This window comes from Dactylosporangium sp. CS-047395, from assembly GCF_050942185.1.
Lineage (GTDB): Bacteria > Actinomycetota > Actinomycetes > Mycobacteriales > Micromonosporaceae > Dactylosporangium.
Genome location: NZ_CP192015.1, coordinates 2217798 through 2332795, shown reverse-complemented (window position 1 = coordinate 2332795; position 114998 = coordinate 2217798). Strand labels below are relative to the sequence as shown.

The 114998-nt window shown below is 72.2% G+C and carries 103 protein-coding genes and 1 pseudogene (2 of these 104 cut by a window edge); 49 read left to right on the top strand and 55 right to left on the bottom strand.

What is annotated here, in order from left to right:
* Positions 1-958, bottom strand: the 5' portion of a protein-coding gene (locus ACQP00_RS10790; RefSeq protein ID WP_433217841.1) for a citrate synthase. 326 nt of this gene lie to the left of the window's left edge; the window shows 958 of its 1284 coding nt (coding positions 1-958); it begins with the start codon at positions 956-958; its stop codon lies off the left edge, out of view.
* A gap of 235 nt (positions 959-1193) precedes the next feature.
* The gene (locus tag ACQP00_RS10785; protein ID WP_433217839.1) at positions 1194-2489 is read right to left on the bottom strand and encodes a hypothetical protein; all 1296 of its coding nucleotides are present in this window, start codon (positions 2487-2489) and stop codon (positions 1194-1196) included.
* A gap of 75 nt (positions 2490-2564) precedes the next feature.
* On the opposite strand from ACQP00_RS10785, the gene ung reads away from it, so the two are divergent.
* The 3 genes from ung (at position 2565) to ACQP00_RS10770 (ending at position 5476) form a co-directional block, all read left to right on the top strand.
* Positions 2565-3251: a uracil-DNA glycosylase gene (ung, locus tag ACQP00_RS10780; protein WP_433058402.1), complete on the top strand. Its 687-nt coding sequence runs from the start codon at positions 2565-2567 to the stop codon at positions 3249-3251.
* Positions 3248-4393, top strand: coding sequence for a MacS family sensor histidine kinase (gene macS / locus ACQP00_RS10775; protein ID WP_433217837.1), 1146 nt, complete (start codon positions 3248-3250; stop codon positions 4391-4393). Before ung ends, macS begins: the two co-directional genes overlap by 4 nt.
* Positions 4394-4843: 450 nt before the next feature.
* The gene (locus ACQP00_RS10770) at positions 4844-5476 is read left to right on the top strand and encodes a response regulator (protein WP_433223803.1); all 633 of its coding nucleotides are present in this window, start codon (positions 4844-4846) and stop codon (positions 5474-5476) included.
* Here ACQP00_RS10770 and ACQP00_RS10765 read toward each other — a convergent pair.
* From ACQP00_RS10765 to ACQP00_RS10755, 3 genes are all read right to left on the bottom strand, one after another.
* Positions 5473-5772, bottom strand: coding sequence for a hypothetical protein (locus ACQP00_RS10765; protein WP_433217835.1), 300 nt, complete (start codon positions 5770-5772; stop codon positions 5473-5475). The genes ACQP00_RS10770 and ACQP00_RS10765 overlap by 4 nt on opposite strands.
* Before the next feature lie 287 nt (positions 5773-6059).
* Complete coding sequence (locus ACQP00_RS10760; RefSeq protein WP_433217833.1) at positions 6060-7112, bottom strand: hypothetical protein; 1053 nt, start codon at positions 7110-7112, stop codon at positions 6060-6062.
* Between the two features lie 228 nt (positions 7113-7340).
* Positions 7341-8048 (bottom strand): hypothetical protein, encoded by a 708-nt coding sequence (locus tag ACQP00_RS10755; protein WP_433217831.1) that lies wholly within the window; start codon positions 8046-8048, stop codon positions 7341-7343.
* Positions 8049-8773: 725 nt separating this feature from the next.
* On the opposite strand from ACQP00_RS10755, the gene ACQP00_RS10750 reads away from it, so the two are divergent.
* Positions 8774-9667 (top strand): SCO7613 C-terminal domain-containing membrane protein, encoded by an 894-nt coding sequence (locus ACQP00_RS10750; protein WP_433217829.1) that lies wholly within the window; start codon positions 8774-8776, stop codon positions 9665-9667.
* Between the two features lie 66 nt (positions 9668-9733).
* Here ACQP00_RS10750 and ACQP00_RS10745 read toward each other — a convergent pair whose 3' ends face one another.
* From ACQP00_RS10745 to ACQP00_RS10720, 6 genes are all read right to left on the bottom strand, one after another.
* Positions 9734-10627, bottom strand: coding sequence for a Gfo/Idh/MocA family protein (locus ACQP00_RS10745; protein WP_433217827.1), 894 nt, complete (start codon positions 10625-10627; stop codon positions 9734-9736).
* A 34-nt stretch (positions 10628-10661) separates the two neighbouring features.
* Positions 10662-11651 carry a 1-acyl-sn-glycerol-3-phosphate acyltransferase gene (locus tag ACQP00_RS10740; RefSeq protein ID WP_433217825.1) on the bottom strand — a complete coding sequence of 330 codons (990 nt, stop codon included), beginning with the start codon at positions 11649-11651 and terminating at the stop codon, positions 10662-10664.
* Positions 11652-12485 carry a patatin-like phospholipase family protein gene (locus tag ACQP00_RS10735; protein WP_433217823.1) on the bottom strand — a complete coding sequence of 278 codons (834 nt, stop codon included), beginning with the start codon at positions 12483-12485 and terminating at the stop codon, positions 11652-11654.
* The gene (locus tag ACQP00_RS10730) at positions 12478-14175 is read right to left on the bottom strand and encodes a serine/threonine-protein kinase (RefSeq protein ID WP_433217821.1); all 1698 of its coding nucleotides are present in this window, start codon (positions 14173-14175) and stop codon (positions 12478-12480) included. Before ACQP00_RS10730 ends, ACQP00_RS10735 begins: the two co-directional genes overlap by 8 nt.
* Before the next feature lie 134 nt (positions 14176-14309).
* Complete coding sequence (locus ACQP00_RS10725; protein WP_433223801.1) at positions 14310-15581, bottom strand: glycosyltransferase family 4 protein; 1272 nt, start codon at positions 15579-15581, stop codon at positions 14310-14312.
* Between the two features lie 216 nt (positions 15582-15797).
* Positions 15798-17741: an amylo-alpha-1,6-glucosidase gene (locus ACQP00_RS10720; protein ID WP_433217819.1), complete on the bottom strand. Its 1944-nt coding sequence runs from the start codon at positions 17739-17741 to the stop codon at positions 15798-15800.
* Positions 17742-17896: 155 nt separating this feature from the next.
* Between ACQP00_RS10720 and ACQP00_RS10715 the strand changes: the two genes are divergently transcribed.
* Entirely contained in the window at positions 17897-20551 is a 2655-nt protein-coding gene (locus tag ACQP00_RS10715) for an MGH1-like glycoside hydrolase domain-containing protein (RefSeq protein ID WP_433217817.1), read from the top strand.
* A 186-nt stretch (positions 20552-20737) separates the two neighbouring features.
* On the opposite strand, the gene ACQP00_RS10710 is transcribed toward ACQP00_RS10715, so the two are convergent.
* Positions 20738-23383 (bottom strand): putative bifunctional diguanylate cyclase/phosphodiesterase, encoded by a 2646-nt coding sequence (locus ACQP00_RS10710; RefSeq protein ID WP_433217815.1) that lies wholly within the window; start codon positions 23381-23383, stop codon positions 20738-20740.
* A 125-nt stretch (positions 23384-23508) separates the two neighbouring features.
* Here ACQP00_RS10710 and ACQP00_RS10705 point away from each other — a divergent pair, with 125 nt between their 5' ends.
* Positions 23509-24543, top strand: a complete 1035-nt coding sequence (locus ACQP00_RS10705) for an FAD-dependent oxidoreductase (RefSeq protein WP_433217813.1) — start codon at positions 23509-23511, stop codon at positions 24541-24543.
* Positions 24544-24739: 196 nt separating this feature from the next.
* Here ACQP00_RS10705 and ACQP00_RS10700 read toward each other — a convergent pair.
* A pseudogene (locus ACQP00_RS10700) lies at positions 24740-25456 on the bottom strand (PP2C family protein-serine/threonine phosphatase); the annotation flags it as partial.
* A gap of 157 nt (positions 25457-25613) precedes the next feature.
* Between ACQP00_RS10700 and ACQP00_RS10695 the strand changes: the two are divergent.
* Positions 25614-28289 (top strand): LuxR C-terminal-related transcriptional regulator, encoded by a 2676-nt coding sequence (locus ACQP00_RS10695; RefSeq protein ID WP_433217811.1) that lies wholly within the window; start codon positions 25614-25616, stop codon positions 28287-28289.
* Here ACQP00_RS10695 and ACQP00_RS10690 read toward each other — a convergent pair.
* Both ACQP00_RS10690 and ACQP00_RS10685 read right to left on the bottom strand, forming a co-directional pair.
* Positions 28286-29647: a serine/threonine-protein kinase gene (locus ACQP00_RS10690; protein WP_433217809.1), complete on the bottom strand. Its 1362-nt coding sequence runs from the start codon at positions 29645-29647 to the stop codon at positions 28286-28288. The genes ACQP00_RS10695 and ACQP00_RS10690 overlap by 4 nt on opposite strands.
* Position 29648: 1 nt before the next feature.
* On the bottom strand, positions 29649-30644 hold the full coding sequence (locus ACQP00_RS10685; RefSeq protein WP_433217807.1) for a LacI family DNA-binding transcriptional regulator: 996 nt from the start codon (positions 30642-30644) through the stop codon (positions 29649-29651).
* Positions 30645-30807: 163 nt separating this feature from the next.
* Here ACQP00_RS10685 and ACQP00_RS10680 point away from each other — a divergent pair, with 163 nt between their 5' ends.
* The 5 genes from ACQP00_RS10680 to ACQP00_RS10660 all read left to right on the top strand — a co-directional run bounded on the left by ACQP00_RS10680 (position 30808) and on the right by ACQP00_RS10660 (position 36216).
* Entirely contained in the window at positions 30808-31599 is a 792-nt protein-coding gene (locus tag ACQP00_RS10680; RefSeq protein ID WP_433217805.1) for a serine/threonine-protein kinase, read from the top strand.
* A gap of 178 nt (positions 31600-31777) precedes the next feature.
* On the top strand, positions 31778-31945 hold the full coding sequence (locus ACQP00_RS10675) for an LPXTG cell wall anchor domain-containing protein (RefSeq protein ID WP_223102416.1): 168 nt from the start codon (positions 31778-31780) through the stop codon (positions 31943-31945).
* Between the two features lie 3 nt (positions 31946-31948).
* Positions 31949-33259: a glycosyltransferase gene (locus ACQP00_RS10670; protein WP_433217803.1), complete on the top strand. Its 1311-nt coding sequence runs from the start codon at positions 31949-31951 to the stop codon at positions 33257-33259.
* 129 nt (positions 33260-33388) lie between these two features.
* Positions 33389-34561 (top strand): non-hydrolyzing UDP-N-acetylglucosamine 2-epimerase, encoded by a 1173-nt coding sequence (wecB, locus tag ACQP00_RS10665; protein WP_433217801.1) that lies wholly within the window; start codon positions 33389-33391, stop codon positions 34559-34561.
* 47 nt (positions 34562-34608) lie between these two features.
* Positions 34609-36216, top strand: coding sequence for a DUF2334 domain-containing protein (locus tag ACQP00_RS10660; protein WP_433217799.1), 1608 nt, complete (start codon positions 34609-34611; stop codon positions 36214-36216).
* 1434 nt (positions 36217-37650) lie between these two features.
* Here ACQP00_RS10660 and ACQP00_RS10655 read toward each other — a convergent pair.
* A complete protein-coding gene (locus tag ACQP00_RS10655; protein ID WP_433217797.1) occupies positions 37651-38013 on the bottom strand; it encodes a hypothetical protein in 363 nt (120 codons plus the stop codon).
* A 336-nt stretch (positions 38014-38349) separates the two neighbouring features.
* Here ACQP00_RS10655 and ACQP00_RS10650 point away from each other — a divergent pair, with 336 nt between their 5' ends.
* The 3 genes from ACQP00_RS10650 (at position 38350) to ACQP00_RS10640 (ending at position 42701) form a co-directional block, all read left to right on the top strand.
* Entirely contained in the window at positions 38350-39636 is a 1287-nt protein-coding gene (locus ACQP00_RS10650) for a hypothetical protein (RefSeq protein WP_433217795.1), read from the top strand.
* Between the two features lie 55 nt (positions 39637-39691).
* Positions 39692-40447, top strand: coding sequence for a 3-ketoacyl-ACP reductase (locus ACQP00_RS10645; protein WP_433217793.1), 756 nt, complete (start codon positions 39692-39694; stop codon positions 40445-40447).
* Positions 40448-40547: 100 nt separating this feature from the next.
* Entirely contained in the window at positions 40548-42701 is a 2154-nt protein-coding gene (locus ACQP00_RS10640; protein ID WP_433217791.1) for a transglycosylase domain-containing protein, read from the top strand.
* Here the strand turns inward: ACQP00_RS10640 and ACQP00_RS10635 are convergent.
* Positions 42664-44079, bottom strand: a complete 1416-nt coding sequence (locus ACQP00_RS10635; RefSeq protein WP_433217789.1) for an MFS transporter — start codon at positions 44077-44079, stop codon at positions 42664-42666. The genes ACQP00_RS10640 and ACQP00_RS10635 overlap by 38 nt on opposite strands.
* Before the next feature lie 314 nt (positions 44080-44393).
* On the opposite strand from ACQP00_RS10635, the gene ACQP00_RS10630 reads away from it, so the two are divergent.
* The 11 genes from ACQP00_RS10630 (at position 44394) to ACQP00_RS10580 (ending at position 55611) form a co-directional block, all read left to right on the top strand.
* The gene (locus ACQP00_RS10630) at positions 44394-44522 is read left to right on the top strand and encodes a hypothetical protein (RefSeq protein ID WP_433217787.1); all 129 of its coding nucleotides are present in this window, start codon (positions 44394-44396) and stop codon (positions 44520-44522) included.
* A gap of 324 nt (positions 44523-44846) precedes the next feature.
* A complete protein-coding gene (locus ACQP00_RS10625; protein ID WP_433217785.1) occupies positions 44847-47606 on the top strand; it encodes an ATP-binding protein in 2760 nt (919 codons plus the stop codon).
* 211 nt (positions 47607-47817) lie between these two features.
* Positions 47818-48072 (top strand): DUF6412 domain-containing protein, encoded by a 255-nt coding sequence (locus ACQP00_RS10620; RefSeq protein ID WP_433217783.1) that lies wholly within the window; start codon positions 47818-47820, stop codon positions 48070-48072.
* Positions 48073-48158: 86 nt separating this feature from the next.
* Positions 48159-48758: a YidC/Oxa1 family membrane protein insertase gene (locus tag ACQP00_RS10615; RefSeq protein WP_433217781.1), complete on the top strand. Its 600-nt coding sequence runs from the start codon at positions 48159-48161 to the stop codon at positions 48756-48758.
* 151 nt (positions 48759-48909) lie between these two features.
* Positions 48910-50016 (top strand): inositol-3-phosphate synthase, encoded by a 1107-nt coding sequence (locus ACQP00_RS10610; RefSeq protein ID WP_433217779.1) that lies wholly within the window; start codon positions 48910-48912, stop codon positions 50014-50016.
* Positions 50017-50030: 14 nt separating this feature from the next.
* On the top strand, positions 50031-50849 hold the full coding sequence (locus ACQP00_RS10605; protein ID WP_433217777.1) for an SCO3242 family prenyltransferase: 819 nt from the start codon (positions 50031-50033) through the stop codon (positions 50847-50849).
* Positions 50846-51673 (top strand): sugar phosphate isomerase/epimerase family protein, encoded by an 828-nt coding sequence (locus ACQP00_RS10600; protein ID WP_433217775.1) that lies wholly within the window; start codon positions 50846-50848, stop codon positions 51671-51673. The genes ACQP00_RS10605 and ACQP00_RS10600 overlap by 4 nt, the downstream gene beginning before the upstream one ends.
* Positions 51670-52260: an EboA domain-containing protein gene (locus ACQP00_RS10595; protein WP_433217773.1), complete on the top strand. Its 591-nt coding sequence runs from the start codon at positions 51670-51672 to the stop codon at positions 52258-52260. The genes ACQP00_RS10600 and ACQP00_RS10595 overlap by 4 nt, the downstream gene beginning before the upstream one ends.
* Positions 52260-53108, top strand: a complete 849-nt coding sequence (locus ACQP00_RS10590) for a TatD family hydrolase (RefSeq protein ID WP_433217771.1) — start codon at positions 52260-52262, stop codon at positions 53106-53108. Before ACQP00_RS10595 ends, ACQP00_RS10590 begins: the two co-directional genes overlap by 1 nt.
* The gene (gene eboE / locus ACQP00_RS10585; protein WP_433217769.1) at positions 53108-54253 is read left to right on the top strand and encodes a metabolite traffic protein EboE; all 1146 of its coding nucleotides are present in this window, start codon (positions 53108-53110) and stop codon (positions 54251-54253) included. The genes ACQP00_RS10590 and eboE overlap by 1 nt, the downstream gene beginning before the upstream one ends.
* Positions 54250-55611, top strand: coding sequence for an alkaline phosphatase family protein (locus ACQP00_RS10580; protein WP_433217767.1), 1362 nt, complete (start codon positions 54250-54252; stop codon positions 55609-55611). The genes eboE and ACQP00_RS10580 overlap by 4 nt, the downstream gene beginning before the upstream one ends.
* Here ACQP00_RS10580 and ACQP00_RS10575 read toward each other — a convergent pair.
* Positions 55562-56647, bottom strand: a complete 1086-nt coding sequence (locus ACQP00_RS10575; RefSeq protein WP_433217765.1) for a diguanylate cyclase — start codon at positions 56645-56647, stop codon at positions 55562-55564. The two genes, ACQP00_RS10580 and ACQP00_RS10575, sit on opposite strands and share 50 nt — an antisense overlap.
* 138 nt (positions 56648-56785) lie before the next feature.
* Between ACQP00_RS10575 and ACQP00_RS10570 the strand changes: the two genes are divergently transcribed.
* The 5 genes from ACQP00_RS10570 to ACQP00_RS10550 all read left to right on the top strand — a co-directional run bounded on the left by ACQP00_RS10570 (position 56786) and on the right by ACQP00_RS10550 (position 61058).
* Positions 56786-57739, top strand: coding sequence for an ABC transporter ATP-binding protein (locus ACQP00_RS10570; RefSeq protein WP_433217763.1), 954 nt, complete (start codon positions 56786-56788; stop codon positions 57737-57739).
* A complete protein-coding gene (locus tag ACQP00_RS10565; RefSeq protein ID WP_433217762.1) occupies positions 57723-58589 on the top strand; it encodes an ABC transporter permease in 867 nt (288 codons plus the stop codon). Before ACQP00_RS10570 ends, ACQP00_RS10565 begins: the two co-directional genes overlap by 17 nt.
* Position 58590: 1 nt before the next feature.
* A complete protein-coding gene (locus tag ACQP00_RS10560; RefSeq protein ID WP_433217760.1) occupies positions 58591-59505 on the top strand; it encodes an ABC transporter ATP-binding protein in 915 nt (304 codons plus the stop codon).
* The gene (locus tag ACQP00_RS10555) at positions 59502-60215 is read left to right on the top strand and encodes an ABC transporter permease subunit (protein WP_433217758.1); all 714 of its coding nucleotides are present in this window, start codon (positions 59502-59504) and stop codon (positions 60213-60215) included. The genes ACQP00_RS10560 and ACQP00_RS10555 overlap by 4 nt, the downstream gene beginning before the upstream one ends.
* A 78-nt stretch (positions 60216-60293) precedes the next feature.
* The gene (locus ACQP00_RS10550; protein WP_433217756.1) at positions 60294-61058 is read left to right on the top strand and encodes a DUF72 domain-containing protein; all 765 of its coding nucleotides are present in this window, start codon (positions 60294-60296) and stop codon (positions 61056-61058) included.
* A gap of 199 nt (positions 61059-61257) precedes the next feature.
* Here ACQP00_RS10550 and ACQP00_RS10545 read toward each other — a convergent pair whose 3' ends face one another.
* Positions 61258-62172: a Kelch repeat-containing protein gene (locus ACQP00_RS10545; protein WP_433217754.1), complete on the bottom strand. Its 915-nt coding sequence runs from the start codon at positions 62170-62172 to the stop codon at positions 61258-61260.
* Positions 62173-62496: 324 nt separating this feature from the next.
* Between ACQP00_RS10545 and ACQP00_RS10540 the strand changes: the two genes are divergently transcribed.
* Together ACQP00_RS10540 and ACQP00_RS10535 are read left to right on the top strand one after the other, a co-directional pair.
* Entirely contained in the window at positions 62497-62961 is a 465-nt protein-coding gene (locus tag ACQP00_RS10540) for a MarR family winged helix-turn-helix transcriptional regulator (protein ID WP_433217752.1), read from the top strand.
* Between the two features lie 230 nt (positions 62962-63191).
* The gene (locus ACQP00_RS10535; RefSeq protein ID WP_433217750.1) at positions 63192-64589 is read left to right on the top strand and encodes a serine/threonine-protein kinase; all 1398 of its coding nucleotides are present in this window, start codon (positions 63192-63194) and stop codon (positions 64587-64589) included.
* A 70-nt stretch (positions 64590-64659) separates the two neighbouring features.
* Here the strand turns inward: ACQP00_RS10535 and ACQP00_RS10530 are convergent, their stop codons facing one another.
* Genes ACQP00_RS10530 through ACQP00_RS10520 form a run of 3 tightly spaced genes read right to left on the bottom strand, consistent with a single transcriptional unit; the run spans position 64660 to position 67309 of the window.
* The gene (locus ACQP00_RS10530; RefSeq protein ID WP_433217748.1) at positions 64660-65472 is read right to left on the bottom strand and encodes a sugar phosphate isomerase/epimerase family protein; all 813 of its coding nucleotides are present in this window, start codon (positions 65470-65472) and stop codon (positions 64660-64662) included.
* Positions 65469-66626, bottom strand: coding sequence for a Gfo/Idh/MocA family protein (locus tag ACQP00_RS10525; RefSeq protein WP_433217746.1), 1158 nt, complete (start codon positions 66624-66626; stop codon positions 65469-65471). The genes ACQP00_RS10530 and ACQP00_RS10525 overlap by 4 nt, the downstream gene beginning before the upstream one ends.
* Entirely contained in the window at positions 66623-67309 is a 687-nt protein-coding gene (locus ACQP00_RS10520; protein WP_433217744.1) for a cupin domain-containing protein, read from the bottom strand. Before ACQP00_RS10520 ends, ACQP00_RS10525 begins: the two co-directional genes overlap by 4 nt.
* Before the next feature lie 82 nt (positions 67310-67391).
* Here ACQP00_RS10520 and ACQP00_RS10515 point away from each other — a divergent pair, with 82 nt between their 5' ends.
* Positions 67392-68414, top strand: a complete 1023-nt coding sequence (locus ACQP00_RS10515) for a LacI family DNA-binding transcriptional regulator (protein ID WP_433217742.1) — start codon at positions 67392-67394, stop codon at positions 68412-68414.
* On the opposite strand, the gene ACQP00_RS10510 is transcribed toward ACQP00_RS10515, so the two are convergent.
* The 8 genes from ACQP00_RS10510 to ACQP00_RS10475 form a co-directional block, all read right to left on the bottom strand.
* Entirely contained in the window at positions 68396-69118 is a 723-nt protein-coding gene (locus tag ACQP00_RS10510) for an isocitrate lyase/PEP mutase family protein (protein WP_433217740.1), read from the bottom strand. The genes ACQP00_RS10515 and ACQP00_RS10510 overlap by 19 nt on opposite strands.
* Positions 69115-69711 carry a hypothetical protein gene (locus ACQP00_RS10505; protein WP_433217738.1) on the bottom strand — a complete coding sequence of 199 codons (597 nt, stop codon included), beginning with the start codon at positions 69709-69711 and terminating at the stop codon, positions 69115-69117. Before ACQP00_RS10505 ends, ACQP00_RS10510 begins: the two co-directional genes overlap by 4 nt.
* Before the next feature lie 43 nt (positions 69712-69754).
* Entirely contained in the window at positions 69755-70819 is a 1065-nt protein-coding gene (locus tag ACQP00_RS10500) for a LacI family DNA-binding transcriptional regulator (RefSeq protein ID WP_433217736.1), read from the bottom strand.
* Between the two features lie 113 nt (positions 70820-70932).
* The gene (locus ACQP00_RS10495; RefSeq protein WP_433217734.1) at positions 70933-71190 is read right to left on the bottom strand and encodes a hypothetical protein; all 258 of its coding nucleotides are present in this window, start codon (positions 71188-71190) and stop codon (positions 70933-70935) included.
* A 99-nt stretch (positions 71191-71289) separates the two neighbouring features.
* On the bottom strand, positions 71290-71892 hold the full coding sequence (locus ACQP00_RS10490; protein ID WP_433217732.1) for a hypothetical protein: 603 nt from the start codon (positions 71890-71892) through the stop codon (positions 71290-71292).
* Complete coding sequence (locus tag ACQP00_RS10485; protein ID WP_433217730.1) at positions 71889-73952, bottom strand: RICIN domain-containing protein; 2064 nt, start codon at positions 73950-73952, stop codon at positions 71889-71891. Before ACQP00_RS10485 ends, ACQP00_RS10490 begins: the two co-directional genes overlap by 4 nt.
* A 239-nt stretch (positions 73953-74191) precedes the next feature.
* The gene (locus ACQP00_RS10480; protein WP_433217728.1) at positions 74192-75589 is read right to left on the bottom strand and encodes a sensor histidine kinase; all 1398 of its coding nucleotides are present in this window, start codon (positions 75587-75589) and stop codon (positions 74192-74194) included.
* Between the two features lie 38 nt (positions 75590-75627).
* Positions 75628-76314 (bottom strand): response regulator transcription factor, encoded by a 687-nt coding sequence (locus ACQP00_RS10475; protein WP_223102380.1) that lies wholly within the window; start codon positions 76312-76314, stop codon positions 75628-75630.
* A gap of 154 nt (positions 76315-76468) precedes the next feature.
* Here ACQP00_RS10475 and ACQP00_RS10470 point away from each other — a divergent pair, with 154 nt between their 5' ends.
* Positions 76469-78061: an alkaline phosphatase D family protein gene (locus ACQP00_RS10470; RefSeq protein WP_433217726.1), complete on the top strand. Its 1593-nt coding sequence runs from the start codon at positions 76469-76471 to the stop codon at positions 78059-78061.
* Here ACQP00_RS10470 and ACQP00_RS10465 read toward each other — a convergent pair.
* From ACQP00_RS10465 to ACQP00_RS10450, 4 genes are all read right to left on the bottom strand, one after another.
* Positions 78058-79245: an FAD-dependent oxidoreductase gene (locus ACQP00_RS10465; RefSeq protein ID WP_433217724.1), complete on the bottom strand. Its 1188-nt coding sequence runs from the start codon at positions 79243-79245 to the stop codon at positions 78058-78060. The genes ACQP00_RS10470 and ACQP00_RS10465 overlap by 4 nt on opposite strands.
* Complete coding sequence (locus tag ACQP00_RS10460; protein ID WP_433058295.1) at positions 79245-79793, bottom strand: QsdR family transcriptional regulator; 549 nt, start codon at positions 79791-79793, stop codon at positions 79245-79247. Before ACQP00_RS10460 ends, ACQP00_RS10465 begins: the two co-directional genes overlap by 1 nt.
* Entirely contained in the window at positions 79780-80697 is a 918-nt protein-coding gene (locus ACQP00_RS10455; protein ID WP_433217722.1) for a serine/threonine dehydratase, read from the bottom strand. Before ACQP00_RS10455 ends, ACQP00_RS10460 begins: the two co-directional genes overlap by 14 nt.
* A gap of 140 nt (positions 80698-80837) precedes the next feature.
* Positions 80838-81581, bottom strand: coding sequence for a crotonase/enoyl-CoA hydratase family protein (locus ACQP00_RS10450; protein WP_433217720.1), 744 nt, complete (start codon positions 81579-81581; stop codon positions 80838-80840).
* A 19-nt stretch (positions 81582-81600) separates the two neighbouring features.
* Between ACQP00_RS10450 and ACQP00_RS10445 the strand changes: the two genes are divergently transcribed.
* Positions 81601-82542: a glutathione S-transferase family protein gene (locus ACQP00_RS10445; protein WP_433217718.1), complete on the top strand. Its 942-nt coding sequence runs from the start codon at positions 81601-81603 to the stop codon at positions 82540-82542.
* Here the strand turns inward: ACQP00_RS10445 and ACQP00_RS10440 are convergent.
* Genes ACQP00_RS10440 through ACQP00_RS10430 form a run of 3 tightly spaced genes read right to left on the bottom strand, consistent with a single transcriptional unit; the run spans position 82539 to position 83692 of the window.
* Positions 82539-82739 (bottom strand): hypothetical protein, encoded by a 201-nt coding sequence (locus ACQP00_RS10440; RefSeq protein WP_433217717.1) that lies wholly within the window; start codon positions 82737-82739, stop codon positions 82539-82541. The genes ACQP00_RS10445 and ACQP00_RS10440 overlap by 4 nt on opposite strands.
* A gap of 10 nt (positions 82740-82749) precedes the next feature.
* Positions 82750-82950, bottom strand: a complete 201-nt coding sequence (locus ACQP00_RS10435) for a hypothetical protein (protein ID WP_433217715.1) — start codon at positions 82948-82950, stop codon at positions 82750-82752.
* A 58-nt stretch (positions 82951-83008) separates the two neighbouring features.
* Positions 83009-83692 (bottom strand): ArsR/SmtB family transcription factor, encoded by a 684-nt coding sequence (locus tag ACQP00_RS10430; protein ID WP_433217713.1) that lies wholly within the window; start codon positions 83690-83692, stop codon positions 83009-83011.
* A gap of 50 nt (positions 83693-83742) precedes the next feature.
* Here ACQP00_RS10430 and ACQP00_RS10425 point away from each other — a divergent pair, with 50 nt between their 5' ends.
* Genes ACQP00_RS10425 through ACQP00_RS10415 form a run of 3 tightly spaced genes read left to right on the top strand, consistent with a single transcriptional unit; the run spans position 83743 to position 86347 of the window.
* Positions 83743-85098 (top strand): recombinase family protein, encoded by a 1356-nt coding sequence (locus ACQP00_RS10425; protein WP_433217711.1) that lies wholly within the window; start codon positions 83743-83745, stop codon positions 85096-85098.
* 1 nt (position 85099) lies between these two features.
* A complete protein-coding gene (locus ACQP00_RS10420) occupies positions 85100-86080 on the top strand; it encodes a pirin family protein (protein ID WP_433217709.1) in 981 nt (326 codons plus the stop codon).
* On the top strand, positions 86081-86347 hold the full coding sequence (locus tag ACQP00_RS10415; RefSeq protein WP_433217707.1) for a GNAT family N-acetyltransferase: 267 nt from the start codon (positions 86081-86083) through the stop codon (positions 86345-86347). It begins immediately after the preceding gene.
* Here the strand turns inward: ACQP00_RS10415 and ACQP00_RS10410 are convergent.
* On the bottom strand, positions 86322-87194 hold the full coding sequence (locus ACQP00_RS10410) for an SCO6745 family protein (RefSeq protein ID WP_433217705.1): 873 nt from the start codon (positions 87192-87194) through the stop codon (positions 86322-86324). The two genes, ACQP00_RS10415 and ACQP00_RS10410, sit on opposite strands and share 26 nt — an antisense overlap.
* A gap of 177 nt (positions 87195-87371) precedes the next feature.
* Here ACQP00_RS10410 and ACQP00_RS10405 point away from each other — a divergent pair, with 177 nt between their 5' ends.
* Together ACQP00_RS10405 and ACQP00_RS10400 are read left to right on the top strand one after the other, a co-directional pair.
* The gene (locus ACQP00_RS10405; RefSeq protein ID WP_433217703.1) at positions 87372-87944 is read left to right on the top strand and encodes a TetR/AcrR family transcriptional regulator; all 573 of its coding nucleotides are present in this window, start codon (positions 87372-87374) and stop codon (positions 87942-87944) included.
* Positions 87945-88018: 74 nt separating this feature from the next.
* The gene (locus tag ACQP00_RS10400; RefSeq protein ID WP_433217701.1) at positions 88019-89470 is read left to right on the top strand and encodes an MFS transporter; all 1452 of its coding nucleotides are present in this window, start codon (positions 88019-88021) and stop codon (positions 89468-89470) included.
* Between the two features lie 40 nt (positions 89471-89510).
* Here the strand turns inward: ACQP00_RS10400 and ACQP00_RS10395 are convergent, their stop codons facing one another.
* Genes ACQP00_RS10395 through ACQP00_RS10360 form a run of 8 tightly spaced genes read right to left on the bottom strand, consistent with a single transcriptional unit; the run spans position 89511 to position 97087 of the window.
* The gene (locus ACQP00_RS10395) at positions 89511-90671 is read right to left on the bottom strand and encodes a family 16 glycosylhydrolase (protein ID WP_433217699.1); all 1161 of its coding nucleotides are present in this window, start codon (positions 90669-90671) and stop codon (positions 89511-89513) included.
* Between the two features lie 11 nt (positions 90672-90682).
* Positions 90683-91276, bottom strand: a complete 594-nt coding sequence (locus ACQP00_RS10390; RefSeq protein ID WP_433217697.1) for a bifunctional 4-hydroxy-2-oxoglutarate aldolase/2-dehydro-3-deoxy-phosphogluconate aldolase — start codon at positions 91274-91276, stop codon at positions 90683-90685.
* Positions 91273-92010 (bottom strand): SDR family NAD(P)-dependent oxidoreductase, encoded by a 738-nt coding sequence (locus ACQP00_RS10385; protein WP_433217695.1) that lies wholly within the window; start codon positions 92008-92010, stop codon positions 91273-91275. The genes ACQP00_RS10390 and ACQP00_RS10385 overlap by 4 nt, the downstream gene beginning before the upstream one ends.
* On the bottom strand, positions 92003-93163 hold the full coding sequence (locus ACQP00_RS10380) for a mandelate racemase/muconate lactonizing enzyme family protein (protein WP_433217693.1): 1161 nt from the start codon (positions 93161-93163) through the stop codon (positions 92003-92005). The genes ACQP00_RS10385 and ACQP00_RS10380 overlap by 8 nt, the downstream gene beginning before the upstream one ends.
* On the bottom strand, positions 93160-94452 hold the full coding sequence (locus ACQP00_RS10375) for an ABC transporter substrate-binding protein (protein WP_433217691.1): 1293 nt from the start codon (positions 94450-94452) through the stop codon (positions 93160-93162). The genes ACQP00_RS10380 and ACQP00_RS10375 overlap by 4 nt, the downstream gene beginning before the upstream one ends.
* Before the next feature lie 44 nt (positions 94453-94496).
* Positions 94497-95384 carry a carbohydrate ABC transporter permease gene (locus ACQP00_RS10370; protein WP_433217689.1) on the bottom strand — a complete coding sequence of 296 codons (888 nt, stop codon included), beginning with the start codon at positions 95382-95384 and terminating at the stop codon, positions 94497-94499.
* Positions 95381-96247, bottom strand: coding sequence for a carbohydrate ABC transporter permease (locus ACQP00_RS10365; RefSeq protein WP_433217687.1), 867 nt, complete (start codon positions 96245-96247; stop codon positions 95381-95383). The genes ACQP00_RS10370 and ACQP00_RS10365 overlap by 4 nt, the downstream gene beginning before the upstream one ends.
* A 12-nt stretch (positions 96248-96259) precedes the next feature.
* The gene (locus ACQP00_RS10360; RefSeq protein ID WP_433217685.1) at positions 96260-97087 is read right to left on the bottom strand and encodes an IclR family transcriptional regulator; all 828 of its coding nucleotides are present in this window, start codon (positions 97085-97087) and stop codon (positions 96260-96262) included.
* 166 nt (positions 97088-97253) lie between these two features.
* Between ACQP00_RS10360 and ACQP00_RS10355 the strand changes: the two genes are divergently transcribed.
* From ACQP00_RS10355 to ACQP00_RS10340, 4 genes are all read left to right on the top strand, one after another.
* Positions 97254-98507, top strand: a complete 1254-nt coding sequence (locus tag ACQP00_RS10355) for a mandelate racemase/muconate lactonizing enzyme family protein (RefSeq protein ID WP_433217683.1) — start codon at positions 97254-97256, stop codon at positions 98505-98507.
* A 20-nt stretch (positions 98508-98527) separates the two neighbouring features.
* On the top strand, positions 98528-99421 hold the full coding sequence (locus ACQP00_RS10350) for a dihydrodipicolinate synthase family protein (protein ID WP_433217681.1): 894 nt from the start codon (positions 98528-98530) through the stop codon (positions 99419-99421).
* On the top strand, positions 99418-100344 hold the full coding sequence (locus ACQP00_RS10345) for a sugar kinase (protein ID WP_433217679.1): 927 nt from the start codon (positions 99418-99420) through the stop codon (positions 100342-100344). The genes ACQP00_RS10350 and ACQP00_RS10345 overlap by 4 nt, the downstream gene beginning before the upstream one ends.
* 72 nt (positions 100345-100416) lie before the next feature.
* A complete protein-coding gene (locus tag ACQP00_RS10340; RefSeq protein ID WP_433217677.1) occupies positions 100417-101706 on the top strand; it encodes a methyl-accepting chemotaxis protein in 1290 nt (429 codons plus the stop codon).
* Positions 101707-102254: 548 nt separating this feature from the next.
* On the opposite strand, the gene ACQP00_RS10335 is transcribed toward ACQP00_RS10340, so the two are convergent.
* The 4 genes from ACQP00_RS10335 to ACQP00_RS10320 all read right to left on the bottom strand — a co-directional run bounded on the left by ACQP00_RS10335 (position 102255) and on the right by ACQP00_RS10320 (position 107659).
* Positions 102255-103493 (bottom strand): MFS transporter, encoded by a 1239-nt coding sequence (locus ACQP00_RS10335; RefSeq protein WP_433217675.1) that lies wholly within the window; start codon positions 103491-103493, stop codon positions 102255-102257.
* A gap of 56 nt (positions 103494-103549) precedes the next feature.
* Positions 103550-104353, bottom strand: coding sequence for a YhjD/YihY/BrkB family envelope integrity protein (locus ACQP00_RS10330; protein ID WP_433217673.1), 804 nt, complete (start codon positions 104351-104353; stop codon positions 103550-103552).
* Between the two features lie 26 nt (positions 104354-104379).
* Positions 104380-106512 carry a chorismate-binding protein gene (locus ACQP00_RS10325; protein WP_433217671.1) on the bottom strand — a complete coding sequence of 711 codons (2133 nt, stop codon included), beginning with the start codon at positions 106510-106512 and terminating at the stop codon, positions 104380-104382.
* A 178-nt stretch (positions 106513-106690) separates the two neighbouring features.
* Positions 106691-107659, bottom strand: a complete 969-nt coding sequence (locus ACQP00_RS10320) for an aldo/keto reductase (RefSeq protein ID WP_433217669.1) — start codon at positions 107657-107659, stop codon at positions 106691-106693.
* 51 nt (positions 107660-107710) lie between these two features.
* On the opposite strand from ACQP00_RS10320, the gene ACQP00_RS10315 reads away from it, so the two are divergent.
* Positions 107711-108091, top strand: coding sequence for a MerR family transcriptional regulator (locus ACQP00_RS10315; protein WP_433217667.1), 381 nt, complete (start codon positions 107711-107713; stop codon positions 108089-108091).
* Here the strand turns inward: ACQP00_RS10315 and ACQP00_RS10310 are convergent.
* The gene (locus ACQP00_RS10310; protein WP_433217665.1) at positions 108052-108894 is read right to left on the bottom strand and encodes a hypothetical protein; all 843 of its coding nucleotides are present in this window, start codon (positions 108892-108894) and stop codon (positions 108052-108054) included. The genes ACQP00_RS10315 and ACQP00_RS10310 overlap by 40 nt on opposite strands.
* A gap of 43 nt (positions 108895-108937) precedes the next feature.
* On the opposite strand from ACQP00_RS10310, the gene ACQP00_RS10305 reads away from it, so the two are divergent.
* Complete coding sequence (locus ACQP00_RS10305) at positions 108938-109333, top strand: response regulator (RefSeq protein WP_433058243.1); 396 nt, start codon at positions 108938-108940, stop codon at positions 109331-109333.
* Positions 109334-109377: 44 nt separating this feature from the next.
* Positions 109378-110400 carry a YihY/virulence factor BrkB family protein gene (locus ACQP00_RS10300; RefSeq protein ID WP_433217663.1) on the top strand — a complete coding sequence of 341 codons (1023 nt, stop codon included), beginning with the start codon at positions 109378-109380 and terminating at the stop codon, positions 110398-110400.
* A gap of 72 nt (positions 110401-110472) precedes the next feature.
* On the opposite strand, the gene ACQP00_RS10295 is transcribed toward ACQP00_RS10300, so the two are convergent.
* Positions 110473-110820, bottom strand: a complete 348-nt coding sequence (locus tag ACQP00_RS10295; protein WP_433223799.1) for an STAS domain-containing protein — start codon at positions 110818-110820, stop codon at positions 110473-110475.
* A gap of 145 nt (positions 110821-110965) precedes the next feature.
* The gene (locus ACQP00_RS10290; protein ID WP_433217661.1) at positions 110966-111571 is read right to left on the bottom strand and encodes a MarR family winged helix-turn-helix transcriptional regulator; all 606 of its coding nucleotides are present in this window, start codon (positions 111569-111571) and stop codon (positions 110966-110968) included.
* 170 nt (positions 111572-111741) lie between these two features.
* On the opposite strand from ACQP00_RS10290, the gene ACQP00_RS10285 reads away from it, so the two are divergent.
* Positions 111742-112161 (top strand): SSI family serine proteinase inhibitor, encoded by a 420-nt coding sequence (locus ACQP00_RS10285; protein ID WP_433217659.1) that lies wholly within the window; start codon positions 111742-111744, stop codon positions 112159-112161.
* A gap of 287 nt (positions 112162-112448) precedes the next feature.
* On the opposite strand, the gene ACQP00_RS10280 is transcribed toward ACQP00_RS10285, so the two are convergent.
* Positions 112449-113810, bottom strand: coding sequence for a DUF1501 domain-containing protein (locus ACQP00_RS10280; RefSeq protein WP_433217657.1), 1362 nt, complete (start codon positions 113808-113810; stop codon positions 112449-112451).
* Between the two features lie 5 nt (positions 113811-113815).
* Positions 113816-114998: the 3' portion of a DUF1800 domain-containing protein gene (locus ACQP00_RS10275; protein ID WP_433217655.1), read on the bottom strand. It continues 725 nt past the right edge of the window; only the last 1183 of its 1908 coding nucleotides appear in the window; its start codon lies off the right edge, out of view; the stop codon is at positions 113816-113818.

The following is a 114998-nucleotide window of genomic DNA, read 5'->3' as shown; positions in this document are numbered from 1 at the left end:
TCTTGACCAGCGCCGCGCGGGGGTCGTAGTTCTTGTACACGCGGTGGCCGAAGCCCATCAGGCGTACACCGGCCTCCTTGTTCTTGACCTTGCGCACGAAGGACTGGACGTCGCCGCCGTCGTTCTTGATGTCCTGCAGCATCTCCAGCACGGCCTGGTTGGCCCCGCCGTGCAGCGGCCCGAACAGCGCGTTGACGCCGGCCGAGACGGAGGCGAACAGGTTGGCCTGGCTGGAGCCGACCAGGCGCACGGTCGAGGTCGAGCAGTTCTGCTCGTGGTCGGCGTGCAGCAGCAGGAGCATGTCGAGCACCTTGACCATGACCGGGTCGATCTCGTACGGCGTGGCGGGGACGCCGAAGGTCATGCGCAGGAAGTTCTCGACGTAGCCGAGGGAGTTGTCGGGGTACAGCATGGGCTGCCCGATGGCCTTCTTGTACGCGTACGACGCGATGGTCGGCACCTTGGCCATCAGCCGGATGGTGGAGATCTCCACCTGCTCCTTGTCGAACGGGTTCAGGCTGTCCTGGTAGAACGTGGACAGCGCGCTGACCGCGGAGGACAGCACCGCCATGGGGTGCGCGTCGCGCGGGAAGCCGTCGAAGAAGCGGCGCATCTCCTCGTGCAGCAGCGTGTGGTGCTGGATGCGGTTGGTGAATTCCTCGAGCTGCGTCGCGCTCGGCAGCTCGCCGTGGATGAGCAGGTAGGAGCTCTCCAGGAAGGTCGAGCCCTCGGCCAGCTGCTCGATCGGGTATCCGCGGTAGCGCAGAATGCCTTCGTCGCCGTCGATGTAGGTGATCGACGAAACGCACGAGGCGGTGTTGACGAAGCCGGTGTCGAGGGTGACCTGACCGGTCTGCTTGAGCAGCGAACCGACTTCCAGCCCGCCCGGGCCCTCGGTCGCCTTGCGCAGCTTGAGCTCGAGCTCGCCGTCGGGGTATGTGATGTTGTACTCACTCATGCGCGTCGTTCCCGTCTCATCCCGCAGTCGGCTCCTGGCCGCGGCCGTCATTGCCCGCGACCGGCGCTTATGGCGCCTCCGCGCAGGATTACAGATGATCCCGCCCCACCTCCAGCCGGGGCGTGTCACTGCGATATTTCCTACTCGTGACATCCGGTCGCGCCTGAAAATCCATCGTCGCATCGCGGCAGCGGCCGGACCATCTTTCCTTTACGACGTTCCTATGGACTTTCCCTCAGGGCGCGCTGATCGGCTCCAGCGTCACCGTGTGGATACGGCGCGGATCGACATTGCGTTGCAGCAGCATGTTGCGCATGACGCCGACAGCCAGGGGGCTTCCGCTGAGATACACGTCGTGCGAGGTCCATTCGCCGAAGTCCACCACGACCTGGGGCAGTGAGCCGCTGGTGTACGGGTGGGCCGGCCCCCGCGCCACGACCGCGTGCACGAACGCGTGGGCGCACCGGGTCGCGTGCTCGCGCAGCGATTCAAGATCGTAGAGGTCCTCGCGGGTCGACACGCCCCAGAACAGGTGCACGACCCGCTCGTCGCCGCGCTCGGCGAGCTCGCTCAGCAGCGCCTTGATCGGCGTGACGTGTACGTCCTCGGCCACGATCAGCACCGAGCCGGGCCGGCCGGGCTCGATGACGAAGTCGCCCTCGGCCGCGTGCAGGCGGATCGGGTCGCCCACGCCCCCCTCGCGCACCAGGGCGCCGGTGGCCTTGTCGCCCGGCAGCGCCTGGACGTGGATCTCGATGTGGTGGTCCTCGGCCGGCGGGTCGCCGATCCAGCAGGCCCGCCACGCGCCGGGCACCGTGTGGCACTCGACGATCGCGCGCTGACCGGCGCGGAAGGGGTACGGGAGGTCGGTACCCACGGTCAACACGGCCACGTCGTCGCGGCGCCGGTCGTGGCCGAGGATCGTGCCGGTCCAGTAGGGCGTCTCGCCGTGGTGCAGCTGGGCGCCCTGCCGCAGCCAGCCGACCAGGAACTTCCAGGCGTCGCGCCAGGCGTTGGCGTCCTCGTCGGTCCAGGCCTCGCCGCGGGTGTCACGCGCGGCCGCGACCAGCGCGTCGCCGAACAGTTCGAGCTGGCGGGGCCGGGCGGCGATCAGCGCGTCGACCGCCGGCGCGATCCGGCCCAGGGCGGGCACGACGGCACTTGGCTGACTGAAGTGCTCGAGCAGCCAGGCGAGGCCACGCTCGGCCGCCGCCGGATCCGCGGCGACCGCGGTGTGAAGAACAGTGCGCTGTTCCGGTGGTACTTCCGACAGCCGCCGCACCACCCCGCTCACGTCCCCGAGCGAGTCGCGGAGCCGGGCCTTGAGCTGCGGCAGATAGCCCTGATCGCCCTCTTTCGGCCCGTCCAGGGGCCCGTCTTGTGCAAGACTGTCCTTTGGCTCAGGGGATTGCCGCCGTTGCGGCGTGTCTTGCTCTTTCGGCTTTTCGTCCCCCTGCTCGAGCCGCTGCCGCCACGACCACAGCACCGTGAGCGGCTCACCGCCGCTGCCCACGGGTCCGACCTGCGTCATGGTCCGATTTTATCCGGATAAATCCGCATTACGGCCGGTACCAAAAATGTCGCACCCTACTCGTAGAGTGCCGTCATGTCGTTGGATCTGCTGGAGCTCCTCCCCGCCGGCTGGCGTGACGTGATGAAGCCGCACCTCGACCTCGAGGTCGTGCAGCGCCTCCAGGCGTTCGTGGCCGACGAGTACGCGGCCGGCCCGGTCTACCCGCCGCTGCCCGACCTGTTCACCGCGTTCCGGCTGTGCCCGCCGGACCAGGCTCGGGTGCTCATCCTGGGCCAGGACCCGTATTTCAAGGAGGGCCAGGCGCACGGCCTGAGCTTCTCGGTGCGGCCGGGTGTGTCGGTGCCGCCGTCGCTGCGCAACGTGTACAAGGAGATGCGCGAGGACCTGGGCGTGACCCCGCCCGCCAACGGCGACCTGACCCCGTGGGCGGCCGACGGGGTGCTGCTGCTCAACGCGGTGCTGACGGTGCGCGCCGGCAAGGCCGCCTCGCACGCGGGCAAGGGCTGGGAGCACTTCACCGACGCGGCGATCCAGGCGCTCAACGCCTTCGACCGGCGGGTGGTGTTCGTGCTCTGGGGCGGCTACGCGCGGAAGAAGGCCGTGCTGGTCACCAACCCGCAGCACGTGGTCATCGAGGCCGGCCACCCGTCGCCGATGAACCCGGCGGGTTTCCTGGGGTCGAAGCCGTTCAGCAAGGTCAACGCCGCCCTGGAGGAGGCCGGCCTGCCGCCGGTGCACTGGGTCCCGGACCAGCCGTGACTGTCGGCGGGGATGAGCGGCGGCGCCTTCCGGGGCTGGAGGGCCCGTTGTGGCGTGCGCTGCTCGTCTTCCGCTTCGCGGCGCTCGGGTATGCCGCGGTGCTGATGGTCAACAACTTCCGCGAGTACGCGTGGCCGGTCGGGGGCTGGCTCATCATCGCGGTGATGACCGTGTGGACGGCGGTGAGCAGCCTCGCCTATGCGCGGCCCGAGCGGCGGGGCTGGCCCCTGCTCGTCGCCGATCTCGCGGTCGCGGCGGCCTGCCTGCTCGCCTCCCGCTGGATCGTGAACCCGTCCGGCCTCGGCGTCGGCTCCCCCACGCTGCCGATGGCCTGGGTGGCGGGCCCGGTCGTGGCCTGGGCCATCTCCGGCGGCCGGCGGCGCGGTGCGATCGCCGCCATTCTGCTCAGCGTGGCCGACGTGATCGTGCGCAACGGCTTCAGCCAGGCCACCGCCAACGGGCCGGTCCTCATGATCCTGGTCGGCATCGGCGTCGGGCACATCGCCCGCCTGGCCATCGACTCCGAGGCCCGCCTGCAGCGCGCCATCGAGCTGGAGGCGGCCACCCGCGAGCGCGACCGGCTGGCCCGCGGCATTCACGACTCGGTTCTGCAGGTCCTGGCCCTGGTCCAGCGGCGCGGCACCGAACTCGGCGGCGAGGCGGCGGAACTGGGCCGGCTGGCCGGCGAGCAGGAGTCGGTGCTGCGCTCGCTGGTCGCCGCCAACTCCCCCGTTCCCGCGACGGCGCCCGCGGTCGCCGTGATCGACCTGCGCCCCCTGCTCAACGCATACGGCTCGGCCGCCGTGACCATCGCCGCCCCCGCCACCCCGGTCCTGCTGCCGGCCTCGGTCGCGGCCGAGGTGGCGGCCGCGGTCGGCGCGGCCCTCGACAACGTGGAACGGCACGCGGGCGAGCGGGCGCGGGCCTGGATCCTCCTGGAAGAGCTCGACGACCGGGTCACGGTGTCAGTACGCGACGACGGCACCGGCATCCCCGACGGCCGCCTCGCCGAGGCCGAGCGCGACGGACGGCTCGGCGTCGCCCAGTCCATCCGCGGCCGCATCCGGGACGTGGGCGGCTCGGTGACGGTGACCTCGACCCGCGGCAACGGCACCGAGGTCGAACTCACCGTTCCACGCTGACCCGAAGCCCCCACACCACGCCCGCCGCAAAGCCTCCATACCGGAAACGACGCCTTCGCCGAAAAACTCGTTCGCCGGATGGGGGTATTCGCGCCGCACGGAGATGCCGCCGCAGAATCCGAAGACGCGGCAACGGCAGTCAGGCAGTCATGGGAGCGCCACGCACAATCTCACGCTCGGAACGAAACGCGGCGGACCACCGCACGCATGAGAAACGGCGGGCAGGAATTGCCGAGCGCGGAAACGGCCGCCGGCAGGAGTTGTCGAGCGCGTAATCGGCGGCGGGCAGGCGTTGTCGAGCGCGAAAACGGCGGCGGGCAAGCCTTGTCGGGCGCGGAAACGGCGGCGGGCAGGCGTTGCCGGGCGCGGAAACGGTACCGAGCCGGAACGTTCGGTGGTCGTGGCATTGATTAGGCTGCTCATGTGGACGACGGGTCGAAGCTGCGGGTGATGGTGGTCGATGACCATCCGATGTGGCGCGAGGGGGTGGCCCGGGATCTGGCCGAGGCCGGGTACGAGGTCGTCGCCGCCGTCGGGGAAGGTGCGCAGGCGGTGCGGATTGCCGGGTCGGTGCGGCCCGCGGTGGTGGTGCTCGATCTGCAGCTGCCCGACCGGTCCGGGGTCGAGGTCATTCAAGGGGTGCTCGCGTCGTGTCCCGAGGCGCGGATTCTCATGTTGTCCGCCAGCGGGGAGCAGCAGGACGTTCTCGATGCGGTGAAGGCCGGCGCGACCGGCTATCTCGTGAAGTCCGCGGCCCGGGAGGAGTTCCTGGCCGCCGTGCGGCGGACGGCGCAGGGGGACCCCGTGTTCACGCCGGGGCTGGCGGGGCTGGTGCTCGGGGAGTTCCGGCGGCTCGCCAGTGTCACGCGGGCCGAGGACCCCGACGCGCCGCGGCTCACCGAGCGGGAGACCGAGGTGTTGCGGCTGGTGGCGAAGGGCGTGACGTACCGGGAGATCGCCGAACGGCTGGTGCTCTCACACCGCACGGTGCAGAACCACGTGCAGAACACGCTCGGCAAGCTGCAGCTGCACAGCCGGGTGGACCTGGTGCGCTACGCGATCGAGCGGGGCCTCGACGCCTAGACGGCCATGATGTCCAGCAGATAGTGGCCGAGGACGACCTTGGCGGTGAGGTCGAGTACGAGTACCAGAAAAACGTTGGCGCGCTCGCAGTTGACCAGGACGTGCTGGAGGTTGCGCTGGGGCATGTGCCACGCGTAGGTGACGGTGCCCTCGGAGAAGTCATGCCCCTGCAGGTCGGCGCGCGGTATCCGGTCGAAGTAGGGCCAGAAGTCGAACGGCGGCTCGTCGTCCGGCCCGATCTGCACCGGTTCCGGCTCCATGGTCGCCCTGTACTCGTCCTCGCTCAGCAACCGCATCACGACAGCATGCCCCGTCGCGCCCGGGACAGAAAGCGCGGGTACTCAGCCCCGGTTGAGTAGCAACGCCGATTCGCCTCGTGCCCTTGCTGCCGCATGCTGATCGCCATGGTGAGCTATCCGTGCCCGTTCTGCGGCGCACCGGCCGACCCCGACGCCGGTTGCCGCGGCTGTGGGCGCCCGCCCTTCCCCGACGCCGCCGAGGTCCTGCGCCTCAACGCCCGCCTGCACGATCTGCACACCGAAACCGAGGCGGCCCGCAAGCGCTTCGGCTCGGCCGTGCTCGCCTACAACGCGGCCGTCTCCCAGCGCAACATCGTCGCCGCGCGGGTCAAGGCCGCAGTTCTCGCTTCGGGTGTACTCCCTGTGCCCCCTCCAACACCGCCCCGTCCCACCGGCACCGCACCGCCACCCCCGACCCCAGGCACAACGCCGCCTGCCCCGGCCTCGGCCCCGGGCGCCCCGATCTCACCGGTCCCGACACCAGCCGTCCCGACCCCACCGCACGGCACGCCGCCGAACGAGTGGACCTCGCCGCAGGGCACCACCCCGGCCGCACCGGTACCGACGACGGGCCCAATGCCGAGCGTGGCGTTGCCGCAGGGCGTGGCGTTGCGGCCGGGCACGACGTCACCGCCGAACGTGCCGGTGCTGCCGGGCGGGACGGGCGCGGTGCCGGTCGGGCGTTCTGAAGCGTCGACCCGGACCGTGCAGAACGTGCTGTTCGTGCTCGGCGGGCTGCTGCTCGGCGCGGCCGCGATCGTGTTCACCGCGGTGGCGTGGGCCAGCTTCGGCGTGCTGGGGCGGGCGACCATCCTCGCGGTGGTCACGCTGCTCACCCTCGCCGTGCCGCCGCTGGTCATGCGCCGCGGCCTGCGGGCGACGGCCGAAACGTTCGCCGCCCTCGGTCTGCTGCTGGTCGTGCTCGACGGGTACGCCGCCTGGTACGTCAACCTCGCCGGCCTCGCCCGCGCCACCATCCCGACCACGTACGCCGGGATCACGTTCGCGGTGACGGCGGCCATCGCCGGCGGGTACGCGGCGCTGACCGGGCTGCGCGCCCCACGGCTGGCGGCGGTGATCGCGATCCAGCCGGTACTGCCGCTGCTGGCCCTCCACCGCGGCTTCGGCGCGACCGGCTGGACCCTGGTCTTCGTGTGCGTGGCGGCCATCGCGCTGCTGCTGGCCCGGACCGTCGAACCGGTCGCCTGGGCCGCGGCGGGCGCGGCGGCGCTGGCCACCCTCCCGCCGGCGCTGCACGCGCTGGCCACGGTCGGCGACGTACCGGCCGCGCTGCGCATTGTCGGCGTGCTGGTCGTGCTGGCCGCCCTGGTCGTCACCGCCGGCGCGATGCACCCGCGAACGGCGAACCTGGGCGCGGGGGTCGCGACGGGGATCATCACACTCGGCGTGGCGCGGCTGGTGGCCGAGGTGTTTCCCCAGCAGCGGTACGCCGCCTTCGCCGTCCTCATCCTGCTCCTCGCCGCCGCCACCCGGCTGACCCCGCAGCGCTTCCGGGCCGGGGCGCGAATCGGCGCACTCGTCATGACGGTGGGGTTCGCCCTGCCCTATGCCGCGTTCGCCGGCCTCGCCGCCGCCCGGACCGCCGTGCACGCCCTGCCCTTCTGGAACGCCACCCCGCCCGCAGCCGGGCGGCCCCTCTTCGGCTGGCAGGAACCGGCCGCCCTGGTCCTCCTGGCCGCCGCGGTCTGGCTCCTGACCCGCCACTGGAGTGGATCGGTCCCGACCCGGGCGATCCTGGTGGTGACCCTCGCGCTCGTGGCGTTCGCGACGCCCGGGGCGATCGGCAGCGGCGCGGATCCGGCGCTGGCCTGCCTGTTCGACGCCGTGGCGCTCGCTATCCTGGCCGCCTTGCCGTCCCGGGTCGCGCCGGCGGCGATGCCGTTCGTGGCGGTGCACCTGGCGGTGGCCGGGCTGGTGTCGCCGGTGGTGACGCTGGCCGCGTACGCGGTGCTCGGGCTGGTCGCCGCCGCCGTCGCGTTGCGCGCCTCGACCCGCGGGCCCGGGCTGGCGGCGGCCACGGTGGCGTTGCTGAGCCTGCCGGTCCTGGGTGCGGCCGCCGCACAGCAGCTCTCCGCCGGCACCCCACTCGCGGGCGCCGCGGCGGGCCTGGCTCTGGTGACGGTGGCCGCGCTGGCGTTGCGCGACCGGGCCTGGAACGCCGGGACGCCCGCCACCGCGATCACCGGGGCCGGCGTGGCGATCGCGGCCGTGGCCGAGACGAGCGCGAACGGCGGATCGACCTGGTTCGGCACCTACGCGGCGGCCGCTCTGCTCTGCACCTGGTTCGCCGCCCGCGCCTTCGCCCCGACCTTCGCCCCGGACAACGCCCCGGACAGCGCCCTGGCCGGGAATGGCACCCCGCTTGAACAAGGCGCAACTGCGACCGGCGACGCGCGGGATGAGGACGGCCGGGATGTACCGGAGACGGCTAAATGGCGGGTGTCGGACGGGGCGGCGCACGGCGGGCATGCGGCGCCGGCCGTCGTTCCGGCTGTGCTCGCGCTGATCTCGGTGCTGCCCGCCGTCCTTGAAGTGCTGCTCCGCCCCCTCGCGTGGGTCGGCGCGATCTGGACCGGCGCGCCCGGCGGGGTGGGCCTGGGACCAGAAGAGTCCGCCTGGTGGGAGGACCAGCCGGCGGCGTTCGGGCCCGCGGCCGCGGCCGTGACGCTCGCGGTGCTGGCCGGGCTCGCGGTGCTCGTGGCCGGCCGCTTCGGGTTGGCCCGGTGGAGTCTCGCCGCTCCGCCCGCGTTGTTCGCCGCCGGGCTCGGGTGTGTCGCCGTCGGGGCGCCGTGGCCGGTCGTGCCCGCCGTCACGCTCGCGGCCGGGATGGTGACCGCGCTCGGGGCGGCCCTTCGCAAGCCCTCGTCCGGGTCGGTGGTTGCCGCCGTGACCTGCTGGTTCGGGATCGTCCCGGGGCTGGCCGGGCTGCTGGCCACCGCCTGGACGACGCTGGCCGCGCTCCGGGGCGGTCGTCGTCGTGGCCGTCGTGGCCGGAGTTGCCGGACGCACGGCCGTGGCCCGGGCGATCGCCTGGCCGCTCGGTGGGATCGCGCTGGGCTGGCTCGCCTTCGCGGCCGGGCGGGCGGCGGACCTGCCGCTGACCGCGACCGCCTACGTGGTACTCGCGGCCGCGGCCCTCGGGCTCGGTGGCGGCTTCCTGCTCCGCGCTTCGCGCTCGCCTGCTGCCACGAGCGGGACCCGATCCTCAAAGAGCGATCGCACGATCGAAGGGCGGCTGCTCGACGCCGTTGCGCACGCTGTTGCCGTTGTCGCGTTCTTCCTGGCCATCGGGGACCTGGGCGGTGCGGCCGGGGTCGCCGCGCTGTGGGGAGTCGGGCTCGGGCTCCGGGCGGTCGGTGGGCCCGCGCGGCTCGCGTACACGGTGGCGGCGGTCGGGGCCGAGGTTGTGGCGTACGAGCTGATGTTGGTGGCCGAGGGCATCGGGGTGACCGAGGCCTACACCGCGCCCGCCGGGCTCGCCGCGCTCGTCGTCGGGTGGTTCGCGGCCCGGCGGAACCCGAGTCTCGGCAGCTGGACGGCGTTCGGGCCGGGGCTGCTCGCCGGGATGCTGCCCAGCCTCGCGCTGGTGCTGGTGACGCCGGGCGATCCGGGGCGGCGGCTGCTGCTCGGGATCGGGGCCGTCGCGGTGGTACTCGCCGGGGCCCGTTTCCGGCTCAAGGCGCCCATCGTCGCCGGCGGGCTGGTGCTCGCCGTCCTCGCCTGGCATGAGGTCGTCGTCTACTGGGACCTGCTGCCCCGCTGGGCGCCACTCGCGGTGGCCGGGGCGCTGCTCGTGGGGCTGGCCGTGACGTACGAGCGACGCCTCCGCGACCTGCACCGCCTCCGGGACGCGATGGGCCGGATGCGATAGCACCCGCGCAACGCCTCCGGGACGCGATGGGCCGGATGCGATAGCACCCGGCCCGGGACAACGGCCTCAGACGGTGACGATCGTGGAGAAGCTGCGAGCGCGCTCCGCGGCCGAGAGGATGTGCACCACCGAAGCGCCGAACGCGGCGTCGCAGGCGTGGCGGTTGCCGGTCGCGACCACGTCCAGCAGCGCGTTCACCGCGTTGCCGAACGCCTCGACCTGGGTCGCGTTCCACTCGGGCAGCGTGGTGGCGCCGTGTTCGCCGAAGTACGAGAAGCCGAAGCTCGTCGCGTCCGGGGCCGCGTCCAGGGTCAGCGACAGCGTGCTCGCCGCGCCGCCCTCGTGCCTGAGCAGCAGGTGGGCGGTGTCGCGCGGGCCCTCGGCGGCGGAGAGGTCGACGACCGGGCCGAGCAGCGGCAGGATCACCGACAGGGCGTGCGGGCCCAGGTCCCACAGGCCGCCGTGCTGCTTGCGCCAGACCGAGCCCGAATAGGGGTTTCCGGGCTGGAAGATCGACGTGTACATGGTGCCGTGGGCCGCGTACCAGCCGCCGAGCTCGGCGTTGGCGGTCAGGAACTGCTCGATCGACGGGACGAAGCGGTTGGTGAAGAAGACCACCGTGGCGACCCCGGCCGCGTCGGCGGCGGCGACGACCTCGTCGGCCGCGGCCGGGTCGAGGGCGAGGGGCTTGTCGAGCAGCAGGTGCTTGCCGGCCTTGGCGGCGCGGACGGCAAGGTCGGCCTGCACGTCCGGCGGGACGGCGATCGCGACCGCGTCGACGTCGGCGAGCAGGGCGTCGAGGTCGGTGTGGCCGGGGACGCCGTAGCGGGAGGCCATGTCGGCCACCTTGTCGGGGCTGCGGCCCCAGACGCCCGCGAGCGTCGCCGAAGGGTGAGTCGCCAGCGCGGCCGCCTGCGTGACCGTCGCCCAATGTCCCGTGCCCAGCACACCGAATCGCATCGGACCATTCTTCCCTACGCGGCGGGCGGCACCCTCACGGGTTGTGGTGATCGATCCAATCGTCGATCTTGGCCCACCACTCGTACAGCCATTCGACGCGCTCCTCGCGCCCGCGCGGGATCTCCGACGGTTCGACCGACCACCAGCGCATGGTGATCGTCAGGTCCAGCGGCAGCTGCGACCAGAGGTCACCCACGGTGAGCAGTTTGTCCAGTCCGGTGTGGGCCACCCAGATCACGCCGGCCTCGGGCGCCGCGTCCAGGGCGGCCAGGGTGCCGCCGGGGCGCGGGGCCAGCACGTGCCGCATCCGCTCGGCCCGCTCGGCCATGGAGGTGAGGCCCAGGTCGCGCAGCCGCTTGATGGCCCGTTCGCGGCGGCTGGGGGTGAAGTTGCCGCCCTCCGGGAAGAGCACGAGCACGTCGTTCTCGTCGAGGCCGGTGGAGAGCTCGCCGATGCGCTCCTCGCTGTCGGCGCCGTACGTGACGAAGTGGTTCGGCAGCCGGTTCAGCATCACGTCGATGACCGGGTCCCACTGCAGCGTCTGCTTGAGCACGATCCGCGGCTCGCGGTCGAACCAGTTGATCAGCGAGTGGACCAGCAGGAACGAGTCGCCGGGGCCGGCGTGCCGGCAGAAGACGAGCTCGGGCTGGCCGGGGGCGGCGACGTCGGGGTCCGTACCGACGACGGAGACCTTCACGCCGAGGGCCCAGCGCGCCTGGTGGTACAAGATCCGCAGAAACGTGCCGGTGAGGACGTAATGGGCGCGCTGGAACCGCGGGCCGCGCAGCCGCCAGCCGAAGCCGCTGCCGACCCACAGCGCGAACAGCACGACGAGCGCGACGACCTCCAGGAAGAGGTACACCGCGAGCATCCACGAGACCCGCAGCGCCCGCAGCCGCCCGGAGCCCAGCGGGCCCAGGACGCCGGCGATGAGCAGCCAGACCGGCATGGTGACCAGCAGCGCCGTGATGACGACCAGGAGGATCGGGGTCAGCACGAGGCGGCGGATCCAGCGGGGCGGCATCTAGGCCAGACCCTCGAGGTAGGCGCAGGTCGCCTCGTAGGCGCGCTCGATCCGGCCGCGGGCGGCGGCGAAGTTGCGGTACGACAGCGGCGAGTCGTCCTTCGCGGAGCCACCGCCGGTGGGCAGCACGTGCACCGCCACGTCCTCGGGCGCCTCCTGCAGCTCGCGGGCGAAGCGGTGCCGGCGGGCGACCTCGAAGGCGACCTGGGCCACGTCCCACGGACGGCGGGGCGGGCGCAGGGGCCGCTCGATCCGCCCGACCTGCATCACGAAGACGGTCCGGGCGCCGAGGGCGACCGCGTGGCCGACGGGCACCGAGTTGACGATGCCGCCGTCGATGAAATGCTCCTGCCCCAGGTGTACCGGCGGCAGGAGCCCCGGCACCGCCGACGAGGCGAGCACGGCGTCGATCAGCGGGCCCGACGAGAACCAGTGCTCGGCGGCCCGCTCGATGCTGGCGGCGCAGCAGTGGAACGGCACCGCCAGGTCCTCGAAGCGGGTGTCGGCCCCGAGCTCGCGCTCGAGGGTGCGCCGCAGCGGGCCGGGCGAGTGCAGGTGGGTCCGGCGGGCGAAGCGGCCGATCTGGCGGGGCAGCGAGTCGCCGTACACGGCGCGGGCCTGCGGCGAGGCCCACAGCTCGGTGAGCCGGTCGGCGACCTGCTCGTCCGGGCTGGCGGCGACGGCGGCGCCGTTGATCGCCCCGATCGAGGTGCCGAGCACGAAGTCGGGGCGGATGCCGTGGTGCAGCACGGCGCGGACCATCCCCACCTCGTACGCCCCGAGCACCCCGCCGCCCCCGAACACGAAGCCGACGGGGCCGGTCGTGTCAGGCATGCCGCCCGCGGCGGGCGCGCTGGTTGGCCGTCGGGTTCGTCTGCACGTACGCCGGCGGGGTCTGCCCCGGCAGGCGCTGGCTCTGGTTCGGGTTGGGGTTGTTCTGGTTGGGGTTGTTCGGGTCGAACGGGTTGTTGGGGTCGCCGGGGCCGCCCGGGCCGCCGTTGGGGTCGCCGCCCGGGGGCGGGCCGACCGGGCCGGCCGGCGGGCGGGCCTTCTCCGCCGGGGCGTCGACGTTCTCGGTGATCGCGGGCAGCTCGGTGTCCGGCGGGCGCATGGCCAGGCGCAGGTCGCAGGCGGTGTCGTTGAGCGTGAAGCCGCTCGGCGGCAGCGGCGGGTTGCCGGCCCCGCCGTGGCCCAGGATGCCGAAGGTGACCGCCTTGCCGGGCGGGAGCGGGCTCTGGCCGTTGATCCGCTGGCCGCCGATGCCGGGCTCGTAGGAGCCGACGCCCTCGACATGGTCGATCTGCTGGCCTCCTCGGAAGATGAAGACCAGCTGCCAGGGGTCGAGCGTGCGGTTGCCGATGTTGGCAACGGTAACGCGCGCCTCGAAGCCCTTGTCCACTCCGGCCGTGTACACGGGGTGGATGTAGAAGTCGACGTTGCAGGCGGGCTTGGGCGCCCACGGCTTCCAGATGATCATTCCGGTCGTGGCGCCGGCCGCGGCGAGGGTGGCCACCACCGCGACCCAGGTGCGCCGGGCGGTCCGGCTGGCGGCGGCCCGGTGCTGACTGCCTCCGGGGCGCCGCGCCGGTAACTCGGGGCGCCGCGGCGGGAGGTCCTCGTTGGCCGGCGGCGCGTGCACCTCCTGGGTGGAGGAGGCGTCCTGGCCGGGCAGCACGATGTGGATGCCGGTGGCGCCGGCCAGGACCCGGGCCACCTCGGCCGCGGGCGGGCGGACGTCGGGGTCCTTGGCCAGGCACCGGGTGATGAGCTTGGCCACGTCGCCGGGCATGCCGGGGATCTCCGGCAGCGGGTGCGGCGGCTCGTACACGTGGTTGGCGATCATCTGCGTCGGCGTGTCCGCGTGCCAGGGCAGGCGGTCGGTGAGGCAGCGGTACACGAGCAGCCCGACGGTGTACACGTCGGTGGCCGAGACCACCCCGCCGCCGAGCAGGCGCTCCGGGGCCAGGTAGGCCGGGGTGCCGAAGACGGTGCCGTCGCGCTCGTCGTCGGGGTCGTAGGAGCCGGCCAGGCCGGCCACGCCGAAGTCGAGGATCTTGGCTCCGGCCGAGGTCAGCATGACGTTGCTCGGCTTGATGTCGCGGTGGACGATGCCCTTCTCGTGCGCGGCGGCCAGCCCGGCGGCGACCTGCGCGCAGATCTGGGTGGCCCGGCGCCAGGACATGGGACCGGAGCGGAGCCGGTCGGAGAGCAGCTCGCCCTCGAGGAGCTCCATCACGACGTACGGGCGGCGGCCGTTGCGCCCCGCCGAGACGTCCCCGGCCTCGCCGTAGTCGTGCACGGCGGTGATGTTGGGGTGCTGCAGGCGGGCCACGACCTGGGCCTCGGAGCGGATCCGCTCGCGGTTGCCGGCCTTGCTGGCGAGCTCACCGGCGAGCAGCTTCACGGCGACGTCGCGGTCGAGCACGAGGTCACGGGCGCGCCAGACCACGGCCATACCGCCGGTGCCGACGGGTGCGATCAGCCGATATCTGTTGCCGAGGACCTCGTCGGCGCTGCCGCTCAACCCAGTTGCCGTCCTGATCGATTCCGGTCGCTGTTCCTGGCAAACCGTACCGGGGATGGAACGCCCTGGCGAGACCCAAAATGTGACCGACCCCGGCAAATGTGGATGCCGGGGTCAGTCAGAAAAATGATGTATCAAACGAGCAGGTCGGAACTCAGAAGGTTACCGTCCGGTACGACGATCTGGGGGCGCCCGTGCTCCAGGATGGCGGCCGCCTGCTTGGCCGCGAAGCCGGGGGCCTCGGAGATCGCGGTGCCGTACACGTCGGCCGTGTCGCCGGCGATGGTCGACCAGCCGTAGCGCTCGCTGACCATGGAGCGGGCCTGCTTGGCGACCCGGCGAGCGAACGGCTCGTCCTCCAGCAGGGTGCCGACCGAGGCGGCGAGCGCGTCGGGGCTCTTGGCCGGGAAGGTCACGCCGGTCACGCCGGGCTCGACGATCTCGGCCAGGCCGCCGGTCGCGGCCACCGCGAGCGGCGCACCGGCCGAGGCGCCCTCCAGCGCGACCATGCCGAACGGCTCGTAGATGCTCGGCACGACGAGGGCGTCGGTGGCGGCCATGAGCGCGGGCAGCTCACCCTCGCCCATGAACCCGGCGAAGGAGACGGCCCGCTGCAGCCGCAGCCGGCGCACCTCCTCCAGCAGCTCGCCCTTGTGCGGGCCGTCGCCGGCGATGACCACGCGCAGCCCGTTGTGCCGGGCCCGCAGCTCGGGCAGGGCCGCGATGAGGTCCTGCACGCCCTTCTCGTAGACCAGGCGGCCGGCGTACCCCAGCAGGGGCCCCTCCCCCGCGAACCGCGCGCGGGCCGCGTTGACCGCCCGCGACGGCGCCCGCCAGACGCTCGCGTCCACGCCGTTGGCGACCACCGACACCCGGGCCGGGGCGAGGTCGAGCAGGCGCGTGACCTCCCAGCGCATGTACTCGGAGCAGACGATGACCCGGCAGGCCTCGTGCCCGAGCCACCACTCCACGGAGTGGATGCACTTGTTCATCTCGTCGGGCAGCCAGCCCTGGTGCCGGCCGGCCTCGGTGGCGTGGATGGTCGCCACCAGCGGCAGGTCGAGGCTCTCCTTGAGGGTGACCGCGGTGTGCGTGACGAGCCAGTCGTGGGCGTGGATGACGTCGTACTCACCCGTGGCCGCGGCCCGCAGCGCGGCCCGGGTCAGCGTGTGGTTGAACGCCATCGTCCAGGCCAGCAGGGTCGACGTGGACAGCGGGAACAGCGGCGGGTCCTCGGCCGCGCGCACGATGCGCACGCCCTCGGAGTACTCCTCCAGGGGTGCGCCCGGCGCGTGCCGGGTCACGACCGTCACCTCGTTGCCCGCCTCGACCAGCGACGTGGCCAGCGCGTGGACGTGCCGCCCGAGCCCGCCGACCACCACCGGCGGGTATTCCCACGACAGCATCAGAATGCGCAAGGGTCGTCGTCTTCCGGTCCGGATGGTCTCGCTCACGTGGCCGCCCCCACAGATTGTTGATCAAACGCTCGCCCAGATACCCACGCGCAGCACGGCGTACACACGCGATTTCTCCCCCGCGTGTGAGCTGTTGGGTGGGCTTGAGACTCATCCTGCCTGGCGAGGGTTACCAGAGCGGCAAATCTCATTTCTGGGGTGTAACGGTCAGCCGACATTCCTTCGAACGCGGAGCACCTCCGCGACCGACCAGGCCTGGAACGGACATCCCGTGGCCCGGTGCGGAGCGTCCCCGTCGGCGGTCTCGGAGACCGAACCTACACCCCACTCCCACAGATGCGCTTCGATACCATCCAGTAGCGCACCGTGATTTTTCGCAGATCGAGCCAGATGGGCATCCACGTATGGGCCGATCATCCAGGGCCACACGGTGCCCTGGTGGTAGGCCGCGTCGCGCTGGGCCGGGCCGCCCGCGTGCACCCCGGCGTAGCCCGCTTCCCCTACCGCCAAACTGCGTGGCCCAAGCGGCGTGAACAGGGCGGACAGCTCTACCGGCACGGGCCGGTCGCGCATCGGGCCGTACGGAAGACTCCACGCCAGCAGCTGGTTGGGCCGCAGGGCCGGGTCGTCCCCGTCGGGGCCGTCGACGACGTCGAACAAGGGCCTTGCATCCTGCACGCCCGTTGCGGAGTGCAACGGCGGCGCGATCGGGAAGCGGCGCTCGAAGCTCGCCCGCGCCTTCTCCAGCAGGGCCGCGATCGGGCCGGCGTCGCGGCCGACCCGCGCGTTGAGAGCGGCCAGCCCGGCCAGCCCGTTGATCCACAACGCGTTCACCTCGACCGGCTTGCCGGCCCGGGGTGTGATCGGGATCTCCCCTACCCGGGCGTCCATCCAGGTGAGCGCGACGCCCGGGGCGCCCTGGGTGATCAGGCCGTCGCCGTCGGCCCGGATGCCGTAGCGGGTGCCCCGCAGGTGGGCGGCGACCACCCCGTCGAGGGCCGGGAGCAGCTCGGCCGCGAGGTCGTCGTCGCCGGTACCGCTGACATGCCGCTCGACCGCGTGCAGGAACCAGAGCGTGGCGTCGACCGTGTTGTGCTCCGTCTGGCCGGTGTCCGCCGTGTTGGCGAGCATCCCGTCGTCGAGCGTCGCCGCGTACGCGCGCAGCAGCTCCCGGCCCTCGTCGTACCAGCCGGTGGCGAGGAACAGTCCCTCGTACGAGGTCATCGTGTCCCGCGACCAGGTACCGAACCACGGGTACCCCGCCACCACGTCCGGAGCGACCCCTGACGAAGGACTCGATGCGCCGGCGACGACGAAGGCGTCTGCTGCCAGTACAAGTGCCGCATCTGTCTTGTCGGCGGCGTCGTGGGTGAGCGCGCGGTTGCGCAGCCGGGCCCGGTCGATGATCCGCTGCGCGCCCCGCTGGGCGTCGTCGGTCCCGGCCCAGGCCTCGACCTCGATCGCCTCGCCCGGCTCCAGGCGGGCGGTGAACCGGCCCGCGCACCACAGGTCCTCCTGGGCCGTCAGCCCACGGTCGGACTCGAGGCGCGCCCAGGCCCCGCGGTACCACTGGCCGATCTTCTGGAAATCCGGCCCGGCGAGCCGGAAGGCGCCCTCGATCACGGCTCCGGCCTCGTGCGCCTCGACGTGCGGCGCCGGCCCGGCGGCGGTCCGCTCCCCGTGCGCGTCGCGCCAGGTGACCAGGGCCTTGAGGTGCAGGTCGACCGGGCCGGGGGCGCTGATCACCCGGTGCACGATCCCGAGGTGCCCGCGGCCGTGGACCATCGCCAGCTCGCGCTCGATCACGATCGGGCCGATCCGCCAGCGCCACCGGGGCAGGCCGTCGACCAGCTCGAAGCGCTCCAGCAGGGTGTGGCCCGCCGGGCTGACCGCGCCGCCGGCCCACTCGTGCACGGCGAGCTCGGTCTCCGCGCCGGACGGCAGGGTGAGCACCGGGTCGAGGGCGGCGAGGGCCAGGTGCCGCCGGGCCGGTCGGCCGGGCTCGGCCAGGACGAGCAGCCCGTGGTACCGCCGGGTCCGCAGTCCCGGGACGGTGCCCATCGCGTAGCCACCGGTGCCATCCGGGACAAGCCACTCACGAGTCCCACCGAGCGTCAAATCACCACATACCTGCGTGCCGTACACCACCATGCGCACAATCTTGGTGGCTCCGGGTGGCACCCGACCGAGCGACCCCCGCAAAATTATTGATCAAGGGGGGTTGTGGTGTAGGAACAAATGCCACCTATTGGCCTGATTGGTCGGGTCTCAACTTGACCGAAACATGAACAACGGAGAATAGCCGCGTGATCGAGGACGATGGGAACGCCGAGCGCCGACGGCTGGCCGAAGCCGACAGCGGGGAGCGCCCATGGCGGGGGTGGGGGCCCTACCTGTCCGAGCGGGCCTGGGGCACGGTCCGCGAGGACTACAGCGCCTACGGCAACGCCTGGGACTACTTCCCCCACGACCAGGCGCGTTCCCGCACGTACCGGTGGAACGAGGACGGGATGGCGGGCATCTGCGACGACCGCCAGACGTTCTGCTTCGCCCTCGCGCTGTGGAACGGCAAGGACTCGATCCTCAAGGAGCGGATGTTCGGCCTCGGCGGCGACCTGGGCAACCACGGCGAGGACGTCAAGGAGTACTGGTGGTACACCGACTCCACCCCGACGCACTCCTGGATGTCGTGGCGCTACCACTACCCGCAGGAGGCGTTCCCGTACGACGACCTGGTCGCCGAGAACAACCGGCGCGGGCGGCACGACCCCGAGTACGAGCTGGTCGACACCGGCATCTTCGACGAGGACCGGTACTGGGCGGTCGAGGTCGACTACGCCAAGGCCGGCCCGACCGACATGTGCGTGCTCATCCGGGTCCGCAACATGGGGCCCGAAGCCGCCGAGCTGCACATCCTGCCGACCCTGTGGTTCCGCAACACCTGGGCCTGGGGGCTGCCCGGCCGGGACTACCGCCCGGAGATCCGCGCCAAGGACAGCGGCCTGCTCGCCGAGCACCGCCTGCTCGGCCGCCTGGCGCTGACCGGCGACGGCAAGCCGCGCGCGCTGTTCTGCAACAACGAGACCAACGGGCCGCGGATCTGGGGGAAGGCCGGCGAGGAGTACCCCAAGGACGGCATCGGCGACCACATCATCCACGGCACCGACAGCGTGAACCCGGACAGCGTCGGCACCAAGGCGGCGCTGCACTACGCGGTCACCGTGGCCCCCGGCGGCACGCACGAGATCCGGCTGCGGCTCAACCTCAACGCGCCCGGGGCCAAGGACCTCGCCCCGGCCGACCTCAAGGCCGACTTCGAGTCGACGATGACCCGCCGCCGGGCCGAGGCCGACGAGTACTTCGACACGCTCGTCCCGTCCGGCGCCACGGCCGAGGAGAAGATGATCGTCCGGCAGGCCGTGGCCGGGCTCATGTGGGGCAAGCAGTTCTTCCACTTCGACGTGGCCCGCTGGCTGCAGGGCGACCCGGTCTCGGAGCCGCCCCCGGACAGCCGGCGGTACGGTCGCAACTCCCACTGGTGGCACATGAACAGCTGCGACGTGCTGTCCATGCCCGACCCGTGGGAGTACCCGTGGTACGCCGCCTGGGACCTCGCGTTCCACTGCGTCGCGATCGCCCGCGTCGACCCCGGGTTCGCCAAGGAGCAACTGCTGCTGCTTCTGCGCGAGTGGTACATGCATCCCAACGGGCAGATCCCGGCGTACGAGTGGGCGTTCGGCGACGTGAACCCGCCGGTGCACGCCTGGGCCGCGCTGCGGGTGTTCGTCCTGGACGGCTCGCGCGACTTCGACTTCCTGGCCCGGGTGCTGCACAAGCTGCTGCTGAACTTCACCTGGTGGGTCAACCGCAAGGACGCCGAGGGCAACAACGTCTTCGAGGGCGGCTTCCTCGGCCTGGACAACGTCGGCCCGTTCGACCGCTCGGCCGCGCTGCCGGTCGGCGGGCGGCTCGAACAGAGCGACGGCACCGCCTGGATGGCGATGTACGCGCTGAACCTCCTCGACATGTCGCTCACCCTCGCCGTGCACGACCGCGTCTACGAGGACATCGCGGCGAAGTTCCTGGAGCATTTCGCGTACATCGCCGACGCCGCCTACGAGTTCGGCCTGTGGGACGAGGAGGAGGCCTTCTTCTACGACGTCCTGCGCACCGCCGACGGCCACCAGATCCCGCTCAAGGTCCGCTCGGTGGTCGGCCTGCTGCCACTGACGGCGACCACGATCATCAGCTCGTCGACCCTGCGCCGGCTGCCCGACGTGGCCGCCCGGCTGCGCTGGTTCCTGACCAACAAGCCGGAGTACGGCGACGTGGTCGGAGCCAAGAAGAGCCGCGGCGGGCAGCAGCTGCGCCTGCTGTCGATGGTCGGCCCGGACCAGCTCATCCGCATCCTCCAGCGAATGCTCGACGAGGAGGAGTTCCTCTCGCCGTACGGCTTGCGGACGCTGTCGCGGGCGCACAAGGAGGAGCCGTTCACGGTCCACCTGGGCGACCACGAGTACACCGTCGGCTACGAGCCTGGGGAATCCACCAGCGGCCTGTTCGGGGGCAACTCGAACTGGCGCGGCCCGATCTGGCTGCCCGTGAACTACATCCTGATCGAGGCGGTCCGCCGCTTCGCCGAGTTCTTCGGCGACGACCTGCAGGTGGAGTACCCGGCGAAGAGCGGCCGCATGGCGACGCTGGCCACGGTGGCGGACGACCTCTCCCGGCGGCTGGTCAAGCTGTTCATGAACGATGCCGACGGGCGGCGGCCGTTCTTCGGGGACGTGGAGCTGTTCCAGCGGCCGGATGGGGCTTGGCACGATCTGCTGCTGTTCTACGAGTACTTCCACGGCGACACGGGGGCGGGGCTGGGCGCGGCGCACCAGACGGGGTGGACGGCGCTCGTGCTGGATCTGATCCTGACCTTGCGCACTCCCCCGCCGGATCCGCGGCCCTGAAACCGACATGCCGGGCTCCTCGGGCCGGGACATGCGCGGGGCGCCTCGGGCTGGTGCATGCGCGGGGCACTGAAACCGACATGTCGGGCGCTCCGCGCCACGACATGCTCGGATTTATCCCCCGACAGGGTATAAATCGGATAAGTCGCGGTGCGAAGCGTCCGACTTATCCGGATTAAGCCGCTTTCACAGCGTAGGCGCGCGGTGCCGCTCCAAATAAGCCTCGACGTGCTCAGCATGGTCGGGCTGGCTCAGCACGAAGCCCTGCCCCAGCGGACACCCCGCCGCCCGCACCACGTCGACGTGCGACTCGGTCTCCAGGCCGCACGCGATCACGTCGATGCCCAGCCGGCGGGCCAGGGCCACCACCACGTCCACGATCGGCGTCGCCGGGCCGCGGCGGCCGGCCGGCTCGTTGAAGAGGGACTGGTCGATCTTCAGGACGTCGATCGGCAGGCGGCGCAGGTGGGCCAGGGCGGTCGGGCCGGTGCCGAAGTGGTCCAGGGCGGTGCGCACGCCCAGGGCGCGCAGGCCGGCGAGCTGCTCCACGGCCAGGGTGTCGTCCGGGAGCGCGGCCTCGGTGACCTCGACGACCAGGGACTCGGCCGGGACGTCGTGGGTGTCGATCGCGGTGGCCACGGTGCGCAGCCAGCCCTCGGCCGCGAGCTGGCGGGCCGAGACGTTCACCGAGATCCACAGGTCGCGGCCATCGCGGCGCCAGCGGGAGAGCTGGCGGCAGGCCTTGTGCAGGACCCAGGAGCCGATCTCGTCGGCCAGCCCGCCGCCCAGTTCTTCGGCGATGGCGAGGAATTCCGCCGGGGGTACCGCCCCCAGCCGCGGATGCCGCCAGCGCAACAGTGCCTCGGCGCCGACCGGCCGGCGGGTCGCGAGGTCGGCGACCGGCTGGAAGACCAGGTCGAGTTCGCCGCGGCCGATGAGTCCGGGCAGCTGCTGCTCGATCTCGGTGCGGCGGACGAGCGCGGCCTCGAAGGACTTGTCGTAGCACTCGACCCGGCCGCCGTCGCGGGCCCGGGCCAGCTGGTGGGCGCGGCGGCGGGCCACGTCGGCGTGGCGCAGGGCCTCCTCGGCGCTGCCGGCCCCGAGCAGGTCGGCCACGCCGACGTCGGCGGCCAGGTGCACGGTCTGCCCGGGCAGCTGGAACGGCTCGGCCAGCGCCGTGGCCAGGCGGGTGGCCAGCGCGAACGCGTGCACCAGCGGCGCACCGGTGAGCACGGCGAAGCCGGCCCCGCCGAGGCGGGCTGGGAGCTCGTCGGCGCCGGTGGCGGTGCGCAGGCGGCGGGCGGCCTCGATGAGCACCGCCCCGGCGACCGCCTGGCCGTGCAGGTCGGCGACGCTCTCGAAGCGGTCCAGCTCCAGCACGAGCAGCGAGCCGGGGCGGCCGTCGGCGCACGCCTCGGTCGCGGCGGCCACGAACTTGCGCCGGTTGGCCAGGCCGGTCTGGTCGTCGGTCCAGGCCACCTCGTCGAACGCGCGCTGCAGCTCGGCGCGGTCGCCGACGTCGCGCACGTGCACGACGAGGCCGGCCACCTCGGGCGCGGTGCGCTGGTCGCTGACCGTCGACTCGGTGTCGCGCCAGCGGCCGAAGCCGTCGCGCAGGCGGGCCTGCACGAGCACGTGCTGGTGCCCGTCGAGCACGGCGCGCAGCGCGTCGCGCATCTGCGCGGCGTCGTCCGGATGCAGCAGGTCGGTCAGCGGCCGGCCGAGGGCGTCCTGGTCGGACAGGCCGAACTGGCGGGCGGCGGCCGGGCTCTGCCAGCGCACCACGAGGTCGGCGTCGAGCACGATCGTCACGTCGGTCGAGCCGGACACCAGCGTGCGGAAGCGGGCCTCGCGACCGGCGAGCTTGCGGGCGTACCGGCGGATGTCCCGCGCCGCGAGCAGCTCCCGCACCGCGAGGACGCCGAACGCGGCCACGCCCAGCCCCACCGCGATGCCGTCGAAGCGGCCGCCGGTGAGCAGGTGCAGCGCCGACACCGCGACGGCGAGGAGGGCGGGCCCCATCAGCAGCGGGTACGCCGCGAGGGTGCCCGACTCGTCGTACGCCTCCGGGCGGGTGGGCTCGTCGCCGGCCCGGCGGGCGCCCGCGGTGACGAGGAACGGGCCCGCGACCATCGCGAGGCCGGCGAGCACCAGGCCGGCGGTGACCGCGGCGGGCGCCGCGGGCCAGGTGCGTTGGTGACCGAGGAGCAACAGGCAGTACACGACAAGGCCGACGATCGAAAGGGCGGCCCCTCCGCTGCAGCCCAGCGCCGCGGGACGGTGGCGCACGGCGCGCAGTCCGGTGACGACGGCGACGGCCACCGCCACCGCCCCGGTGACGGCCACGGCCAGGCGCAGCGGCGCGGTCCCGGGCGGCTGGGTGTGTCCGAGGGCGAGCACCCAGGCGCAGTAGAAGACGCTGACGCCGATCCCGGACCCGTCCAGCAGGCGGCGCAGCCGGGCACCGAGGGTCGGCGCGGTGCCCGGCAGCAGAAGAAGGCCCAGAAGGTACGTGGGTGCCGCGATGAGCGTCGTGCCCGCCGCGACCAGGCCCGGATCGACTCCCGGAAGCCCGGTGGCGGCCACGCCGGCCCCGGTGAACAGCGCGCCCATGCCGAGGAACCCGGCACCGCGGCACGGCCCGAAGTCGCGCCGCCCGTGGTGGATGCGCAGCGCGAGGCGGATCAGCGCCCCGGCCTGGACCAGCGCGGCGGCCCCGGCCGCGGCGGCCACCGCGACGAGGCCGAGCACCGGCCCGACGACCGCGGCGGCGCTGAGAGCCGCGGCCGCGGTGAGCATGATGAGCCAGAACGTGCGCGGGTTGCCGATCACTGCAGTGCCGCTTTCACGAGGGGGGTACTCGCTGAAGTGGTGCTCATCCCGCCCAACGACGAGAGCCGCCCGGGGTTACTGCCCGGTTGTGACAATTCGAAGCGTCACTCTATCGAGGGAGCCACATGCGTTCGATCGTCGTCGGCGGTGGGATCGGCGGGCTGGCCACGGCCCGGGCCCTGGGGCAGCGCGGCTGGGACGTCACGGTGCTTGAGCGGCAGCCGCGGATCGAGGCGGTCGGCGCCGGCCTCTCGCTCTGGCCGAACGCCCTGCGCGCGCTGGACCGGCTCGGCGTCGGCGACCGGGTGCGGGCGGCCGGCCGGCCGATCCTCGGCAGCGGCGCGTTCGGGGTGCACCGGGCGGACCTGCACGAGATCCTCGGTGCGGGGCTGGCCGTGCAGACCGGCACCACCGTGACCGACGTGCGAGCGCTCGAGGCCGACCTCGTGGTCGGGGCGGACGGGATCGGCAGCGTGGTGCGCGCGGAATACGCCCCCGAGGTCCGCATCCGCGACAGCGGGCAGGTGTCGTGGCGGGCCGTGGTCGCACCGGACCCGAGCGTCACCGGTGGCGGGGAGACCATGGGGCGGGGCGGGCGGCGGTTCGGTTTCCTGCCGATGGGACAACGCGGGATTTATTGGTACGCCGCTGTGCCCGCCCCGCTCCGCACCACGCCACCCGACGAGCAGCTGGCCGAGCTTTCCCGCATGTTCGCGGGCTGGCGCGAGCCGATCCCGCGGCTGGTGGCGGCGACCGACCCGGCCGCGCTGCTGCACCATCCGCTGCTGGACCTGGACCCGGTGGCGCCGATGCGCTTCGGCGACCACATCGCCCTGGTCGGCGACGCGGCGCACGCCATGACGCCCAACCTCGGCCAGGGCGCCTGCCAGGCCCTGGAGGACGCGGTCACGCTCGCCGCGCTCGCCGGCCGGGACCTGGCCGCCGGGCTGAGGGAGTACGACCGCGTGCGGCGCCCGCGAGTGGCGATGATCGTACGCAGATCGTGGCAGGTCGGCCGGCTCACCGGAGCCACCAACCCGGTCGTCAACGCCCTGGTCCGCACGGCGGCGCGATTGACCCCGGAGCGCGTGTTGCTGCGCCAGGCAGAACGGATCGCCGCCTGGGAACCGCCGTCCGCGTGGGAGCCGCCGTCCGCGTAGGGGCCGCCGTCCACGGAGGGACTCGGTGCGGTGTTGAGGGGGTGTGGGTGGAGCTTGCTCCCCCACCGCTTTTCAGGACATCGCAGGGTATCCAACAGTGCCCGAAAGACCATCCGCTCCGCTAGGCAGGAAGCCTGGCGTTGCTGATCTCGTCGCGGCCGAGCCAGTGGCGTAGCCGGCTGCGCAGGCCCTTGCGCTCGGGCACGTCGTCGCCCACGATGTCGGCGACCACGGCGGTGATGTTGTCTGGGCCGCCGGCGCGCAGGGCCAGGTCGACGAGGCGCTCGACGCACTCCTCGGGGTCCGTGTACTCCCGCATCGCCTCCTCGATCGTCTCCGCGCGCAGGACGCCGGAGAGGCCGTCGCTGCACAGCAGGTAGCGGTCGCCGGCGCGGGCGGCCGTCACGGAGTACACGGGATCGGTCGGCTGGCCCTGCAGGACCCGGCTGACCAGGGAGCGCTGCGGGTGGGTGGAGGCCTCGTCGAGGGTGATGCGGCCCTCGTCGACGAGCAGCTGTACGTAGGTGTCGTCCTTGGTGATCTGGGCGAACTCCTCGCCGCGCAGCAGGTAGGCCCGGGAGTCTCCAATGTGGACCAGGCCGATGCGCTCGCCGGAGAAGAGGATGGCGGTCAGCGTGGTGCCCATGCCCAGCTTGGCCGGGTCCTCCTCGACCTCGTCGCGGATGCGCCGGTTGGCGTCGGAGACGGCCGTGCGCAGGGCGGTGAGCAGGTCGTTGCCGGCGAACTCCTCGTCGAGGGGGGTCATCGCCTCGATCGCGAGCCGGCTGGCGACGTCACCGGCCGCCATGCCGCCCATGCCGTCGGCGACGGCCAGGAGCCGGTCGCCCGCGAACATCGAGTCCTGGTTCGAGGTGCGCACCAGGCCGGTCTCGGTCCGCGCCGCCCAGTGCAGGGCGAGCGGCTGCGGTCCGCTCTCGGCCTGCGGGGCCGTCTCTTCTTCCTGGTGGTCGGCCTCCGCCACGCCCTCCGCCACGCCCTCTGCCATGGGTGACAGCGTGCCGTATCGATCCCCCGGGCGTCTCTACGCACTTGTGCGTATCGTGGCCCGCATGCCGACCGCCCCCTTCATCGGACGAGCCGCCCAGCTCGCCGAGATCGAGGCCGCGTGGGCAGCCCGGCGCCCGGGGATCGTGCTGATCACCGGTGAGGGCGGCAGCGGCAAGAGCCGGCTGGTCGCCGAGGCGCTGCGGCGGATGGACCTGGACGGCACCACGGTGCTGCGCGGGTCGGCGCGGGCCCAGGGCGCGGCGCCGCACGACTGGCTGGCATCGGTACTGAACGGTCGCCCGGCCGAGTCCCTGCCGGTCGACGAGTCGCTGCTCAACCGGCTCGGGCAGCGCTCCTCGGACGCCGCCGAGCCACGGCTGGCCCCGGCGACCACCCTGCGCGCCGCGGTGGACGTGGTGCGGGCCCTGCTCGGCTCCTCGTTCGGCATCGTGCTCGTCGAGGACCTGCACGACCTCGACCCGGCCAGCCTCGCGCTGGTGGCCGAGCTGGCGGTGGCGGCCGAGTCGCTGCCCGCGCTGATGCTGGTCACGAGCCGGCCCCCGCAGGAGGCGGCGTTCGCCCCGGCGGCCGCGCGGACCCTGCGCCGGCTCGGCGGCTCGCCGTCGGTCCTGCGCGTGCACGTCGCGCCGTTCACCGCCCGCGAGACCGCCGAGCTGATCGAGGCCACGTACGGCAGCGCGCCCGCACCCGAGGCGGTGCGCGGGGCCCGGCGGCGCACCGGCGGCAACCCGTTCTGGCTGGCCGAGCTGCTGGCCGCGTACGGGACCGCCGACGACCTGCCCGCCGCTCCGCTGCCCGCGCACGTGGCCGGGCTGCTGGTGGAGCCGCTGACCAGCGAGCCGGCCCTGGTCGGGCGGGTGGCCCGGGCGGCCGCGCTGCTGGGCGACCCGGTGGAGAGCGACGTGCTGCTGCACGTGATCGGCGGCGACGTCGAGCCCGCCCTGCGCCGGCTGCTCGACCTGGGCCTCCTGCTCATCGCGCCCGACCTCGCGCCGGCCGGCTCGCTGCGGTTCCGCCACCCGCTGCTGCGCGAGGCGCTCGCCGCCGGAGCCATGCCGCGCGAGCGGACCCGCGTGCACACGCTCGCCCATCGGCTGGCCGCGGAGCTGGGCGACGACGCGGCGCTGGCGCGGCACGCGGCGGCACTCGGGCGTACCGCCGAAGCCCGCGCCGCCGCCTCCCGCGGTGCCGCCGCCAGCCTCGCCGGTGGGCTGCCCGAGGCCGCGGTCGAACTCGTCGCGCTGGGGCTCAGCGTGCCGGAGGAGCCGCGCAACGTGGCCGGGCTGGTCGCCGTCGGGGCCGCGGCCGCCTTCGTCTCGGCGCGCTTCGAGGCGGCGGCGGACTACGCGGGTGACTGGCTGCGTGAGGTACAAGAGACGGAACAGCGCGACGAGACGGCCGATGCGCACCGCGTCCTGGCCGCCGTGCGCTGGTGCCTCGGGGACCCGGACGGCCATCGGCGCTCGCTGGATCGCGCCGCGGCGGTCGGCGGGTCGGCGGCCTCGCTCGCCCGGCAGCGGGCGGCCGAGGCGGAGAGCGCGCTGCGCACCGAGGACGCCGCGAGCGCCCTGCCGCTGGCCGAGACCGCCCTCGCCGCGTGCGAGCGGGCCGGGGCCGGGATCGCCTCGGCCTCGGTCACGCTCGGTACCGCCCTCGCGCTCACCGGTGACGTCGAGCGCGGCGTCGCCCTGCTGCGCGCGGCCCGCCAGCTCGCCGCCCAGGAGCAGGATCCGGTCACGATCGGGCGCGCCGTGCACAACCTGGTCGCGGTGACCCTGCCGCGGCTGGGCGAGGTGATGGGCTGGCGGCTGTTCGACGAGTCGATGGCCACGATCGGCCGGTACGGCCTGGAGTTCTGCGCCGGCCGTACGACCACGCTCGGCGTCGCCCACGCCATGCGCACCGGCGACCTGGCGCGCGCGGAGGCGCTGGTCTGGTCCCGCCTGCCGATCGAGGGCGACCCGGTCGAGCGGGTCCGGTTCACCGCCCGCGCCGGCCTGCTGGCCCTGGAGCGCGGCGACGACCCCCTCGCGGTGCGGATGCTCGCCCGCGCCGACGCCGAGGGCCGCGACTCGGGTCTCGTCCGGGTGCTTCGGGTGGCCGTCGCTGCCCGGGGTGTACATCCCGTGGACCCCGCCGAGGCCCTGCGCGACTGTGTGGGGCGCTGCGGACCGGCGCGACTGGCGGAGGCGGCCCGCTGGGCGGTGCACGGCGGGGTGCCGGCGGCGGTGGTCGAGGAGCACGTCCCCGAGCGGCCGGTCCCGCTGCGGCTGCTGCTGGCCGTGGCCGCGGGCCGCGACGCCGAGGCGGTCGAGCTGCTGCCGGACGCGCGCGGGGACGCGACCGAGCGGGCCGAGGACGCGGCGGTGCACACGGCGGTGGCGCATGCGTTGGTACGGCTGGGCCGGGCCGGCGAGGCCCGCCGGCACGCCGAGCGCGCGGTGGCGCTGCTGGGCCACTGGCCGGGGTGGCGGCTGGCCGAGGCGGAGACGCTCCTGCACAGCCTGCGCGCGGGCGGCGACCTGACCGCGCGGGAGCTGGAGGTGCTGGGCTGCCTGGCCGCCGGGATGACCAATCAGCAGGTGGCGAGCTCGCTGGGCATCTCGATCCGGACCGTCGCGGTGCACGTGTCGAACCTGCTGCGCAAGACCGGCGCGGCCTCGCGTACCGAGGCGGCGCTGTGGGCCGTCCGGCACCGCCTCGCACCCGAACGTTAGGTGCTGAACGTCTTGCCGAACTGCACCACGGCGGCGTCGAGCTCCTGGTAGGCCGCCTCCTGCACGGCGTTGTCGCGGCGGCGGTCGGTGAGCTGCTTGCGCAGCAGCTCGATGCGCCGGGCGGCGTCGTTGGAGTCGGACAGCAGGTTGTTGATCTGGTTGCGGATGTCCAGGGCGACGTCCTCGCGGATCTCCCCGGTCTGCTCGCGGCGGTCCACGACGTCCAGGACGGCCTTGCCCGCGGCCTGGCGGGTCAGCGGGGACGGCAGCGGCGGCGGCGCGGCGGACCCCGTCGCCGGGGCGCCGGACGTGGCCGTGCCCGAGCGGCGGGGCTGCCCGTTCGTGGTGGGTGTGACCTGGGCGCCGGGCGGGCCGGGCACCACGGAGACGTAGATGCTCACCGAGGGGACGGGAGCGGCGTTCTCACCCCGCTTCGGGTCCGGGTCGTCGTCCCGGAGCAGGAGCACGGACAGTACCGTCGCGATGGCCACCACCACCGGAACCGCCAGCAGCACCCGGCGGCGGTTGCGGGCGGCCGGTGCGCTCGAACCCAGGATGCTCGCCAGCTCCGCGGCGGTGGGGCGGCGCATCGGGTCGGTCGACAGCGAGCGCAGGCAGGCGGCGGCGGCCGCGGCCGGCAGCCCGGGGACGTTGAGCACCGGGCGGCGCTCCGCGGCCAGGGCGCGCTCCAGCTCCTCCCAGGTCTGGGCCGGGTACGGCGGGGCGCCGGTGAGCATCTCGAACAGCAGGACGCCGAGGGAGTACACGTCGGTGGCGCCGCTGGCCGGGGCGCCGGTCAGCCGCTCGGGCGCGACGTAGGGCGGGGTGCCGAACGTCATCGCCTCCTCGCGCTGGCCGATGTCGGCGGCGATGCCGAAGTCCAGCAGCCGCACCCCGTCGCTGGTCAGCATGACGTTCTCCGGGGTCACGTCGCGGTGCACGACGCCGCGGCGGTGCGCGGCGTGCAGCACGTCGGCGACCGTGCCGGCCACCTGCACCGCCTCCGGCCAGGGCACCGGGCCCCGCTCGAGGCGGGCCGCGACGGAGATGCCCTCCAGCAGCTGCATCACCACGTAGGCGGCGATGCGACCGCGCGGCGTGACGGTCTCGCCGTAGTCGTACACCCCGATGGCGTTGGGGTGCTCGATGCGCGCGGCCGCGCGGGCCTCCCGGCGGATGCGGTCGCGCTGCCCGCCGTCGGACGCGATGGGGCCGTCGAGCACCTTGACCGCGACCGTGCGCTCCAGGGTGGAGTCCCAGGCGCGCCAGACGACCGACATGCCGCCCGCCGCGACGGGCTGTTTGAGAATGTAGCGGCGGGCGAGGATGTCGCCCTCCCGCAGCTGGGCCCCGGGCATCCTACGTTGAGGCCCGCACAACGAGTTCGGTCGGCAGGATCGGGTCGTCGTCGGCCGGGTCGAGCAGCAGGGCGGCGGTGACCGCGCCGAGCTCCTCGATCGGCTGGCGGACCGTGGTAAGTGCCGGCGTGGTGAACCCGGCGAGCGGCGCGTCGTCGAAGCCGACCACGGCCACGTCCTCGGGGACCCGGCGGCCGGACTTGCGCAGGGCCTGCAGCGCGCCGGCGGCCATCGCGTCGGAGGCGACGAAGAGCGCGTCGAGGCGGGGTGTGCGGTCCAGCAGCCACGCGGCGGCGTGCCCACCGGACGGGGTGGAGTAGTCACCGTACGCGATGATCGGCTGACGCCCGGCGGCCAGCACGGCGCGGCGGTAGCCCTCCAGCCGGTCCACGGCGGCCGGCGAGTCGGGCGGCCCGGCGATCGTGGCGATGGTCCGCCGGCCGCGCAGCAGCAGGTGCTCGACGGCCTGGCGGGCGCCGTCGCGGTTGTCGACGTCGGCGAACGGCACGGCCAGCTCCGGCCGGCCGGCCGAGCGCAGTGGCACCCGCGAGGCGGCCAGCGACACCGCCAGGGGGTGCTGCGCGGGCGCGCCGACCAGCAGCACGCCGCCGACCCCGCCCGCGGTCAGGAACTGGGTGGAGCTGGCGAAGGTGCCGCGGGTGGCCGACATCGTGAGCAGCGGCACGCCGCGCTCGGACAGCTCCTCCTCGGCCCCGGCCAGCAGGCGGGCCACGAAGCCGTCGCGGAACAGCCGCACGGCCGGCTCGAACACGACCGCGGCGACGGGCAGGCCGGCGCTCTGGTGGTCGGTGCGGCGCGGGGCACGGTGGCGGACGTACCCGAGCCGGGCGATGGCGTCGTGCACGGAGACCCGGGCCGAGGTGCTGACCCGGACGCGGCCCGTGAGGACGCGGGACACGGTGGCGGCGGAGACCCCCGCGGCGGCGGCGACCTCGGTGACGGTGGGTTGTGCTGGCTCAGCGGTGTGCTCAGGCATCAAGTCTCCTGTGGGAGCGATTCCTGCGGTCAGCGTCAGTCAGAGTTACCGCGATGTCAACTATAGGTTTCGATCACACTTATGAACTTCGCCAGGGCTATCGCCAACCTGCCTGGATAGGGAATAGTCGTCGATTGTGTCCGGGATCGAGGTTGGCCGCAGGGTGCTCGACCGCTACCTGCTGGTCCGTCCGATCGCCCGGGGCGGAATGTCGCTGGTCTACGAGGCCGTCGACCTGGAGCGGATCCGGCCGGCCGCGGTGAAGGTGCTCGCGCCGGCGTTCGCGAACAACACCCGCGCCTGCCACGCCGCGCGCCGCGAACCGCACCTGATGCAGCGCATGCGCCACCCCACGGTGCCCAAGGTGTTCGCGTTCGGCGAGATCGAGGCCGAGGGCGTGCACGTGCCGGCCGTGGCGATGGAGCTGCTCAACGGGGTGCCGCTGGCGACCCGCCTGGGCGAGGGCCCGGTGCCCTGGCAGGAGGCGGTGGAGATCGCCGCGTCCGTGGCCGAGCTGCTCGCCGTCGCGCACCGCCGGGGGATCGCGCACCGGGATTTGACCGCCGACAATGTCATGCTCACCACCGCCGGTGTAAAGATCATTGACTTCGGTCTCGCGGTACCGTTCGCGCACCCGTCCGCCTCGCGCGTCGAGCAGTCCCCGGCGTGGGACGTGTACGCGCTGGGGGTGCTGCTGTACCACATGCTCACCGGCCGCTCCCCGCACGCGCCCGGCGCCCGGCTGCTGCAGGCCGCCCCGACGCCGGTGGTGCTCACGCCCGGCCTGCCCCGCTCGGTCGCCGAGCTGTGCCGCCAGTGCATGGCCAAGCGCCCCGACGAGCGCCCGGACAGCGCCGCCGTCGCGCTCTCCCTGTGGGCCGAGTTCGCACCCGGCTGGCGGCAGCCCCGGGACTTCACTGAGAGCTACGGCACACCCTCTCATCACGTTGTGTAACCGAGGCGTTTTGGCTGCGTAAGGCCCGTGTCAGGTGCTCGGTTGGAGTTGCCTTCAGCACCCCTGTTACCCGTTGTAATCGGCGCGGCGGCAAGCCAAGCTTCTCGGACAAGGTGCACGACGGTTGCCGGCAAGGAGCCGCCGAGCACCACCACCGGATAGCCGAGGGGAAGCTGTCATGTCAGGTTCGAAGGTCACCGGCGTGGTCGTGACGGGCGGAGCCACCGCCGGTTCGCTGCCCGTCACCGGAAGCCCGGTCTTCGCCATCGTCGTCGCCGGGATCGCGCTCGTGGTCACCGGTTTTCTGATGGTTCGGGCGTCCCGCTTCAACCGCAGCGCCGCCTGATCCATGACGGCGATCCTTCTGGTCGGCTTCGCGCTGCTGACGCTGTGGCCGGCGTACAACCTGGCGCTGGTGGCGTTCTCCGCCGGCGACGCGGCCACCGCCGGACGCCGCCGCCGGCGCGATGCCATCGCGCCGAACGGCAACGAGCCGCTGACCTTCTGGATCGTCGTGCCCGCCCTCAACGAGGAGCGGGTGGTCGGCCGGACCGTCGGCGCCGCCCTGGCGCTCAGCGGACCGGAGGGCACGCGCACCAGGGTCCTGGTGGTCGATGACGGATCGGACGACGGCACCCCGGACGTACTGGCCGCCATCGACCACCACGGCCTCACGGTCCTGCGCCGCGACTTCCCCAACGCCCGCAAGGGCAAGGGCGAGGCACTCAACGCGGCGTTCCGGGCGATCCGGGACCTGACCCTGGCCAACGGCGACGACCCGGAGCGGGTGGCGGTGGGCGTCATCGACGGCGACGGCCGCGGCAGCACCAACCTGCTGTCCGAGGTCTCCCGGCTGATGCGCGACCCCGGCGTCGGCGCGGTGCAGGTCCGCGTGCGGATCCACAACCGCAACCGGGTGCTGGGCGCTGTGCAGGACCTGGAGTTCGCCGCGATCGCCAACGCCAGCCAGCTGCTGCGCGACGCGGCCGGCACGGTCGGCCTGGGCGGCAACGGGCAGTTCGCCCGGCTGTCGTCGCTGATGCGGCTGGGCAACGCGCCCTGGTCGCACTGCCTGGTCGAGGACCTCGAGCTCGGGCTGCGCATGCACCTGGGCGGGGACCGCATCCGCTACACCTCGCTGGCCCACGTCAAGCAGCAGGGCCTGGTCGACGTCAAGCGCCTGGTCCGGCAGCGGACCCGCTGGGCGCAGGGCAACCTGCAGTGCATCTCGTACGTCCCGCGGCTGATCGCCTCGCGCCGCATCCGCAACCACGCGCTGATGGAAATGCTGTACTACCTGCTCGCGCCCTGGATGAACGCGTTCGGCACCGCCGCGGTGTTCGGGCTCTGGGGCTACGCGATGTGGCACCTGGTCCCGGGCCACGGCGACACGGTCCTGATCCACTCGTGGGGTCAGATGGCCCAGGTCGCGCTCTTCTGGGCCGTCGGGATGACCGTCCCGGGCCTGGTCTGGGCGGCGGTGCACCGGGTGCAGCTCGGCGACGAGCGGACCTCGGTCCTGCTCAAGGCCGCCGTGGCCTACCCGTTCTTCCTGATCCTCGGCCTGGTCGCGACCTGGCGGGCGATCGGCCGGCAGGTAGCCCGGCGCAACGCCTGGGCCAAGACCGAGCGGCTCGCCGAAGAGCCGGTCACTGCTTGAGCCTGGCCCGATTTGAGCTGACCCGATTTGATTTGGCCCGATTTGATTTGGCCCAATTTGATCTCGCCCGATTTTTCTGGATTTATCCGCACGGATGCGGTCACTTACTCCTCCCAAGGTGACGCACACATGCTTCCTGAAGTCTTCCTCATCGCCGGTACCCGCCCCGAGGCCATCAAGCTCGCCCCCGTCGCGGCCGCCATGCGCGCCGCCGGTCGCCTGAACCCGGTCCTGGTCGCCAGCGGCCAGCACCCGACGATGGTCACCCAGGCCCTGGCCGCCTTCGACGTCGAAGCCGACGTGACGCTGCCGCTGCAGCGCGTGACCGGCAGCCAGCCGGAGCTGCTCACCGAGATGATCAAGCAGCTCGACGCGCTGCTGGAGACCCGCAAGCCGGCCGCGGTGGTCGTGCAGGGCGACACCACCACGACCCTGGCCGGCGCGATGGCCGCGTTCTGGCGCCGCATCCCGGTCGTGCACCTCGAGGCCGGCCTGCGCTCCGGCGACCTCGACTCGCCGTTCCCGGAGGAGGCCAACCGCAAGCTCGTCGGCCAGCTCGCCGCGCTGCACCTCGCCCCGACCGCGCTCGCCGCGACCAACCTGCTCGACGAGAGCGTGGCCCCGGCCAACGTGCTCATCACCGGCAACACCGTGGTGGACGCGGCCCTGGAGATCGCGGCCAAGGAGCTGCCGTTCGACAACGCCGGCGTGGCCGCCGCGGTCGACGCCGCCGAGCACGGCGAGGCCCGCCTGGTCCTCGTCACCGCGCACCGCCGCGAGTCGTGGGGCGAGCCGCTGGACCGCATCCTGCGCGCCGTACGGCGCCTGGTCGAGGCCTACCCGGACATCCGGGTCGTGCTGCCCGCCCACGCCAACCCGGCCGTGCGGGCCCAGGTCGAGGCCGGCCTCGCGGGCGTGCCCCGCGTGACGATCACCGACCCGCTGCCCTACCCCGCGCTCGCCCGGCTGCTGTCCCGCGCCTACCTGGCCCTGACCGACTCCGGCGGCATCCAGGAGGAGGCCCCTTCCTTCCGGGTTCCCGCTCTGGTACTGCGTGAGGTCACCGAGCGCGTCGAGTCCCTGCAGGCCGGGTGCGCCAAGCTCGTCGGCACCGACGAGGACCTGATCGTCGCCGAAGCCGCGAAGCTGCTCGACGACCCGATGCTGCGGCAGTCGATGACCGCCAGCGGCAACCCCTACGGCGACGGTCTCGCGTCGCAGCGCACCGAGCAGGCCGTCGCCGCCATGCTCGGCCTGGCGCCGCTGCCCTCCCCGATGCCCTCGTCCGCCTCGCTCGTCTGAGCTCTTCGGTTCTGAGCTCGTACTTCTGAGATTGGGTGCACAGTTCTATGCGTAAGTTGTCAGCTCTGCTCGGCCTCGTGCTGGTCGCGGTGCTCGGCCTGGCCGCTCCGGCGTCCCCGGCCCTCGCCGCGACCACCGCGAAAACGGTCTCCGGCGCCGGCGCCACCGGCTCCAACGCCGCGACGAAGACGCTAGTCCTCTACGACTACACGGGCGAGTACGCCTGGCTCGGCGAGGACTACGGGATGATGGCCACCAACCTCATCTCGCACTTCGGCGCCTGGACCGCCCACCCGGTCGGCTCCTACACCAAGGGCGAGCTGGAGAAGTACAGCGCGGTCGTCTACGTCGGCTCCACCTACGACGAGCCCATCCCGACCGCCTTCCTCGACGACGTGCTGGCCACCAGCAAGCCCGTCGTGTGGCTGTACGACAACATCTGGCAGCTGACCGCGCGCTCGGCGGACTTCGCGACGAAGTACGGGTACACCTGGAAGGGCTTCGACGTCTCCACCGTCGCCGAGGTCGACTACAAGGGCACCGCGCTGACCCGCGACACCCGCAACCTCGCCGGCATCATGGACTACGCCGTCTACGACAGCAGCAAGGCGGTCAGCGTCGCCGACGCCGTGCGCGCCGACGGCACGAAGTTCCCGTGGGGCATCAAGTCCGGCAACCTGACCTACATCGGCGAGATCCCCTTCTCGTACATCACCTCCAACGACCGCTACCTCGCGTTCTCGGACCTGCTGTACGACGTGCTCGCCCCGCAGACCGCCACCCGCCACCGCGCCCTCGTCCGCATCGAGGACGTCGGCCCGGACGCCGACCCGGCCGAACTGCGCGCCGTCGCCGACTACCTGTCCAGCAAGAAGATCCCGTTCACCGTCGCCGTCTACAGCCGCTACCGCGACCCGAAGGGCGTGAACAACAATGGCAAGGCCCAGGACTACACGCTGCGCCAGCGGCCACTGGTGGTCAGCGCCCTGAAGTACATGCAGAGCAAGGGCGGCACCCTGCTCATGCACGGCTACACGCACCAGCTCGACGCCCTGAACAACCCGTACGACGGCGTGAGCGCGAACGACTTCGAGTTCTTCACCGCCCACGTCGACGCCTCGGACGCCGTCATCTACGACGGCCCGGTCAAGAACGACTCGGCCCTCAACGTCACCGCCCGCGTCGTGGCCTCCCGCGCCGACTGGCTGCTGGCCGGCCTCTCCCAGCCGACCATCTTCGAGCCCCCGCACTACGCCGCCTCGGCCCTGGACTACAAGACCATCAACACGCTCTTCGGCGTCCGCTACGACCGCGGCCTGTACTTCCCCGGCACCCTCTCCGGCACCACGGTCGACAACAGCGTCGCCCACATGGTCGGCCAGTTCTTCCCCTACACGGTCCGCGACGTCTACGGCTCCACGATCATCCCGGAGAACATCGGCAACATCGAGCCGGAGCCGTTCAACCAGCACCCGGCCGTGCTGCCGGCCGACCTGATCGCCAACGCCAAGGCCAATCTGGCCATCCGCGACGGGGTGGCGAGCTTCTTCTACCACCCGTACCTGGGCACCTCCTACCTGAAGTCGACCGTCGAGGGCATCCAGGGCCTGGGCTACACCTTCGTCTCGGCCTCCTCGATGACGACCGTCGCCTGATTCCCCCTCCCCTGCCCACCCTCCCCATTCGCCCGTCGGCCGCATTGCACTGAGTCCCGCGACCGACGGGCGAACCACCGGCTGGTCGAGGCCGGGCTCCGAACCCTCGGAGCCCGGCCTTCGTCATGCCCCGACTTCCGTCGCCCGATCTTCCCCGCGCGCCAACCTCCGACGCCCGGCCCTTGCCGCGCGCCAACCTCCGACGCCCGGTCCTCGCCGCGCGCCGCCTTCCGTGCGTGTCTTCTGGCGGTGAGGGCTCTGCTGCGGGCGCCCTCTATGCCGACGGCTCGCATTGCTCGGCACGCACTCGCCCGCTGCCTTCCGTGCGGGTCTTCCAGCGGTGAGGGCTTCTGCAGCGGGCGCGCTCTATGCCGACGGCTCACATTGCTCGGCACGCACTCGCCCGCCGCGCACTCGCCCGCCGCGCACTCGCCCGCCGCGCACTCGCCCGCCGCGCACTCGCCCGCCGCGCACTCGCCCGCCGCGCACTCGCCCGCCGCGCCTTATCGCCGTGCACTCGCCCGCCGCGCCTTATCGCCGTGCACTTGCCCGGCCCTATCGCTGCGCACTCGCCCGGCGCTATCACCGCGCACTTGCCCGGCCTTATCGCTGCGCACTCGCCGGCCCTATCGCCGCGCAGTCGCCCGGCCTTTGCGCTGTGCACCACCTCCCACGCGCGTTGGTGCTCCTTTATGTCAACGGCCCGTTCGCTGCTGGCGTGCACACCCCCGTTAACGCACACGCCGGCCCGCGAAAGCCGCTTGTTGCTCGATCATCGGCGCCGAGGCCCGTCGCTTTTGGCGTGCACACCCCCGTTAGCGCACACGCCGGCCGCGAAAGCCGCTTGTTGCTCGGTCATCGGCGCCGAACCCCGCACTGGCTGGCTCGACGGCACCGTCCAACGTGACCCACCGCGGGTTTCGAACTGCTCTCCGCCGTGCGCACTCCCCCTCGGCGGGCGCACGTTTTGTTGCTCTTTCTTGTTGCCATTCGAAGTTGGCGGGGACTGGGCCGACCCGGGCTCGCAGACGTTGCTTTCGGGTCGGCCCGGCCCCGCCCATGACGGCGCGGGCACGGCACATCGCGACGCGACGCATCCCGGCGCGGTGCGGGTTCCGCGGGAGGGGATGTGCGCGGCTGCGAGGTCGACGCGGCCACAGCCGGCGCCGTCGGGCGCGATTTCGGGAACCTCAGGAGAGGTTCGCGATTTCGGGAACCTCAGGAGAGGTTCGCGATTTCGGGAACTTCAGGAGAGGTTCGGCGGGCCTCGCAGAATGGCTTGGTCGTCTGGCCGGCGGCCGCGGCCTGCGATCGGGATTTCGCTGTCCTTCATGCCCATAAGCTTTCTCCCCCGCCAACCCCGCCGGAAGAGAAACTTTGAACCTGTGGATAACCCCGGCGATCCGCAGCTCAAGGCCGCGGCGAGCGAACGCGTCAGTGCTCCAGCAACAGGTGGGGCATGAGACGCTCGACGGCGTCCAGGTCGTAGACGCGGCGGATCTCGGTGACCAGGCCGGCGTTGTTGACGGTCAGGAACTCGGCCAGGCGGAAGGTCTCGCCCGCGAGGGTGCAGTCGTAGATGAGGGCGGCCCGCCGGTCGAGGACCGTCTGGGAGAAGACCGCGATCGACTCAAGAGCGGCCGCGTAGTCCGTCAGCAGTTCGATGAAGTCGCCGTCCGGGTCCAGGTTGGTCTCGATGGTCGGGGCGGCGGCCAGGAGTTTGAAGAGGTCCGTGGTGCGGCCCGTGGTCCAGGCGGTGACCCAGCGGGCGGTGACGTCCTCCACCGCGATGTCCACGCCGCATATCCTCGCATGCGCACGAGCAACGCCCGCGCATGGCCGGACCACGCGCCCGAGAACCGCACGCGAAGAACAAGAGCCGCACGCCCAGCACGAGAGACGCACGCGAAGAGCAAGAGGCGCACGCCCAGCGCAAGACACGCACGCCCAGCGCGAGACACACACGCCCAGCGCGAAAGACACACGCCCAGCACGAGGCACACACGCCCAGCGCGAAACACGCACGCCCAGCGCGAGACACGCATACCCGGGGCGAGGCCATGCGCGCGAACCAAACGGCCGCGCACGCGCTGGCACTTTCAGGAAAGGGCTTTCCTCGGTACCATCGCCGGCATGTTGCGCATCGAGGCGGGGATTGGCGGCAAGGATCTGCTGGGCGGGGTCGAGCGGATGTTCGAGCTGTCCGCGGGGAAGATCCTGGCGCTGGAGGTCGGCGGCAGTTCGCCCGTGTTCACCGTCGACGGGCGGTACACCGCGCGCGGGTGGACCGAGTGGACGCAGGGGTTCCAGGTCGGGTCCGCGCTGCTCCAGTTCGACGCCACCGGCGACGAGACGTTCCGCGACCTGGGGCTGGAGCAGACCAGACGGGTGATGGCCCCGCACGTCAGCCACATCGGGGTGCACGATCACGGATTCAACAACGTCAGCACGTACGGTGCGATTCTGCGGCTGGTCAAGGAAGGCCGCATCGCCGAGCGCGAGGCGCCCGCGGCCGAGCTCGCGTTGAAGGTGTCGGGAGCCGTGCAGGCCGCGCGCTGGCAGAAGATCGAGGACGGCACCGGGTACATCTACAGCTTCAACGGCCCCCAGTCGCTCTTCGTCGACACGATCCGCTCGTGCCGCTCGCTCGCCGTCGCGCACTCGCTCGGGCATGTGCTCATGGGCGAGCACGACGAGCGGATCGACCTGCGGGTGCGGATGCGCGAACACGCGTACAACACCGCGAAGTTCAACGTGTTCTACGGCGCGGGCCGCGACGCCTACGACGTGCGCGGGCGCACCGCCCACGAGGCGCTGTTCAACGTGAACGACGGCCGGTTCCGCGCGCCGAGCACGCAGCAGGGGTACTCCCCCTTCTCCACCTGGACCCGCGGCCTCGCCTGGGCCATGCTCGGCTTCGCGGAACTGCTCGAGTACGAGCACGACGACACGTTCGAGCAGGCCGCCCGCGCGACGTGCGACTTCTACATCGACTCGTCCGCGGCCGACGGCGTGCCCTACTGGGACACCGGCGCGCCCGGGATCGCCCACCTGGACCTCGACGCGCCCGCCGACCCGTACAACGCGCACGAGCCGGTCGACGCCAGCGCGGCCGCGATCGGCGCCCAGGGCCTGCTCAGGCTGGGCCGCACGCTCGACGACGCGCGGTACACCCAAGCGGGACTCACGGTCGCGCAAACCCTGCTGACACACTACGTCGCGACCGACCCCGCGCATCAGGGGCTGCTGTTGCACTCCGTGTACCACCGTCCCAACGGCTGGGACCAGATCCACGAGGGTCAGCAGGTCCCGAACGGCGAGTCGAGCATGTGGGGCGACTACCACCTCCGCGAGCTCGGCCTCTACCTCCTACGCATCGAGAACGGTCCCTACTACACGTTCTTCGGAGGCACCGAATGAGCGCCATCCGCAGCATCGCGGCCACCAAGGCCCGAAGCGGGTTCGGAGGCACCGAGTGAGCGCCGCCATCGTGACCGGCGCGTCCCGCGGGATCGGCCGCGGCATCGCGATCGCGCTGGCCCGGGCCGGCTGGGACGTCGTGGTGAACTACGCGAGCAACGCCGACGCCGCCCGCGAGGTGGCGGCCGAGATCGAAAAACATGGATCAAAGGCCGCCATGGTACAGGCTGATCTCAGTCGATCCGATGACCGCACCCGCCTCGTGGCGGAGGCCTACGCGGCATTCGGCGACATCGAGCTGCTCGTGAACAATGCCGGCGTCGCGCCCGACGTGCGCGCGGACATCCTCGAGGCCGGCGAGGAGTCGTTCGACCGGCTCGTCGGGATCAACCTGAAGGGTCCGTACTTCCTGACCCAGCTGGTCGCCAACCGCATGATCGCGGCCGGCACCCAGGGCCAGATCGTCACCATCTCCTCGATGAGCGCCTACACCGCCAGCGTCAACCGCGGCGACTACTGCATCACCAAGGCCGGATTGTCGATGCTCACCAAGTTGTACGCCGCGCGCCTGGCCGAGCACGGCATCAACGTGTACGAGGTGCGCCCCGGCATCATCGCGACCGACATGACCGGCGGGGTCAAAGAGAAGTACGACCGGCTGATTTTCGACGAGGGCATCACGCCGATCCGCCGCTGGGGCACGCCCGAGGACGTCGGAAAGGCCGTGGTGGCGATCGCGAGCGGTTTGCTGGCGTTCTCCACGGGGCAGGTGATCGACGTAGACGGGGGCTTTCACTTGAAGACCCTGTAAGGCCCACATTCGGTTGTCACGGCCGCCGGTGTCGTTTTTCACGGAATACCGGCGGCCGGATGACGTGTCGCGAGCGGCCGCATCGGGTACGGCTTGTAGAGTGCGTCTGCGTCCGAATGTGGCCCTGAAGGCCGTCGCCTCGTTGTTGCTCTGCGGTCTCTTCGCCGGGGTGGTGGTGGCCGCGGCCGCGTTCCCGGGGCTGGCCTTCTCCGGCCTGGCCGCGAAGTCCGGGGCCGACACCTTCGAGGATCTGCCCACCGACCTGGACGTGCTGCCCTCGCCGCAGATCTCCTACGTCTACGCCAGTGACGGCAAGACGCTCCTGGCCATGATGTACGACGAGAACCGGCGCGACGTCCCGATCGCGGACGTGTCGCAGTTCATGACCGAGGCGATGGTCGCGGCCGAGGACAACCGGTTCTACGAGCACAAGGGCGTCGACCTCAAGGGTGTGGCCCGCGCGTTCGTCAACAACGAGAACGGCGGCGACCAGCAGGGCGCGTCGACGCTGACGATGCAGTACGTGCGGCAGGCGACCTCCTACTCGGCCCGCACCCCGCAGGACGTGGTGGACGCGACCGCCAAGACGCCGGCCCGCAAGCTCAAGGAAATGAAGCTCGCGATGGCGCTCGAGAAGAAGCTGACCAAACAGCAGATCCTGGAGCGGTACCTCAACATCTCCACGTTCGGCCACGGCGCGTTCGGCATCTACGCGGCCGCGCACGTCTACTTCGGCAAGGACCCCAAGGACCTGACGCTGCCGGAGTCGGCGCTGCTCGCCGGGCTGGTGAAGGCGCCCTCGACCAACGACCCGGCGACCGCCGACGGGCTGCCCAAGGCGCTCGCCCGCGAGTCGTACGTGCTGGACCAGATGGTCACGATGAAGTACATCACCGCGCAGCAGCGCGACGAGGCCAAGGCGGTCAAGCTGACCATCGTCGGGCAGCGCACGCCGGAGGGCTGCGAGCAGGTGCAGCGGGCCGACCTCGGCGCCGGCTTCCTCTGCGACTACCTGCGCCGCTGGTGGGACGAGCAGCCGGCGTTCGGCGCCGACGCCTATGACCGGGAGAACAAGCTGCGCTCAGGCGGGTACACCATCGTCAGCTCGTTGAACGTGCAGACGCAGGCGGCGGCGTTCAAGTACGCGAAAAATCAGCCCAATGTCGGTGGGGCGAATGTCGGCCTGGGCAACTCCGAGGCGGTGATGGTCGCCGCGGTCGAGCCCGGGACCGGGCGGGTGCAGGCGCTCGCCACCAACCGCAACTTCAGCAACGACCAGAGCGCGAACGGCAACAGCACCAACCCGGCGAAGAAGGGCCAGAAGGGCAACTATCCGAACACCACGGTGCCCTTCATCACCGGCGGCCCGGACGTGCCCGGCTACCAGGCCGGCTCCTCGTTCAAGATCTTCACCGCGGTCGCCGCGATGGAGTCCGGGCTGCCGCTGAACCACACCGAGGACGTGCAGGCGCAGTTCCAGTCGAACTATCCGATCGACGCGAGCAGCCCCGCGGCCTGCAACGGCCCGCACTACTGCCCGAAGAACTCCGAGGGCGACCCGACCGGCGTGTTCAACATGTGGCAGGGCTTCGGCATGTCGCTCAACACGTACTTCGTGCCGCTGGAGCAGCGCGTCGGGGCCGACCACGTGGTGGACGTGGCGAAGCGGCTGGGCATCCAGTTCCGCTCGCAGCAGGACGCGGACTTCGCCAAGGACGCCAAGGAGTGGGGCGCGTTCACGCTGGGCGTGTCCGACACGACGCCGCTGGACCTGGCGGGCGCGTACGCGGCGCTCGCGGCCGACGGCAAGTACTGCGCGCCGACCCCGATCACCGAGATCCGCGACCTCAACGGCAACAAGATCGACGCCGGCCAGCCGTCCTGCAAGCAGGTCGTCGACCCGGACATCGCCCGCGCGGCGGTGGACATGGCCCGCTGCCCCGTCGGCGACCAGTCGGCGTTCGGCGCGTGCCCGACCAGCGGTACCGCGATGGGCACCCACAACGACGTCGGCCGCCCGGTCGCCGGCAAGACCGGCACCACCGACAGCGGCAAGAGCGCGACCTTCGTGGCGATGACCAAGCAGCTGGCCGTGGCCGGCATGCTCACCGACCCGGACTGGCCGCAGGTCAACAAGACGATGTCGCACCCGGTCATCAACAACGCGGTGTCGTACACCCTGAAGGCGGCCCTGCAGGGTCAGCCGGTCGTGCAGTTCACCCCGCCGAGCCACCAGCGGGCGTTCGGGAACTGACCTCCCGGGCCGCCCGCTCCCGCAGCAGCGCGTGCACCTCGTCGATGTCCCCCGGCGAGGTGCGCGCCGCCAGCCAGTACATGACCCCGGTGGGGATGAAGAACACCTGGAACGCCGCCAGCCCGATGGCCAGGTTGGCCGGCGGCGGAAAGGCCCGCGCGAGCGCCGCGAACACCACCCCGACCAGCCCGTTCCCGGCCGCCCGCCCGACCCCGTTGACCAGGTTCCCGAGCGAGTACACGGTCCCCCGATGCTCCGGCGGGTTGACGTCAGCGATGAGCGCGAACCAGTTCGGCGAGTTCGCCGACGTCAGCGCGAGCGCCACGAGGGCGAGCAGGAACGCCCCCAGCAGCCCGGGCGACGTGAACAGCGACCCGAGCACGATCTCGAGCGCCCCTCGCCCCTCGGGATCCGGCAGGCCGATCGGGGCGAAGAACAGCAGGACGTACAACGGGATCCCGGCAAGAATCCCGATGGCCGCGACCTTGGCGCGTCCCCCGCCGTCGCGCCGCTGCCAGCGATCCCCGATCAGCCCGCCGACGATTGACAGCACCCCGCCGAGCTGGAACAACGTCGCGAGCAGCCCACCGACCGCGATCGCCGTCCGCTCGTCGTAGCCCTGCGCCTCGGCGCGCGCCTGGAAGAGCCGCGGCAGCCAGACCAGCGACCCGAACGCGGCCTGCGCGGTGAGCCCCTGCAGGATCAGCCACACGTTGGTGCGCCGCGCGACGATTTTCGGCAGGTCGGCGCGGGAGATGCGATGCTCGTACTCCTCGCCGGCCGCGAACACCGCCGCCAGATCGGGCTCGCTCTGGCCGCGGCGGATGTCGGCTGTCGTGAAGTACAAGATGGAGGCTGTGACGCCGAGTCCGGCGAGCACCCAGAAGGGGTTCTTCCAGTTCGCGCCGCCGAGCTGGCTGGCCACGAGGACTCCGGCCAGGGTGCCGACGCCCTGCGACAGCCCCCAGAGACTCATCACGAGCCCCCGCCGCTTGGGCGAAATCAGGTCGCTCACCACGGAGAACCCGACCGATCCGACGGCCCCGAGCCCGACCGCCGCGAACAACTGGGCGAGCAGGAACGTCCAGTAGCCGCCGGCCAGCGCACTCCCGGCGGTGCCGACGGCCCAGATCAGGGTGCCGATCATGAGCACGGGCTTGCGGTCGGTCCGGTCCCCCGCGTACGCCCAGAGGACCGCGGCCACCGCCGTCACCAGGTAGCCGATGGCGGTGACGACCCCTAGCGCGCCCTCGCCGACGCCCAGCGCGCGGCTGATGGGCGAGTAGAGGGGCGGCACGAGGCTGATCGCGACGTTGTCGAGCGAGGCCAGGATGATGAAGACGACCACGCTGTAGACCCGATGCACGCTCACACCCAACCATCGCCTTGGTCCGGCCCGCTACTCGGCTGGCTGGTGACGGGCTTGATCACGATATGTTGGGCGCTTCGCTTGCCCGACATATCGGATTTATACCCTGTCGGGCGAAAGACGTCCACATCGACGGGGATGATCGGCCGCGCGGTGTCGTGAGCTGCGGCGATGCCGGATGACTACGTCGGCGTAGGGATACGTAGGCGCGGGCGGCGGGCGTCTACGTATGTCGCGGCCGCGGAGTTACGTAAGCGATACCGATGGAACCGGCGCCTTACTCCGACACGATGGAGTCACAAGGTTGAAAGGGGCCCGCCACCATGAACATCCACGACACTCTGCTCAGCGAGATCGTCCGCCAGCGCCGGTTCGACATGCTCGACGAGAACAAGCACTGGACAAGCCGCGTGCGGCTCCGGCGTCGAAACCAGCGCGAGCACCTCTCCTGAGAGGACTTCCCGTGACCGAACCACGGGAGAGCAACAGCCCCGGCCCACCGCCGGGGCTGTTCTGTTTCCGGCGCCCCTACACATGACTAGGGCAAGCCGAAACCGAAGATACGTAACAGGTACGGATGGCACGCGGCCCTTACGACGCGACGATTGACGCATGCATCCAGTCTTCTTGTACAGCCAGTTGCAGCACCGTCAGCAGGGCCTGCTCGGCCTCGAGGGGCACCGCCGCGCGAGTGAGCGGGTGGAGCGCCGCGGGTGGTGGCGCAGGTCGCGTCCGTCACAGGCGGAGGAGAGCCCGCCCGCCGGTAGGCTGGTGGCGTGCGGGCCAGCCGTAGCGGAATGTGCCAGGTGATGGTCGGCCGCGACGACGAGCTGCGCCGCTTGCGCCGCCTCCTCGACGGGTCCGAGCCTTCCATCGCCATGCTCGGCGGGGAGCCGGGGATCGGCAAGAGCCGCATGGTCCAGGAACTGTTCACGGGACTGCCCGAGACGGTTCCGGTCCTGGACGGCCAGGCCGATCCCGGCACCCTGAGCCGGCCGTTCGAGGTGCTCCTCGACGCCATCGACGACAGTCAGCGCTCCGAGCTGCTCGACCCCGAGCTGCTGCGCACGGTCACCGACGCATCCCGCTCGATGATCGACCGGATCCAGGCCGGGCTGGAGATCGTGCGGCTGCTGACCACGCCGGGGCCGTCCATCGTGGTCTTCGAGGACCTGCACTGGGCCGATTCGGAGAGCGTGGCCCTGTTCGAGCGGATCGCCGAGCTGCCCGGCAGCCGGCTGCTCATCGGCACGTACCGGCCCGACGAGGTCACCCGCCGCCACCCCCTCGCCGATCTGCTGACCCGGCTCGAACGGCGCTACACGGTCACCAATGTGCGGCTGGAGCGGCTCAGCCTCGCCGACACGTCGATGTTCCTCAAGTCCGCCACCGGTCGCCCGCCCGCCTACCGCACGGCGTTGTCGCTGCACAACCGTACCGGCGGCAATCCGTTCTTCCTCGAGGAACTGCTCAAGAGCAACGGCGACGCCGACCTCGACACGCTGTGCGACCGGCCGCTGCCGTGGAACATCGCCGAGGCGTTGCGCCGGCAGGTCGACGACCTCGACACGGCCGAGAAGCGCATCGTGGAGGCGGCCGCGGTGCTCGGCCGCAAGGTGCCGTTCGACCTGCTCGCCGCGGTCACCGGCTTCGACGAGAACGAGCTCATCGACGGCCTGCGCGACCTGGTGCGCCGCGGGCTCATGGTCGAGACCGGCGACGACGAGTTCAGCTTCCGGCACGCCCTGACCCGCGAGGCGCTGGTCGACGAGATGCTCGCCCGCCAGCGCCGCCGCCTGCACGAGCTGGCGCTGGAGACGCTGCTGTCGACCGGCTCCAAGGACTACGCGCTGGTCGCCCACCACGCCCGGGGCGCGGGGCGCTACCTCGACATGGTGGAGGCCGCCCGCCGGGGACTTGTCGTGTACCTCGCGATGGGCTCGCCGTACCAGGCCCTCCAGCTCGCCGAGATGGGCCTCGACGAGCTGCCCGACGACGTGGAGCTGCTGTCCTGCGGCGCCCGCGCGGCGTGGCTGGCCGGCCTGCTCGACGACGCCCAGGAGCTCGGCCGCCGCTGGCTCGACGCCGCCGCCACCCGCGAGGAGCGCGCCGACGCCCTGCGGCTGCTCGTGCGGCTCAGCTGGGAGGTCGGCAGCAGCGGCAGCATGCAGGAGCGCGCGGCCGAGCTGCGGCGGGAGATCGCACCGCTGGAGGACGGGCCGGCCAAGGCGCACGCGTACGCCGCGATCGCCCAGGCGTACATGCTGCACGACGACACCGAGCGGGCCGTGGCCTGGGCCGACATGGCGATCGCCCTCGGCGAGCAGCTCGGCCTGCCCGCCGTCTGGCTGGCCGGCAAGGTCGAGAAGGGCTCGGCCCTCGTGAACGTGGCGGCCGGCGTCGACGAGGGCGTCAAGCTGCTCAACGAGGCCGCGCAGGAGGCCGAGGAGGCCGGCGAGTGGCTGCTGGCGGCCCGCTCGCTCAACAACCTGTACAACCTGCTGCCCGGCGGCCCCGCCGACTGGTCCGCCGCGCTGGAACGCATGCGCACCTTCGCCGAGCGCGCGGGCTTCGAGTCCCTGGCCGTGGCCGCGTACTTCCAGGGCCGCGCCCGCCTCGCCGTGCAGGAGGGCAACCTCGCCGAGGCCCTCGCGGAGCTGGAGTCGGCGCGGCGCCGCGACCGGGGGCTGCTGCGCACCCGCAACGGCAGCGACTACCACGGCGTGCTCTTCGCCGGGCTGCTGCTGGAGGCCGGCGAGCTCGACAAGGCCGACATGGTGATCCGCGGGCTGATCGAGTCGTCGCTGGACGCCTACACGATGCTCACCCAGACGTCCGTGCCCGGCCTGCAGTTCCACCTCGCCTGCCGGCTCGGGCGCACCGAGCTCGCCCGGGAGCTGCTGCGCACGGTCCTCGACGCCGTGCGGGTCACCGGCGTCACCGGCCGCGACTTCGCCCACGACCTGATCTCGGCCGGTCTCGCCACCGGACTCTCCGTGGACGAGCTGCGGCCGATCGCCGCCGCCATCGACGACCCGCTCTTCGACGACGCCTACCGGTGGCTGGCCGACGCGCAGATCGCCGAGGCCTCCGGAGCAACAGACGAAGCCCTTCGCTTGTACCGCGCAGCCGTCGCCGAACCCACCATGTTGCTCCCGCCGCATCGCGGCACCGGGCACCTCGGCGCCGCGCGCTGTTACCTGGCGCGGGGCGACCTCGAGTCCGCGCGGGCGGCGGTCCGGGCCGCGGAGCCGCACCTGGCCCGCTGGGCCGGCTGGCGGGTCGCCGAGCTGACCGGGCTGCGCGGGCGGCTGGGCATGACGGCGCCCACGGCCGGCGGCGACGAGTCGCTGACCCCGCGCGAGCGCGAGGTGGCGGTGCTGCTCGCCGAGGGGCTGACGAACGCCGAGCTGGCCCGGCGGCTGTACATCTCGCCACGCACCGCCGCCGTGCACGTCTCGAACATCCTGAGCAAGCTGAACCTGGAGTCCCGCACCCAGATCGCCGCCTGGGTCAGGTCACGCGGCACACCCTGAATCCGGCGCCACGCACGCGGATCGCGGCCCGGGTCCGGTCGCGGGGCGTGCCCTGAACCTGGCGCCGTGCCTGCAGATCGCGGCCTGGGTCGGGTTGCGCGGCACGCCAACGCCGTAGCTACGCCCGCGGGCTTCGGAGATACTCCCGCAGGCTTTGGAGATACTCCAGCGGGCTGATGTGCGGGTTGCCGCGGACGCCTACGCTGTGGGCATGTCGTGGTCGATGACCACCCTGCTGGCCGCGTGGGCCTTCGTCGGGACGCCCGGTGACGTCGTCGCCGTGGCGACCGCGGTGCTGGCCGCGCTCGCCGTCGTGCTGGCGGCCCGGCTCGTCGCCGGTGCCCCGGCCGCTCCCGCGCAGCTGCACGCCCTGCCGGCCCGGGCGCGGATCGCCCTCGGGCAGGCCGTTCGCTCGGTCGACCCCGACGCGGCGGGCCGTCCGCGTCCCCGGGCGCCCGGAGTCTGATCCCCGCACCTCGCATCCGACGTCTGTCCACGTCGGACGGTGCGCGCTGCCCTCATCAGACTCCGTGCGATCGAAAGGTCGTTGCCGTGCTGCACCATGTCCTTCTCGCCCTGTCCACCGTCCTCGGTTCCGTCCCCGCGGCGATCGTCGCCGCCACCCTCGTCCTGCGCGCCCTGCTGCTCCCGCTGAGCCTGCGCGGCTACCGCGCCGAGCGGATTCGGGCCGGGCTCGCACCCCAGCTCGCCGAGATCCGCGCGCGCCACCAGCACGAGCCGGTCGTGCTGGCCGAGAAGACCACCGCCGTGCTGCGCCAAGCCGGATCGGGCCCGTTCGCGGGGCTGCTGCCGGCGCTCGCGCAGGCTCCGTTCGTCTGGCTGCTGTACCGCGAGTTCACCAACGGCACCATGCACGGCCACACCCTGCTCGGCGCCGACCTCACCCAGCGGCTCATCGGCCATCCGGCGCTGCTGGCCGGCTGGCTGATCGTGGCCGCGCTGGCCGGGATCGCCCTGTGGAACGTGCGGCAGCTGCCGGCCGGCTCGCCCGGGTTCGTGCGGGTGCTGTCGTTCGCGACCGTGGCGTTCGCGCCGTTCGTGCCCCTCGCCGCCGGGATCTACCTGGTGACGACCGGCGTCTGGACGGCGGCCGAGCGGTACATCTGCCGGCCCCGGACTTTGGTGAGCTAGATGGGGAAGTTCTTTTGAAATCTGCAAAAGTTCGGTCGGTACTAGCGGAAGCATCGGCCTCCATCTACGCTCTTCACTCAAGCGACATTCGGCGATGTCGTGCCATCCATGGATCCCTATCGACACGTTTCCTCACCGCTAGGGGGAGCCCGTGCGTACGGGTGTGTGGCTGGTCGGCGCGCGTGGTTCAGTCGCCGTCACCAGCATTGTCGGGGCCGCCGCGCTGCGGGCCGGGCTGGCCGAGCCGATCGGGTGCGTCACCGAGCACCCGCGGCTGCGCAGCCAGGCCCTGCCCGCGTACGCGGACCTCGTGTTCGGCGGCCACGACGTCGTCAACACCGGGCTGATCAAGAAGGCCGAAGCACTGGCCGCGGCCGGGGTCGTCCCGGCCCGGCTGGTCGCGGCGCTCCACAGTGAACTGTCCGCGGTGGACGACGACCTCCGGCCGATGCCCAAGGACGCCGCGGCGATCCGGGCCGACCTGGAAGCATTCCGCGACCGCCACGCGCTCGAGCGGGTGGTCGTGGTCAACGTCGCCTCGACCGAGCCGGCCGTCGAGCCGCATCCGGCGCACGCCTCGCTCGCGGCGCTGCACGCGGCCGGGGAGGGGGTGCTGCCGCCGAGTGCGGTCGCGGCGTACGCGGCGTTCACCGCCGGCTGCTCCTATGTGGACTTCACGCCGTCGACCGGGGCGCGGCTGCCGGCGCTGCACGAGTTGGCCGTGCGGCACCGGCTGCCGTACGCGGGGCACGACGGCAAGACCGGCGAGACGCTGCTCAAGTCGGTGCTCGCGCCGATGTTCGCGATGCGCCGCCTGCACGCCACCTCGTGGTCCGGCCTCAACCTGCTCGGCGGCGGTGACGGGGCCACGCTCGCCGAGCCCGGCGCCAACGCGGCCAAGTCGGCCAGCAAGCAGCGCGTGCTCGGCGAGACGCTCGGCTACGTGCCGGACGGGACGACCCGCATCGAGTACGTGCCCGCGCTCGGCGACCACAAGACCGCCTGGGACCTGGTCACCTTCGAGGGCTTCCTGGGCACCGCGATGCGCATGGAGTTCACCTGGCACGGCTGCGACTCCGCGCTCGCCGCGCCGCTCGTGCTCGACCTCGCGCGCCTCGCCGCCGCCGCGCACCGCAACGGGCGGGTCGGGCCGCTGGCCGAGCTCGCGTTCTTCTTCAAGGACCCGATCGGCGCCACCGAGCACGGCCTGGCGGCGCAGTTCGAGACCCTCGCGGCGTTCGTACAGGACCTGCGATGAGGACGGGAGCTGCGGTGAGGGCCAGGGATCTCGCGGAGCTGGTCCGGGCGCCCGCGGCGCTGTCGGTGCCGGGCGACATCATCGCGGGCGCGGCGGCGGCGAAGGACCTCGGCCCGCGCACGGCCGGGCTGGCCGGGGCGAGCGTACTGCTGTACTGGGCCGGCATGGCCGCCAACGACTGGGCCGACCGCGAGGTCGACGCGCGGGAGCGGCCCGAGCGGCCGATCCCGTCCGGCCGCATCAGCGCCGGCGCGGCCCTCGGCGTCGCGACCGGGCTGACCGCGGCCGCCGTGGTCGCCGCGGGCCTCGCCGGTGGCCGGAAGGCGCTGCGGGTCGCCGTTCCGCTGGCCGGGGCGGTCTGGGCGTACGACACACGGCTCAAGACCCCCGCGCTCATGGCCACCTGCCGGGCGCTCAACGTGCTGCTCGGCGCGAACCGCCGGCCGCACCGCGCGGTGGTGCCGGCGGCGATCGTGTTCGCGCACACGTACACCGTGACGGCACTGTCGCAGTTCGAGGTGCACGGGGCGACACCGGCGCTGCCGAAGCGCACCCTCGCCGGGACGGCCGCGATTGCCGCCGCCGCCGGGGGAACGCCCGCCGCCGGGGCGCTGGCCGCGTGGTACGCCATCCGCTACGGCCGTCCGCAGCTCGACGCGGTCGACAAGCCCGACGCGGAGCACATCCAGCGCGCGGTCGGGGCCGGCATCGTGAACCTTCCGGCGCTGCAGGGCGCGCTCACCGCCCGCGCCGGGAGACCGCTGCTCGGGCTGGCCGTCGCCGCCGCCGCACCGCTCGCCAAGCGGCTGGCGCGGTGGGTGAGGCCGACATGAGGTACGGCTACGGGACCAACGGCTTCAGCAACCACCGGCTCGACGACGCGCTCGCCGTCATCGCCGACCTCGGGTACGACGGCGTGGCGCTGACGCTCGACCACCACCACCTGGACCCGTTCGACGCGAACATCGCCCGGCACGTGCGCGAGGTCGCCGCCCGCCTCGCCGAGCTGCGACTCGGGGTCGTCATCGAGACCGGCGCGCGGTTCCTGCTCGACAAGTGGCACAAGCACGCGCCGACGCTGCAGGACGACGAGCCCGGGCCGCGCATCGACTTCCTGCGCCGCGCCGTGCGCATCGGGGCCGACCTGGGCGCCGAGGCGGTCAGCTTCTGGGCCGGCGTCCCGCCCCGCGACCTGGACCGGGGCGAGGCCTGGCGGCGGCTGGTCGGCGGCTGCGCGGAGGTGCTCGAGGCGGCCGAGGGCGCCGAGATGATGCTCGGGTTCGAGCCGGAGCCGGGCATGCTCGTCGAGTCCATCGCCGACTGGGAGCGGCTGCGCGCGGACCTCGGTGCGCCGGTCTACTTCGGACTGACCCTCGACATCGGCCACTGCCGCTGCCTGGAGCCCTATCCGGCGGACGAGTGCGTGCGCCGCGCGGGCGACTCGCTGGTGAACGTCCAAATCGACGACATGCGCCGCGGCGTGCACGAGCACCTGGAGTTCGGCACCGGCGAGGTCGACTTCCCGCCGGTCCTGCGCGCCCTGGCCGACATCGGCTACGGCGGCCTGGTCGCGGTCGAGCTGCCCCGGCACAGCCACGCCGCGCCGACCATCGCCCGGGAATCCCTGGCGTTCCTGCGAGCCAAGGAGGCGGCGTGAACCTCACCGACAGCCTGCGCGAAGCGCTCAATGACACGGTCTGGCTGGACACGGCTCTGGAGACGGTGGAACGCCAGCCGTCCGCGATCGCCCGGCTGTTCCCGGCCGTCGGCCGGCAATGCGGCCGCTGGATGCTCAAGGAACCGGCCGGGTGGAGCGTCGACGACGCCGCGCGGGTGCTGCTGCTGCAACGGTTACCAACCAAGGACGAGGTGCCGCAGTTGTACCGCCACGGCGACGCGGCCGAGAAACGCGCGATCCTGCGGGCGTTGCCGCTGCTCGATCTGCCGGCCGACAGTGTCGTGCCGATCCTGCAGGACGCGTTGCGCACGAACGACGCGCGGCTCGTGTCCGCGGCCCTCGGCCCGGCCGCCCGCGCGCTGGATGCGGCGGCGTGGCGACAGGGAGTACTGAAGGCGGTCTTCATGCAGCTGCCCCTCGACACCATCGCCGGCCTCGACGAGCGCGCGGACGCCGAACTCGGGGTGATGCTGCGCGGGCTGGCCGACGAACGCCGCGCCGCCGGCCGGACCGTGGCCGCCGACGCCACCGCGCTGTTGCACCGGATCGAGCAGAGGGGCCAGTGATGCGCATCTTCGACCCGCACATCCACATGACGTCCCGCACCACCGACGACTACGAGCGGATGGCCGCGGCCGGGGTCCGGGCGCTGGTCGAGCCGGCGTTCTGGCTCGGGCAGCCACGCACGAGCGTCGGCTCGTTCACCGACTACTTCGACGCGCTGGTGGGCTGGGAGCCGTACCGGGCGAGCCTGTTCGGCATCCGCCACCACGCCACGATCGCGCTCAACCCGAAGGAGGCCAACGATCCGCGCTGCCGCGAGGTGCTCGGCGTCCTGCCGCGCTACCTGGAGAAGGACGGCGTGGTCGCGGTCGGCGAGGTCGGCTACGACTCGATGACCCCGGAGGAGGACGAGGTGTTCGCCGCGCAGCTGGCGCTCGCGATCGAGCACGACCTGCCGGCGCTCGTGCACACCCCGCACCGCGACAAGGCGCGCGGGACCGCGCGGACGCTCGACGTCGTGCGTGAGTCCGGCCTCGAACCGGGCCGCGTCGCCGTCGACCACCTCAACGAGGTCACCGTCGGGGCCGTCGCCGAATCGGGCTGCTGGATGGGGTTCTCCATCTACCCGGAGACCAAGATGACGGCCGAGCGGATGGTGCACATCCTGCGCGAGTACGGCCTGGAGCGGATGCTCGTGAACTCCGCGGCCGACTGGGGGCGCTCGGACCCGCTGCTGACCGTGCGCACCGGCGAGGCGATGCTCGCGGCCGGGTTCACCGACGACGACGTGGACCGCGTGCTGTGGCGCAACCCGGTCGAGTTCTACGGCCAGTCCAAGCGGCTCGACCTGTCCGATGTGGACGCCGCCGACTCGTTCGCGGGCAACTCGATCCGGCGCGGGGGCTCGTGATGCGGCTGCGCCACCCCGACGGGCAGACGGTGCACCTCGCGTACGGCACGAACGTGCATCCGGCCGAGGACCTGGACGGCATCGTGCGGCAGCTGTCCACCTACGCGACGCCGATGCGCGAACGGCTGGGCGCGGACCTGCTCGGGTTGGGCCTGTGGCTGAGCGCCGGGGTCGCCGCCGAGCTCGCCGCGGACGCCTCCGCGCGCCGCCGGCTGCGCCGCGAACTCGACGCGCGCGGTCTGGAGGTGGTGACCCTCAACGGGTTTCCCTACCGCGAGTTCCACGCGCCGGTCGTCAAGCGCGCCGTGTACGTGCCGGACTGGGCCGATCCCGCGCGCTTGCGGTACACCCTGGATCTGGCCCGGATCCTGGTCGACCTGCTGCCCGAGGACGCGGTGCGGGGCTCGATCTCCACGCTGCCGCTGGGCTGGCGCGATCCGTGGGACGGCCCGCAGGCGGAGCGGGTGGCCCGGGCCCTGGACGCGCTCGCGCAGGGGCTGGCCGGGCTGGAGGTGCTGACGGGGCGGACGATCCGGGTGGCGTTCGAGCCGGAACCGGGTTGCGTCATCGAGAACACGTTGCAGGCCACCGTGCACCTCGCGCGGGTCGACCGGAGCCGGCTGGGCGTCTGCGTCGACCTCGCGCACCTGGCGTGCGCGTGGGAGGACCCGGTCGTCGCCGTCCAGCGCCTGGCCCGGGCCGGCCTGCCGATCGTGAAGATCCAGGTCTCGGCGGCGCTGGAGGTCGCCGATCCGGCCGTCGCCCGCGACACGCTCGCGCACTACGCCGAACCGCGCTTCCTGCACCAGACCCGGACGTCGGGCTGCCGGCACTCGTTCGACGACCTCGACGAGGCGCTCGCCGACGACGCGGTCGGCGGCGAGCCGTGGCGGGTGCACTACCACGTGCCGCTGCACGCCGAGCCCGAGCCGCCGCTGCGGTCGACCACGCCGGTCCTGCGGGCCGGGCTCGCGGCGCTCGTCGGCGGGCCGGTCGCGGCGTGCGACCACCTGGAGGTCGAGACGTACACCTGGAACGTCCTGCCGCCGGACCGCCGCCCGGACGGCCCGCGGGCGCTCGCCCACGGCATGGCGGCCGAGCTGGCCTGGACCCGCGACACGCTCAACGATCTGGGGCTCAAATGAACAAGCTGGTGGTCCTGAACGTGGTCGGGCTGACGCCGCGGCTGCTGCCGCACATGCCGAACCTGGCCGCGCTCGGCCCGGCCGCGCCGCTCGAGCCGGTGCTGCCCGCCGTCACGTGCTCGGTGCAGTCGACGTTCCTGACCGGCGAGGAGCCGGCCGGGCACGGGATCGTCGGCAACGGCTGGTACTTCCGGGAGCTCGGCGAGGTGCTCCTCTGGCGCCAGCACAACGCGCTCGTCGGCGGCGAGAAGCTGTGGGACGCGGCGCGCCGGGCCGAACCCGGGCTCACCGTGGCCAACGTCTGCTGGTGGTACGCGATGGGCGCCGACGTCGACTGGACCGTCACGCCGCGGCCGATCTACTACGCGGACGGGCGCAAGGAGCCGGACTGCTACACGTACCCGCCGGAACTGCACGACGAGTTGCAGGACGCGCTCGGGCCGTTCCCGTTGTTCACCTACTGGGGGCCGAACGCCGGCATCGCCTCCAGCACGTGGATCGCGCGCGCCGCCGAGCGCATCATCGCCGCCAAGGACCCCGGCCTGACCCTGGTGTACCTCCCGCACCTCGACTACGACCTGCAGCGCTACGGCCCGTCCGACCCGCGGGCCGGGCAGGCCGCCGCCGCGCTCGACGCCGTGCTCGGGCCGCTGCTGGACGCGGCGCGGGCGAGCGGGCGGGCGATCGTGGCGCTGTCCGAGTACGGCATCACCGACGTGCACCGCCCGATCGACGTCAACCGGCTGCTGCGCGCCGAGGGCTGGCTCAACGTGCACACCCAGGACGGGATGGAGTACCTGGACCCGTGGACGTCCCGGGCGTTCGCGGTCGCCGACCACCAGATCGCGCACGTGTACGTGCGGGATGCGGCGGACGTCGCCGCGGTGCGCAAGCTGTGTTCCACGCTGGACGGGGTGGGCGAGGTCCGCGACTCGCTCGGGCACGAGCGCTCCGGCGAGCTGGTGCTGCTCGCCGAGCCGGACGCCTGGTTCACGTACTACTACTGGCTCGACGACGCGCGGGCGCCCGACTTCGCGCAGCTCGTGGAGATCCATCGCAAGCCCGGCTACGACCCCGCCGAGCTGTTCTTCGACCCCGCCGGGCCGGGTGCGGCCAAGGCGAGGGCCGGGCTGGCGCTGCTGCGCAAGAAGGCCGGGATGCGGTACCGGATGAGCGCCATCGGCCTCGATGCCGGTGCCCGCGCGGTGAAGGGGTCGCACGGGCTGCTGCCGGCCGATGACGCCGACGGGCCGGTCTGGCTCTGCGACGACCCGGCGTTCCGGCCCGACCGGGTGCCGGCCACGGGCGTCAAGAGCCTGCTGCTACGGCTTCTCGCAGCAGGTGATGCGCGGACTTGATGCGGTACATCTCCGCGTCCGCCAGGCGCATCAGGTTGTCCAGGTCGCCGTCGCGCGCGGTCGCCGCGCCGATGCTCGCGTCCACCTCGACCGTCGCCGCGCCCAGCCGCACCGGCTGGGTGAGCGACGCGCGCAACCGCGCGGCCACCTCGTGCGCGCGGTGCGTGTCAGTGTCGTGCAGCAGCACCACGAACTCGTCGCCGCCGAGGCGGACCACCAGGTCGTGGTCGCGCACCTCGGCGCGCAGCCGGGCCGCGGTCACCTGCAGCAGCTCGTCGCCGGCGGCGTGGCCGAGGCGGTCGTTGACCTCCTTGAAGCCGTCCAGGTCGAGCACCAGCACCGACGTCGGGCCGCCCGGCCGCACGCTCGCGCGGGCGTGTTCGTGCAGCAGGTGCCGGTTGCCCAGGCCGGTGAGCGGGTCGTGCAGGGCCTGCGCGCGCAGATCCCGGGCCTGGGCGCGCAGGCTGGCCCGGGCCGCCGCGAGCTGGTCGAGGTGGTTGTGGTGGGCGCGGGACAGCAGGCCGGTCAGGACCGCGACCACGAGCTCGAGGCCCGGCGCGATGCTGACCAGGTCAGCCTCCACCTGGCGGCCGACGAGCTGGGGCGAGTAGATGTAGAGCAGCCCGCCGGCGACCGCCTCGGCGGCGAAGACGGCCAGGGCGCCGGTCAGCTGGTGGCGGTACGCGCCGACGATGATCGGAATGACCATGAGCGGCCAGAACACCAGGTCGGGATTGCCCGCCGAGCTGTAGACCATGGCGATGATGGCCAGCGTGTCGACGGCGAGCAGGACCGCGCTGACCCGCGGGTACCGGCGGTGGGCGACGTTGCGCAGGGCGTACACCCCGAGGACGTTGATGAGGGCCTCGGCGACGGCCGCGCTGATCCCGATCACGGTCGACATCCCCGGGATCGCGGGCAGCACGAGCAGCTCGGCGACGATCCACACCACGGCGGCGGCCCGGCTGATCAGGCCCGCCCACTCCAGGCTGCGGCGCATCCGCACGAGCGCGTCATCGACCTGGAAGGGCTGCATGCAGGTTCACTCGGCGAAACCGACCCCGACCTGAGCCGACGCCGAACCTGAGAAGAATCACAGGTTAAACCCCTAAGGAACGGCTTTCAGGTGCGTTCCGGATAGTGGGGGCAGTGCACGGTCCGTAGTCTCGGCGACGTGACACTCATCGAGACGCGTGCGCTGACGAAGCGCTACGGGGGTGGCGTCACCGCCCTGTCGGATCTGACCTTGGCGGTGCAGCCGGGGATCATCGGCCTGGTCGGGGCCAACGGCGCCGGGAAGTCCACCTTCATCAAGATCATGCTTGGCCTGCTGGCGCCCTCCGACGGCGACTTGCGCGTGCTCGGGATGGACCCGACCACGCGCGCCGAAGAGGTGCGGGCGCGGGTCGGCTACATGCCCGAGCACGACTGCCTGCCCAGTGAGGTGTCGGCGGCCGAGTTCGTGACGCACCTGGCCCGGATGAGCGGCCTGCCCGCCAACGCGGCCCGGGAGCGCGCCTCCGAGGCGCTGCGCCACGTGGGGCTCTACGAGGAGCGGTACCGTCAGATCGGCGGCTATTCGACCGGCATGAAGCAGCGGGTCAAGCTGGCCCAGGCGCTGGCCCACGACCCGGACCTGCTGCTGCTGGACGAGCCGACCAACGGCCTCGACCCGGCCGGCCGCGACGCCATGCTGGAGCTGGTGCACCGCATCGGCACCGAGTTCGGCATCTCCATCGTGGTCTGCTCGCACCTGCTGGGCGAGGTCGAGCGCATCTGCGACTCGATCATCGCCATCGACGGCGGGCGGCTGCTGCGCTCGGCCACGGTCGAGGACATGACGACGAGCCGCGACGTGCTGACGGTGGAGGTGTCGGAGGGCGTCGACCAGCTCACCGCGCGCCTCGCCGAGCTGGGCATCCCGGCCTCCCGGGACGGCATGGCGCTGTCGGTGCCGCTGGACAGCGAGGACGTCTACGACCGCATCCTCGTGGCCGTGGCCGAGCTCGACCTGCCGCTGCACCGGCTCGACCAGCGCCGCCACCGCGTGGCCGAGCTGTTCCAGACCCATACCGTCACCGCACCCGCGATGAGCGCTCAGGAGGCCGGCCGTGGCGCCGCAGACTAGTGTCATCCACGACATCGGCTATCAGCGGTACAAGGGACCGCGGCTGGGCCGGTGGTACGCCAACCGCTCGCTCTACGAGCACAGCGTGCGCGCCGCGTTCGGGATCGGCCGCGGGGCCAAGGCCAAGATCTTCCCCTGGCTGATCATCGGCATCGTGCTCCTCGTGGCGGTCGTGGTCATCGCGTTCCGGTCGATCTCCGGGCAGACCCTGATGACCTACGGCGCGTACGTCGACGGCCTGAGCTACCCGGTCATGCTCTTCCTGGCCATCGTCGCCCCGGAGCTGGTGTCGCGGGACCTGCGTGACCGCACGCTGCCGCTGTACTTCTCCCGGCCGCTGGCCCGCACCGACTACGCGCTGGCGAAGTTCGCCGCGATCGGCACCGCGGTGCTGCTCCTGCTCGGGGCGCCGCAGATCCTGATCTACATCGGCGCGGTGTTCACCCGGACCGACGGCTTCTCCGGCGCCTGGGACGAGCTCGGCGACCTCGGCCCCGGCCTGCTCGGCGCGCTCATCCGCGCGCTGATCCTCGGCTCGATCTCGCTGCTGGTCGCCTCGCTGTCGGGCCGGCGCGCGTTCGCCGCCGCGTTCATCGTCGGCGTCTTCCTCATCACCTCGCCGATCGCCGGCATCCTCACCGTGCTCGGCAACGACACCATCGAGCACCTGGCGTTCCTGGTGAACCCGATGTTCCTGATGATCGGCCTCGAACAGTGGATGTTCGGCGCGCCCGAGGGCGGCGGCATGCCGATCGGCGACCTCGGCTGGGCCTACGGCGTCGGCGCCGTGGTGCTGTTCGGCGGCTCGCTCGCCCTCCTGCTGCAGCGTTACCGGAAGGTGGCCGCCTGACATGAGCACCGTCGACCTGCAGCATGTTTCGCGTTGGTACGGCAACGTGGTCGCCGTCAACGACGTGACGATGACGCTCGGACCGGGCGTCACGGGTCTTCTGGGCCCGAACGGTGCCGGAAAGACCACCCTCCTGCACATGATGTCCGGGTTCCTGGCCCCGTCCCGCGGCACGCTGACCGTGGACGGCGCCCCGACCTGGCGCAACCCCGACGTGTACCGCACCCTCGGCCTCGTCTCCGAGCGCGAGAGCGTGCACGGCTTCCTCACCGGCCAGGAGTTCGTCCTCGCCAGCGCCAAGCTGTTCCGCCTGTCCAACCCGGAAGAGGCGGCCCGCCGGGCGCTCGCCCTGGTGGAGATGGAACCGGCGCAGGACCGGCGGATCGAGACGTACAGCAAAGGCATGCGCCAGCGCATCCGGGTCGCCGCCGCGCTCGTGCACGAGCCGAGCGTCCTGCTGCTCGACGAGCCGTTCAACGGCATGGACCCGCGGCAGCGCTTCCACATGATGGACCTGCTGCACAAGATGGGCGACGAGGGCCGCACCGTCCTGTTCTCCTCGCACATCCTGGAGGAGGTCGAGCAGGTCTCCGGCACCGTGCAGGTCATGGTGGCCGGCCGCCTCGCCGCCTCGGGCGAGTTCCGCACCATCCGCCGGCTCATGACCAACCGCCCGCACGTGTTCACCCTGCGCTCCAGCGACGACCGCCGGCTCGCGGTCGCCCTGATGGCCCTGGACTCGGTGGCCGGCGTGGACATCGACTCGACCGGCCTGCAGGTGCGCGCCTCGGACTACGGCACCTTCACCCGTGCCCTGCCCCGCGTCGCGCTCAAGGAAGGCGTCCGGGTGCGCCGCCTGATCCCGGCCGACGAGTCCCTGGAAAGCGTCTTCTCCTACCTGGTGGGTGCCGCATGAACGCCACAGTCGCGATGATCACGACCCGGGGCCTGCTGGGCCGCCGCCGGATCTGGCTCCTGGTGCCGCTCCCGCTGCTGCTCATCGGCCTGACCCTGCTCGTCAAGGCGTTCGGCCCCGAACCGGCCGAGTGGGGCGAGGGCGTCATCGGCGGCCTGGGCTTCTCCGCGGTACTGCCGGTCATCGCCCTCATCGTCGGCACCGGCGTGCTGGGCTCGGAGATCGACGACGGGACCATCACGCACATCCTGTCCAAGCCGCTGCCCCGCTCGGAGATCATCCTGACCAAGCTCGCGGTGGCGACCGGCGTGACGGCGTTGTTCGCCGGTGTGCCGCTGTTCATCGTGGGCCTGATCGCGGGCGAGCCGCCGCTGGCCTTCGCCCTGTTCGTGGGCGGCGTGATCGGCTCCCTGGCGTACTGCTCGATCTTCGTCCTGCTCAGCGTGATGACCCGGCGGCCGGTGCTGGTGGGGCTGGCGTACGTGGTGCTGTGGGAGGGCGTGCTGGGCAACATCCTGACCGGCACGCAGAAGCTGTCGATCCAGCAGTACGTTCAGGCGATCGTGGACTGGCTGGCGCCGACCGAGCTGCTGCACGGCAACGTGGCGGTGCCGCTGTCCTGGGTGATGGCGGCGGTGTTCACCATCGGCTCCACCGCCTACGCGGTCCAGCGCCTGCGCACGCTCTCGGTCGCCGGCGAGACCGGCTGACGCTCCTCCGCTCCGCTGCGGCGCACCCTTGCTACTCGCAGGGGTGCGCCGCTGCTGTCGGGGTATGAGGAGGACGTGATGCGCGTGGGCACGTCCGGGTGGCAGTACAAGGACTGGCGCGATCGCTTCTACCCCCGCGAGCTGCCGCACCGGCTGTGCCTGGAGCATTACGCGGCCGCGTTCGACACCGTCGAGGTGAACAACGCGTTCTACCGGCTCCCCGAGCGCAAGACGTTCGACGACTGGCGGGCGCGCACCCCGGGCGACTTCGTCGTGACGGTGAAGGCGAGCCGGTTCCTCACCCACGTCAAGCGGCTCAAGGAGCCCGAAGAGCCGGTCGGCCGGCTGATGGAGCGGGCGGACGCGCTGGGGCGCAAGCTCGGGCCGGTGCTGCTGCAGCTCCCGCCGACCCTCCCCGCCGATCCGGAGGCGCTCGACCGGACGCTGCGGGCGTTCCCGCGCGGCGTGCGCGTCGCGGTCGAGCCGCGGCACGAGTCGTGGTGGAACGCCGACGTGCGTGACGTGCTGACCCGGCACGACGCCGCGCTGTGCTGGTCGGATCGCAAGGGCCGGCCGCAGTCGCCGCTGTGGCGCACCGCCGGGTGGGGCTATCTGCGGTTGCACGAGGGCCGCGCCGCACCCTGGCCGCGTTACGGACGAGCCGCCCTCGACTCGTGGACAGGCCGGCTGGCCGACGCGTTTTCGAGCCAGGACATTTTCGTGTACTTCAACAATGACCCCGGATGCGCCGCGATCACCGACGCCGTGGCGTTCGCGCGGCTGGCCGAGCGGCGGGGGCTGCGGATCGGGCGCGCCCCGGAGCGGGTGCCGCGGTGGTCGTAGGCTGCGACGGTGCTGTCCAAGCTGTGTTGCGTGCTCTGCGTGGCCGTCTCCGTCCTCACCCTGCTCGTTTGGCAGCGCCGCTACCTTATGAACCGGCGCGACCCAGATCAGCGCAGCTCAGGTCAGCGCGACCCAGATCAGCGCGATAAATCGTGATATGTCCGATAAGTCGTGGCGCGCCAGCGCCCGACTTATCGCCTCAAGCCGGGCACGGGCCCAGGAACGAAAGATCCAAGGCCTCGGTTGTACCGGCAACGTGCAGCCCCGGCTCCGGCCCGCCCGGCAGCGACAGCAGCGTCGTGCCCACCGTGACCAGCCCCAGTCCATGGCGCGGATGCGGCATCGGGGGCAGCGAGCGCCATCGGCCGGTCGCCGGGGAGAACATCTCGACCTGCGGGAACGTGTGCTGGCCCTCGCCGCCGGCGGCGATCACCTCGCCGGTGCAGGTCGCCGTCGCGGCCAGGCCGCCGCGGGCGGTCGGCAGGTCGGGGCGGCGGGTCCAGGCGCCGCCGGCCGGGTCGTAGGACTCGACGACGGGCAGGTTGCCGCCCGTGGCGGTCCGGCCGCCGACCGTGTAGAACTGGCCGCCCGCGGCCGCGCCGCCCAGGTGCTCGCGGCGGGTCGGGACGCCGGGGGCGGTGGACCAGGCGTCGGCCTTCGTGTCGTACACCAGCGTCGACTCCGCGAGCTGGTCCTTGGCCGGGCCGATGCCGCCGGCGAGGTAGATCTTGTCGCCGATCGCGGCGGCCGCGCCGGCCGCCCGCCCTGCGGGGAGATCGGTTACGGAGCGCCACCGGGCACCGGCAGAAACGGCGGCAGAAGGACCGGCAGTTCCGGGCTCCAGGCGGAAGGCGGCGGCGCTGGGGGTGCCGTCGGCGAGGTACCCGCCGAAGACGTGGACCGCTCCCCCGGCCGTGGCGGCCATGGCGTGGTTGACCGGCAGGGGCAGCGGCGGACCCGCCGACCACGTGCGGGTTCGCGGGTCGAACAGCTCCACCGTGGTGACCGTGCCGCCGTCGGCGCGCAGGCCGCCGGCGACGACGACCGTGCCGCCCGCGACCGCCGCGGCCACCTCCGTGCGCGCTGACGGGGCGTCGGGTTGGGCGGACCACACCGCACCACTCGGAGTCGATGTATCAGGCGGGCCGGAGCCGGTCTCTCCTCCTGTGGAACAGGCGGAGAGGAGCAGGACTGCGGCCGTCCAGAAGTACGGACGCATGCCCTTGAGTCTCCCAATGATCGTAAGAACTTTCAATTCATCGGATATCCGGCAGGACCGCCACCGAAGGGTCGTCATGAGACTGCGCAGGGTAGTGGCGGGACAACGGAACCGGCACGTTCCCGATATTCTGTGTGTTCGATGTGGGGACCGGAGGGGGGCCGCCCATATGGGCACGCACGGGGTGGCGTCGGCACGGGCACGTTTGCGCGGGTCACGGTGACCGCAACGGTGGGCCGCGACGGTGGCGCCTTCAACGGCGCGACCGAGGCCGTGCTGCATCTGCACCGCGCCGCCAACGCCGTCCGCCAGCACGTCGAGCAGGAGGTCCTGCGCCCCCGCCAGCTCACCTGGACCGGCTTCGTCGTGCTGCGCACCGTGTGGGCCGCGCGCCGCATCGAGACCCGGCACGTGGCCGAGCAGGCCGGCATCTCCAAGGCGACCCTCACCGGTGTGGTCGACACGCTGTCCGGGCGGGGCCTGATGAAACGCTCCAACCACCCCGACGACGGCCGCCTGGTCCTGCTGCAGCTGACCCGCAAGGGGCACCGCATGATCCGTGAGCTGCTCCCAGAGTCACAGGACGCCGAGTCGTACGCCCTGTCGTACCTCGACTCCGGCGAGCTGGCCCGCATCACGGCGGCGCTGCGTGGACTGGTCGATCACCTGGAGCGACCGCGGTAGCACACGCATTGTCCGATTGACCCCGTTAAGGGGAAATGCGTCGACAGGTGTGACGTCCAGCGCGGACGATTCCGCTCGGCTGGACTACTGTTCGAGCTGGCACCGCGACCCCTGAAGGTAGCCGAACGGGTACAACCTCTGCATACAGCACGGTCTTTTCAACGCCCCATGAAAAGGCCAGACTGCAGGTTGGAACCTCAGCTTCCCCCCAAGACCATGGAAGGACCCCGATGACCGAGGCAGGCAAACGCGACGACGCCGGCGAGTCCGGCCCGCCGGACCTGCCCCTGCGCTCGGCCGCGCCCGCCCGGCGCGGCACCGTCGGCGACCTGACCGCCAACGACCCGGTCCGCATCAACGACTACCGGCTGTTGGGCCAGCTCGGCGTGGGCGGCATGGGCACGGTCTACCTGGCCCAGTCCCCCGAGGGCACCCGCGTCGCGGTCAAGCTCGTGCACCAGCACCTGGCCCGCGACCCCCGCTTCCGGGTGCGCTTCGCCGGCGAGGTCCGCGCCGCGCAGCGCGTGCCCGGCTTCTGCACCGCGCGCGTGCTCGACTCCGGGGTCTACGAGGACCGCCCGTATCTCGTCACGGAATACCTCGAGGGCATCCCGCTGTCCCGCCTCGTCGCCGACGACGGCCCGCTCGACCCGGCCATGCTGCACAGCGTGGCGCTCGGCGTCGCGGCCTCCCTGGCGGCCATCCACAACGTCGGGCTGGTCCACCGCGACCTCAAGCCCAGCAACCTCATGGTCACGCTCGGCGGGGTCCGGATCATCGACTTCGGCATCGCCCGGGCGCTGGACGCGGCGAGCGACATCACCGGCACCGGCAACATCGTCGGCAGCCTCGGCTGGGCCTCCCCCGAGCAGCTGCGCGCCGAGGAGCCCACGGCCGCGATGGACATCTTCGGCTGGGGCTGCCTGGTCGCGTTCGCGGCGACCGGCCGCCACCCCTACGGCGGGGAGGAGGCGGCCGCCCGCGCCTGGAAGATCCTGGAGGGCGAGCCGGACCTCAGCGGCGTGCCCGACCCGGTGCGCGACCTCGTCGCCGCCGCGCTGAGCCGCGACCCGCACGACCGCCCGGACGCCCGCCAGCTGCTGCTCGGGCTGGCCATCGACGACCTCGAGGCGGCCACCGTCCCGGTGCAGAAGCGCTGGCTGCGGGGGCCCGCGCAGATGTCGCGCCGGCGGGTGACGTCGATGGCTATCGCGGTACCGATGGCGCTGGCTCTGGTGTTTGCCGCCGCCGAGACGACGTCGGACCTGATCGGCGGCAACCCCGGCACCGACACGCACCACGGCACGACCGGCGGCGACTCGGTCAACACCAACCTGTCCCCGCAGCCGGCCCCGGCCGCGACGGGCAACAACGGGCTGCGCCCCGGCGACCGCAACGGCCAGACGCAGATCGGCAACCCGACCAACGCCGCGCAGCCGCCCGCGCCGACGCAGACCGTGGACGGGCCGGTGGTGACGCCGACGACAACCACGCCGCTGCCGACCACCCCGGCCCCGACCACCGCGGGCCCGACCACGACGCCGCCCACGACGCCGCCGACCACCACGACGGCGCCGCCAACCACGACGACGCCGCCGGACGACCAGCTCCCGGGCGAGCTGCCGTAACCCACGCGGACGTTCGGTCGTAACCCACGCGGACGGTCGGTCGGGCACCGTCGACTCGGGTCCTACGGGCTTACAGCACGTGTTCTCCATAGCCCTTGATGGCCTCGTCGAGCACCTCGGCGCCCGGGCGGGACCACACGTCCTCGTGGAAGACCTCGACCTCGATCGGCCCGTCGTAGCCTGTCGCGTCGACCGCTTCGCGGAAACGGCGCAGCTCCACGCAGCCGGTGCCGGGCAGCCCGCGGCCGAGCAGCACGCCCTCGGGCAGTGGCGTGATCCAGTCCGCGACCTGGAAGCAGGCGATCCGGCCGGCCGCCCCGGCCCGGGCCAGTTGCGTCCAGACCTGGTCGTCCCACCACAGGTGGTAGGTGTCGACCGCGACCCCGACGGCGTCGGCCGGGAACGGCTCCACGATGTCCAGGGCGTTGCCGAGGGTGGCGATCACGCACCGGTCGGAGGCGAACATCGGGTGCAGCGGCTCGATCGCGAGCTTGATGCCGGCGGCCTGCGCGTGCGGTACCAAAACGGCGATCGCGTCCGCCACGAGCTGCCGGGCGCCGTCCAGGTCGCGGCTCCCCGCCGGCAGGCCGCCGCTGACGAGCACGAGGACCGGCGCGCCGAGGGCGGCCGCCTCGTCGATGGCCCGCAGGTTGTCGTCGCGCCAGCCGTCCGTGGTGAAGAAGCCGCCGCGGCACAGGGTCGTCACGGTCAGGCCGGCCGCGCGGACCAGGGCGGCGGTGCGCTCGACCCCGAGCTCCGCCACCTGGTCCCGCCACAGCCCGAGGCCGGGCACGCCGGCCGCGACGCAGCCGGCGACCGTGTCCGCCATCGGCCAGCGCTTGGTGGTCGCCTGGTTCAGCGAGAACCGCGCCAGGTCCGTCATCGATCGAGGTCCAGCGCCGGGATCTCGATGCGCTGCCCGGTGCGCGCGGACTGCAGGCCGAGCTCGGCCAGCTGCACGCCGCGCGCGCCGGCGGCGAAGTCCCACGGGAACGGTCCGCCGTCCACGACGTGCCGCAGGAAGTGCTCCCACTGCACCTTGAACCCGTTGTCGAACGGCTCGTTGTCCGGCACCCGCTGCCACTGCTCGCGGAAGCGCTCGGTCGCGGGCAGGTCCGGGTTCCAGACCGGCTTGGGCGTGCCGCCGCGGTGCTGGATGTGGCACTCGCGCAGGCCCGCCACCGCGCTGCCGTGGGTGCCGTCGACCTGGAACTCGACCAGCTCGTCGCGGTACACGCGCACGGCCCACGACGAGTTGATCTGGGCCACGATCCCGCCTTCGAGCTCGAACGTGCCGTAGGCGGCGTCGTCGGCGGTGGCGTCGTACGCGGCGCCGGACTCGTCGACGCGGGACGGGACATGCGTCGCGATGGTCGCCTGCACCGTGCGGACCGGCGCGAAGATGCGCTCCAGGACGTACTGCCAGTGCGGGAACATGTCGACCACGATCCCGCCGCCGTCGGCCGCCCGGTAGTTCCACGAGGGCCGCTGGGCGGGCTGCCAGTCGCCCTCGAAGACCCAGTAGCCGAACTCGCCGCGCACGGACAGGATGCGGCCGAAGAACCCGCCCTCGACGAGCCGCGCGAGCTTGCGCAGGCCGGGCAGGAACAGCTTGTCCTGCACCACGCCGTGCCGCACCCCGGCCGCCCGCGCCGCCCGGAACAGGTCGACGGCGGCGGCGGTGTCCTCGGCCAGCGGCTTCTCGGTGTAGATGTGCTTGCCCGCCTCGATCGCGGCCCGGATCGCCTTCTCGCGCTGCTGCGTCACCTGCGCGTCGAAGTAGATCTGCACGTCGTCGCGCTGCAGCGCGGCGTCGAGGTCGGTGGTCCACTCGGTGAGCCCGTGCCGCTCGGCGATCTCCTGCAGTTTGGCGGCGTTGCGCCCGACGAGGATCGGCTCCGGCCAGATGCGCCGGCCGTCCCCGGCGGGCAGGCCGCCCTCCTCGCGGATGGCCAGCAGCGAGCGGACGAGGTGCTGGCGGTACCCCATGCGGCCGGTCACGCCGTTGAGGACGATGCCGATCGGAACGCGGTTCACTGGACTCCTTCTGGGATGTAGGTCTCGAGCAGCCCGCACATGCCGTGCTTGCCGGACTCGGTCGGTTCCGTCAGCACCTCGAGGCCGCCCGCGGCCAGGTGCGTGAGGTCGTTGCGCTCCAGGGCGTCGAGCTGGCGGCCGGTCTCCAGCGCGGTCTCCAGGGCGCCGGCCTCCCAGCGCTTGCGCCAGTCGCCGAGGCGCGGTGCGACGATCGCGGCGGCGGTGCGGCAGAACTCGGTGAACGCCGCCGGCCCGGCCGCCCGCAGGGCGAGGAAGCCGGTGACGGCGAGGTCGCGCCGGGGGTACGGGCCGCGCTGCAGCGAGGCGGCGGCGCGGTACGCGTCCGGGTCGGCGAGGACGTCGGTGGGGAACGTGAACACCGCGTCGCCCGCCTCGGGCAGGCCGCTGTTCTGCATGAGCACCACGAGCTCGAGCCCGCCGTCGTTGACGAGCCGGTGGATGGTGGCCGGCCGGAACCAGGCCACCGTCCCGGGGCGCAGCGGGGTCTCGCGGAAGCCCTCCCCGGACAGGGTTTGCACGCGGCCCTGGCCGGCGGTCACGACGTACCCCTCGGAGCACGTCAGATGCATGTGCGGCGTGCCCCCGTGCAGACCGTCGGGTGCGGTGGTGTCATACACCGACAGCCGCGACACGCCGATCGCGCCGGGCAGATGGGACGTCATGGCAAACCCCCGGAGATTCAGGAAACCGCTTTCCTGAGGCTAACCGGTAGGCTGATCGCGGGTCAATGGAGAGGGGCTCTTGATGGCGACGCTTGCCGATGTCGCGCGCCGTGCCGGCGTGTCACCGGCCACCGCTTCCCGCATCATCAGCGGCAGCACCAAGCTGGTCACCGACGAGCTGCGGGCCCGCGTGCTGCGGGCCGTGGACGAGCTGCAGTACGTGCCGAACGCGCACGCCCAGCTGCTCGCCCGCGCCCAGCGCACCGCGGTCGGCGTGATCGTGCACGACGTCTCCGACCCGTACTTCGCCGAGATCACCCGTGGCCTGCAACAGGTCGCGCAGTCGCAGGGCCGGCTCGTCATCATCTGCAACAGCTACCGCGATCCGGCCCGCGAGCTGGAGTACGTGGAGCTGCTGCGGGCCCAGCAGGTCGCCGCGATCGTCCTGGCCGGCTCGGGCTACCACGACGCCGCGTTCACCAAGGCGCTGAAGGCGAAGCTGGCGGCGTACACGCGCACCGGCGGCCGGGTCAGCGTCATCGGCCGCCACGAACTGCCCGGCGACGCGGTCATGCCGGCCAACGAGGAGGGCGGCTACCTGGCCGGGTGCGAGCTGTTCGGCACCGGCCACCGCAAGGTCGGCGTGATCGCCGGCCCGAAGGTGCTGACCACGACCACGGACCGGCTGGCCGGCCTGCGCCGGGCCGCGCGCGAGGCGGGCCGCACCGTGCCGTCCCGCCGCGTGGCCTACGCGGGGTTCGACCGCGACGGCGGCGCCGAGGCGACCGCGGCCCTGCTGGACGCCAACCCCGACCTGACCGCGATCGTGGCCCTGAACGACCAGATGGCCGTGGGCGCCCTGAGCACGTTGCGCGCGCGGGGCATCCAGGTGCCGGCCCAGCTGTCGCTCATCGGCTTCGACGACATGCCGATCGCCCGCGACGTGACCCCGGCCCTGACCACGATCCGCCTGCCGCTGGCCGACATGGGCGCCCGCGCGATGTCGATGGCCCTCGACAACGCCCACGACACGGACGCCCCCCGCATCGAGCCGGCCCAGGCGACCCTGGTCCGCCGGGAGAGCACTCAGCCGTTGACGTCCTGATAGCTCGGAAGGTCTTCCCGCAGCGGCAGATTCCGTTGTACCGCCTGTGCTGTGGACACCACCGCCTCCAACGCGGCGCGGAACAGCAGCGACCCCAGGCTGATCCGCGCGATGCCGAGCTCGCCCAGCTGCTGCGCGGTGGGCCCGCCCGGCAGCGCGAGCACATTGACCGGCACGTCGACCGCCGCGACGACCCGCTCGATGTCGTGCGGCGCCTTGACGCCGGGCACGAACACCCCGTCGGCCCCGGCATCGCGATACATGCGGATGCGTCGAACCGCTTCACCGACGTCGCCGGCGCGCAGCCAATGCGTGTCGGTGCGCGCGTTGACGAACAGTTCCGGCACCGCCCGCTTGATGTCTCCGACGAGCCTGGCATGCACCGACGGGTCCCCGAACCCGTCCTCGACGTTGACGCCCACGGCCCCGGCTTCGGCGGCGGCCACGGCGGCCTCGACGGACCCGCCCTCGATGTCGGCGGTCACGAGCAACCCCACCGGGGCAAGCCGCTCCACCAGCCGCACCGTGGCGTCGACGGCGGCCCCTTCCCCATCGGGCAGCCCTTCGCTCGCGGCGACCCCGAGGCTGGTCGTACCGACGGCCGCGAACCCCGCCCCCGCCAGCATCCGCGCGCCCGCCACGTCCCACACGTTCGGCAGCAGCAACGGTTTCCCCGGCACGTGCAGGTCCTGGAACGCGCTCACCGCCGGGCCCCTTCCACGAGCGCGAGCGCGTGCGCGCGTCCCGGACAGGCCCGCGGCCCGGCCCCGAACGGGTTGTCGGCCAGCGACACCGCGACGACGGTCCCATCGTCGGCGACGCGGCGGGTGGCGGGCACGGGCGGGTCGTCGCGCAGCACCTCGTCGACCGGCCGGGTACGCGCGCGCTCGACCAGCTTCGCCGTGGCGTCGCAGGCCTGGACGAGCAGCTGGATGCGGGCGGCCGTCCGCTCGTCGTACGCCCCGCCGAACACGCCCACGAGCCGGTCCACCGCAGCGTCGGCCGCGGGGTCCCCGGTCTGGTAGGCCGCGGCCGCCGTCCGCACGTCCTCGACCACCGCTCGGATCACGCCGTCGTCGACCCGGAGGGCCGCCGCGAGCGGCGCGACCGGATGCCCCTCGTACGGCTTGCTCAGCTCGGCCGGGTCGATCCCGGCGAGCAGTTCCTCGACGATCGCGCGGCGGCGGGCATGGACCTCACCGTTGGCGAACCGGCTGACGGTGGCGCGCAACCACCCGATGCCGGTGGGCGCCGGTTCCGGCTCGGGCACGGGAAGCGAGAGTTCGCTGATCGGCATACGCCGACGCTATGCCCGGTTCCGTTCGGCGGCCGCCGAAGCGTCAGGAGCGCGGGGCGGCGGTGCTGGCCCGGACGATCAGGTCGGCGGGGAGGCGGAGGTGTTCGGCCGGGGGGTCGTCGCCGGTGCGGGCCGCCTCGATGGACCTGGTCAGGGCGGCCGCCGCGGCGTGGCCCTTGGCGTGGATGTCCTGGCGGACGGTGGTCAGCGGCGGGCGCATCCGGGCCGCCGCCGGGCTGTCGTCGAAGCCGACCACCGAGAGGTCGTCCGGGACCGTCAGGCCCAGGTCCACGGCGGCCTCCATCACGCCCTGGGCCAGGGCGTCGGAGAAGCACAGGATGGCCGTCGGGGGCTCCTCCGCGGCCAGGAGCAGCTGCGCGGCCTGGTAGCCCGAGTCGGGGTCGCCGTGCGGGCGGCGGGCGATCACCGGGGTGATGCCGGCCGGGGTCAGGGCGTCGAGCCAGCCGGAGAGGCGCTGGTCGGCCACGTAGCCGTCGATGACGTCGGCGGAGTCGTCCGGGCCGATGAGGCCGTGCCGGCCGCGGATGCCCGAGGTCACCACGCCGACGCGGCGGTGGCCGAGGTCGACCAGGTGCTGGGCGGCGGCCCGGGCGCCGGCGCGGTCGGCGACGTTGACCGCGGGGATGCCGTCGGCCGGGATCTGGTCGACGTAGACGAGGGGGATCTTGCGGCGCAGGAGCCAGTCGACGCCGAGGTTCTCGGGGTCGCAGGAGTAGACCATGGCGCCGTCCATGGCCACGTCGCGGGCCGGGATGACGTTGCCCGCGGTGTTCGTGGTCAGCAGGGTCAGGCCGAGGCCGGTCGAGGCCAGCTCGTCGGCGATGGCGCCCAGGAAGGTGGTGGCGACCTCGTCGCTGAAGGCCTGGCTCAGGGAGTCGGTCAGCAGGATGCCCACGGCGCCCGTGGTGCCCTTGGCCAGGGCCCGGGCGGCCGGGTCGGGGCCGACGTAGCCGAGCTCGTCGGCGACGGCGAGGATCCGGTCGCGCAGGGTCGGGGACAGCTGATCGGGGCGCGAGAAGGCGTTCGAGACCGTCATGCGGCTCACGCCCACCCGGTCGGCGATCGTCTGCAGCGTCACTCGTCCCACCGCAGCGCCTCCCTCGTCTATGGATGTCCTCCCCGCTGAACCTTAACGCGCAGCGCGGCGGCCGCCCTTCGAAGGGCGGCCGCCGCGGCAGACCGGGGACGGGCCGGGAAACGTCAGCGTGCGGCCACCGCGGCCGGGGCGACCGCCTCGGCGGCGCGGTGCAGCACGCCGGCCAGTGCCGCCCGGGTGCGGTACGACCGCGGCGGCCGGACCGGCACCTCGTGGTCGACTACGGGGGCGTGCGGCAGGGCGCTGGCGTACTCGAACGACTCGCCGTTCCAGGCCGGACCGTAAGCCGACCCGTAGGCCGAACCGTACTGCTCCGACAGCGCCGACTGCGACACGACCATGGCGAACGGGAAAGTGCTCATCGCGGGCTCCTTCTGTACCGGTAAACGATGCCTATACCGGTACAGTAGGTCGACCGGCTGTACCGGTCAAGCCAATATCGGCCAACGTGACGCGCGAGACTATCGGCGCCGCTTCTTCTTCGGGGCCGGAGCACGGGTCGGGCGCAGGAACACGGCCGCCAGGACACCGGCGATGACGACGGCGCCCAGGACGTACCAGAGCCAGGTGAAGGACGACGAGGACTCGACGGGTGCCGTGGCGGCCGCCGACGGGGCCGGTGGCGGGGTGCACGTCTTCTCGTCCGGCGTGGGAGTCGCGCCCGCCGCCGCGACGTGCAGCACGCCCTCGCAGCGGCCGATCGCCGGGGTGCCCATGTCGGCGACGACGGTCCAGTCGCCGGGGGTCAGGGTTCCGCTGTACGTCACCGCGTCCCCGTTGCGCTTCAGCGGGGCCGGCCCGACGCGCTCCCCCGCGCTGGACGTGGCCAGCATGGTCATGCCGATCGGCTCGGTCACCGGGTGGCCGTCCTGCCAGACGGCGGTGACCCAGACCGAGCCGGCCCCGTCGCCGTGCAGGGTCAGCACCACCCCGGCGTGGGCGTCGGCCTCCTCGGCGAACCCGAAGACCGCGACGGCGACCGCGAGGACGGTCGCCGTCAGGCACGCCGCAGTCCGGCGCCACAGGGGCGCCGGGCCGGGCGGTTCGTACGGGGGGATCGTCATGCCTGCTGCGGCACCCAGCTCTGGTACTTCGCGCCGGACGCCTTCTGCAGCACCAGCAGTCGGCTGCCGAAGTACTGGCTGTTGCTCACCCCGACCACCAGGCCCGACGGCGAGGTGAGGGCGAATCCGCTGTCGGTCTTGGTGACGGTCCACTTCAGCGCGGCGTTGCAGTCCGTCTGCACCACCGTGGAGCCCGCCGCGTCCTTGTTGCCCGCGGTGCTCAGGCACTCGTTGGTCGCCTTCGAGCGGATCAGGAACGCGTTGCCGGCGGCCTCGAGCTTCCACTGCTGGTTGGCGCCGTTGTGCCGGCTGTACAGGATGACCGGCGTGCCGGCCGCCCGCCGCGCACCGAAGAGGTCCACGACCCCGCCGGTCAGGCTGTTGCCGAACACCATCCACGCCCCGGCGGCCGGGGACGCGGCCGCGGCGGTGTGCACCGCGACGGTCTTGGTCCACGGGGTCAGGGTGCGGTTCTGCGAGAGCGAAACCCCGACCTGATAGTCGGTGTCGGCGCGCATGCCGACGATCCGGACGTTGGTCGCGGGGGTGACGCCGATGGTGCGGCCGTTGACCTGGATCGCGTACCGGGAACCGGCCCCGGCCGAGTCGAAGGACAGGCGAACAGAGGTCGCGTCGATAGCACTGGTCCGAAGCTCCTTCAGGCCGCCGGTGGACGTCTTGGTGGGCGTCGGCGTCGGCTGGGCCGTCTTCGTCGGAGTCGGCGAGGCGGTGGTCTTCGTCGGCGTCGGAGTCGGCGAGGACGTGGTCTTCGACGGGGTCGGCGTCGGAGAGGCGGTCGTCTTCGTCGGCGTGGGGTTCGCGGTCGCCGTCGGGGTCGGGGGCGGAGTGGTGCCGCCGCCGCCGGCGATCAGGAACTGGTTGTTGGCCACGTTCCAGTTGTTCGCCAGGTAGCTGCCCGGGCTCGGGTTGGTGTTGTAGTAGTCGTCGTGGTTGCAGTCGAGCCGGTTCTCGTGCTTCTCGTCCGCGCACTTGACGGCCGTCTTGAGGCCGCCCGAGTCGTTGTAGCACATGATGTCGTGCTCGTCGAGGCAGTGACCGGCCTTGCTGGAGTTCGGCGCGTTGTTGTTCACGGCGCCGAGGTTGTGGCCCAGCTCGTGGGCGGCGACGCTGGCCGCCCAGCAGCCGCTGTCGCTGCGGCCGTAGCCCGGGCCGCCGTTGCTGCGGTTCTTCTCGCCCGGCTGGGTGTCACCGGCGAAGGTGCCGATGCCGCAGTACACGGTGGCGTCACCGAAGATCACGTACTTGCGGTCGGTGCGGTTGTAGCCCAGCGCCTTCAGCCCGTTGATGGTGGCGTCGAAGGTGGCCATGCCACCCGCCCCGAGCTCGACCTCGCGGATGTCGACCTTGCAGTCCGGGGTGGTCACGAAGCGCACGTGGCGCTCGCCGCCGGTCTCCTGGGCGCTCGCGTTGTAGATCGTCTCGATGCCGGCCGACCAGGTCCGGAAGGACTCGAGGTACTCCCCGAAACGGCTCTTGGTGTTGACGTCGCGCACGTAGAGCACCTGCACGCGCTTGCCGGTCACGCCGTCGCCGTCGCACACGACACCGCTCGCGCCGACCGCGGCGGCGGTGGAGCCGTCGGCGGCGACCGCGTCCGGAACGACCGCGAAGCCACCGTCGGCGCCCTCGGCCACGTTCTCGTCGGCGAGCACCGTCTGCTCCTGGGGAGCGGCGGCGGTGTCGGCGGGCGGCAGGTCGTCCTTGGTCACCGCGGCGACGGCCTTGACCTGGGTGCGGACGCTCAGGCCGGTCGGCGGGACGTCGGGGCCGTGGCTGCACTGGTCGCGCTCGGTGAGCTGGTAGCCACCGACGCAGGGCTCGCCCTTCTTCGCCGGGGTCAGGCCCTCGTAGATCAGGCCCTGCTCGGGGTTGTCCCCGGGGACCTGGGAGATCGCGGTCGGTTCGCGGTCCCGCTCGTGGAAGAGGGTCTGGAAGGCGCCGGGTCCGGCGATGGCCGCGCCGGCGCCGAGCACGACGACGGCAGCCGCCGTCACGATGCGGCGCACGGGGCGGCGGGGCTTGTCGGGTCGCGCTTGCACGCTCGGATCCTCCGGGAGGGGAAAGAGGCGCGCGGCGAGGACCGGCACAGGGCAGAGGTACCGATCCTCACCGCGCGCGGGACGACCGGCCTTCGAGGGTGGCAAGGCGGATGAGTGCCGGGCGTCCACGTGGGAACGCGCTGACCATAGCCAGGTGGCACCGGCCCGTTCCACCTGGAACGGGCCAGTTAAGACAGTTCTAAGTGAAAGTTGTTCCAGTCATATGTACGGGTGTCTGCCTATGCCGAGCGGCGGCGGGATCGACGCTCGTTGGGCTCGCGGGACAGCCGCCCGACCAGCCAACGCGACGGCGGCGGGGCGTCCTTCGGGGCCGGGTCGGCGTCGGTCATGACGATCACCACGCTGGCCCCGCCGAGGGCCGAGCTGGTGCCGATGTTCACGGTGCCGTTGCCGGCGATCGCGACCCGCTTGACGATGTCCAGGCCCAGCCCGGTCGAGCCCTGCTGGCTCTCGCCGCGCTGCATGGCCAGTTCCGGGTCGGGGATGCCGGGGCCGCCGTCCTCGACGCGCAGCACGACGTAGCCGTCCTCGCGCCGGGTCACCGCCACCTCGAACGGCACGCCCTGCGGGGTGTAGCGGATCACGTTGCCGATCAGCGCGTCCAGGGCCGCGGCCAGCTCGCCCTTGGGCACGTTGACCGGGGCCGGGGCGTCGGTGCCGATCGCCTTGCAGTCGCGCTCCTGGTCACCGGCGACGGCCGACCAGAACATCATCCGGTCGCGGACCACCTCGGCCACGTCGCAGCCCTCGTCGCCGATCGAGGCGGCCGCCCCGTCGACCCGCTCGCCCTTGTCGGGGGTCGGCGAGTGCGCGTCGATGGGCTCCCGCATGGCCCGGATGAGCTTGTCCACCTCGACCTCGAGGGCGGCGATGGCGTCGCGGATGCGCTCGGCGTCCTGGGAGTCGTCGAGGGTCTCGGCGTCCAGGCGCAGCGCGGTCAGCGGGGTGCGCAGCCGGTGCGAGAGGTCGGCGACCAGCTCGCGCTCGTTGGACAGCAAGGCCATGATCCGGTCGGCCATGACGTTGAGCGCGAAGCTCGCGTCGGCCAGCTCGGCCGGGCCCTGCGGATCGATGCGGACGTCGAGGTACCCCTCGCTGAGCGCCCCGGCCGCGCCCGCCAGCTGCCGCGCGGACATGATGATCCGCGAGGCCAGCCGGTCGGCGACCCAGACCGAGGCGATGATCAGCCCGAGCGCGACGGCGCCGAGGGCCCACCAGGCGCCCGCGACCCCGTTGGACAGCTCCGACTCGGGGATGAAGACCTCCACGACGGTCGTGCGGCCCTCGCCGAGGTCGACCGGCTCGAGGTACGACTGGCCGCCCTTCACCTCGGCGACGACGGGCGCGGCGGCGTCCGCGGCCCGGGTCAGGTCGGCCGGGGCCGCGTGCCCCATGCCGATCTCCGCGCCGGCCTGCCCGAGGTTGTGCACGGAGACGCGCGTGACCGCCGGGCCGCCGGTGCTGGCGATGGCCCGCTCGATGCTCAGCGGGTCGGTGGTCACGGTGAGCACCGCCACGACCACGGCGGTCTGGCGTTCGGCGTCGGCGAGCGCACGCTCGCGGGCGAGCTGCTGGACGACGAGTCCCAGCGGGATCAGGAAGGCGAGCGCCACCATCGTGGTGACCGCCGCGGAGACGTAGGCGAGGGTGCGCCTCAGTCCGGGGCGCTGAACCTGAAGCCCACGCCCCGCACGGTGTGCAGGTATCTGGGCGCTGACGCGCTCTCGCCAAGTTTCCGGCGTAGCCAGTACAGATGCACGTCGATCGTCTGGTCCTCGCCCACTGAGGGTTGCCGCCATACCTCCTCCAACAGCTCACGGCGTGAGACCACCCGGCCGGGCCGGGCGGCGAGGTACGCCAGCAGGTCGAACTCCTTGCGGGTCAGGGTCAGCGGCTCGCCGTGCAGGTATGCCTGGCGCTGGCCGATGTCCACCCGCAAGCCTCCCACCTCGATGGCGGTGGGCTCCTCGCGACTCGCCCGTCCCGTGCGGCGCAGCACGGAGGTCATCCGGGCGTCCAGGTGGGCCGAGGTGAACGGCTTGATCATGTAGTCGTCGGCGCCCGCCTTGAGCAGCCGGACGATCTCCGCCTCGTCGTCGCGGGCGGTGGCGATGATGATCGGCGTGTCCGCGATCCCGCGCAGCATGCGCAGCGCGTCGGCGCCGTCCAGGTCGGGCAGACCGAGGTCGAGCACGACCAGGTCAGGGGTCTCGGCAGCGAAGCGGCGCAGGGCTTCCAGGGCCGTGCCGACCGCGTGCACCGTGTGACCCCGGTCGGTCAGGGAACGCAGCAGGGCGCCCCGCACGACATGGTCGTCCTCAACCAGCAACACCGTGGCCATGCAGAGAAGGTACTGCCTATGTCCAGTGGCAGCCCCTGTGGTCTATGGACGAATCCGACATGTACTAATTTTCGACAGGCGACATCGCCCGTTCGCCACAACTTCCACGCGAACGGGTACTGCCCAGTGGCTGCTCGCAGTACAAACGACAACCATGACTGTCGATGCTGCCGTGACCCGGCGCGCTCTGCTCATCGCCGGGGGTGCCGCCGCGGCCGCCGTCGCCGTGGCGACCCAGGCCTCCGCCGCCACCCCGCTCTTCGTGCACGGGGTGGCCTCCGGTGACCCGCTGCCGGACGGGATCCTGCTGTGGACCCGGGTCACGCCCACCGCCCAGGCGACCCCTGGCTCCGGCGTCGGTCCGGCCACCACCGTCACCTGGCAGGTCGCCACCGATCCCGGGTTCGCCGCCGTGGTCCGGTCCGGCGAGTTCCTGACCGGGCCGGAGCGCGATCACACGGTGAAGGTGGATGTGCGCGGACTGCAACCGGCCACGACCTACTGGTACCGGTTCGGGGTGGCCGGGCAGTGGTCGGGGACCGGGCGGACGTTGACCGCGCCCGCCGACGATGCCGCTGTTGCCCTGCTGCGGCTGGGAGTGGTGTCGTGCTCGAACTGGGAGGCCGGCTACTTCGCGCCCTACCGGCTCCTCGCCCAGCGCGGGGACCTGCAGGCGGTCGTGCACCTGGGCGATTATCTGTACGAGTACGCGTCGGGCGGGTTCACCGCCGGTGGGACGGTCGTGCGGCAGGCCCAGCCGACCCACGAGATCGTCTCGCTGGCGGATTATCGGATCCGGCATGCGCAGTACAAGACGGATCCTGACGCACAGGCGCTGCACGCCGCGGTGCCGTGGATCATCACGTGGGACGACCACGAGGTGGCCAACGACATGTGGGCCGGCGGGGCCGAGAACCACGACCCGGCGACCGAGGGCTCCTTCGCCGCCCGGGTGGCCGCGGCCCGGCAGGCCTATGCCGAGTGGATGCCGGTGCGGCTGGCTGACGACGGGCACATCTACCGGCGGGTGCGGTTCGGGAAGCTGGCCGAGCTGAGCATGCTGGACCTGCGCTCGTACCGGTCGCAGCAGGCGTCCGGGGGCGCCGTCGACGACCCCGCGCGCACGATCACCGGGGACGACCAGATGAGCTGGCTCAAGCAGGGGCTGGCCGCGTCGACCGCGCAGTGGAAGATCGTCGGCAACCCGGACATGATCGCCCGGGTCGACGTCGGCACCCTGCCGGCCTGGCTGCTCGGCCCGGTCGGCAAGCTGCTCGGCATCCCGTCCAACGGGTACGCGATCAACACGGATCAGTGGGACGGGTACAACGCCGACCGTGACGAGCTGGTCAACCACCTGCGGGCCAACAACGTCCGCGACACCGTGTTCATCACCGGCGACATCCACACCAGCTGGGCGAACGAGCTGACCACGCTGTCCACGCTCAACTCCCCCACCGCCGTCGAGTTCGTGGTGCCGTCGATCACCAGCGACAACGTCAACGACTTCGTCGGCGTGCCGCCGGGGCTGGTCGGCCCGATCGCGGCGAGCATCGTGCGCGCCGCCAACCCGCACGTGAAGTGGGCCGAGCTGGACGGCCACGGCTACGGCGTGCTGGAGGTCCGCCCCGACTCGTGCCGCATGGACTGGTACCACGTCCGGGAGCGCAAGGACCCGAACACCACGGCCACGAAGGTCAAGTCGTACAAGGTGAACAAGGGCGTCTCGCGCCTCGTCGCAGGCTAGACGTGCTCGGGCCGGATGCCCACGCCGATCACGCGGGCGGGAAGCGTGCGCAGCGGTGGGTAGCGGTCCAGCAGGCGGACGGGCAGCGGTGGCCGGCTCGGGCGGCCGGTCACCGCGGGGAACAGCACGCCCCGCTGCATCGCGCGCTGGACGAGCTGGGTGCCCGCGGTCGGCAGGGCGCGGCGGCGCTGGACGGCGGCGAGTTCGCGGTCGGTCGGCGGGCGGCCCTGGTCGAACGCGGCGCCGATCACGCGGGCGGCGGCCACCGCGTCCTGGATGGCCAGGTTGATGCCGACGCCGCCGACCGGGGACATGGCGTGCGCCGCGTCGCCGATCAGGAGGGCGCCGGGGACGCTCCAGCGGTACAGGCGGTCCATGCGCACGGTCAGGGTGTGCACGTCGTCCCAGGAGTGCAGCTCGCCGACCCGGTCGGCCAGCCACGGGATGCTCGCGGCGATCCCGGCCCGGAACTCGGAGAGCCCGGCGGCCCGGATGCGCTCGTCGCCGCCCTTCGGGACGACCCAGCCCAGCTGCCAGTACTCGCCGCGGTCGATGCCGATGAAGAGCCGTCCGTCGCCGACCTGGCCGGCCAGGCCCTCGGGATCCCCGGGCGAGCGCGGCAGGCGGAACCACAGCACGTCGATGGGCGCGCCGAAGTCCTTGGAGCGCAGTCCGAGCTCCCGCCGTACCGTCGAATGGCGCCCGTCGCACGCGACCGTCAGCGGGGCGGCGACCTCGACCGGGCCCTGCGGCGTCTGGGCCGTCACGCCGACCACGCGCCGGTCGCGGCGGTTGACGGCCGTCACCTCACAGCGCCGGTACAGCGCGAAGTCCCCGTGCCGCGCCAGCAGTTCGAGGAAGTCCCACTGCGGGAGCATCATGACGTACGGATGCGGGACGTTCAGGCGGTTGAAGTCGGCCGGGTGGAACGTGCCGCCGCCCTCGTAGCTGATCCGGAAGTCGCGCACGATGCGGTGCGGGAGCTGCGCCAGCTCCTCGCCCAGGCCGAGTTCGTCCATGAGCTGCAGCGTGGACGGGTGCACGGTGTCGCCGCGGAAGTCGCGCAGGAACGTCTCGTGCTTCTCCAGCACCACGGTGTCGATCCCGCGCCGGCCCAGCAACAGCGCGAGGACCAGGCCCGCGGGGCCGCCGCCGACGACGCACACATCTGCCTTGACCAGCATCACGAACCTTCCAGCAACCGCCCGATGATCTCCAGCGCCTGTTCCACGTCCGGCTCGCCGTCCGCGATGGCGTCGGCGTACAGGAAACTCTCCCCGATCCGCACGACGACAAACGCCAGCGTGCGCGCATCGAGTCTTGGGGCAAAAGCCCCAGTCGCGATCTCCTCCCGGATCAGCCCCTCGAGGTGGGCGACGACCCGCCCCTGCACGATGCCCCGTTTCGAGGTCAGAATGCGCAGCGCCGCCTCCGGCTCGGTGGCCAGGAAGTGCCGCAGGGCCGGCTGGTCCTGCACGGCGTTGAGGAAGTGCCCGATCATCGCCACGATCCGGTCGGCGCCGCGGCGGCCCTCGACCGCGCGGACGGCCCGGTCCAGGTTGCGGTCGGTGAGGTACCACAGCACGTGCCCGAGCACCTGATCCCGCCCGCCCGCGCGCCGGTACAGGGTGGCCCGGCCGATCCCGAGCTCGGCGGCGAGCGAGCGCATGTCGACGCGCTGCTGGGCGAGGAACCGCTTCAGCGCCGCGTCGAAGACCTCATCCGGCGGCATGGGCCGGCTCGGCGTGCAGGGTCGCCGGGTCGGTGTTCGCCCCGCACAGCACCACCACGGCCGTGCCCGGCTCCTCGACCAGCGCCAGCCCGGCGAGCGCGGCCGCCGCACCGTGCTCCACCGCGAGCCGGTGCTCCTGCCACAGCCGCCGGCGCGCGGCCACGATCGCCGCATCGCTCACGAGGATGCTTTCGACCTTATGGTGTACCGCCAAATCGAACGCGATCCCGCCCACCCGACGCGCACCGAGCGAGTCACCGGCCACACTGTCGACGGGAACGTCCACCGGCGCTCCCGCGGCCAGGGCGGCGTGCAGCGTCGGCGCCCCCTCCGGCTCGACCGCCACGATCCGCGCCCGGTCGCCGACCGCCGCCGCGACCCCGCCGACGAGCCCGCCCCCGCCGACCGCGACGACGACCGTGTCGGCCGGCGGCAGCTCCAGCGCGAGGGTGCCCTGCCCGGCCACGATCTCCGGCTGGTCGTACGCGTGCACGAACAGCGCCCCGGTCTCGGCCACCCGCACCATCGAGGCGGCATGGGCCTCCGCGTACTCCCGGCCGTGCTGCTCCACCCGCGCGCCGAGCTCCTTGAGCCGGGCCACCTTCGTCGCGGGCGCGGTCAGCGGCACGAACACCTCCGCCGGCACTCCCAGCGTCGCCGCCGCGTACGCCACCCCGAGCCCCGCATTGCCACCCGACGCGACGACCACCCCGGCCGCAGGCAGCACGCCCTCCTCGCGGGCGGCCAGGATCCGGTTGAACGCGCCGCGCGCTTTGAACGACCCGCTGTGCTGGAGCAGTTCGAGCTTGAACCACAGGCCGGGCCGCACCTCGTACGACGGCGTGGACCGCACGAACGAACCGATCCGCCGCGCCGCGGCCTCGACGTCTCCCCTGTTCACCACCTGATCACCCTATGTCCTTGCGCAGCGGAAGGTCGGAGCGCTGTATGGGCGCCTTGGCGGCGGGGTTGGACCGTCGAATGTCCTGAAAAGCGGTGGGGGAGCTTCGCTCCACCCACACCCCCTCAACACCGCACCGAGTCTTATTCGCCGTGGCGGCCCTCGCCGGCTATGAAGCGGGCGGCACCTTGCCGTGCGCCACTCGCCAGGGAGGCCACTCCCCGTTCGTACTCGATTGCCAGGCCTTCCTCGACTGTGCGGCCCAGCGACTCGTACAGGGCGCTGCGGTCGTTGCGCAGGCACTCCTGCGGCAGCGCGGACAGTTGCACGGCCAGCGCCTCGGCCGCCTCGCGGGCGGTTCCCGGCGGAACCACCCGGTCGGCCAGGCCGATGCGCAGTGCCTCCTGGGCGTCGACGGGGCGGCCGGTCAGGATCAGGTCGAGGGCGCGGCCGGCCCCGATCAGCCGGGGCAGGCGCACGGTGCCGCCGTCGATGAGGGGGACGCCCCAGCGGCGGCAGTACACGCCGAAGATCGCGTCTTCCTCGACGACCCGGAGGTCGCACCAGATCGCCAGCTCCAGCCCGCCGGCGACCGCGTGGCCGGACACCGCGGCGATCACCGGCTTGGAGAGCCGCATGCGGGTCGGGCCCATCGGACCGTCGCCGTCCGGCTCCACGCGGTTCGAGAAGGCTTTCAGGTCGGCTCCGGCGCAGAAGCTGCCCCCGGCGCCCCAGAGCACGGCCACGTCGAAGTCGGGGTCGGCGTCGAACTCGCGGAACGCCGTCGCCAGGGCCTCCGCGGTCGGCCCGTCCACCGCGTTGCGGACCTCCGGCCGGTCCAGCACGACGGTCCACACCCGGTCTCGGCGCTCAACACGAACGGTCATACGGGCTAGTGTCGTAGATATGGCGCAGTTCCAGCGGGAGACGTCATCCCGCGGCGAGTTCGTCCGTCAGCCCAACCACTTCACCGGCCGGATCGCCGCCGAGTCGGACTCCGCGCCCGGCGAGGGCCCCGACGAGCGGGGGCGGTGGCCGCTGGAGCCCGGGCGGTACCGGCTGATCTGGTCCCGGGCCTGCCCGTGGGCCCACCGCGCGGTCATCGTCCGCGGCCTGATGGGCCTGGAGGACGCGCTCTCCCTGGGCACCGTCGACCCGATCCGCGACGAGCGCGGCTGGCGCTTCTCCCTCGACCCCGGCGGCCGCGACCCGGTGCTCGGCATCGAGTTCCTGGCCGAGGCGTACGCCGGCACCGACCCCGCCTACACCGGCCGGGTCACCGTGCCCGCGATCATCGACACCGTCACGGGCTGCGTCGTCACCAACGACTACCCGCAGATCACGCTCGACCTGTCCACCGACTGGGCGCCCCTGGCCACCCGGCGGCCCGAGCTGCTGCCGGCCGCGAGCCGGGCCGAGATGGACCAGCTCATGCAGGAGATCTTCGAGGACGTGAACAACGGGGTGTACCGCTGCGGCTTCGCCACCACGCAGGAGGCCTACGACCAGGCGTACGAGCGCCTGTTCGCCCGCCTCGACGACCTCGAGCGGCGGCTGGCCGTCCGGCGCTTCCTCATGGGCGAGCACATCACCGAGGCCGACGTGCGCCTGTTCACCACGCTGGTGCGCTTCGACGCCGTGTACCACACGCACTTCAAGTGCAACCGCAACAAACTCGCCGAGATGCCGAGCCTGTGGCGGTACGCGCGGGAGCTGTACGGCACGCCCGGCTTCGGCGAGACCGTCGACTTCGACCAGATCAAGCGCCACTACTTCGGCACCCACGCCAACCTGAACCCGTCAGGCGTCGTGCCGAAGGGCCCTGATCTGTCGGCCTGGATCGCCTAGGGCTTCTCGCCCGACTTCTGTTCCGCCTGTCGTACTTCCTGCGTCTCCCCCCGCAGCCGCTTCGCGGACGGCAGGTAGAGCTCCTCGGCCACGCTGAGCAGGCCGCCGTGCAGGTTGCGCCGCCGGATGCGCCGGGCCAGCAGTACCAGCCCGGCGCACACCACAGCGAGACCCGCGAGCACGAGGAGAGGCTCCACGGCCCCGATACTATCGGCGCGCGTAACCCCGCCGGCGCCGGTTGCTCCACCGGCTCGACGTCCAGGTGCCCGCACCCGCCAGGTGCAGCGCGATGCACAGGAAGCCGGCCAGGCTCAGCGTCCCGGCATCGAGCACCGGCCCGGTGTCGGCACCGAGCAGATCAAGCAGAAGGGCTACCGCGAACAGGATCGCGGCGATCACAGCGAACACGTCAGCCTCCGGGGATTCACGTCGGTGTTGACCGCTGTCTACCCAGGCGCGCGAAAACCTAATCGATGCCCAGAAGTGCGTGCAGCCCCTCCTGCCCCGCCTTCGTGACCTTGACGGCCCTGGTGGTCCCGATCCGTACCACCCACCGCCGCTCCAGCAACCGCTCGCACAGCCGCGCCCCCGCCACCCCGGCGAGGTGCGGGCGCCGCTCGGTCCAGTCGATGCATCCCCTGGCCAGCGGCCGGCGTTTCGCCTGCAGCACGATGTCGAGCTCGTCGCCCAGCCAGCCCAGGCCCGCCTCGGTGATCGCGAACCCGCCCCGCTGATCGATGAACCCGCGCGCCGTCATCGCATCGGCCACCGCGACCCCCAGTTCGCCGGCCAGGTGGTCGTAGCAGGTCCGCGCCCGCTTCATCGCCGCCGACGCCGCCGCCTGCCGCAACCCCCGAGGCGGCGTCCGATCGGGCTCGAGCCGCGCGGAGAGATCCTCGATGAGCTGCGCGGCCTCGGCATCGGCGAGCCGGACGTACCGGTGCCGGCCTTGCCGCTCCTCCTGCAGCAGCCCCCCGTCGACCAGCCGATCGAGGTGCTCGGTGGCGGTGGACCGGGCCACCCCGGCGTGCGCGGCGAGTTCCCCGGCGGTCCAGGCACGGCCGTCGAGCAGCGCGAGGCACATCGCCGCCCGCGTCTCGTCCGCCAGCAACATCGCCAGCCCGGCCAACCCACGCGCCTCCGTACTCATACCTCCATCCTCCCCGCCGATGCTTCGGCCACCGCCGCACTATTCTGCGTATGGCCCAATGGCTATACTCAGAAGCATCCCCGGCCACGCAACGCGAGATCGCCCGCGTCCGCGCCCACGAACTCGGCGCCCACTGGGTCGGCTCCTACGAGGACAACGGCATCTCCGCCTACACCGGCGCCGCCCGCCCGTCCCTCGACCGACTCATCGCCGCCTGCCACGCCGGCCTCGTGGACGTCATCATCACGTTCAACATCAGCCGGCTGTCCCGCGCTGACCCGCTCGACGTCGTCCCGGTGCTGATCGACCTGCTCGACCGCGGCGTCACGATCGTCTCGATCGTCGAGGGCGAGTTCCGGCGCGGCAACGCCTCGGACCTGATCCGCCTCGTCGCCGGGCTCAACGCCGCGCACGCCGAATCCAGGAGCAAGAGCGCGGCTGTCAGCGCCGTGAAGGCCGCCGCCCGCGAACTTGGTGGGTACTTGTCGGGCAAGGCGCCGTACGGATTCGCGCTCGCTCCGGAGACCCGGCACACCGCCGACGGCGACCCCTTCGTCATCCAGCGCCTCGCCCGCCGCGACGACGAGGCCGCCGTGATCCGCCACGTCGTCGGGCGCCTGCTCGACGCCGACTCCCCCGCCACGCTGACCGGCATCGCCGCCGCCCTGAACGCCGACGGCATTCCGACCCGGGGCGCCACCGTCGGCAAGCAGACCGCGAACAGCGCCTGGTGTCTGCGCACGCTCGACCGCATCGTCCGCGACCCGCGTGTCGCCGGCTTCGCGGCCGAGGTCGTCTACGCCGACCGGACGCGACCCGACGGCCGCCCGAGCGCGAGCGTCGCCGGCTATCGCATCGTTCGCGATCCGGACGGCCGCCCGATCGAGGCGCACCCCCGGATCATCGACCCGGAGACCTGGTTCCGCCTGCAGCACCGGCTGGACCGACGCCCGACCCGAGCGGCGCCGCTCGACCCGCCCCGGCCTGCCCTGCTGTCGGCGCTTGGCATCCTCTACTGCGAGTGCGGCGCCGCCATGAAGTCGCACCGCAACACCCGGCACGGCTTCCGCCCGGCGTACCGGTGCACCCGGCCCAGAGGTGTACGCCGGCCCGGCGACCACGCCGGCGATTGCACCATCTCGCAGCGCGCGCTGGACGAGCACGTCGTCGGGAACGTCTTCGCGCACGCCACTGGAAGCGACCGGTCCTGGTGGAGCGGGGCGCCGCTGGACGAGCGCCGCGCGTTCGTCGCCCTGCTCGTCCGGCGCATCACGGTCACCAAGGCGCCCGGCCCGGGATGCAGGGCGCCCGTCGCCGAGCGCGTCTCGATATTGTTGACTTGCGGAATACTTGTCTCGCAAGTATCGTTTGCTCAGGCGAAACCAGCCGCATCCCTGGAGGCGTGACATGCCCGCGATCACGGTCGACAACGTTCTTGCACTGCCGCGCGTCGCCACACCCGATCCGGTGGCGTCCCAGCCGCGTCCGGTGATCTCCGTGACGACGGCTCCCAAGGGATACGAGGGCGAGGGCTTCCCGGTCCGCCGGGCATTCGCCGGTGTCGACCTCCGCCGACTCGACCCGTTCATCCACATGGATCAGATGGGTGAGGTGCTCTACCCGGCCGGCGAGGCGAAGGGAACCCCGTGGCACCCGCACCGCGGCTTCGAGACGGTCACCTACATCATTGACGGCGAGTTCGTCCACCACGACTCCAACGGCGGCGGTGGCACCATCACCAACGGCGACACGCAGTGGATGACGGCCGGCTCCGGGATCCTGCACATCGAGACCCCGCCCGAGCACCTCGTCGTCAGCGGCGGCCTCTTCCACGGCTTCCAGCTGTGGGTGAACCTGCCGAAGGCGGACAAGCTCGCCGCGCCGCGGTATCAGGACATCCGGGGTAGCCACGTGTCGCTGCTGACCTCACCCGACGGCGGGTCGCTGCTGCGCGTGATCGCCGGTGAGCTCGACGGGCATGCGGGGCCGGGCGTCACGTACACGCCGATCACGCTCATCCACGCGACCATCTCGCCCGGGGCGTCGCTGACGCTGCCGTGGCGCAAGGACTTCAACGCGCTCGCGTACACCCTGGCCGGCAAGGGCACCGTCGGGACCAAGGGGCGCCCGGTGGAGCTCGGCCAGCTGGCCGTCTTCGGCGAGGGTGACAGCATCACGGTGACCGCCGACGCCAAGCAGAACCCGGACCACCCCACGATGGACGTGCTGTTCCTCGGCGGTCAGCCGATCCGGGAGCCCGTGGTGGCGTATGGTCCGTTCGTCATGAACACCAAGGCCGAGGTGATGCAGGCGTTCGAGGACTACCAGGCCGGTCGGCTCGGCAGCATCCCCGCGGCGCACGCGCACGTTCGGGGAGAGGCGTCCTGAGTGGACTTCGAGGTCAGCGACAACGCCGGGGAACACCGGTACGAGATTCGCGTCGACGGGGAGAAGGCCGGGTTCGCCTACTACCGCCTCGACGGGGACACGGTGACGTTCACGCACACCGAGGTTGAGCCGCAGTACGAGGGGCAGGGGGTCGGCAGCAAGCTGGCCAACGGGGCCCTGACCCTCGCCAAGGACGCGGGGCTGAACATCATCGCCCAGTGCCCGTTCATCGCGGCCTACATCAAGAGGCACCCCGAGCTGGCATAGGCAGCTTGATCCAGTTGGGATAGAAGGCGGCCAGCTCGGTGTTGATCCGGTCGGTGACCGGGGTGAGCAGTTCGGCCAGGCGCTCGGTCCGCTGCGGGCCGAGCGTCTGCCATGGGCGCGCGGCGAGCTGGTCGGTGGTCTCTTCGAGGATTCGGTACGCCGAGCGCGCCTTCTCCGACGCCGTGCCCTCGCTGTCGAGGTAGCCGCGCTGGTGGAGCCGGGTGCGGGCGGCGTCCCACTCCTCGTCGGTCCAGCCGCGGGACGGCTGGGCCATCTTGCGTCCGCGGCCGTCGTTGAGGGCGACCCGCCAGACCATCGCCTCGGCGCCGTCCAGGCCCTCGACGAGCAGGGCCGCGAGGTGACCGTCGCCGCGGTGCTCGCGCAGGATGGTGGCGGCGAGCCAGATCGCGCCGAGGGCGTCGTCGGGCCAGGGCTGGGCGGCGTTGGCGGCGGCGAGGACCCGGCCGTAGGTTTCGGCGCCGGTGGCGGCCTCGCGCAGCAGCGCCGCCATCTCGTCGACGCCGTCGAGGCCCTCCACCGCGGGGGTGAGGGCGCGGCGGGCGCCGTCGAGGCGGGCGGCCAGGGCGGCCTCGGGTGACAGGCGGGTCCACAGCTCGGGCAGCGCCCGTTCGACCATGCGCGGGGCGAAGCCGTAGAAGGCGGCGACGACCGGGGCGGCGCTGACCGGGCCGAGCGGGGCGGCGCGCCCGGCGAAGTACCCGCGCCAGAAGCCGTGCAGTCCCGCCTCCTCGAACGCGGCCCGGCCCTGCGGGGCGAAGTAGGTGACCGCGTGCAACGGTTCGAAGAGCGCCCACATGCGCCGCTCGGTCGACAGCTCTGTCGTCATGGACCTGACGATAGGCGGGTGCGGGCCATGGCAGTACCGCCGGGGCCCGCAGGTTTGTCACACCGTCTTGCGTTACAGGGCCGGGGCGCCGCGTGGAAATCCGGTGTGGCGCCGCTCACAGAAGTGGTGTACGAAACGGTTTCGTTTCGCTCGGGTTCGCGCGCTAGGTTCGGACTCGTGACCGTGACCTCCACCAAGGCCGACCGCCGCGCCGCCATCTGCGACGCGGTGTTCGAGCTGCTCGGCGAGGTCGGCTACGACCGGATGACGATGGACGCCGTCGCCGCGCGGGCCCGTGCGAGCAAGGCGACCATCTACCGGGGCTGGCCGAGCAAGCCGGAGCTGGTCATGGAGGCGGTCGAGCACCGGTACGGCGGGGCAGCGCAGCCCCCCGACACCGGCTCCCTCCGCGGCGACCTGTTCGCGCAGCTCAACGCCGTGTGCACGGCCGCGTGCGGGCCGGACGGCGCGGTGTTCACCGGGCTGCTGACGGCGGCGACGCACAACGCGGAGCTGGCCGAGGTCATGTACCGATGTGCGTACTCGACCAAGCACGGCATGTACGAGTCGATGCTCGAACGCGCGGCCGCCCGCGGCGAGGTCCCTCCCGGGACGTCCGCGGACCTGCTGCACGAGGTCCTGCATGCGATGGTCACGAGCCGGCGCATGTGGCAGAACGGTCCCCTCGACGAGGAGTTCGTCGAGCGGCTGGTCGACGGTGTGTTGATGCCGATTCTTCAGCGGGGCTGAAGACTTCACTGGGGGTTTGCCACGTGGCGAACGATGCTGTCCTGACTTCTGACATATCCGTTAAATCATCTTCTTTGGTACCACCTGATCCGCGGCGCTGGCTCGCGCTCGCCGTCATCGCCGTCGCGCAGCTCATGGTCGTGCTCGACGCGACGATCGTGAACATCGCGCTGCCGTCGGCCCAGCAGGCGCTCGACATCTCGACGGCCGACCGGCAGTGGATCGTCACCGCGTACACGCTCACCTTCGGCGGCCTGCTGCTGCTCGGCGGCCGGATCGCCGACTTCTTCGGCCGCAAGCGCACCTTCCTCATCGGCCTGCTCGGCTTCGCGGGCGCTTCGGCGTTGGGCGGGGCCGCGGTGAACGCGGGCACCCTGTTCGCCGCCCGCGGCCTGCAGGGTCTGTTCGGCGCTCTGCTCGCCCCGGCCGCCCTGTCGCTCATCACGGTGACGTTCACCGAGGCCAAGGAGCGCGCCAAGGCGTTCGGCGTCTTCGGCGGCATCTCCGGCGGTGGCGCCGCGATCGGCCTGCTCGCCGGCGGTGTGCTCACGGAGTACGCGGACTGGCGCTGGTGCCTGCTCGTCAACATCCCGATCGCGGTCCTCGCGTTCGTGGCCGCCATCCCGCTCGTGCGCGAGAGCAAGGCGTCGGGGGACACGCGGTACGACATCCCAGGGGCGATTCTCGCCACGGCCGGTCAGGTGGCGCTGGTCTACGGCTTCACCAAGGCGGCGACCGACGGCTGGGGCTCGGGCGTGACGATCGGCTGGCTGGCCTCGGCGGTCGTGCTGCTGGGCGCGTTCCTGTACTGGGAGTCGCGGACGAAGCACCCGCTGCTGCCGCTGCGCGTGCTGTTCGACCGCGACCGGGGCGCGTCCTACCTGGTGTCGATCCTGCTCGGGGCCGGCATGCTCGGCATGTTCCTGTTCATGACGTTCTACCTGCAGCAGACCATGGGCTGGTCGGCCCTGAAGAGCGGCGTGGCGTACATGCCGTTCTCGGGCGGCATCATCGCCGCCGCGGTCATCGCCTCGCGCCTGCTCCCCCGCACCGGCCCGAAGATCCTCATGTCGGTCGGCGGCGTGCTCGCCACCGCGTCGATGATCTGGCTGACCCGCCTCGACCTCGACTCGAGCTACGCGGTGAGCATCCTGCCGGCGTTCGTGGCGATGAGCCTGGGCATGGGCCTGGTCTTCGTGCCGATGTCGAGCCTGGCCCTGGCCGGCATCGCCAACCACGACGCGGGTGTGGCCAGCGCGATGGTGAACACGACCCAGCAGGTCGGCGGCTCGCTCGGCACCGCCCTGCTCAACACCATCTTCACCACGGCGGTGACCGGCTACATCGCGGACCACGCGGCCGGGGCCGGCTCCCCGCTGACCCAGGCGCACGCGGCGATCCACGGCTACAACGTCGCCTTCACGGCGAGCGCCGTGCTCCTGGCGGTGGCCACCGTCCTGGTCATCACGATGGTGCGCAACACCAAGCCGGAAGTGGCCGAGGTGACCCCGGTCCACCTGGGCTGACCGGTGCCCGGGGGCCCGCTCGACGGCGGGCCCCCGGCGCTCAGACCCGCACGAACTTCACCGCGTCCGCGCGGGCGCAGCCGGAGCCGGAGCCGGAGCTGGTGAGCTTCACCGATCCCGAAGTGCCGGAGCCGAAGGTGTACGTCCCGAGGCTCACCCAGCCCGCCGGGCCCGACGTGCCGTTGACCGTCGTGGTGGAGGTCGTCCCTGAGTGCACGACGTCCAGCCGGGTGGCCGGGTCGCTGTTCGCGGCCGCGACCTTGTAGTAGAAGACCTGGTAGGTGCCGGCCGCGCGGAGGTTGGGCCGCCAGGTCGCCGTGTTGCCGGCCGCGCCGCACGCCGAGTAGCGGGTCGGCGAGGCGACCGTCCAGCCGGTCAGCGTGGAGTCGGCCCAGGTGCCGGTCTCCGAGTACCCGTAGGCCGCCGGGCCGTCGTTGTCGACGTAGTAGTCCTTCTGCCAGTACTTCACGTAGTCGAACTGCACCGTCGCCGGCAGTTTCGCCGCGTCCGGGACCGAGCCGTACGCGATGCTCGTGAGCCAGATGTTCGTGTAGTCGTGCGTCCAGTCGCTCGGCAGGTACGGCGCGGTGTAGGCCAGCGCACCGTCCACATAGAACCGCGCGCTCGTCTCGGACCAGTCCAGCCCGTACGTGTGCCACTGCCGGGTGTCCACTGTGGAGCTGTTGTAGGTGGTGCCGTACGACTTGCCGGCCGACACGCCGTTGCCCTTCCACGTCAGCACGCCGTGGTGGATGCGGTTCGGCGTGATCGAGTCGATCTCGAACGCGTCGATCTCGGTGCGCTGCGAGGCCGGGAACGTCGTCGCGCCGTCGCCGGACATGATCCAGAAGCTGCTGTGCCAGCCGGCGCCGTCGTTGAGCTTGGCGCGGGTCTCGTAGTAGCCGTAGCGCAGCGCCTGTTTCGACACGACCCCGCCCCCGGTGTAGTCCTTGCCGCCGAAGGTCTCCTGCTTCAGGGCGATGTTCAGGTTCCCGCCGGACTCGGAGACGTTCTCGGGGCGCTGGGTGCTGTAGGCCTTGCTGTCGGTGCGGTAGTTCCACTTCGCGGTGTCCACGGTGGACGCGTTGAAGTCGTCGGAGAAGACCAGCGTCCAGCCGGTGCCGGTGGGATCGGCATGGGCGACGGCGGCCGGGGTCAGGATCAGGGCGGCGGTGACGAGGACGGTTGCGAGGCGGCGCATCGGTTCCTCCTTCAATCGGACGGCAGGACCTCCAGCAGTGCGGCGAGGCCGCCCTCGCGGGCGACCGCCCCGCCGACGCCGAGGGCCCCCGCGCCCGCGGCGAAGTAGTCACGGGCGTTGGACGCGTCGACGCCCCCGGTGGCCACGAACCGCGCCTGCGGGAACGGGCCGCGCATCTCGGCGATCCAGCGCGGGCCGAGCGCGCCGGCCGGGAACGCCTTGAGCCAGGTGCAGCCGGCGTTGAGCGCGTGATGCACCTCGGTGGCGGTGGCGACGCCGGGCAGGTGCGGCAGCCCGGCGTCGTGGCTGGCCCGCAGGACGTCGATGTCGAGGCCGGGTGCGACGGTGAAGCCCGCACCGGCCGCGCGGGCCTGCTCGACCTGCGCCGGGCTGCGCACGGTCCCCGCCCCGACCAGTTCCCCGGCGGGCGCGGCCCCGGCGAGGGCCCGCAGGCACGCGAACGCCTCCGCGGTCTGCACCGGGACCTCCACGACGCCGGCCCCGCTTGCCCACACCGCACGGGCCAGCTCCAGCGCGCGCTCCACCGGCACACCGCGGAGGATGGCGACCAGGCGGCGCCCGCGCAGTACGTCGTCGAAGGTCATGGGGCGTCCTCGCCGGTCTCTCGCAGTGGTGGCAGGCCGAGCTTGGCGCGCGGGCCGGGGCGCAGCAGCGCGGCCGTCTGCACCGCGCCCGCGCCGCCGTCGAGCACGAGCTCGGTGCCGGTGAGCAGGGCGGCGGCGTCGGAGACCACGTACGACACGGCGGCCGCCACGTCGTCCGGGGTGCCGAGCCGCTGGGTCTCGGCCAGGCGGGCCAGGTCGTCCGGGTCCGCCACCCGCGTCTCGGTGTCCGGGGTGCGGACCCAGGCCGGCGAGATCGTGACCGCGCGGATGCCGTACCGGCCGTAGTCCACGGCGAGCTGGCGGGTGAACGCGGTGAGGCCGGCCTTCGACGCCGCGTACGCGGGCAGCGCCGGGAAGTGGGCCCGGCCGTGGATCGAGCCGATCGTCACGATGACGCCGCGGCCGGCCGCCATCATGCCCGGCAGCACCGCGCGGGCGCACAGGAACGCCGAGGTGAGGTTGGTGTCCAGCACCGCGTGCCAGTCCCGCAGCGACGTCTCGTGCGCGGGTGCCCCGGCCGTGATGCCCGCGCAGTGCACGAGGACCCGCACCGCGGCGAGCCCGGCGAACGCGGCGGCCACACCGTCCTCCGTGGTCAGGTCGCCGTCGGCCCGGTCCATCCCGCGCACCGCGAAGCCGTCGGCGGACAGCCGGGCAGCGATCGCCGCGCCGAGTCCCCCGGCCGCGCCCGTGACCACCGCGAGGTCAGGCACGGAACACCTCGTACCGCACGATCTCCTCCTCGTCGAGCGTGATGCCGAGCCCGGGCCCGTCCGGCACGACCAGCTCGCCGTCGCGCAGCTCGAACGCGGCGAGGTCGTCGCGCAGCGGGTTGGGCAGCCGGTTGTACTCGTAGACCGGCACGTTCGGGGTGGCTGCGGCGAACTGCAGCGCGGCCGCGACGCCGACCGCGGAGCCGACGCCGTGCGGCGAGACGTCCACGTGGAAGGCCGAGCACAGCGCCGCGATCCGCCGCGCCTCGGTGATGCCGCCGGCCCGGGCCAGGTTCGGCATGACGACGTCCACCGCCCGCTGGAGCAGGAAATCCCGGTAGCGGTACCGGCTGAACTCGCTCTCGCCCGTCACGACCGGGATCCGCACGGCCGCGCGCACCTCGGCCAGCCCCGCGACGTCATCCGTCGTCAAGGGCTCCTCCAGCCAGCGCACACCCAGCTCCTCGAGGGCGAGGCCGAGCCGGATCGCCGTCTTCACGTCGTACGCGCAGTTCAGGTCCACCTTCAGCGCGGCCTTGCCGCCCAGCGCCGCGGCCACCGCCGCCGCGTGGGCGACGTCGGTGTCGAAGCTCCGGCCCAGCTTGAGCTTCACCGCGCGGAACCCGGCGTCCACGAAGGACAGTGCGTGCTCAGCCGACTCCACTGTGGACGGCAGGAACGGGATCGGCGAGGCGTACACGGGCACCGTGGTGCGGACCGGCCCGCCGAGCAACCGGTGCACCGGCAGCCCGGCGGCCTTGCCCCGCAGGTCCCACAGCGCGAGGTCGACCCCGCTGATCGCCTCCAGGTAGAAGCCGCCGGTCCGCCCGGCCGCGGCCTGCGCGCCGAACATGAGCTCCCACAGCGCCTCCGACGCGCCCGCGTCCCGCCCGAGCAGCATCGGCGCCAGCAGGCTCCCGACGATCGTCGCGGTGACCCGCGGCTCGGGCAGGCCATAGGCCTCGCCGATGCCCTCCAGCCCGTCGGTCGTCCTGATCCGGACCAGCGTCGTGTACTGCCCGAGCCGGGGCAGTACGCGATGGCTCGACGCGGGCGTCAGCAGCCAGTCCGGCACCCGGTCGGCGCCGCCGTACAGCCGCGCGAAGGGGGCGGCGAGCGCGACGGCCTCCACGGAGGCGATGGTGAGGCTCACTTGATCAGGGCGTTCATCCGGTCGCGGGCCGACGTCAGGGCGTCCTTGGGCGACTTCTTGCCGATGAGGATGGCCTGCACCTCCTCGGCCAGCACCTTCTCCATCTGGGAGAACTGGGGGTACACCCAGAAGGGACTGGCACTGGAGTTGGCGCCGATCTGGGCGGTGAAGTCGGTGGCGAACTTGTCGTTCTTCACCGTCGCGTCGGCCAGCCCCGCGTTCGTGGTCGGCGGGAGCCCGGTCTTGGTGAACCAGTCGATGGTGTAGCTCTTGTCGGTCGTGACGGTCTTGGCGAAGTTCGCCGCGGCCGCCGCGCCGGAGCCGTTCATGACCGCGATGACCTGGCCCCAGGCGAGGTGGCGGGGCTTGTCGCCGGCGTTCTTGACCGGCCGCGCGACCGGGGTCATCTTGGTGCCGAGGTCCTTGTCCGGCGAGGACTTCGCGACCGTCGCCTTGCCGCCGATCGCGTCCTCGTAGAAGGCGGTCTTGCCCTGCGACATCAGCGCCCGGGCGTCGACCCGGTTCACGTCGGGCGCGATGAGCTTCTGGTCGTAGAGCTTCTTGTACCACGTCATCGCCTCGACGCTGCCGTCGTCGCCGATCACCACCTTGTTGTCCTGCACGATCGGCGAGCCGAACTCCCACATCCACGGGATGACGTCCTTGAGCTGGTCGACCTTGGTCATGCCGGCCCACGGGACGATGCCGTTGCCGAGCCCCTTGACCGCGGTCAGGGCCGCCTCGAACTCGGCCACCGTCTTCGGCGGGCCGCTGACCCCGGCCCTGGTGAGCAGCTCGTTGTTGGCGATCAGGCCGATGCCGGCGAACGTCCACGGCAGCCCGTACTGGGTGCCCTTGGACTGGCCCAGGCTCAGCGCCGCGGGGGCGTAGTCCAGCCCGCCCGCCACCGACTTCAGGTCGAGCAGCTTGCCGGTCGCGGCCAGCGTGGCCAGCCAGGCGACGTCGAGCTGGATCGCGCCGGCGAGCTGACCGCCCTGCACCTGCAGCAGCAGCTGGTTCAGGTAGTCGTTGTAGGGGTACGACGGCGTGCTGATCTTCACCCCGGCGTTGGCGGCGGTGTACTTGTCGATGGCGTCCTGCATCGGCTGCTTGGTGACGGCCTCGTTGTACGACCAGGACGTGAGCGGGAACTCTTTGACCCCGTCGTCCTTGAGCCCCTCGGTGCCGGCCGGGGTGGGCGCGCTGGTGGACGGGGCGCAGGCGGCCAGCGCGGCGGCGCCGGCGGAGATGCCGAGTGCGCTCAGGAGCGAGCGTCTGGTGATGCTCATGGCTGGCTCTTTTCGTTCGGGGTGTTCGGGGGTGTATCGCGTTGTCAGCCCTTGACCGCGCCGGAGGTGAGGCCGGCGACCAGGTAGCGCTGCAGCACGGTGAAGCCGATGACGACGGGGAGGGAGACGACGAGCGAGGCGGCCATCAGGTCGGGCCAGGCGGTCTCGAACTCACCGAGGAAGGTGTTGACCAGGCCGGGCGGGAGCGTCTGCTTGTCCGGGCCGGCGAGCGTGAGGGCGAAGATGAAGTCGTTCCAGCCGCGGATGAACGCGAACAGTCCGGTCGCGACGAGTCCCGGCAGCGACACCGGCAGCAGGATGCGGTGGATGATGGCGCCCTGGCCGGCCCCGTCCACCTTGGCCGCCTCGATGAGCTCGTCGGGGATGGTGTCGAAGAAGCCCTTCAGCATCCACACGCACAGCGGGAGCGTGAAGGTAGTGAAGGACAGGATCAGCGCGAGGTACGAGTTGAGCAGGCCGGCCTGGCTGAACACGAGGTACAGCGTGATCAGCAGCAGCGCCTGCGGGAACATCTGCGAGGCGAGCACCAGGTACATCAGCGAGCGGCGGCCGCGGTAGCGGAACTTGGCGAACGAGTATCCGGTGTACGCGGACACGATGACGGTCAGGACGGCCGTGATCGCGGAGACGATGAGGGAGTTCAGGAGGTACCGGAGCAGCTTGGGGTTCTCGAAGATGGCCCCGAAGTGCTCGAACGTGATGTGGTCGGGCACGAGGTGGGGCGGGAACCGGAACACGTCCTGGGTCGGGGTGAGGGCGGTCACCAGCACCCAGTAGATCGGGCCGAACGCGAACACCCCGATGACGGCGACGGTGCTGGCGGCCAGGAACGTCCGCGGCCGGCGGGTGCGGCGCGTCCGGTCGGCGGCGGGCGGGGTCGTTTGGGGCCGTACGAGTTCCTGCACGGTCATGCCCGCTCCCCCCGCTCGGACAGGCGCACGTAGACGATGGTCAGGCCGAGGATCAGCACCAGCCACAGGGCGCCGAGCGCGCTCGCGGTGCCCAGGTCGAAGGCCTTGAACGCGGTGTCGTACACGGCGACGGCGAACGTCGTCGTCGAACCGGCCGGTCCTCCACCGGTGAGCACGTAGATCATGTCGAAGTGCTGCACGTTCCAGATCACCTCGAGCAGCACGACGATGCCGAGAATCCCGCGCAGGTGCGGCAGCGTCACGTGCCAGAACCGCGCCACCGGCCCGGCGCCGTCCAGCGCCGCGGCCTCGTGCAGGGTCACCGGTACCGTCTGCAGCCCGGCCAGCAGCATGACCATGATCCACGGGAAGCTGGCCCAGCTCTTGGCCACGATGATGGCGGCCATCGCGGTGCCCGGCTGCCCGAGCCAGGTGATCGGCTCGTCCGTCAGATGCAGGGTGGTGAGCAGCCCGTTGAGCAGGCCGTAGTTCGCGTTGAAGATCCAGAGCCAGACAAACGAGACCACGACGCCGGGGATCACCCAGGGCATCAGGAACAGCCCGCGCAGCACGGCCCGACCCCGGATGCGGCTGTTGAGCGCCAGCGCGAGCGCGAACCCGATCAGCACCGGCACGACCGTCGAGCCGATCGTGAACACGAGCGTGTGCTCGAGGACCGGCCAGAAGTTCTGGTGCAGCACCGCGGTGAAGTTGTCCAGCCCGGCGAAGGAGCGGCCCGGCAGCACCAGGCTCTGGTGGAACAGGCTGGTGGACAGGGCGCCGACCAGCGGGTACAGCACGACCGCGCCCAGCAGCGCGAGCGCCGGCAACGTCAGCAGGAAGCCGAACGTGCGGTCCTTCATCTCCTCACCACCTCACCGCGGTTCTTCCACGCTTGCTTCGTACAAGTAGGCCGAGCCCTGGTAGCCGGGGCCGATGTAGCCCAGGCCGATGCTGATCGAGTCGGCCGCCTCGATCGCCGCCCGGGCCAGGTCGGCCTCCCGGTTCGGCAGGTCGATGGCGGACAGCGGCCCGGAGACCGACAGCGCGGCCACCACGTCGCCCGAGACGTCCCGGATCGGCACCGCCAGGCAGGCCCGCCCGAGCGCCAGCTCCTCGACCTCGGTGAAGTACCCCCGGGCCCGGGACCGGCGGATCTCGGCGTCCAGCTCGTCGGGGTCGGTGATGGTGCGCGGCGTGTACCCCCGCTGCAGCACCGGCCGCAGCACCTGCATCCGCTCCTCGTGGTCCATCCCGCTGAGCAGCGCCTTGCCGAGTCCGGTGGCGTGCAGCGGGTTGTGCTGCCCGGCGAGCGTGAACGAGCGCGGGGCCTGCCGGCCCTCGAAGTTCAATAGGTAGAACAGGTGCCCCTCGCGCCGGATGGCCACGTTGACCCCGAGCCCGACCTCGGCGGCCAGGTTCTGCGCGATCTGGCGGCCCTCGCGGTGCACGGGGTGCAGGTTGAGCACGGCCCCGCCGAGGCTGACGATGTCCAGCCCCATCCGGTAGAGCCCGCTGATCGGATCGCGGTCGACGAACCCGGCCATCTCGAGCGTCGCCAGCAGCCGCGAGGTCGTGGAGAGCCCGAGATCGACGAGCTTGGCGATGTCGGAGACCCGCAGCTCGCTGCGCCCCACGGTGAACACGCGCAGGATCGACAGCGCGCGCTCGACGCTCTGGTTGCCTCCGACATCCGTGGCCATCAGATCCCTCTCTGGAAATCCGTTGCGTGGTACGGAAACATAGCCCGCATGTTGCAAGTGGTCAACCGCTATGTGGTGATCACTTGCAAAATCGGCGCCGTCGGGGTCGAATTCTGGAAGCAACGTGCAAGTCTGGCCGCGGGAGGCGCGCTTGAGGATCGTTGACGTGACGACGTGGGCGGTGAAGCTGCGCGGCGAGGACGTGTATCTCGGCGCGGCCACCCGGGAGGCCTCGGACCGTCCCTATTACCTGCGCCCGCCGTGGCGCAGCCTGTACTCGGACCGGTACGAGACCATGGTCGTCCGCCTGACCTGCGACGACGGCACGGTGGGATGGGGCGAGTGCCTGGCCCCGGTCGGTCCCGAGGTGCCGAAGGCGATCGTCGACCGGCTGCTCGCCCCGATCCTGCTGGACCCCGGCCCGCTGCCGCCGGCGGACGCGGGTCTCGCGGGCGCGGGCACGCCGGGAGTTGCGGGCGCGGGCTCGCCGGGTGTCGCGGGCGCGGGCTCGCCGGGTGTCGCGGGCGCGGGCTCGCCGGGTGTCGATCCGCGGGCGGTGCGGCCGTGGTGGGCTCGGCTCTCCGGGTTGATGCGCGAGCGCGGGCATCTCGGCGGGCATCAGGCCGACGCGCTCGCCGCGGTGGACATCGCGCTGTGGGACCTGGCCGGGAAGGCGGCCGGGCTTCCCGTGCACGCGCTGCTGGGCGGGGCGTTCCGGGCGACGGTGCCGACGTACGTGTCCGGGTTGCCGGTTGCCGACAATGCGGCCCGGGCCGAGCTGGCTCGCAAGTGGCTTGCAGATGGTGCAACACACGTGAAGCTGCATCTCGGGCACGGCGTGGACGAGGACCTCGCCGCGTACGACGCCGTGGCCGCGACCGGGATCCGGGTCGCCGTGGATGCGCACTGGGCCTATGACCTGGCCGACGCGCTGCGGCTCGGGCGGGCGCTGGACGAGCGGGGTGCGTGGTTCCTGGAGGCGCCGCTCGCGCCGGAGGACCTGGAGGGGCACCGCGAACTGGCGGCGGCCCTGATCACGCCGGTGGCGGCGGGCGAGGCGATGCGGCACCGGTACGAGTTCCGGCAGTGGCTCCAGGCCCGGGCGCTCGATCTGGCCCAGCCCGACGTGGGCCGGACCGGGATCACCGAGGCCATGGCGATCGCCGAGCTGGCGTCCGCCTTCCACGTGCCGGTGGCGCCGCACCATTCGGTCGGGCTCGGCGTGGTGCTGGCGGCGGGGTTGCACGTCGCGGCGGCGATCGAGGCCATGCCGGCGTTCGAGTTCCAGCCGGGGCCGTTCCCGGTCGCCAACCGCATCCTGACCGCACCGCTGTCCGGCGGCCCCGGCTCGTTTCCCCTGCCCACGGCGCCGGGCCTGGGTGTCGAGGTCGACATCAGCGCGCTCGTGGAAGACCAGTGAACCGCTCGTTTGGAGGTCCCGTGACCCGCTCGTCCGATGCCCGCGGTCTGATTCCGGTGCTGGCCACGCCGTTTCGCGACGATGGGGGGCTCGATCTCGACAGTCTGCGCCGGCTCGTGACGTTCTCGGTCGCCGGTGGCGTCGACGGGGTGGCCGTGTTCGGGTTCGCGAGCGAGGGGTTCTCGCTGAGCGCGCCCGAGCGGGAGCAGATCCTCCGTGCCGTGGTGGCGGAGCTTCCGGCCGGGACGCCGGTCGTGGCGGGGATCTCGGCGACCGGGACCGCCGACGCGATCCTCCAGTCGCGGGCGGCGGCCGAGGGCGGAGCAAGCGTCGGGATGGTGATCCCGCCGTTCATGGTGAAGCCGTCGCCGAGCCAGATCGTGGACTTCTACGGTGCGGTGGCGGCGGAGGGCGGGCTGCCGGTGATGGTGCAGGACGCGCCGGCGTCGACCGGGGTGCAGCTGCCGGTACCGCTGATCGTGGAGCTTTCCAAGCTCGACGGGGTGACCTCGGTGAAGGTCGAGACGCAGCCGACCGCGCCGAAGCTGGGTGCCGTGGTCGACGCCACGGCCGACGACTTTCTCGTGCTGGGCGGGCAGAACGCGCTGTTCGTCCTGGAGGAGTACGCGCGCGGGGCGGTCGGCACCATGCCGGCGAGCGAGTTCCCGGACCTGCTCGCTCCGGTGCTCGCCGCCTTCTGCGGCGGCGACCGGGCGGGTGCGCGGGCCGCGTTCAACCGGCTGCTGCCGCTGATCCGGTTCGGGCTGCAGCCGGGGATCGCCTGGTCCATCCACAAGCACGTCCTGCACCGGCGCGGAGTGATCGCCTCGACCGCGGTCCGCTCCCCCGCCACCGAGGCCGACGCCGGGACCCTGGGCGCGCTGGACGAGATTCTGACGGACCTGGGCCTGTGAGCCCGTTCGTGGTCGGGCTGGGCGAGGCGATGGTGCTCTTCCAGCCCGCCGACGGCCGGGCCCTCGCGGAGTGCGCGACCGCCTCGGTGCACGTGGCCGGGGCGGAGCTGAACCTGCTGGCCGCGGTTCGGCGGGCCGGCGTGCGGGCCGGGTTCTGCAGCCGGGTCGGGGCCGATCCGTTCGGGGAGCGCGTGGTTGCCGCCGCGGAACGGCTCGGGGTGGAGACGGGGCTGGTCGGCGTGGACCCGGGGCGGCCGACCGGGGTGTTCGCCAAGGATGTCCGCGGGGACGGGGCGCGGCGGGTGTACTACTACCGGTCCGGCTCGGCGGCGTCGGCGCTCGACGAGCAGGACGCGGAGCGGGCACTGGCCGCCGGGCCGACCGTCGTCGCCGTTTCCGGGCTGACGGCGGCGTTGGGCCCCGGGCCTCGACGGGCGGTGCGGCGGGTGGCGGGGGCACCGGGGGTACACCTGGCGCTCGATCCGAATCTGCGGCCCGGGCTGCCGCCGATGACGGAGCTGTTGCTGGAGTTGCTGCCGGTGACGGCGTGGCTGTTGCTCGGGGTCGAAGAGGCCCGGCCGTTGTTCGGGACCTCGGAGCCGGATGAGGTGTTCCGGCGCGCGGCGGCGGCCGGGGTGGGCGAGGTCGTGCTCAAGGGCGGCGCCGACGGGTGCTGGTTCGGCGAGGCGGGAAGTCCCGTGCACATGCCGAGCGCGGCGGTGCGCATCGTGGATCCCGTCGGCGCCGGGGACGCGTTCGCGGGGGCGTATCTGGGGGCGCGGTTGCGGGGCATCGGGCCGCGGGGGGCGGCGTGGCTCGGGTCCCGGTTCGCCGCCGGAGTGATCGGGGCGCCCGGGGACACCGACGGGCTGCCGGGTGCGGACGAGGCGGCGGCGCTCGTCGCGGACGCCTCGCTGATGTGAACGCGTCCCTACAGATCCACAGCGGACTGCCGATGAAGTGGGTGTTCCGACGGACGTAGGGGGCCCACGACCATGCCCGGACTGCTCTCCTGGCTCATGCCGAAGGTCAGGCTGAGCGACGCGGCGTTCCGCTCGCGGCACCGCGCGCTGACCGTGGTGCTGTGGCTGCACGCGCCCCTGCTCATCGTGCTGGCCATCGTCGACGGGCACGACGTCGTCGGGGAGCACGCGCACGGCGAGGCCTGGCTGGTCTGGTGCTTCATCGCCGGCGTAGTGCTGTGCGCGCTGGCGGGCGGGATCGCGCGGACGCGGCGCGGGGGCTCGGTCGCGGTCTCGATCGGGCTGCTGCTGGGCGCGATGGCGCTCGTGCACGCCGGGAACGGGCTCACCGACCTGCACTTCCACTTCTTCGTCGTGGTGGGACTGGTCAGCCTGTACCAGGACTGGGTCCCGCTGTTCCTCGGCGTCCTGCTGGTCGGGGTGCACCACGTGGCGATCGGGATGACGATGCCGTCCATGGTGTACTCCACGCCGCAGGCCCGCGCGCACCCGGTCTGGTTCTCGCTGCTGCACGTCGTGTTCGTGGTGGCGATGTGCGCGACGCAGCTGACGTACTGGCGCTTCTCGGCCGCGGCCGACGCGGAGGCCGACATCGAGCGCGAGCGGCTGGCGGCGGAGAACCAGGAGCAGCTGCGCGCGGCGGCCTCGACGGCGGCGCTGCGCGAGGAGCAGGCCGCGGCGAACGCGGCGGAGCAGGTGGAGCGCAGCGAGCAGCTCGGGCGCCGCCTGGAGACGGTGCTGGCCGACGTGTCCGACGCCGGCGTGCGCCTCGGCGCGGAGGCCGGTTCGGCGATGGAGTCCTTCCAGGCCGCGCTGGCCGGCATGAACGCCACGGTGCAGGGCGCGGTCGGCGACGTCGAGTCGGCGCTCTCCGACTCCAACCACGCGCGGGCGGTCATCAGCCAGCTGGAGACCTCGATCGCGGACATCGCCACGGTCGCCGGGCTCATCCAGGCCGTGGCCGATCAGACCAAGCTGCTGGCGCTCAACGCGACCATCGAGGCCGCTCGCGCCGGCGAGGCCGGCAAGGGCTTCGGCGTGGTGGCCAACGAGGTCAAGGAGCTCGCGGCGCAGACAGCCGCGGCCACCAGCCGCATCGAGACGACCGTCGGCCAGGTCACCGCGGGCGCAACGGCGGCGGCGAGCGCGGTCGGCGGCGTCGCGGACCGGCTGGGCGCGGTCGCCACGGCCCAGCGCGAGGTGGCCGCCTCCCTGCACGAGCAGAGCAACCTGGCCACCACGACCCGCAGCTCGGTCGCCGCGGCAGCGGAGAAGGTCAGCGCGACCGCCCACCAGCCCTGAGCCTTGAGCCTTGAGCTTTGAGCACTGCCGGCGCCGGAAAAATGTCGTACCCCGAGGCTAGGCTCGGCCTCGGAAGTACAGACAAGCGACATAAAGAAATACGACCTCGGACAGCGACCAGAGACCCGTAACAGCAGGACGTGCCGCCGCCCGTCGGGCCCGGTGCGGTGTTGAGGGGGTGTGGGTGGAGCTTGCTCCCCCACTGTTTTTCAGGACATCACGCGGTAGACCCCGCTGCCAGAGCGCCCTTACAGCGGGAGACCTTCCGCTGCTGCTAGGAGACAGAGAGCATCAGCCTCGGACAGCGACCAGAGACCCGTAACAGCAGGACGTGCCGCCGCCCGCCGGGCCCGGTGCGGTGTTGAGGGGGTGTGGGTGGAGCTTGCTCCCCCACTGTTTTTCAGGACATCACGCGGTAGACCCCGCTGCCAAGGCGCCCTTACAGCGAGAGACCTTCCGCTGCTGCTAGAAGACAGTGAGAATCAGCCCCGCTGCCAAAGCGCCCTTACAGCGCGAAACCTTCCGCTGCTGTTAGGAGACAGCGAGCATCAGCCGGCGGCCTCCGGGGCCGCGGCGGGCGCGGCCGGTGCGGCCGCAGACGGGGCGTGGGTCCGGAAGGACGGCGCCAGGATCACGATGCCGACGGCCATGACCGCCGGAATGACGAAGGCCCAGCGCAGGGAGAGACTCTCGGCCACGGCGCCGATCAGCCCTGCGCCCACGACGAAGCCGACGTAGTTGAAGAGGTTGACGCGTGCGATGGCGATTCCGGTTCCGGCCGGGTCCAGGCGACCCGCGGCCGAGAACGACTGAGGTACGACGAGGGACAGACCGAGACCGACGACCGCGAAGGCGGCGATGCTCAGGGCCGGGGTGGTCGAGACGGCCACCAGGAGCAGGCCCAGGCCGCCGACCACGCCGCCGACCGAGACCACCGCCGTGGGGCTGAAGCGGCTCACGAGGCGGTCGCCGGCGGTGCGGCCCACCAGCATCGTGGCCTGGTAGGCGGCCAGGCCCAGGGCGGCGACGGCGGTGCTGGCGTGCAGGGCCTTCTCGATGAAGACCGAGCTCCAGTTGGACACGGCCGAGTCGGCGATGAACATGAGCATCATCGCCACGCCGATGAGGATGATGGGGCGCCAGGGAATCGAGGCCTCGGCGGCGGCCTGGGTGGCGGCCGGGATCTCCTGCGCCTCCTCGGACCGGCGCAACTGGCCGGGGCCGGCGATCAGGGCGAGCACGGCGCCGATGACCGCGACCGTGGCCAGCGAGGCGCCGATCGACCAGTCCAGGCGGGCGGTGCCGGAGGTGGCCAGGGCGCCGAGGATGGCGCCGGCGCTCCAGACGGCGTGGAAGGAGTTGAGGACCGGGCGGCCGTAGCGGCGCTCCACGCCCACGCCCTGCATGTTCATCGTCGCGTCGACCAGGCCGAGCATCAGGCCGACGAGGGCCAGCGCAAGGTACAGCTGCCAGCGCTCGGCGGCGAAGCCGGTGACCGTGATGGCCACACACACGCCGGGGCCGCCGGCGCGCAGGACCGGGGAGCTGCCGAGGCGGGCGGAGAGCAGGCCCGCGACCACGCTGCCGATGCCGGCCACGACCGGGACGGCCAACAGGACCAGGGAGAGCTGGGTGTCGTCGAAGCCGAACCGCTTCTGCAGGCTCGCGACCTGCGTGAGCAGGCCGGCGAAGCAGAAGCCCTGCACGAAGTAGGCACCGGCCACGGCGACGCGGGCGCGGCGGTCGCGGGCCCCGGCCGGGCTCGCGGGAGCCGAGAGCTGATCCACTGGCCGGCTCCTCGAGGGCGGGGGGAGACGAAGACAGGCGGCGAACAGAGGTGAAACTAATTCGGAAGCATTGTCGACCGTGCGGCGGAACGCAAGAGCAGCCAGCGGTTCGCCTGCATGGTGGCCGCGTAGCCGACGAGGGTGAGCAGGTGGAAGAGGTACAGCCACAGCCCGACCGCCACCGTCGCCCCGACCGCGTCCAGGCCGCCGAACGGAGCACCCAGGTCGAGGGGCAGCGCCCAGAACAGCACGAAGCCGTGGGCGAAGCCTGACACGTTCGCGGCCGTGAACGAGCCGACCGCGGCGGTGACGGGCCAGCCGGGGCGGAGGGGGGAGATCAGGCGGTACACGAGGATGAAGACGGGGCTGAGGACCAGCCAGACGATGAGGAAGCTGACGACCACCGACCAGACCGCCGTCCAGCCGCCGGCGCGCAGGTGCCGGGCCGGGGCGCCGAGCGCGGCGAGCAGGGCCAGGACCAGGACCGGGCCGCAGGCGATGAGCGGGAGCACGAGGATGCGGCCGCGCCAGCCGACGGTGGCGCCGCCCGGTTCGCCGGACAGCGAGGACAGGGCGCGGCGCAGGCCCTCGCCGTAGAGGGTGGCCGGGATGAGCGCGACCAGGGTGAGCCACCAGCTCATCGCGAGGCCGGCGTCGAGGAGCACCCCGGCGCCCGCCGCCATGCGGGTCGGCATGGCGGCGAGCACGGGCGCGGCCAGGTGGCGCATCCGGTCCGGGCCGGCGAGCGCGGCGGCCAGGCGCAGCGCCAGCAGCGCGACCGGGACGACCGCGATGCCGGCGTAGAAGGTGACCGCCGCGGCGTGGAGGTTCAGGTCGCGGCCGCGAAAGAACCGGCCCACCAGACGACCGAAGCGCACCACCATGTTCACTCGGATGCAGTACCCACTGGGAGGTCGAGCAGAACAGCCAACAATTCCCGCAGCACGCCGAGTCCGTCCTGGCTGAGGACCGACTCCGGGTGGAACTGCAGGCTCGCGAACGTCCGGCCCCGCAGCGCGTGGACGTCGCCGTTGGCCGGGTCGCAGGCCACCTCCACCGGGCCGTAGCGGGTGGCCAGCACGCCGCCGTCGTGGGTGGCCGACACGCCGCCGTCGCGGGCGTCGCGGGCAGCCAGCACGCCGCCGTCGCGGGCGTCGTGGGCGGCCAGCACGCCGCCGTCGCGGGCGTCGTGGGCGGCCAGCACGCCGCCGTCGCGGGCGTCGTGGGCGGCCAGCACGCCGCCGTCGCGGGCGTCGTGGGCGGCCAGCACGCCGCCGTCGCGAACACCCGGCACGCCGCCGTCGCGGGCGGCCAGCGCGCGGGCGTCGCGGGCGTCGCGGGCAGCCAGCACGCCGCCATCGCGGGCGTCGTGGGTGGCCAGCACGGCGGCGTCGTAGGTGGCGGCGAACGTCGAGTAGAAGCCGACCCGCGTCCGGCGGCCGAAGAGGTCGATCTCGCGCTGCATGCCCTGGTACGGCGACGCCTTGCGGCGCAGCGGCAGCCCCAGCAGCCCGGCCGCCAGCTGGTGGCTCAGGCAGATGGCCAGCATCGGCCGGCCGGTCTCCAGCAGGTCCGACACGATCCCGCGCATGCGGGCGATCTTCGGGTCGGTCAGCTGCCGCGGGTCGCCCGGGCCGGGACCGGGAATCACCAGGTCGTAGCCGGCCGTCGTGAACTCGGCGTCGTGGCGGACCAGCGTCGTGTCCAGGCCCAGGACGCGCAGCTGGTGGACGAGCATGCCGGTGAACGTGTCCTCCGCGTCGACGATCAGGGCGCGCCGGCCCGCGAGTGCCGGGTCCGCGGCGAGCCCGTCGCGCGGCTGCAGCCAGAACGGCGACAGGGTGGCGTTGCGCGCGGTCAGCGCCGCCTGCACCTCGGGGTCGGCGGCCAGGCGCACGTCCGGAACCGCACCGGGAGCATCCACTGTGGACGATTGAAGGCCGAGCGCCGCCAGTACCGCAGAAGCTTTGGTATGGGTTTCCTGCACCTCGCCGGCCGGGGTGGAGTGGCGCACCAGGGTCGCGCCCACCGGGACGCGCAGGCGGCCGTCGACGGCGATGTCGGCGGTGCGGATGAGGATCGGGGCGTCCAGCGTCTGGCGGCCCGCGGCGTCCCGGCCGAGCAGGGCCAGGACCGCGCCGTAGTAGCCGCGGCCGCGGTGCTCGTGGCGGGCGACCACCCGGCAGGCGTTCTCGATCGGGCTGCCCACCACCGTCGGGGCGAACATCGTCTCGCGCAGGACCTCGCGGACGTCCCGGGAGCCGCGGCCGGCGAGCAGGTACTCGGTGTGGACGAGGTGCGTCATCTCCTTGAGGTACGGGCCGATGACCTGCCCGCCGAGGTCGGCCACGGTGGCCATCATCTTGAGTTCCTCGTCCAGCACCATGGACAGTTCGTCGATCTCCTTGCGGTCGGCCAGGAAGTCCAGGACCGCGGGCTTGGACGGGACGCCGCGCAGGGTGCCGCTGATGGGGTTCATCATCACCAGGCCGTCGTCGACGCTCACGTGCCGCTCGGGCGTGGCCCCGACCAGGATGCGGGTGCCGGTGTGCACGACGAACGTCCAGTACGCGCCCCGCTCGCGGGTCAGCAGGCGGCGGAAGACGGTCAGGGCGGCCGCGACCGGGTCGCCGGTGAGATCGGCCTCGAAGACGCGGTGGATGACGAAGTTCGAGCCCTCGCCGCGGCCGATCTCCTCGCGCAGGACGGTTTCCACGATGCCGGCGTACTCGTCGTCGCTGACGTCGAAGCCGGCGTTCGCCAGGTCGATGGGGACGTCCGGCAGGTCGGCGAGCATCGCTTCGACCGGCACCTCGGAGCGGGACTCGATGTGCAGGACCGACAGCGGGGTGCCGTCGTCGACGCAGTCGAAGCCGCGCTCGCGGACCTGGCGGAACGGGACCAGAGCCAGGCATTCGTCGGGGATCTCGGCCAGGGTGTCCACGGTGGACACCGGGCCGGTGAGCACCTCGACGGTGTCCCGGCCTTCACGGCGCAGCAGAGCGAACGGAGCAAGCATGGCGATTCCCTTTCAGGGGCTCGGGAGACGGCCCCCTTGCGGGAAAAGCAGAGCGGCCGCCTCGGAGGACGGCCGCGATAGCGCGAAGTGGATGGCCGCCGGTCAGGCGGGCCACCAACTGGTCATTCGCGCGGTCACGGGCAGAGCGTACGCGACGCCCGCCCGTGCGCGCCAGCATTCACTTGTTCAGGGAACCCATTTCGGCGTACCGCTCCCCCGCCACGTCCCGGCCGATCGAGAGTTTCTCGATCGCCGCGAGGTCGTCCGCGGTGAGCGTGAGGTCCAGGGCGGCCACGTTCTGCTCGAGGTACGAGCGCCGCTTGGTCCCCGGGATCGGCACGATGTCGTCGCCCTGGGCGAGCACCCAGGCCAGGGCCAGCTGGGCCGGGGTCGCGCCCTTGGCCTCGGCGAGCTGCTTGACCTCGGCCACCAGGTCCAGGTTCTTCTGGAAGTTCTCGCCCTGGAAGCGCGGGTTGCTCTTGCGGAAGTCGTCCGGGCCGAACTGGTCCGGGCTGGTGATCTCGCCGCTGAGGAAGCCGCGGCCGAGCGGGCTGTAGGCCACCAGCCCGATCCCGAGCTCCCGGAACAGCGGCAGGATGGCGTCGTCGGGGTCGCGGCTCCACAGCGAGTACTCGTACTGCCCGGCGCTGATCGGGTGCACCGCGTGCGCGCGCCGGACGCTGTCCGGGGACGCCTCCGAGATGCCCAGGTGGCGCACCTTGCCGGCGGCGACCGCCTCGGCGAGCGCGCCCCAGGTCTCCTCGACGGGCACGGTCGGGTCGACGCGGTGCTGGTAGTACAGGTCGATGTGGTCCACGCCGAGGCGTTGCAGCGAGGCGTCGACGGCCTGGCGCACGTAGTCGGGCCGGCCGTTGATCCGCCGGTTGCCGTCCTCGCGCTGGATGCCGAACTTGGTGGCGAGCACCACCTCGTCGCGGCGGCCGGCGATGGCGCGGCCGACGAGCTGCTCGTTGGTGAACGGGCCGTACATGTCGGCGGTGTCGAGCAGGGTCACGCCGAGGTCGAGCGCGCGGTGGATGGTGGCGATCGACTCGGCGTCGTCGCCGGGTCCGTAGAACTCGCTCATGCCCATGCAGCCCAGGCCGAGGGCGGACGTGGTCAGAGCACCGAGGTTTCTGTTGCGCATGCCATCACACTCCCCCTTAGAGTGCGCTCGAAGTCAAATACACTCGGGAAGATGCAGGGTCTCACCATTGCCGAGGTGTCGGAGCAGACCGGGCTGAGTGCCCATACGCTGCGGTACTACGAGCGCGCCGGCCTCCTCACGCCGCCCGACCGGGGCACGAACGGCCATCGCCGGTACTCCGAGCAGGACCTGGGCATGCTGCGCATCCTCACCAGGCTCAAGGCGACCGGCATGTCGATCGCGGAGATGCGGCAGTACGCCGAGCTGTGCCGGATCGGGCCGGGCACGTACGAGAGCCGCCGGGTGCTGCTGGAGGAGCATCGCCAGCAGGTGCTCGACCGGATCGCCGCGCTGCGGACCGACCTGGAGCTGATCGAGTCGAAGATCAAGTTCTACGCGGAGGGCGACACCCGGGACCTGCCCAGGCCGTAGAGGCAGACGAGGGCGGCGATCACCATCGGCGTGCCGTCGCGGATCAGCCCGTCCCAGCCCAGCAGCAGGTAGCACAGCGTCGGCTGGACCAGCAGGACGAACACCGAGATGAACCCGAGCAGCAGCCGCGCCCAGCCGTGCCCGAACAGGGTCACGAAGCTGATGATGCCCGCCACGAGGCCGATCACCAGCCCCAGCACGAACCACGACACCACCAGCGGCACCGAGATCTCCGGGCGCAGGCGCGGGGTGTCGAACAGCGAGCCGAGCGCGACCAGGCACGGCACGAACATGAGGGCGGAGTACGACAGGGCGGCCACCCGGGCCGTGAGCACCCACGGCGGCACCACGCGCCGCGGCTTGCGCCGGGTCAGGTGCTCGTCGATGCCGGGCGAGCGGAACAGCTGCCACACCACCGCCGCGCACAGCACCGCGACGACGACCAGCCCGGCCACCACCGGCAGGTGCGGCAGGAAGTCGCCCTCCTTCGGCTGGGCCAGCCGCGCCGAGGCGAACACCGTGGTCACGGCCAGGATCAGGCCCAGCGGGCGGGCGGTCAGCCGGCCGAAGCGCACCTCGCGCATCAGGAACAGGAAGCCGATCGCGCGCAGGACCGCCCAGAACGTCCGCACGCCGAGGCCGAAGCCCGCCTCGGCGGAGTACTGCAGGTTGATCACGTCGACCACCACGGTCGCCACGGCGGTCAGCAGCAGCAGCCGGCGCAGGCGGCGACTCGCCGGAGTCGGCGGCGGCGGCCGCTCGAGCCGTACGAAGTCGCCGAGCGAGCGTCCTCCGCCGTTCATGGAACCGCACGCTAGCATCCGCCGCTCGGCATATCGTGGTGGCATGCTCGAGCACCTGCGCATCCTGGTCGTCGACGACGAGCCGGACCTGTGCGAGATCGTGCGCCGGGTGCTCAGCCGGGCCGGGGCCGAGGTCCTGACCGCCTCCGGACTCGCGGGAGCCGAGCGGGTCCTGGCCGAGCACCCCAAGGGCGTCGATCTCGCCATCACCGACCTCAAGCTCAACGACGGCACCGGCGTGCAGGTGGCCGAGGCGGTGCGGGCCAGCAGCCCGGACGCGCTGATCATGTACATGTCGGGCCTGCCGTACTTCGACGCCGCCGTCATCGACCTCGGCGAGGACGCGTCGGTCATCGCCAAGCCGTTCCGCGCCACCGAACTGGTCGACACCGTGCAAACCGCCCTCATCAGGGCCGGACGGGTCCAGCCGGAGGGTTAACCGGCACTCCGGCGGGGGCATAGGGAGCGTGGAGGTGGCGACCCATGGCAGCTGAACCGGAAACCCCCGAGGACGACGACCCCAAGACCGGTGGTCCCGACAGCCCCACCGACCTCAGCAAGCGCTCGTGGTTCCAGGTGCTGAAGCGGACCCTCAAGGAATTCAACAACGACAACCTGAGCGACTGGGCCGCCGCGCTGACGTACTACGGCGTGCTGTCCATCTTCCCGGGCATCCTGGTGCTGCTGTCGGTCTCCGGCCTGCTGCTCACCGGCACGACCCAGTCGGCCGTCCTGACCAACGTGCAGCAGCTGTTCCCGGGTTCCATCGCCGGGCCGATGACCAGCGCCATCGACGAGCTGAAGAAGGGCTCGCACGTGGCCGGACTGTTCGCCGCGGTCGGTCTGCTCGGCGCGGTGTGGACCGCCTCGGGGTACGTCGGCGCGTTCATCCGCGCCGCCAACGCCATCTACGACGTGCCCGAGGGCCGGCCGATCTGGAAGGTGCTGCCGATCCGGCTCGGTGTGACCGTCGCCGTCGGCACCCTCATCGCCCTGGCCGCGCTCAGCGTGGTCTTCACCGGCCGGTTCGCCGAGCAGGCGGGCGGCTGGGTCGGGCTGTCGAAGGAGTCGGTGCAGGTCTTCGACATCGCCAAGTGGCCGGCGTTGCTGCTGGTCGTCCTGCTGATCCTGGCCATTCTGTACTGGGCCTCGCCGAACGCCCGCCACCACGGCTTCCGCTGGATCACTCCGGGCGGCGCGCTCGCGGTCGTGATCTGGTTGATCGCCTCGGGCGGCTTCGCGATCTACGTGTCGAACTTCGGGTCGTACAACAAGACCTACGGCACCCTGGGCGGCATCATCGCGTTCCTGGTCTGGCTGTACATCTCCAACCTGGCGATCCTGCTCGGCGCCGAGTTCGACGCGGAACTCGAGCGCGAACGGGCCATCGAGGCCGGGCTGAAGCCGGAGGAGGAGCCGTACGTCCCGCTGCGCGACGACCGGCACATCAAGCCCGACGCAACGGAAGGTCTTTCTGGCACCGTCGAACACCGTTCGATGTCCTGAAGAACAGTGGGGGAGCTTCGCTCCACCCACACCCCCTCAGCACCGCACCGGGTTCTACGGCGGCGGAAGCGTCTAGAAGGGCGTGTACGGGATGTGGTCGGCGTCCTGCTCCAGCGGGGCGCCGAGCATTTCGTGTACGCCGGCGATGCGGAGCTGGCGGTGCACGAAGGGGCTGGCGCGGTACACGATCATGCGCACGCCTTCGGCACTGGCCTCGCGCTGGGCCGCGACCAGGGCGCCGACGGCCGCCGAGTCGAGGAACGTGACCAGGCCGAGGTCCACGCGCAACGTGCTCGGGCGGCGCTCGGCGGCGGCGACGACGATTTCCTGACGCAGCGTGGCCGCGTTGCTGTGGTCGATCTCGCCCCGCACCGAGAGCACGGTCGATCCGTCCATGGTCACGTTGACGGTCACCGACATACTCACGCGAACAGCATAAGAGCACTTCCCGCCGTGCGCAGCGGGCGGCGTGCCAAGGTTCACCGGTGCGTGCACAACGGCCGGGCGGCCCGGCGACCGGAGGCCTGCCGCCGTGTGGAAGCCTGCACGCAGCGTGCGCGAACCGTCAGTACTTCGGCTTCGGGGGCTCGCCGGGGATGTGGTCCGGGCAGTGCAGGCGCAGCTCGCGGTACCCGAACGGGGCGTCGACGAACCAGCAGTGGTGCGGGGTGGTGGTGCCGGGATGGCGGTACCCGTCGAAGAACCGGCAGGACAGACACATCCGGGTGACCGGGATGCTGCCCTGCTGCTGCAGCAGGCCGATCCGCGCGGTGACCATGCGCAGGAGGCGGGCCTGCTGGGTGTCGTTGAGCCCGTCGACCTCGGCGAGCAGCCGATCGGCCCAGTTGGCCGGGGCCGGGGTGGTCGCGAGCCCCTTGTCGGTCGCGGCCACCCGCATGTCGCGGGCCGCGTACGACGGGGCGGGGCGCATCTCGACCAGGCCCTCGGCGATCAGCGGGGAGAGCAGCGCCATCGTGGCGGCCACCGAGGAGCCGAGATCGCCGGCGAGCTCGGAGAGCCGGTATTCCCGGTCGCGCCGCCCGAGCAGCAGCATGACCTGCCGATGGGCGGGCGGGAGGCCGTGCGCGGGTTCCGGGCCGTCCACGGGCGCCATCACGGCCACCCGGACCAAGCCGGCGACGAGCTTCTGGGCTTGCGCTTCCTGGGGCACGGGGCAAACCTCCAACACCCAGCACCCTAGTCCCGCGTGTCGATGCGTGGGAATGATACGAGGGAAGATGCGGGGGAAATTGTCGCGCGATCAGGAAGTACAAAATCCGGATTTTTCGGACAGAACGGCGTAGGCTGCGCTCACCAGTTCAGGTGCAGCGGAGGTCACGAATGGGTGTAGCACGGGTGGTCGTGTCAGCGGCGGTGCTGCTGGCAGCGGTCGGCGCGACGGAGGCGGTGGCGCCCGGGGCGGCCCTCGCGGCCCCGGCGGCGAACGCGAAGACGATCCGGCTCGTCCTGACCGTGGCCAAGGGCGAGTCCTCAACCGCCCCGGGCCGCCAGCGGGCGTCGCTCACCTGCCAACCGGCCGGCGGCACCCACAAACAGGCCCGCAGCGCCTGCTCCCAACTGGCCAAGGTCGGCGGCCGCCCGGACCGCCTCCAACTCGCCGGCGGCGCCTGCACCATGCAGTGGGACCCGGTAACCGTCACCGCCAATGGGAGCTGGAAGGGCCGCAAGGTCGCCTACCGCCACACCTTCGGCAACGCCTGCAGCCTCACCACAACAACAGGCGCCGTGTTCAGCCTCTAAGCCGGAAAAAAGACCCCGGTGCGGTTTTGAGGGGGTGTGGGTGGAGCGAAGCTCCCCCACCGCTTTTCAGGACATTCGACGGTCCAACCCCGCTGCCAAGGCGCCCATACAGTGCTGAGACGTTCCAGTGCCCGTCCAGCCCCAGTGGGTTGTGAAAACCCCGCTGCCAACGCGCCCATACAGTGCTGAGACCTTCCAGTGCCCGTCCAGCCCCAGAGGGTTGCGAAAACCCCGCTGCCAGGTCGCCCATACACTGCTGAGACCTTCCGGAAACCCCCAGACAGCGGCTAACCCTTGAACACCCCGAGCTGTTTGAAGTCGCGGTTCGGGAACACAGCCGCCGAATCCCCCACCCCGAAGCGCTTCTTGAGCATCTCGGCGAGGATGTCGCGGTAGTCGTTGGCCCCCGCCACGTCGCCCTGGTCGAGCGAGGACGCGGCCAGCCCGGGCCAGTTGCCGTGCACCTTGCCGCCGTTGAGGCCGCCGCCGAAGAGCAGCATGGCGTTGCCGTGGCCGTGGTCGACGCCGACGTTGCCGTTCTCCTGCACGCGCCGGCCGAACTCGCTCATCGTGATGATGGTCGTGTTGTCCAGCAGCGGGCCGATGTCCGTGCAGAACGCGGCGATCGCGTCGGACATGTTGGTGAGCGAGTTCTTCATGTCGCCGCCGTCGACGCGGCCCAGGTTGGTGTGCATGTCCCAGCCGCCGACGTCGAGCGCGGCGATGCGCAGGCCCACGCCGGCCTTGAGCAGCTGCGCGATGTCCCGCAGCCGATCGGCCAGACCGCCGCCGGGGTACTGCACCCCCTCCGCCGGCCGGTACTGCGTGTTCGAGAGCTTCTGCGCGGTCGCGATCGCCTGCAGCGTCGAGCCGGCGGTACCGGCGAGCGGGTGGTCGAGCCCGGTGTACAGGGTCTTGAGCGCGTCCATGGTCTGGGTGCGCATGTTGTCGTTGTCGATGCGGAAGTCGCGCATGCCGTTGAGCACGATCGCCTGCTCGCCGCCGACGAGCGAGCGGGGCAGCGCCGAGCCCTGCGCGATCGCGCGGAACGTGGTGCCCGGGCCCATCTGGGCGAGCACGCGGTCGAGCCAGCCGGTGCGTACCGCGACCGAGGCGGCCCCGCGTTCGAGGGCGTCCTGGGCCTGGAAGTGGCTGCGGCTGGCGTCGGGCGAGGCCACGGCGTGCACGGCGGCCATCTTGCCGGCGTCCCACAGCGGATACAGCGAGGCCATCGCCGGGTTCAGCCCAAAGCCGCGGCCGACCGCCTTCATCGCCGCCATCGGCACCGCGATGTTGGGCCGCATCTGCCGGTAGTTGGCGTCGTCGCCGGGCGCCACCACGGACAGCCCGTCCATCCCGCCGCGCAGGAAGATCACGATGAGCGTGTTCTTGTTGTCCTCGGGCGCGGCGAACGAGACCCGGCTGGTCACCAGCTGGGTGCCGAGCGCGGCCACGCCGACGAAGCCGGCACCCTGCACGAGCCGGCGGCGGGTGAAGCCCTTGCTCCACTTGTCGCGCTCGGCCGCGAGCTCGTCGGTGACCTTCTCGGCGTGCACCCGCAGCGCCGCCTCGCACAGGTTGGGCCCGTGCCGCTGCAGCTCGTCGAGGTTCTGCGGCCGGCGCTCGCCGTCGGGGAAGTCGTTGTTCATGGCCCTCACCGCAGCGCGTGGTAGACGGAGTCGAGGATCAGCGGGGCCAGCAGGGGCAGCTTGCCACCGAGATTGTTGTCGGTGATCCTCGCGTCGGTCTTGGACCCGAGGAATTTCGCGAGGGCATCCTTCTCGGCCTGTGCCATCGGCTGGAAGACCAGCCGGTTGGACAGCACGTCGAGGTAGGTCCCCAGGGTCGCGGCGGGCTGCGTCATGAGGCTGGCGGCCGTCGGGTTGTTCAGGCCCTTCCACTGCTGCTGCATGAACATCCGGTGCGCGTTCCAGGTCTCCAGCATGCCGGCGGCCGAGCTCCAGGCGGTGGCGACGTCCGGGTACCCGTCCGGCGGCCCCCAGCCCAGCGGCGGCTGCCCGAGCTTGTTGGTGAAGTTGTACATGTCGTCGAGCGCCTTGGCCGTGTCCGCGCCGGGCGTGCTGCCGACGACGCGCCCGGTGGCGATGAAGTTCTCCAGCGGGCGGCGGGTCTTCAGGCCGGTCGCGATCCAGAACTCCAGCGAGCGGAAGAGCACCTTGAGCACCGGCGCGATGGCGGAGCCGCTCTCCTGGTACGTCTTGGCCAGCCGGTCGACCAGGCCCTGCGGCGGGGTGTCGCAGACGAAGCGCACGCACAGCTTGCGCGCCACGTACCGCGCGGTGGACGGATGGGTGGCGAGGTAGAGCAGATACGCGTCCCCGACGGCCAGACCGTCCTTGGCCGACTTGTTGGCGTGCTGGAACCCGAGCACCTTGACCGCTCCGGTCCAGTGCTTGTTCTGCTCGTACTTGAACGTGCCGTCCCGCGTCGCGGTGCGCCCGGTCATGAGGTAGGCCGAGTTGCGCACGTCCTTCTCGTTGTACCCGCCGTCGATCCCGACCGTGTGCAGCTCGAGCAGCTCGCGCCCGTAGTTCTCGTTGACGTTGCGCTTGTCCGAGCTGGTGTTGTCGAGGTACCGCATCATCGCCGGGTCCCGCGCCGACGCGATGAGCATGTCGGAGAACTTCCCGAGCGCGTGCTGGCGGATGACCCCGACGTCGTACGGGCCGCGCACGTCCCAGCCGCCGTCGAACGGGCTCGTGACGTTGAGGTGGTTGTTCCAGAAGTCGACCATCACCTCGAGCAGCTGCCGGCTGCTCCACATCTGCCGCGCGATGACGGCCTTGGTGAGGTCCATCTGGGCCTTGTTGTCGCCG

Coding starts and splice junctions, on each gene's coding strand:
- ACQP00_RS10705 (WP_433217813.1), top strand. CDS start 23,509: ATGCGTTCGATCGTCGTCGGCGGTGGGATCGGCGGGCTGGCCACGGCC.
- ACQP00_RS10280 (WP_433217657.1), bottom strand. CDS start 113,810: ATGAACAACGACTTCCCCGACGGCGAGCGCCGGCCGCAGAACCTCGAC.
- ACQP00_RS10720 (WP_433217819.1), bottom strand. CDS start 17,741: ATGGTGGTGTACGGCACGCAGGTATGTGGTGATTTGACGCTCGGTGGG.
- ACQP00_RS10735 (WP_433217823.1), bottom strand. CDS start 12,485: ATGCCTGACACGACCGGCCCCGTCGGCTTCGTGTTCGGGGGCGGCGGG.
- ACQP00_RS10725 (WP_433223801.1), bottom strand. CDS start 15,581: ATGCTGTCGTGGGAATACCCGCCGGTGGTGGTCGGCGGGCTCGGGCGG.
- ACQP00_RS10515 (WP_433217742.1), top strand. CDS start 67,392: ATGGCGACGCTTGCCGATGTCGCGCGCCGTGCCGGCGTGTCACCGGCC.
- ACQP00_RS10685 (WP_433217807.1), bottom strand. CDS start 30,644: ATGCCTGAGCACACCGCTGAGCCAGCACAACCCACCGTCACCGAGGTC.
- ACQP00_RS10410 (WP_433217705.1), bottom strand. CDS start 87,194: ATGACGACAGAGCTGTCGACCGAGCGGCGCATGTGGGCGCTCTTCGAA.
- ACQP00_RS10765 (WP_433217835.1), bottom strand. CDS start 5,772: ATGCGGTTGCTGAGCGAGGACGAGTACAGGGCGACCATGGAGCCGGAA.
- ACQP00_RS10360 (WP_433217685.1), bottom strand. CDS start 97,087: ATGGCCACGGATGTCGGAGGCAACCAGAGCGTCGAGCGCGCGCTGTCG.
- ACQP00_RS10505 (WP_433217738.1), bottom strand. CDS start 69,711: ATGCCGATCAGCGAACTCTCGCTTCCCGTGCCCGAGCCGGAACCGGCG.
- ACQP00_RS10650 (WP_433217795.1), top strand. CDS start 38,350: ATGTTGCGCATCGAGGCGGGGATTGGCGGCAAGGATCTGCTGGGCGGG.
- ACQP00_RS10465 (WP_433217724.1), bottom strand. CDS start 79,245: ATGCTGGTCAAGGCAGATGTGTGCGTCGTCGGCGGCGGCCCCGCGGGC.
- ACQP00_RS10575 (WP_433217765.1), bottom strand. CDS start 56,647: ATGCAGCCCTTCCAGGTCGATGACGCGCTCGTGCGGATGCGCCGCAGC.
- eboE (WP_433217769.1), top strand. CDS start 53,108: ATGCGGCTGCGCCACCCCGACGGGCAGACGGTGCACCTCGCGTACGGC.
- ACQP00_RS10490 (WP_433217732.1), bottom strand. CDS start 71,892: ATGACGATCCCCCCGTACGAACCGCCCGGCCCGGCGCCCCTGTGGCGC.
- ACQP00_RS10315 (WP_433217667.1), top strand. CDS start 107,711: ATGCAGGGTCTCACCATTGCCGAGGTGTCGGAGCAGACCGGGCTGAGT.
- ACQP00_RS10530 (WP_433217748.1), bottom strand. CDS start 65,472: ATGACGGACCTGGCGCGGTTCTCGCTGAACCAGGCGACCACCAAGCGC.
- ACQP00_RS10425 (WP_433217711.1), top strand. CDS start 83,743: ATGGCCCAATGGCTATACTCAGAAGCATCCCCGGCCACGCAACGCGAG.
- ACQP00_RS10550 (WP_433217756.1), top strand. CDS start 60,294: ATGCGCGTGGGCACGTCCGGGTGGCAGTACAAGGACTGGCGCGATCGC.
- ACQP00_RS10470 (WP_433217726.1), top strand. CDS start 76,469: ATGACTGTCGATGCTGCCGTGACCCGGCGCGCTCTGCTCATCGCCGGG.
- ACQP00_RS10740 (WP_433217825.1), bottom strand. CDS start 11,651: ATGCCGCCCCGCTGGATCCGCCGCCTCGTGCTGACCCCGATCCTCCTG.
- ACQP00_RS10675 (WP_223102416.1), top strand. CDS start 31,778: ATGTCAGGTTCGAAGGTCACCGGCGTGGTCGTGACGGGCGGAGCCACC.
- ACQP00_RS10690 (WP_433217809.1), bottom strand. CDS start 29,647: ATGCCCGGGGCCCAGCTGCGGGAGGGCGACATCCTCGCCCGCCGCTAC.
- ACQP00_RS10310 (WP_433217665.1), bottom strand. CDS start 108,894: ATGAACGGCGGAGGACGCTCGCTCGGCGACTTCGTACGGCTCGAGCGG.
- ACQP00_RS10375 (WP_433217691.1), bottom strand. CDS start 94,452: ATGAGCATCACCAGACGCTCGCTCCTGAGCGCACTCGGCATCTCCGCC.
- ACQP00_RS10660 (WP_433217799.1), top strand. CDS start 34,609: ATGCGTAAGTTGTCAGCTCTGCTCGGCCTCGTGCTGGTCGCGGTGCTC.
- ACQP00_RS10390 (WP_433217697.1), bottom strand. CDS start 91,276: ATGACCTTCGACGACGTACTGCGCGGGCGCCGCCTGGTCGCCATCCTC.
- ACQP00_RS10590 (WP_433217771.1), top strand. CDS start 52,260: ATGCGCATCTTCGACCCGCACATCCACATGACGTCCCGCACCACCGAC.
- ACQP00_RS10495 (WP_433217734.1), bottom strand. CDS start 71,190: ATGAGCACTTTCCCGTTCGCCATGGTCGTGTCGCAGTCGGCGCTGTCG.
- ACQP00_RS10480 (WP_433217728.1), bottom strand. CDS start 75,589: ATGGTGGCGCTCGCCTTCCTGATCCCGCTGGGACTCGTCGTCCAGCAG.
- wecB (WP_433217801.1), top strand. CDS start 33,389: ATGCTTCCTGAAGTCTTCCTCATCGCCGGTACCCGCCCCGAGGCCATC.
- ACQP00_RS10770 (WP_433223803.1), top strand. CDS start 4,844: ATGGTGGTCGATGACCATCCGATGTGGCGCGAGGGGGTGGCCCGGGAT.
- ACQP00_RS10445 (WP_433217718.1), top strand. CDS start 81,601: ATGGCGCAGTTCCAGCGGGAGACGTCATCCCGCGGCGAGTTCGTCCGT.
- ACQP00_RS10420 (WP_433217709.1), top strand. CDS start 85,100: ATGCCCGCGATCACGGTCGACAACGTTCTTGCACTGCCGCGCGTCGCC.
- ACQP00_RS10560 (WP_433217760.1), top strand. CDS start 58,591: ATGAGCACCGTCGACCTGCAGCATGTTTCGCGTTGGTACGGCAACGTG.
- ACQP00_RS10450 (WP_433217720.1), bottom strand. CDS start 81,581: ATGACCGTTCGTGTTGAGCGCCGAGACCGGGTGTGGACCGTCGTGCTG.
- ACQP00_RS10475 (WP_223102380.1), bottom strand. CDS start 76,314: ATGGCCACGGTGTTGCTGGTTGAGGACGACCATGTCGTGCGGGGCGCC.
- ACQP00_RS10300 (WP_433217663.1), top strand. CDS start 109,378: ATGGCAGCTGAACCGGAAACCCCCGAGGACGACGACCCCAAGACCGGT.
- ACQP00_RS10785 (WP_433217839.1), bottom strand. CDS start 2,489: ATGACGCAGGTCGGACCCGTGGGCAGCGGCGGTGAGCCGCTCACGGTG.
- ACQP00_RS10555 (WP_433217758.1), top strand. CDS start 59,502: ATGAACGCCACAGTCGCGATGATCACGACCCGGGGCCTGCTGGGCCGC.
- ACQP00_RS10670 (WP_433217803.1), top strand. CDS start 31,949: ATGACGGCGATCCTTCTGGTCGGCTTCGCGCTGCTGACGCTGTGGCCG.
- ACQP00_RS10745 (WP_433217827.1), bottom strand. CDS start 10,627: ATGCGATTCGGTGTGCTGGGCACGGGACATTGGGCGACGGTCACGCAG.
- ACQP00_RS10305 (WP_433058243.1), top strand. CDS start 108,938: ATGCTCGAGCACCTGCGCATCCTGGTCGTCGACGACGAGCCGGACCTG.
- ACQP00_RS10580 (WP_433217767.1), top strand. CDS start 54,250: ATGAACAAGCTGGTGGTCCTGAACGTGGTCGGGCTGACGCCGCGGCTG.
- ACQP00_RS10325 (WP_433217671.1), bottom strand. CDS start 106,512: ATGCTTGCTCCGTTCGCTCTGCTGCGCCGTGAAGGCCGGGACACCGTC.
- ACQP00_RS10620 (WP_433217783.1), top strand. CDS start 47,818: ATGTCGTGGTCGATGACCACCCTGCTGGCCGCGTGGGCCTTCGTCGGG.
- ACQP00_RS10395 (WP_433217699.1), bottom strand. CDS start 90,671: ATGCGCCGCCTCGCAACCGTCCTCGTCACCGCCGCCCTGATCCTGACC.
- ACQP00_RS10430 (WP_433217713.1), bottom strand. CDS start 83,692: ATGAGTACGGAGGCGCGTGGGTTGGCCGGGCTGGCGATGTTGCTGGCG.
- ACQP00_RS10695 (WP_433217811.1), top strand. CDS start 25,614: ATGCCGACCGCCCCCTTCATCGGACGAGCCGCCCAGCTCGCCGAGATC.
- ACQP00_RS10460 (WP_433058295.1), bottom strand. CDS start 79,793: ATGCCGCCGGATGAGGTCTTCGACGCGGCGCTGAAGCGGTTCCTCGCC.
- ACQP00_RS10535 (WP_433217750.1), top strand. CDS start 63,192: ATGACCGAGGCAGGCAAACGCGACGACGCCGGCGAGTCCGGCCCGCCG.
- ACQP00_RS10600 (WP_433217775.1), top strand. CDS start 50,846: ATGAGGTACGGCTACGGGACCAACGGCTTCAGCAACCACCGGCTCGAC.
- ACQP00_RS10320 (WP_433217669.1), bottom strand. CDS start 107,659: ATGCGCAACAGAAACCTCGGTGCTCTGACCACGTCCGCCCTCGGCCTG.
- ACQP00_RS10630 (WP_433217787.1), top strand. CDS start 44,394: ATGAACATCCACGACACTCTGCTCAGCGAGATCGTCCGCCAGCGCCGG.
- ACQP00_RS10340 (WP_433217677.1), top strand. CDS start 100,417: ATGCCCGGACTGCTCTCCTGGCTCATGCCGAAGGTCAGGCTGAGCGAC.
- ACQP00_RS10370 (WP_433217689.1), bottom strand. CDS start 95,384: ATGACCGTGCAGGAACTCGTACGGCCCCAAACGACCCCGCCCGCCGCC.
- ACQP00_RS10365 (WP_433217687.1), bottom strand. CDS start 96,247: ATGAAGGACCGCACGTTCGGCTTCCTGCTGACGTTGCCGGCGCTCGCG.
- ACQP00_RS10295 (WP_433223799.1), bottom strand. CDS start 110,820: ATGTCGGTGACCGTCAACGTGACCATGGACGGATCGACCGTGCTCTCG.
- ACQP00_RS10285 (WP_433217659.1), top strand. CDS start 111,742: ATGGGTGTAGCACGGGTGGTCGTGTCAGCGGCGGTGCTGCTGGCAGCG.
- ung (WP_433058402.1), top strand. CDS start 2,565: ATGTCGTTGGATCTGCTGGAGCTCCTCCCCGCCGGCTGGCGTGACGTG.
- ACQP00_RS10520 (WP_433217744.1), bottom strand. CDS start 67,309: ATGACGTCCCATCTGCCCGGCGCGATCGGCGTGTCGCGGCTGTCGGTG.